102 protein-coding genes and 3 tRNA genes (2 of these 105 running past the window's edge) are annotated in these 115,343 nt (G+C 35.9%); 15 read left to right on the forward strand and 90 right to left on the reverse strand.

Annotated elements, in window-relative coordinates:
• From IPN70_01190 to recG, 3 genes are all read left to right on the forward strand, one after another.
• A protein-coding gene (locus IPN70_01190) for a hypothetical protein (protein QQS61531.1) crosses the window boundary here: on the forward strand, positions 1-61 show its 3' end. Its footprint begins 77 nt before the window's first position; 61 of the gene's 138 nt are visible here — the last part of the coding sequence; the start codon falls outside the window, past its left edge; its stop codon occupies positions 59-61.
• Positions 62-205: 144 nt separating this feature from the next.
• On the forward strand, positions 206-550 hold the full coding sequence (locus IPN70_01195) for a hypothetical protein (protein QQS61532.1): 345 nt from the start codon (positions 206-208) through the stop codon (positions 548-550).
• Positions 551-788: 238 nt separating this feature from the next.
• The gene (recG, locus tag IPN70_01200; GenBank protein QQS61533.1) at positions 789-2,894 is read left to right on the forward strand and encodes an ATP-dependent DNA helicase RecG; all 2,106 of its coding nucleotides are present in this window, start codon (positions 789-791) and stop codon (positions 2,892-2,894) included.
• Here the strand turns inward: recG and IPN70_01205 are convergent.
• The 5 genes from IPN70_01205 to IPN70_01225 form a co-directional block, all read right to left on the reverse strand.
• Positions 2,882-3,097: a hypothetical protein gene (locus IPN70_01205; GenBank protein QQS61534.1), complete on the reverse strand. Its 216-nt coding sequence runs from the start codon at positions 3,095-3,097 to the stop codon at positions 2,882-2,884. The two genes, recG and IPN70_01205, sit on opposite strands and share 13 nt — an antisense overlap.
• 404 nt (positions 3,098-3,501) lie before the next feature.
• Positions 3,502-4,461, reverse strand: coding sequence for a hypothetical protein (locus IPN70_01210; GenBank protein ID QQS61535.1), 960 nt, complete (start codon positions 4,459-4,461; stop codon positions 3,502-3,504).
• Between the two features lie 45 nt (positions 4,462-4,506).
• Positions 4,507-5,817, reverse strand: a complete 1,311-nt coding sequence (locus tag IPN70_01215) for a hypothetical protein (protein ID QQS61536.1) — start codon at positions 5,815-5,817, stop codon at positions 4,507-4,509.
• 669 nt (positions 5,818-6,486) lie between these two features.
• Positions 6,487-6,561, reverse strand: a tRNA-Glu gene (locus IPN70_01220).
• 5 nt (positions 6,562-6,566) lie between these two features.
• The gene (locus tag IPN70_01225) at positions 6,567-6,818 is read right to left on the reverse strand and encodes a GIY-YIG nuclease family protein (protein QQS61537.1); all 252 of its coding nucleotides are present in this window, start codon (positions 6,816-6,818) and stop codon (positions 6,567-6,569) included.
• Between the two features lie 192 nt (positions 6,819-7,010).
• On the opposite strand from IPN70_01225, the gene dprA reads away from it, so the two are divergent.
• Entirely contained in the window at positions 7,011-8,099 is a 1,089-nt protein-coding gene (gene dprA, locus IPN70_01230; protein QQS61538.1) for a DNA-protecting protein DprA, read from the forward strand.
• A gap of 86 nt (positions 8,100-8,185) precedes the next feature.
• The gene (gene topA / locus IPN70_01235; GenBank protein ID QQS61539.1) at positions 8,186-10,465 is read left to right on the forward strand and encodes a type I DNA topoisomerase; all 2,280 of its coding nucleotides are present in this window, start codon (positions 8,186-8,188) and stop codon (positions 10,463-10,465) included.
• 68 nt (positions 10,466-10,533) lie between these two features.
• Here topA and IPN70_01240 read toward each other — a convergent pair whose 3' ends face one another.
• Positions 10,534-11,025, reverse strand: a complete 492-nt coding sequence (locus tag IPN70_01240; protein ID QQS61540.1) for a hypothetical protein — start codon at positions 11,023-11,025, stop codon at positions 10,534-10,536.
• A 72-nt stretch (positions 11,026-11,097) separates the two neighbouring features.
• Here IPN70_01240 and IPN70_01245 point away from each other — a divergent pair, with 72 nt between their 5' ends.
• Entirely contained in the window at positions 11,098-12,588 is a 1,491-nt protein-coding gene (locus IPN70_01245) for a bifunctional (p)ppGpp synthetase/guanosine-3',5'-bis(diphosphate) 3'-pyrophosphohydrolase (GenBank protein QQS61541.1), read from the forward strand.
• A gap of 74 nt (positions 12,589-12,662) precedes the next feature.
• On the opposite strand, the gene IPN70_01250 is transcribed toward IPN70_01245, so the two are convergent.
• Positions 12,663-13,640 (reverse strand): ParB/RepB/Spo0J family partition protein, encoded by a 978-nt coding sequence (locus IPN70_01250; protein QQS61542.1) that lies wholly within the window; start codon positions 13,638-13,640, stop codon positions 12,663-12,665.
• A 26-nt stretch (positions 13,641-13,666) separates the two neighbouring features.
• Positions 13,667-14,458, reverse strand: coding sequence for a ParA family protein (locus tag IPN70_01255; protein ID QQS61543.1), 792 nt, complete (start codon positions 14,456-14,458; stop codon positions 13,667-13,669).
• 49 nt (positions 14,459-14,507) lie between these two features.
• Between IPN70_01255 and IPN70_01260 the strand changes: the two genes are divergently transcribed.
• Positions 14,508-14,588: transfer RNA gene (locus IPN70_01260), tRNA-Leu, on the forward strand.
• 25 nt (positions 14,589-14,613) lie between these two features.
• Here the strand turns inward: IPN70_01260 and IPN70_01265 are convergent.
• The 9 genes from IPN70_01265 to IPN70_01305 form a co-directional block, all read right to left on the reverse strand.
• Positions 14,614-15,450: a bifunctional 5,10-methylenetetrahydrofolate dehydrogenase/5,10-methenyltetrahydrofolate cyclohydrolase gene (locus IPN70_01265; protein ID QQS61544.1), complete on the reverse strand. Its 837-nt coding sequence runs from the start codon at positions 15,448-15,450 to the stop codon at positions 14,614-14,616.
• Positions 15,451-15,456: 6 nt separating this feature from the next.
• Positions 15,457-16,224 (reverse strand): undecaprenyl-diphosphate phosphatase, encoded by a 768-nt coding sequence (locus IPN70_01270; protein QQS61838.1) that lies wholly within the window; start codon positions 16,222-16,224, stop codon positions 15,457-15,459.
• A gap of 282 nt (positions 16,225-16,506) precedes the next feature.
• Positions 16,507-17,502 carry a hypothetical protein gene (locus IPN70_01275; GenBank protein QQS61545.1) on the reverse strand — a complete coding sequence of 332 codons (996 nt, stop codon included), beginning with the start codon at positions 17,500-17,502 and terminating at the stop codon, positions 16,507-16,509.
• A gap of 996 nt (positions 17,503-18,498) precedes the next feature.
• Entirely contained in the window at positions 18,499-20,145 is a 1,647-nt protein-coding gene (locus IPN70_01280; protein ID QQS61546.1) for a hypothetical protein, read from the reverse strand.
• A 712-nt stretch (positions 20,146-20,857) separates the two neighbouring features.
• Complete coding sequence (locus tag IPN70_01285) at positions 20,858-21,412, reverse strand: hypothetical protein (GenBank protein QQS61547.1); 555 nt, start codon at positions 21,410-21,412, stop codon at positions 20,858-20,860.
• 39 nt (positions 21,413-21,451) lie between these two features.
• The gene (gene glmS / locus IPN70_01290) at positions 21,452-23,302 is read right to left on the reverse strand and encodes a glutamine--fructose-6-phosphate transaminase (isomerizing) (GenBank protein QQS61548.1); all 1,851 of its coding nucleotides are present in this window, start codon (positions 23,300-23,302) and stop codon (positions 21,452-21,454) included.
• A gap of 55 nt (positions 23,303-23,357) precedes the next feature.
• The gene (locus tag IPN70_01295; protein ID QQS61549.1) at positions 23,358-23,996 is read right to left on the reverse strand and encodes an HAD hydrolase-like protein; all 639 of its coding nucleotides are present in this window, start codon (positions 23,994-23,996) and stop codon (positions 23,358-23,360) included.
• Positions 23,997-24,063: 67 nt separating this feature from the next.
• Positions 24,064-25,095 carry a YvcK family protein gene (locus IPN70_01300; GenBank protein ID QQS61550.1) on the reverse strand — a complete coding sequence of 344 codons (1,032 nt, stop codon included), beginning with the start codon at positions 25,093-25,095 and terminating at the stop codon, positions 24,064-24,066.
• 27 nt (positions 25,096-25,122) lie between these two features.
• On the reverse strand, positions 25,123-25,803 hold the full coding sequence (locus IPN70_01305) for an NTP transferase domain-containing protein (protein QQS61551.1): 681 nt from the start codon (positions 25,801-25,803) through the stop codon (positions 25,123-25,125).
• 179 nt (positions 25,804-25,982) lie between these two features.
• Between IPN70_01305 and IPN70_01310 the strand changes: the two genes are divergently transcribed.
• On the forward strand, positions 25,983-26,333 hold the full coding sequence (locus IPN70_01310) for a hypothetical protein (protein QQS61552.1): 351 nt from the start codon (positions 25,983-25,985) through the stop codon (positions 26,331-26,333).
• Between the two features lie 65 nt (positions 26,334-26,398).
• Here IPN70_01310 and gnd read toward each other — a convergent pair whose 3' ends face one another.
• Together gnd and zwf are read right to left on the reverse strand one after the other, a co-directional pair.
• Positions 26,399-27,304 (reverse strand): decarboxylating 6-phosphogluconate dehydrogenase, encoded by a 906-nt coding sequence (gene gnd, locus IPN70_01315; GenBank protein QQS61553.1) that lies wholly within the window; start codon positions 27,302-27,304, stop codon positions 26,399-26,401.
• A 129-nt stretch (positions 27,305-27,433) separates the two neighbouring features.
• Positions 27,434-28,882, reverse strand: coding sequence for a glucose-6-phosphate dehydrogenase (gene zwf, locus IPN70_01320; protein QQS61554.1), 1,449 nt, complete (start codon positions 28,880-28,882; stop codon positions 27,434-27,436).
• Between the two features lie 127 nt (positions 28,883-29,009).
• Between zwf and IPN70_01325 the strand changes: the two genes are divergently transcribed.
• Positions 29,010-29,534, forward strand: coding sequence for a hypothetical protein (locus IPN70_01325; GenBank protein ID QQS61555.1), 525 nt, complete (start codon positions 29,010-29,012; stop codon positions 29,532-29,534).
• Between the two features lie 30 nt (positions 29,535-29,564).
• Positions 29,565-29,640: transfer RNA gene (locus IPN70_01330), tRNA-Arg, on the forward strand.
• Positions 29,641-29,714: 74 nt separating this feature from the next.
• Here the strand turns inward: IPN70_01330 and IPN70_01335 are convergent.
• From IPN70_01335 to IPN70_01540, 42 genes are all read right to left on the reverse strand, one after another.
• Positions 29,715-30,566 (reverse strand): aminotransferase class IV, encoded by an 852-nt coding sequence (locus IPN70_01335; GenBank protein QQS61556.1) that lies wholly within the window; start codon positions 30,564-30,566, stop codon positions 29,715-29,717.
• 20 nt (positions 30,567-30,586) lie between these two features.
• The gene (locus tag IPN70_01340; GenBank protein ID QQS61557.1) at positions 30,587-31,204 is read right to left on the reverse strand and encodes a nucleoside-diphosphate kinase; all 618 of its coding nucleotides are present in this window, start codon (positions 31,202-31,204) and stop codon (positions 30,587-30,589) included.
• A gap of 108 nt (positions 31,205-31,312) precedes the next feature.
• Positions 31,313-32,224, reverse strand: a complete 912-nt coding sequence (locus IPN70_01345) for an ABC transporter permease (GenBank protein QQS61558.1) — start codon at positions 32,222-32,224, stop codon at positions 31,313-31,315.
• A gap of 61 nt (positions 32,225-32,285) precedes the next feature.
• Positions 32,286-33,002, reverse strand: coding sequence for a cell division ATP-binding protein FtsE (ftsE, locus tag IPN70_01350; protein QQS61839.1), 717 nt, complete (start codon positions 33,000-33,002; stop codon positions 32,286-32,288).
• A gap of 89 nt (positions 33,003-33,091) precedes the next feature.
• Entirely contained in the window at positions 33,092-33,568 is a 477-nt protein-coding gene (ruvX, locus tag IPN70_01355; protein QQS61559.1) for a Holliday junction resolvase RuvX, read from the reverse strand.
• Positions 33,569-33,583: 15 nt separating this feature from the next.
• Positions 33,584-34,342 carry a type I methionyl aminopeptidase gene (gene map, locus IPN70_01360; GenBank protein QQS61560.1) on the reverse strand — a complete coding sequence of 253 codons (759 nt, stop codon included), beginning with the start codon at positions 34,340-34,342 and terminating at the stop codon, positions 33,584-33,586.
• Positions 34,314-35,033 carry a nucleoside monophosphate kinase gene (locus tag IPN70_01365; GenBank protein QQS61561.1) on the reverse strand — a complete coding sequence of 240 codons (720 nt, stop codon included), beginning with the start codon at positions 35,031-35,033 and terminating at the stop codon, positions 34,314-34,316. The genes map and IPN70_01365 overlap by 29 nt, the downstream gene beginning before the upstream one ends.
• Before the next feature lie 28 nt (positions 35,034-35,061).
• Positions 35,062-36,339, reverse strand: a complete 1,278-nt coding sequence (gene secY / locus IPN70_01370) for a preprotein translocase subunit SecY (protein ID QQS61562.1) — start codon at positions 36,337-36,339, stop codon at positions 35,062-35,064.
• Between the two features lie 67 nt (positions 36,340-36,406).
• Complete coding sequence (rplO, locus tag IPN70_01375; protein QQS61563.1) at positions 36,407-36,862, reverse strand: 50S ribosomal protein L15; 456 nt, start codon at positions 36,860-36,862, stop codon at positions 36,407-36,409.
• Positions 36,863-36,892: 30 nt separating this feature from the next.
• Positions 36,893-37,645 carry a 30S ribosomal protein S5 gene (gene rpsE / locus IPN70_01380; GenBank protein QQS61564.1) on the reverse strand — a complete coding sequence of 251 codons (753 nt, stop codon included), beginning with the start codon at positions 37,643-37,645 and terminating at the stop codon, positions 36,893-36,895.
• A gap of 19 nt (positions 37,646-37,664) precedes the next feature.
• Positions 37,665-38,021, reverse strand: a complete 357-nt coding sequence (locus tag IPN70_01385; GenBank protein QQS61565.1) for a 50S ribosomal protein L18 — start codon at positions 38,019-38,021, stop codon at positions 37,665-37,667.
• Between the two features lie 27 nt (positions 38,022-38,048).
• The gene (gene rplF / locus IPN70_01390) at positions 38,049-38,597 is read right to left on the reverse strand and encodes a 50S ribosomal protein L6 (GenBank protein ID QQS61566.1); all 549 of its coding nucleotides are present in this window, start codon (positions 38,595-38,597) and stop codon (positions 38,049-38,051) included.
• 11 nt (positions 38,598-38,608) lie between these two features.
• Positions 38,609-39,013: a 30S ribosomal protein S8 gene (gene rpsH, locus IPN70_01395; GenBank protein ID QQS61840.1), complete on the reverse strand. Its 405-nt coding sequence runs from the start codon at positions 39,011-39,013 to the stop codon at positions 38,609-38,611.
• Positions 39,014-39,059: 46 nt separating this feature from the next.
• Positions 39,060-39,245, reverse strand: a complete 186-nt coding sequence (locus tag IPN70_01400) for a type Z 30S ribosomal protein S14 (protein ID QQS61567.1) — start codon at positions 39,243-39,245, stop codon at positions 39,060-39,062.
• Positions 39,246-39,257: 12 nt separating this feature from the next.
• Positions 39,258-39,815 carry a 50S ribosomal protein L5 gene (rplE, locus tag IPN70_01405; GenBank protein ID QQS61568.1) on the reverse strand — a complete coding sequence of 186 codons (558 nt, stop codon included), beginning with the start codon at positions 39,813-39,815 and terminating at the stop codon, positions 39,258-39,260.
• A 4-nt stretch (positions 39,816-39,819) separates the two neighbouring features.
• Positions 39,820-40,131, reverse strand: a complete 312-nt coding sequence (locus tag IPN70_01410; GenBank protein ID QQS61569.1) for a 50S ribosomal protein L24 — start codon at positions 40,129-40,131, stop codon at positions 39,820-39,822.
• A gap of 17 nt (positions 40,132-40,148) precedes the next feature.
• The gene (gene rplN / locus IPN70_01415; GenBank protein QQS61570.1) at positions 40,149-40,514 is read right to left on the reverse strand and encodes a 50S ribosomal protein L14; all 366 of its coding nucleotides are present in this window, start codon (positions 40,512-40,514) and stop codon (positions 40,149-40,151) included.
• Positions 40,515-40,526: 12 nt separating this feature from the next.
• Positions 40,527-40,802 (reverse strand): 30S ribosomal protein S17, encoded by a 276-nt coding sequence (gene rpsQ, locus IPN70_01420; GenBank protein QQS61571.1) that lies wholly within the window; start codon positions 40,800-40,802, stop codon positions 40,527-40,529.
• Positions 40,803-40,848: 46 nt separating this feature from the next.
• Complete coding sequence (rpmC, locus tag IPN70_01425) at positions 40,849-41,046, reverse strand: 50S ribosomal protein L29 (protein QQS61572.1); 198 nt, start codon at positions 41,044-41,046, stop codon at positions 40,849-40,851.
• A 4-nt stretch (positions 41,047-41,050) separates the two neighbouring features.
• Entirely contained in the window at positions 41,051-41,479 is a 429-nt protein-coding gene (gene rplP / locus IPN70_01430) for a 50S ribosomal protein L16 (GenBank protein QQS61573.1), read from the reverse strand.
• A 25-nt stretch (positions 41,480-41,504) separates the two neighbouring features.
• On the reverse strand, positions 41,505-42,152 hold the full coding sequence (gene rpsC, locus IPN70_01435) for a 30S ribosomal protein S3 (GenBank protein ID QQS61574.1): 648 nt from the start codon (positions 42,150-42,152) through the stop codon (positions 41,505-41,507).
• An 11-nt stretch (positions 42,153-42,163) separates the two neighbouring features.
• On the reverse strand, positions 42,164-42,697 hold the full coding sequence (gene rplV, locus IPN70_01440; GenBank protein ID QQS61575.1) for a 50S ribosomal protein L22: 534 nt from the start codon (positions 42,695-42,697) through the stop codon (positions 42,164-42,166).
• A 13-nt stretch (positions 42,698-42,710) separates the two neighbouring features.
• On the reverse strand, positions 42,711-43,052 hold the full coding sequence (rpsS, locus tag IPN70_01445) for a 30S ribosomal protein S19 (GenBank protein ID QQS61576.1): 342 nt from the start codon (positions 43,050-43,052) through the stop codon (positions 42,711-42,713).
• Between the two features lie 5 nt (positions 43,053-43,057).
• Positions 43,058-43,894: a 50S ribosomal protein L2 gene (rplB, locus tag IPN70_01450; protein ID QQS61577.1), complete on the reverse strand. Its 837-nt coding sequence runs from the start codon at positions 43,892-43,894 to the stop codon at positions 43,058-43,060.
• Positions 43,895-43,929: 35 nt separating this feature from the next.
• A complete protein-coding gene (gene rplW / locus IPN70_01455) occupies positions 43,930-44,355 on the reverse strand; it encodes a 50S ribosomal protein L23 (GenBank protein ID QQS61578.1) in 426 nt (141 codons plus the stop codon).
• A 12-nt stretch (positions 44,356-44,367) separates the two neighbouring features.
• Positions 44,368-44,997, reverse strand: a complete 630-nt coding sequence (gene rplD, locus IPN70_01460) for a 50S ribosomal protein L4 (GenBank protein QQS61579.1) — start codon at positions 44,995-44,997, stop codon at positions 44,368-44,370.
• Positions 44,998-45,016: 19 nt separating this feature from the next.
• Positions 45,017-45,583 carry a 50S ribosomal protein L3 gene (locus tag IPN70_01465; GenBank protein QQS61580.1) on the reverse strand — a complete coding sequence of 189 codons (567 nt, stop codon included), beginning with the start codon at positions 45,581-45,583 and terminating at the stop codon, positions 45,017-45,019.
• 242 nt (positions 45,584-45,825) lie between these two features.
• Entirely contained in the window at positions 45,826-46,155 is a 330-nt protein-coding gene (gene rpsJ, locus IPN70_01470; protein QQS61581.1) for a 30S ribosomal protein S10, read from the reverse strand.
• An 84-nt stretch (positions 46,156-46,239) separates the two neighbouring features.
• A complete protein-coding gene (gene tuf / locus IPN70_01475) occupies positions 46,240-47,433 on the reverse strand; it encodes an elongation factor Tu (GenBank protein ID QQS61582.1) in 1,194 nt (397 codons plus the stop codon).
• 360 nt (positions 47,434-47,793) lie between these two features.
• A complete protein-coding gene (locus IPN70_01480) occupies positions 47,794-49,746 on the reverse strand; it encodes a hypothetical protein (protein ID QQS61583.1) in 1,953 nt (650 codons plus the stop codon).
• Positions 49,747-49,758: 12 nt separating this feature from the next.
• The gene (locus IPN70_01485) at positions 49,759-51,036 is read right to left on the reverse strand and encodes a rod shape-determining protein (GenBank protein ID QQS61584.1); all 1,278 of its coding nucleotides are present in this window, start codon (positions 51,034-51,036) and stop codon (positions 49,759-49,761) included.
• 47 nt (positions 51,037-51,083) lie between these two features.
• A complete protein-coding gene (locus IPN70_01490) occupies positions 51,084-52,118 on the reverse strand; it encodes a carbohydrate kinase family protein (protein ID QQS61585.1) in 1,035 nt (344 codons plus the stop codon).
• Between the two features lie 105 nt (positions 52,119-52,223).
• Entirely contained in the window at positions 52,224-52,808 is a 585-nt protein-coding gene (locus tag IPN70_01495) for an NAD(P)H-dependent oxidoreductase (protein QQS61586.1), read from the reverse strand.
• 11 nt (positions 52,809-52,819) lie between these two features.
• Positions 52,820-54,100: a phosphopyruvate hydratase gene (gene eno, locus IPN70_01500; GenBank protein QQS61587.1), complete on the reverse strand. Its 1,281-nt coding sequence runs from the start codon at positions 54,098-54,100 to the stop codon at positions 52,820-52,822.
• 39 nt (positions 54,101-54,139) lie between these two features.
• Positions 54,140-55,195, reverse strand: coding sequence for a phosphoglycerate kinase (gene pgk, locus IPN70_01505; protein QQS61588.1), 1,056 nt, complete (start codon positions 55,193-55,195; stop codon positions 54,140-54,142).
• A 139-nt stretch (positions 55,196-55,334) separates the two neighbouring features.
• Positions 55,335-56,342 carry a DUF4921 family protein gene (locus tag IPN70_01510; protein QQS61589.1) on the reverse strand — a complete coding sequence of 336 codons (1,008 nt, stop codon included), beginning with the start codon at positions 56,340-56,342 and terminating at the stop codon, positions 55,335-55,337.
• A gap of 36 nt (positions 56,343-56,378) precedes the next feature.
• Complete coding sequence (locus IPN70_01515) at positions 56,379-57,128, reverse strand: glycosyltransferase family 2 protein (protein QQS61841.1); 750 nt, start codon at positions 57,126-57,128, stop codon at positions 56,379-56,381.
• Between the two features lie 77 nt (positions 57,129-57,205).
• Positions 57,206-58,036 (reverse strand): TatD family hydrolase, encoded by an 831-nt coding sequence (locus IPN70_01520; GenBank protein ID QQS61590.1) that lies wholly within the window; start codon positions 58,034-58,036, stop codon positions 57,206-57,208.
• Positions 58,037-58,057: 21 nt separating this feature from the next.
• On the reverse strand, positions 58,058-58,294 hold the full coding sequence (locus IPN70_01525; GenBank protein ID QQS61591.1) for a ferredoxin: 237 nt from the start codon (positions 58,292-58,294) through the stop codon (positions 58,058-58,060).
• A 129-nt stretch (positions 58,295-58,423) separates the two neighbouring features.
• A complete protein-coding gene (locus IPN70_01530; protein ID QQS61592.1) occupies positions 58,424-64,846 on the reverse strand; it encodes a fibronectin type III domain-containing protein in 6,423 nt (2,140 codons plus the stop codon).
• A 377-nt stretch (positions 64,847-65,223) separates the two neighbouring features.
• Positions 65,224-66,297 carry a M20/M25/M40 family metallo-hydrolase gene (locus tag IPN70_01535; GenBank protein QQS61593.1) on the reverse strand — a complete coding sequence of 358 codons (1,074 nt, stop codon included), beginning with the start codon at positions 66,295-66,297 and terminating at the stop codon, positions 65,224-65,226.
• A 198-nt stretch (positions 66,298-66,495) separates the two neighbouring features.
• Positions 66,496-67,845, reverse strand: a complete 1,350-nt coding sequence (locus IPN70_01540; GenBank protein QQS61594.1) for a hypothetical protein — start codon at positions 67,843-67,845, stop codon at positions 66,496-66,498.
• Positions 67,846-68,298: 453 nt separating this feature from the next.
• Between IPN70_01540 and IPN70_01545 the strand changes: the two genes are divergently transcribed.
• A complete protein-coding gene (locus IPN70_01545) occupies positions 68,299-68,523 on the forward strand; it encodes a hypothetical protein (GenBank protein ID QQS61595.1) in 225 nt (74 codons plus the stop codon).
• A gap of 42 nt (positions 68,524-68,565) precedes the next feature.
• Positions 68,566-68,790 carry a hypothetical protein gene (locus tag IPN70_01550; GenBank protein ID QQS61596.1) on the forward strand — a complete coding sequence of 75 codons (225 nt, stop codon included), beginning with the start codon at positions 68,566-68,568 and terminating at the stop codon, positions 68,788-68,790.
• A gap of 358 nt (positions 68,791-69,148) precedes the next feature.
• Here IPN70_01550 and IPN70_01555 read toward each other — a convergent pair whose 3' ends face one another.
• The 18 genes from IPN70_01555 to IPN70_01640 form a co-directional block, all read right to left on the reverse strand.
• Positions 69,149-69,670 carry a hypothetical protein gene (locus IPN70_01555; GenBank protein ID QQS61597.1) on the reverse strand — a complete coding sequence of 174 codons (522 nt, stop codon included), beginning with the start codon at positions 69,668-69,670 and terminating at the stop codon, positions 69,149-69,151.
• 279 nt (positions 69,671-69,949) lie between these two features.
• The gene (locus IPN70_01560; protein ID QQS61598.1) at positions 69,950-72,331 is read right to left on the reverse strand and encodes a phenylalanine--tRNA ligase subunit beta; all 2,382 of its coding nucleotides are present in this window, start codon (positions 72,329-72,331) and stop codon (positions 69,950-69,952) included.
• Between the two features lie 139 nt (positions 72,332-72,470).
• Positions 72,471-73,493, reverse strand: a complete 1,023-nt coding sequence (gene pheS, locus IPN70_01565) for a phenylalanine--tRNA ligase subunit alpha (protein QQS61599.1) — start codon at positions 73,491-73,493, stop codon at positions 72,471-72,473.
• 12 nt (positions 73,494-73,505) lie between these two features.
• Positions 73,506-74,720: a tyrosine--tRNA ligase gene (tyrS, locus tag IPN70_01570; GenBank protein ID QQS61600.1), complete on the reverse strand. Its 1,215-nt coding sequence runs from the start codon at positions 74,718-74,720 to the stop codon at positions 73,506-73,508.
• Between the two features lie 161 nt (positions 74,721-74,881).
• A complete protein-coding gene (locus tag IPN70_01575) occupies positions 74,882-75,871 on the reverse strand; it encodes a flippase-like domain-containing protein (protein ID QQS61601.1) in 990 nt (329 codons plus the stop codon).
• Positions 75,858-77,021, reverse strand: coding sequence for a glycosyltransferase family 4 protein (locus IPN70_01580; GenBank protein ID QQS61602.1), 1,164 nt, complete (start codon positions 77,019-77,021; stop codon positions 75,858-75,860). Before IPN70_01580 ends, IPN70_01575 begins: the two co-directional genes overlap by 14 nt.
• Positions 77,022-77,358: 337 nt before the next feature.
• Complete coding sequence (locus tag IPN70_01585; protein QQS61603.1) at positions 77,359-78,699, reverse strand: UDP-glucose/GDP-mannose dehydrogenase family protein; 1,341 nt, start codon at positions 78,697-78,699, stop codon at positions 77,359-77,361.
• 24 nt (positions 78,700-78,723) lie between these two features.
• The gene (locus IPN70_01590; GenBank protein QQS61604.1) at positions 78,724-79,683 is read right to left on the reverse strand and encodes a glycosyltransferase family 2 protein; all 960 of its coding nucleotides are present in this window, start codon (positions 79,681-79,683) and stop codon (positions 78,724-78,726) included.
• A gap of 236 nt (positions 79,684-79,919) precedes the next feature.
• Complete coding sequence (locus IPN70_01595) at positions 79,920-80,267, reverse strand: hypothetical protein (protein QQS61605.1); 348 nt, start codon at positions 80,265-80,267, stop codon at positions 79,920-79,922.
• 267 nt (positions 80,268-80,534) lie between these two features.
• Complete coding sequence (locus IPN70_01600; protein QQS61606.1) at positions 80,535-82,529, reverse strand: PQQ-like beta-propeller repeat protein; 1,995 nt, start codon at positions 82,527-82,529, stop codon at positions 80,535-80,537.
• A gap of 177 nt (positions 82,530-82,706) precedes the next feature.
• The gene (locus IPN70_01605; GenBank protein ID QQS61607.1) at positions 82,707-83,093 is read right to left on the reverse strand and encodes a DUF1003 domain-containing protein; all 387 of its coding nucleotides are present in this window, start codon (positions 83,091-83,093) and stop codon (positions 82,707-82,709) included.
• Between the two features lie 19 nt (positions 83,094-83,112).
• Positions 83,113-83,325, reverse strand: coding sequence for a hypothetical protein (locus IPN70_01610; GenBank protein ID QQS61608.1), 213 nt, complete (start codon positions 83,323-83,325; stop codon positions 83,113-83,115).
• A gap of 20 nt (positions 83,326-83,345) precedes the next feature.
• Positions 83,346-86,846, reverse strand: a complete 3,501-nt coding sequence (locus IPN70_01615; GenBank protein ID QQS61609.1) for a class I tRNA ligase family protein — start codon at positions 86,844-86,846, stop codon at positions 83,346-83,348.
• 74 nt (positions 86,847-86,920) lie between these two features.
• Positions 86,921-88,078 carry a glycosyltransferase family 4 protein gene (locus IPN70_01620; protein QQS61610.1) on the reverse strand — a complete coding sequence of 386 codons (1,158 nt, stop codon included), beginning with the start codon at positions 88,076-88,078 and terminating at the stop codon, positions 86,921-86,923.
• 89 nt (positions 88,079-88,167) lie between these two features.
• The gene (locus IPN70_01625) at positions 88,168-88,503 is read right to left on the reverse strand and encodes a hypothetical protein (GenBank protein ID QQS61611.1); all 336 of its coding nucleotides are present in this window, start codon (positions 88,501-88,503) and stop codon (positions 88,168-88,170) included.
• Between the two features lie 249 nt (positions 88,504-88,752).
• Positions 88,753-90,174, reverse strand: coding sequence for a DUF4012 domain-containing protein (locus IPN70_01630; protein ID QQS61612.1), 1,422 nt, complete (start codon positions 90,172-90,174; stop codon positions 88,753-88,755).
• 15 nt (positions 90,175-90,189) lie between these two features.
• Positions 90,190-90,486, reverse strand: coding sequence for a hypothetical protein (locus IPN70_01635; GenBank protein ID QQS61613.1), 297 nt, complete (start codon positions 90,484-90,486; stop codon positions 90,190-90,192).
• Positions 90,487-90,650: 164 nt separating this feature from the next.
• Positions 90,651-92,408 (reverse strand): hypothetical protein, encoded by a 1,758-nt coding sequence (locus IPN70_01640; protein ID QQS61614.1) that lies wholly within the window; start codon positions 92,406-92,408, stop codon positions 90,651-90,653.
• A 556-nt stretch (positions 92,409-92,964) separates the two neighbouring features.
• Between IPN70_01640 and IPN70_01645 the strand changes: the two genes are divergently transcribed.
• Positions 92,965-93,375, forward strand: coding sequence for a hypothetical protein (locus tag IPN70_01645; protein QQS61615.1), 411 nt, complete (start codon positions 92,965-92,967; stop codon positions 93,373-93,375).
• A 156-nt stretch (positions 93,376-93,531) separates the two neighbouring features.
• Here IPN70_01645 and IPN70_01650 read toward each other — a convergent pair whose 3' ends face one another.
• Complete coding sequence (locus IPN70_01650) at positions 93,532-96,075, reverse strand: hypothetical protein (protein QQS61616.1); 2,544 nt, start codon at positions 96,073-96,075, stop codon at positions 93,532-93,534.
• A gap of 356 nt (positions 96,076-96,431) precedes the next feature.
• Here IPN70_01650 and IPN70_01655 point away from each other — a divergent pair, with 356 nt between their 5' ends.
• Complete coding sequence (locus IPN70_01655; protein ID QQS61617.1) at positions 96,432-97,961, forward strand: LCP family protein; 1,530 nt, start codon at positions 96,432-96,434, stop codon at positions 97,959-97,961.
• Between the two features lie 74 nt (positions 97,962-98,035).
• Positions 98,036-98,575: an aminoacyl-tRNA hydrolase gene (locus IPN70_01660; protein ID QQS61618.1), complete on the forward strand. Its 540-nt coding sequence runs from the start codon at positions 98,036-98,038 to the stop codon at positions 98,573-98,575.
• 86 nt (positions 98,576-98,661) lie between these two features.
• Here the strand turns inward: IPN70_01660 and obgE are convergent, their stop codons facing one another.
• The 10 genes from obgE to IPN70_01710 all read right to left on the reverse strand — a co-directional run.
• Positions 98,662-99,657 (reverse strand): GTPase ObgE, encoded by a 996-nt coding sequence (gene obgE, locus IPN70_01665; GenBank protein QQS61619.1) that lies wholly within the window; start codon positions 99,655-99,657, stop codon positions 98,662-98,664.
• A 251-nt stretch (positions 99,658-99,908) separates the two neighbouring features.
• Positions 99,909-107,315 carry a fibronectin type III domain-containing protein gene (locus IPN70_01670; GenBank protein ID QQS61620.1) on the reverse strand — a complete coding sequence of 2,469 codons (7,407 nt, stop codon included), beginning with the start codon at positions 107,313-107,315 and terminating at the stop codon, positions 99,909-99,911.
• A 389-nt stretch (positions 107,316-107,704) separates the two neighbouring features.
• A complete protein-coding gene (locus IPN70_01675; GenBank protein QQS61621.1) occupies positions 107,705-109,138 on the reverse strand; it encodes a methionine--tRNA ligase in 1,434 nt (477 codons plus the stop codon).
• A gap of 10 nt (positions 109,139-109,148) precedes the next feature.
• A complete protein-coding gene (rsmI, locus tag IPN70_01680) occupies positions 109,149-109,844 on the reverse strand; it encodes a 16S rRNA (cytidine(1402)-2'-O)-methyltransferase (protein QQS61622.1) in 696 nt (231 codons plus the stop codon).
• 64 nt (positions 109,845-109,908) lie between these two features.
• A complete protein-coding gene (locus IPN70_01685; GenBank protein ID QQS61623.1) occupies positions 109,909-110,919 on the reverse strand; it encodes an AI-2E family transporter in 1,011 nt (336 codons plus the stop codon).
• A gap of 89 nt (positions 110,920-111,008) precedes the next feature.
• Positions 111,009-112,277 carry an insulinase family protein gene (locus tag IPN70_01690; protein QQS61624.1) on the reverse strand — a complete coding sequence of 423 codons (1,269 nt, stop codon included), beginning with the start codon at positions 112,275-112,277 and terminating at the stop codon, positions 111,009-111,011.
• Positions 112,278-112,604: 327 nt separating this feature from the next.
• On the reverse strand, positions 112,605-112,949 hold the full coding sequence (locus IPN70_01695) for a hypothetical protein (GenBank protein QQS61625.1): 345 nt from the start codon (positions 112,947-112,949) through the stop codon (positions 112,605-112,607).
• Positions 112,950-112,995: 46 nt separating this feature from the next.
• Positions 112,996-114,306, reverse strand: coding sequence for a DKNYY domain-containing protein (locus IPN70_01700; protein QQS61626.1), 1,311 nt, complete (start codon positions 114,304-114,306; stop codon positions 112,996-112,998).
• A 23-nt stretch (positions 114,307-114,329) separates the two neighbouring features.
• Positions 114,330-114,848, reverse strand: a complete 519-nt coding sequence (locus IPN70_01705; GenBank protein QQS61627.1) for a VTT domain-containing protein — start codon at positions 114,846-114,848, stop codon at positions 114,330-114,332.
• 294 nt (positions 114,849-115,142) lie between these two features.
• Positions 115,143-115,343, reverse strand: the final stretch of a protein-coding gene (locus IPN70_01710; GenBank protein QQS61628.1) for an NUDIX domain-containing protein. The gene runs 366 nt beyond the window's last position; the window shows 201 of its 567 coding nt (coding positions 367-567); its start codon lies off the right edge, out of view; the stop codon is at positions 115,143-115,145.

Consider the following 115,343-nt stretch of genomic DNA (forward strand, 5'->3'; position numbering starts at 1 on the left):
ATATTTTCCTCCTGAAAAGGAAGATGAACTAACGTCAGTGGCCATACTCGGCTCTGATTAATTAAATCCCGGACGCACATATTCTTTTTAAAAAATTGTGTGTTCGAGTTTTTTCTTGACTTATTATGAAAAAAAAAGTATTTTTCTTCTGTCGAGAATCTTCGACAGAACCTTAAAAAACAAACCCAAAAAAGAGGATTTAATAATGAAAACAAGCATTTTTTCCATCAACAATCTTCAAACTCTTTCAAAAGAAGAGTTTGCGAAGAACGTTCTTCTTAAAGAAATAAGTCGTCAACTCGAGGAAGAGCAGGAAAATTATGAGTCGCAGAGAAGAATTGTCTGCGAAAGTGACGTTCCTAGATTTGCCGATCCCAATGATCGAGCGACTCGAGAAGAAACATCCGCTGTCGCAGAAGCATTGCTCCGCGGTATGGGGGCAAGGATTGAAAAACTCCGTGCAGCGGAAAAAAGGATTACGATTTCCATTCAGAAGAAGAATTTGGATGAAATTTTGTCTTGCCACGAATGTGGTGAGGGATATCCTTAGAGAAAGGCTTTTATCACAGCCAACGACAAGTATGTGTTTTGACTGCAAGGAGAAGCAAGAAAATGCTACGCAACGACTAAGAGGAAATCCTCCTGGTCATTATATATGGCATCAGCATTATCATTCTGCGTAATTATTTTTAACTAGAGTTCCTCTCATTTTGCGCGGATCCATGTATCCGCGCTTTTTTTTTATTTTTTTCTCCTTTATACTCTAGAAGCTATTTGTTTTTTACTTTATGATTTTTCATCTCGATACCCCCATTTCTAAACTTCCCGGCATAAAAACTCAAACAGCTAAACGTCTTGAGAAACTTGGCCTTTTTACTCTTGAGAATCTTCTTCGTCATTTTCCCTCACGGTATGAAGATCTTGGAGAAGTTCAATCTATATCAAAAACAAAAAAAAATACGAATGTTACCGTATCTGGTTTAGTAAAATCTTTTGAATCCAAACGATCTTGGAAACGAAAACTTCTTATCAGCGAAGCGGTTATCGACGATGGAACTGGTTATGTTCGCGTCATATTTTTTGGTCAAAGATTTTTAGAAAAAACATTTCAAGAAGGAAATTATGTTCGTCTCAGTGGTACTATGGAATTTCAAAATGGAGAGAGAATATTTCATTCTCCAGAATTTGAATCTGCTTCGAAAAAACCTGTTCACACAGGACGTATTGTAGGTATATATCCAGAAACATATGGAATAACATCCAAATGGCTTCGTTGGAGAATAATGGAAGTACTTCAAAACATTCGTGAAGTTAAAGATATTCTCGATGAAACTATTCTCGAACGATATCATCTTCCTCATATCATAAAAGCATTTGAAGATGTTCATTTTCCCAAAACACTCGACCATGCTCTTATAGCAAAAAAACGATTTGCATTTGAAGATATGTTTGTTTTGCAACTACGAACCCTACGAGCAACCAATAAATGGAAAGATATTTCTTCAAAACAAATTCCTCTTCCAAAATCCCTCTCCTCTCTTACTTCCGTACTTCCTTTTGAACTCACTATCGATCAGGAAAATGCTTTGAAAGAAATTTTCGATGATCTTAATAAGCCTCATCCCATGAATCGCCTTCTCAATGGTGATGTTGGCTCTGGAAAAACTGCAGTAGCCCTTCTCTCTATGCTTCATGTGGGAAAGAATGGATTTCAATCTTCTCTTTTGGCTCCAACTGAAATTCTTGCTTTTCAACATTTTGAAACTGCTAGGAAATTACTTTGTGATTCCAATCTTTCTCTTGTACTCCTTACACGATCATACCGACTTCTTGTTCATACCTCTGCAGGAGATACAGTACAAACAATTCCAAGAAATAATATTCTTCGAGCTATAAAAGAAAATTCTATCCATATTGTTATCGGAACTCACGCAATACTTCAAGAGGATGTGCAATTTTCTCGTTTAGCCCTTGTTATTATCGACGAACAGCATCGTTTTGGGGTGGGTCAACGTTCTCATCTCCAAAAGAAACTTATCGAGAGTAAGGATGGCATATCAGAGGCCACACCGCATCTTCTCTCCATGACAGCGACACCTATTCCGCGAACACTTTCTCTCGCCTTTTTTGGAAATTTAGACATTTCTCTTTTAGAAAAAATGCCTAAAGGAAGAAAACCTATTCAAACAAAGATAGTTCGCACAAATCAAAGAAAGGAAATCTATCAATTCATACGAGGAAAAATACAAGAAGGACGTCAAGTATATGTCGTTCTCCCTCTCGTAGAAGAATCAGAAGCGTTTGTAGGTACTAAAGCTGCCATAGTCGAACATCAAAGATTGCAAGATGAGATTTTTCCAGAATTTCATATAGGTCTTCTTCATGGAAAAATGAAATCTTCTGAAAAAGAAGAAATTATGACTCTTTTTAAAAAAGGAGATATTCACATACTTGTAGCCACCTCTGTTGTGGAAGTAGGTGTGGATGTTCCTAATGCAACTATAATGATTATCGAGGAAGCGCATCGATTTGGACTTTCTCAACTTCATCAATTTCGAGGAAGAATAGGTCGCGGAGAACATGAGTCGTATTGTTTTCTTTTTGCTGGAGACGACATGGATGCTCCGTCACGCAGAATGAAAATTCTCGAGGTAAACTCTAGTGGATTCACTATTGCTGAAGAAGATCTCAAACTTAGAGGTCCTGGCGAATTTTTTGGGTCACGCCAATCAGGAATACCCGATATTGGTATGGAAAATCTTACCAATATAAAACTCGTAACCTTCGCCAAGAAAGAGGCTCAGGAAATTCTCAAAAAAGATCCTCTACTTTCCGAACACTCACTCATCCTTAAGAGACTTGATGATTTCGATAGAAATGTTCACTTAGAATAGAAATTTTCTTCCGAAGTAACGGAAGGTTTTTCATACATTTGCTGAGGAGAAAAATCATCTATTTCTTCTGTTTCTTCTTCTGAAATACTCGTCGGCTGTGAAAGATTTAAGAAAGTAGAAGAATTTAAATATAAAGCTAAGCCTATAGCAATAATACCCAAACTGATAATTCCAAAAAGAAAAAGAGAGCTTATTTTTTTCATATATTTTTTTATTAAAAAATCTTTATACAATATATCACAAAAATAATTATCTTTGTACCATTCCTTATTCAAAGTAGCCCCAAGTATTCATTTATTCTTCGTTCATTCCTTGTCCGGGGTAGCGCCAAACGCTCACTTATTCGCGTTTATCAACACTCGAGGACTCGCTTCTACCCGTTCGATTCCCCTCTCTTCATTTTTCTTTTATAAATTTTGGTAGACCAAGTTAGAAATTCTTGGAACACGCTTATTGTAGAACTTAATGAATGGGCCGTATTCAGGAAACAAGAGATAAATGCCGGAAATACTACTTAAATAGGGTAAATTACCGCATGATGCACACTACTAGTAAGGAATGGAACTTAGTTCTTACACAAAGCCATACCCACGATAATTCTAAAAAATCAATGTTTAGGGGTTTCCCTACGAACATCGTCTCCGTCAGGTATCATTCTCTTGCAAAACTCAAAGCATGATGGGTCTATTTTGTTAACAGCGTATCGATTAAAAATAACAAGCAAATCACTGCCAATTCCATCGCTATTCAATTCCAAATTATATATATTATTATGTGTCAAAATAACACAACTAATCTCCTTAAAAGCATCCGATTGAAATAGCCCTACCTTCACACAATCACCCTTCATACTATTGGCTACATCACGCTGCTCTCTGAACACCCCAATGGTCTCTATCTTGGGGTCCTTATTGAAGGTTACGAGTGTGTTTCCCATATTAAAGAACAACTGCAATGCGATTTGTTCCTGATTTATACCGTCATCAAAAAGAGCAGAATTTATAGCAATAATAAGGGGGTCTTTTTCTCTTACACCATTTTTAAGATATTTTTTCCTATAATTGTCAATCTTTCTCTCGATTGCTGTTTTTATCCGAAGAGCAATTGGATCTGTCCGTTCATTCACTAAGCCTCCAAACACAATGAGTCCTCCTTTGATTACATCACTTATTAACGGGAGTTTATTTCCGTCTTCCTCCGTTCCGTTTTTAGGTGCAGTTACTTCAATCCAAGTATCTTTACCTGAGATTTCTGTCTTGAAATCAGGAAGTCCGTCCTCCCGCTTTTTTATTAAGCCAAATTTAACATCAAAAAGTTTGGTACAATATATCTCCCATATTCTCTGGTCAAAATCTTTTTTTATTTCATCTACAAGTTTTTTATCAAGAAACGTTGAGAAATTCATATACCAGTCGCCAATTTTATCCCTGACAAAATTAACGCGCTCATCATCTGCCAAGCAAAGCATCGCATACGGAACACTCCATTTTAATTCACTCGCCCTTTGCTTAATCGCGGCTGAATTATTGTATCTAGAAATTTTTTGAGGGAATAATTCCTTGTCCATAAATAAATACTATCAAAGATATTTTCAGTATTATTGGCATCTATCTTATGAGTTCTTAAAACAAAATGGGCACCACTGGCCTCGCAATATATTATTCGGTGTCGCCTCCCAATTGTGCCCTCTCTCACATTGCCATTTCAATTTTGTCTTATTGTTTGCATAGACGCTTGATAGGCATTTCCCTTTCTTCGTTTTAGCAAAATTCATCATATCTTGAATTGTCCGTTTCACCCTCAATGAGCAATACGGACACCAACTTCCCCGCATAATATTTGATGGCTGTGCTGACCATATATGTTCCTTTACGCATACCCACTTTAATGGGCTATGTATACTAATAAATTCATCTGAAAGACACTTACCTCCTTTTTTCGAGGCTAACCTATTCATGTCCGCGATTGAATATTTTCTAATTTTTTCCGCAATTATTTTATTTGAACACTTCGGACACCAATGTCCACCACGTATACTGCCAGGCGTAGTTTCCCAAATATGTCCCTCTGCACATTGCCATCTAAGCTTCGTCCGGGCATCAAGATATTGTGCCGAGAGACATTTTCCCCCTCTGCTCAGGGCAATAGCTCTCATATCTTGAATACCTAACACTGGCCGACTTGAACACTTCGGACACCAATATCCCTGCTTAATTTGCGTTGGTGGCGCCTCCCATTGATGGCCCTTTTTACATTTCCAAAGTAAAGGGATAAATATACCAAGATAATATTTTGAAAGACACTTTCCTCCGTTTTTTTCAGCTATTAATTTCAACTCTCCGATGTTCTCATCAGAATAAACATCAAAGGTTCTATAATCTATTTCTCCAATTCCGGTAGGAATACCTATTCTCAGTTCTTTACATCTCTTGACGATATAATCTTGCAACTCATCTAGCTTGATGTAGTAAGGGATTTCGATAAGCACAACGTCATGCTTCTTACATAAATCGCGCTTCAGACGGTCTCTCTCTAGAACAGAATTGTTATTGTAAGAACCAAAGAAATTCCTTTTCAATGGGTAGTGTTGAACTCCTTGATATTCGAACGCCAAATTTAGTTCTTTGCAGTAACCGTCTAATTCGAGAGGGCGATTACTTTTTGACATCAACCACTTGGGTCGCGTTTTAATAAATCGCTTTTTGGAAATCGCTTCAAACATTTTTTTACAAATCCTCTCATTACGGGCAGAAGAACACTCGGGACACCATTGTCCCTGTTGAATACTTGCAGGTTTCATCTCCCAAATATGAGCACGAGAACATTTCCACTGGAGCTTAGAATGAGCGGTTGTATATTCATTTGATAAGCATTTCCCTCCTCTGAACTTCGCAATCTCGCGCATTGCTTCGATGCCCAACATCTGTCCCTTCCCTCTTTCTTTATACGAACATTTCAGGCACCAACTACCTTTGCGGTTTCTTGAACCCAAAATCGAGGAAGGCTTTGCTTCCCAAATATGTCCAAGGCCACATCGCCACTTGAGCGCAGTAGAGAGGTTGATGTAAACCGCAGAAAGGCAGGCTCCACCCCTCGCTTTAGCAGTAGCCTTCATTTTTTCAATTGTATGGTTTACGAGGTTCATCTTGACGAGAAATAGTGTTTTATCTAATGCAATAGTATAAGAAGAATTAGTAGTTGGCAATGGACACCATGGAACGTTTGAGTCTCTCATTTCGGAAAGCCTATTTATGCGGTGTCAGCCTGGTTACATAAAGTCTGCGCATATTACTCCTCGCTCACAAAATAACCCCTTGTATCCACTCAGAAAATTAATTAAGTGCTCGGGCGTGTAAGGGAGCTCTAGTCGGAAGCGCCTTAACTAACAGGCATGGAACAAAATACCCCTATTACCATCACCATCGCTTAGAGTGCACAATAAATTCAAGTTCATCTTGTCCGGGGTAGCGCCAAACGCTCACTTGTTCGTGCTTGTCGACACTCGAGGACTCGCTCCTACCCGTTCGATTCCCCTCTTTTTTTAGTAAAGTTTTTATATATACAAAAACCCTCTGAGAGGGCTTTATTATTTTGGTAGCGCTAAGGGGAATCGAACCCCTGTTGCCAGGATGAAAACCTGATGTCCTAACCACTAGACGATAGCGCCATATATTATATATCACTTTCTATTCTTTCTATTATCTCCCGTTTTTTATATGAATTATTTTTTAATTCATATTCTCTTTTTCGTGCCTGAGTTTTTGTATTATAAGCTTCATAGTAAACAAGCTCAATTGGAATTTTACTTTTTAAAGAACGTGTCTTCCCTTGATTATGATCCTTTATTCTCTGTCTAAGATCCTGTGTGTATCCAATATAGTAATATCGCTGACTTTTGCTTTTCAAGATATATACATAAAACATATACTCCTTATTAGGATGTCACCCAAAGGGTGATCAATCTTTGATTGAAAAACCTGATGTCCTAACCACTAGACGATAGCGCCAGAGATGGTACTTTCTTACACTTTTTTCTTGCCACGAATAGTATCATAGCGTATTCTTCGAAAGAATCAAGAGGGGGAAATATTTCTTAATAAAACAAGTTTATTTTTTATGCCAAGCACAAAAACACTCTTTCTCTATTATCTTGGATCACAATCTGGAATAGGAAATTCAACACTTTCCATTTTGGCCGAACATCTTCAAGATCCATCCTCCTCTTTGGCTGATTTAGAATTACAATCAATTCTCCTTCCTGAAAATAAAAAAATTGTAATCAAGAAAATGTATGAATCCTTTGATGAAGCTATTCTGTACGAAGAACTCTCTTCTTCTGCTATAGATATTATCTCTCTTTGTGATGAAGACTATCCTAAACTTTTAAGAGAGATTCATCAACCCCCAGCAATTCTTTTTCTTCGAGGATCTCGAGAAAATCTCAAAAAACAATCCATTTCTCTTGTAGGAACTCGAAAGCCGACTCGTTATGGTATTGATGTTGCAAGGACATTATCGCGAGAATTAGCGAATGCAGGTTTTGTTACTATAAGTGGTATGGCCTTAGGTATTGATGCTGAAGTTCATCGTGGGACATTAGATGCTCAAGGTCAAACAATTGCTGTTTTAGGAAATGGCCTCGCTGATAGTCAAATTTATCCTCGAGCTCACTTCCAACTCATGCAATCATTACTTCAATCCGGAGGAAGCGTTCTCAGTGAGCTTTGGCCAAACGTCCCCGCTTCTACCGGAACATTTCCTGCGCGAAATAGAATTATTTCTGGACTCTCTATGGCAACGGTAATTATCGAGGCTTCCGAAAAAAGTGGGACACTCATTACCGCTCGATTTGCTCTCGAACAAAACAGAGAAGTCTTTGCTGTTCCGGGATCTCTTTTTTCTAAACTTTCCGAAGGTCCTCATCAACTTATTCGATCCGGAGCGCATATTGTTACTTGTACTCAAGATATACTTGATGTTTTCCCCTCGTCGCCCACCCAACTACAAGAAGAGCCCTCTAGAAAAATAAATCTTTCCGCTGAAGAATCTTCTATTCTTACAGCATTAGAAATTGAACCCAAAGATAGGCAAGATCTTTGTCATTGTACAAAATTAACTCCCGCAAAACTTGCCATAAACTTGACATTCCTAGAAATGAAAGGTTTTATAAAAGACATTGGAAATGGTTTGTATAGAAAAATATAAAATGTATTTTTAAAATTTAAAACATTCTCTTTCTGTATTGTATATAGAATCTAAAAGTTCCTTACATAAAATATTATTTTTTCCTTATGAAACTTCTTATCGTCGAGTCTCCCACAAAAGCAAAAACTATAAAAAAATTTCTCCCCAAAGGATATGAGGTTATTTCTTCTTTTGGACATCTTCGTGATCTTCCGAAAAGTACCATGGGCATCGATATTGAACATGATTTTGAACCAAAATATGTCATCGCTCGCGACAAACAGAAATATGTAAAAGAGATAAAAAAACTTGCTGAAAAAGCAGAAATAATAATTTTAGCAAGTGATGAAGACCGCGAAGGAGAAGCTATTTCATGGCACCTTCGTCATATTCTTGACGATAAAAAAACAAAAAGAGAATATCAACGAATCGTGTTTCATGAAATTACAAAATCAGCTATAGAAACCGCTCTTCAAAATCCAAGAGAAATAGATCTTAATCTTGTAAACGCTCAACAAGCAAGAAGAATTCTCGATAGATTGGTTGGTTATGAACTCTCTCCCCTCCTTCAAAAGAAAATACGAAGAGGCTTAAGTGCAGGACGTGTTCAATCAGTAGCATTGCGCTTTATTGTCGAGCGCGAAAAAGAGCGTGAATCTTTTAGTCAAAAAACATACTATACATTTCGAGCGAAACTTTCAGATTCAATTTCTTCTCTTTCTTTTGAAGCTCATCTTCTCGAAAGAAACCACCAAAAAATCGAGCAAACAGAAAAAATACCAGTTTTTTCTGGAGAATATAGCGTAACATCTTCTTTGATTTCTTCCGAAAAAGAAGCTGTCTCTATAAAAAAAGATTTGGAGTCTTCTCTTTTTTCAGTAGAATCTGTAGAAAAAAAACAAACAAAACGAACCCCCCAACTACCATTTACAACCTCAACACTTCAACAATCCGCCATTAATCGTCTCGGGTTTTCGTCCAAACAAACAATGAGTCTTGCTCAAAAACTTTATGAACAAGGTCTTATTACCTATATGAGAACCGACAGTGTGAATCTTTCTCGAGAATCTGTTGAAATAGCAAAAAATGTTATCGAAAGAAAATTTGGAAAAGTTTATGCGCTTTCTTCTCCACGTTTTTTCAAAAATCGTTCTAAAAGAGCTCAAGAAGCGCACGAAGCTATTCGTCCAAGTTATCCAGAGAAATCCCCTGACGATCTTCTTTCTCATTTAGATTCTCGAGAGCATCGTCTTTACAAACTTATCTGGGAGCGATTTATTGCATCTCAAATGGCTCCGGCTATACTCAATATTGTTCGTACACTCATAATAGCCAAAGGTAATGATTCTTATCAATTTTCCGCTTCTGGATCAAGTGTCGAATTTGACGGATTTCTTGCTCTATCTTCACGAAAAAATTATGACATTCAAGAAGAGCTCCCTCCTCTTGAAAAAGGAAACTCTTTGGATCCTCAAGAAATTTTTCTTGATGAGAAAGAAACATCAGCACCTCCTCGATACAACGAAGCTTCTCTTATAAAAATTTTGGAAGAACGAGAAATTGGAAGACCTTCCACCTATACACAAACTCTTTCCACACTTTTTACTCGAGAATATATTGATCATGATGAAAATAAGCGTCTTTATCCCCTAGAAATAGGAAAATCAGTATGCGATCTTCTTTCTCAACACTTTACGAATATTGTTGACATAGACTTTACTGCGACTATGGAGAAAACGCTAGATGATATCGCCGATGGTCAAGCGAATTGGGTTCCTGTAATAGAAAATTTTTATCATCCCTTTCACGAAAATTTAGAAAACAAAACGAAAGAAATAAAAAAAGAAATTCAGTACACTGGGGAAATGTGCCCTGAATGTGGAAAAGAACTCATCATTAAACACAGTCGCCATGGAAGTTTTACAGGGTGTTCAAATTACCCAGAATGTTCTTATATCAAGAAAGAAGTTTCAGGAGAAATGTGCCCTGATTGCGGAAATGAACTTATTATAAGACGCGGTCGTTTTGGAAGTTTTACAGGGTGTTCAAATTACCCAGAATGTTCCTATATCAAGAAAGATTTGATTTCCACAGGAATACTATGTCCAAATTGCAAGACTGGAGAAATCTTAGAACGAAAATCTCGACGAGGAAAAGTTTTTTATGGATGTAATGGCTACCCCAAATGTAAAACCGCCTTTTGGGACAAACCAACAGCTGACCAATGTCCTCAATGCCATTCTCTTCTCGTACAAAAAGCAAATAATACTATTGTCTGCTCAAACAAAGAATGTTTAAAAGAAAAATCTTCAGCAAAAAAGTCTAGTGTAAAAAAACCTGCCCCAAAAAAGTCTAGTATAAAAAACCTGCCCAAAAAAAATCTATAAAATAATAAAATTCTTTTATAATAAAAAACCCCTAAGTATCCTTTCCATGGATTTAGGGGTTTTTGAGATTATTTCAACGACTGTTTAAAAAAGTCCTCTATGCATACGTTATAAGCAAAAGAGTTCTTTGTGTACACATCGGAAATTCTCAATAATTTCTCATCTTGCACATTCTCTATGCGCAACGATCTTCTACAGTCCTTCATATTAGGACAGAGTCGAAGTTCATCAGATTGGGATCCAATTTGAACATAACTCACGTCATTTCCAAAAAGGTCCGTTCCTTTTATGCAAGACAGCTCTCCCGCCAATTTTATCTCTTGATATTTTTTCTCCTTCAAAAGAATCTGAGATCCCAAAGAAGGTGCTGGAGAAAAAACGTAGCTGACTCCAATAAAAAAAAGTAGGGTGATGCCAATCAGATAGAAAATCCTTTGCAGAAATTTCTTGGAAGAAAAGAGAGGGAGTGCATTATTCATCTTTAAAGTACTCTTTTTATCGCCGTTTCCCCACGAAACGGATGCATCACTATAAATCGAAAGATGTAGATTCGTCAACATCTTGTACTAGATAGTAGAAAAACTTGCCACAAAAAAAAGAAAGAATATACTATTCATTATAAATACATTTTTATGGTCCCTACACTTAATGATCTTCTGAAAGCTATACCCTATCCTTTGGATACTGCTGATAAGCGTCTTTTAAAAAAAGCCTATGAAATGGCAGAAAAAGCGCATAAAGATCAAAAAAGGAAATCTGGAGATCCCTATCTCATTCACACTGTAAACACAGCTATTAATCTTGCCAATATAGGAATGGACCCCACAACTATAGCAGCTGGTCTTCTTCATGATGTTCCTGAAGATACTACCATTTCCTTGGAAGAAATATCCAAAGAATTTGGTCCGGAATTAGCACATCTTGTTGATGGAGTAACAAAACTTGGACATATTCGTCTTCGAGGATCTCAAGAAGAATACTTCTTAGAAAATTTACGCAAAATGTTTCTTGCTATGGCGGCAGATATTCGCGTTGTTATTATTCGACTCGCGGATCGTCTTCATAACATGCAAACATTAGAACATCTTCCTCCAGAAAAACAGCAACGTATTGCAAAAGAAACCATGGAAATATTTGCACCTATAGCTAACCGTCTGGGAATTGGAGAAATGAAAGGAGAGCTTGAAGATTTATCTTTCAAATATATTGATCCTGAGAGTTACAATCTTGTTAAAAAACTTGTTGATTCTACTCACGAAGAACGAGAAAAACATCTCGAAAAAATCGTAGAGGAATTAAAAAAAATTCTTCAAAAATCAGGCATTCGTTATCTGGAAGTTTGCGGTCGCGCTAAACATCTCTATCGACTTTTTCTCAAGTTAAAGAAAAGGGATATGGATATACGAAGAATTTACGATCTCAAAGCTGTTCGTGTCATCGTTCCCAATGTCGCAGATTGCTACGAGACTCTCGGAGTTGTTCATAAACATTATCGTCCCATGGTAGGAAGAATAAAAGATTACATATCTCTTCCAAAGCCAAATGGGTATCAATCTCTTCATACGAGTATATTTGGCCCTGATGGACGAATTTTCGAAGTACAAATTCGAACAAAAAAAATGAATGAAGAATCTGAATATGGTATCGCGGCTCACTGGATTTATACTGAAAAAGAAAGAAAAAGTTGGAAAAATATTCTCTTTCACAGCAAACAAAAAACTCTTCCTCAAAAAGAATTAATTTGGGTTAAACAACTTCGTGAATGGCAAGCAGAAATAGGTTCTGATAATGAAGAATTTCTCAAAGGACTCAAGATTGATTTTTTTAAAAATCATATTTTTGCCTTTACTCCACGAGGAGATATTATCGATCTTCCTGAAGATGCTACACCTGTTGATTTCGCTTATTCGATACATAGTGAAGTTGGAAATAAAACTACAGGAGCAAAGGCTGATGGAAAAATAGTTCCGCTTGATTACCACATTCAAAATGGGCAAGTTATAGAGATTCTTCAATCAAAAGAAAAGAAAATTCCTAGTCGTGATTGGCTTAAATTCGTTCGAACGAGTAATGCAAAATCACACATTCGAAAAGAATTAAAGAAAAATAATAAATTTCTTTAAGAATGTTTTTTAAATCTCGATATTTTTTTAATTTTGATAATTTAATGTATCAAAAAATTCTACAAAAAAATAAATTAGATTTCTTTTTTTCGAAGTTTTTCAAGAAAATTATGCAATTCTTTTTTCGAATAAAATTCAATAGCTACCTTTGCACCATCTCCTTTCTCTTGGATTCTTACTTTCGTTCCCAAAGTTTCACTTAATTCTTCTTCAGATGATCGAATTTCAGGGTTTTGGTATGTTCTTCTAGATCGAAAACGAGAAAGGGAGGAAACTGATCTCAATCGTTCCTCTGTTTGGCGAACAGTAAGACTATCTTTTATTATAATTTCATATAAAGCTCTTTGTTTTTCTCCATTTTCAAGAGATAAAATAACTTTTGCATGTCCAGGAGTAATTCTCCCCTCTTCGAGACCTCTTTGAATTTCAAAAGGTAAATCCAAAAGACGAACAATATTTGCAATCGTACTTCTTTTCTTTCCCATACGAAAAGCTACTTCTTCTTGAGACAATTGAAATTCGTCCATTAATCGACGATAAGCGCGAGCCTCTTCCAACTGAGAAAGGTCGTGTCTCTGCACATTTTCTAGTATTGCCAATTCAAATTTTTCTTGAAGTTCTGCCGTACGAACAACAACAGGAACCTTCAATAGACCTGCCATTTTTGCAGCACGAAGACGACGTTCCCCGGCGATTAATTCATAATCACCTGTTTCTTTTCGAGTAACAATAAGAGGTTGAATTATCCCGTGACGTCGAATAGAATCAGAAAGTTCAATAAGTTTCTCTTCGTCAAAACCAATCCTTGGTTGATGTGTATTGGCAAGTATTTTTCCAATTTCAACTTCTGTAGTATTTTCTTCTTGTGTCAACAAAGGATCTACAAAAACATCTTCTTGATAAGCAATTGTTTTGGGGGCAAAGGTTATCCCCGATTCTTTCTTATACAAAGGCATTCCCATATTTTTTAAGGGGGAAGCATTTTCATTATTTTTCTTTTTTGGAGGTATAAGAGAAGAAAGTCCTCTTCCTAATCCATGTTGTTGTGTCATATTTTCAAAACCGAATAAGCACTCATTTATTTATTTTTTTCTAAAGACGCTTGTTCTGTTAAGGCTATAACTTCTCGAGCAAGAGCTTTATACGCACGAGCACCTTTTGAAAAAGCATCAAAATCTAAAATTGATTTTCCAAAACTCGGAGCCTCAGCCAAGCGAACGCTTCTCGGTATAATACTTCTAAAAACCGTTCCAGGAAAATGATCCTGAACTTCTTTTACAACTTGTCTACTCAAACGATTTCTTCGATCATACATAGTAAGAAGAGCCCCCATAATCGAAAGTTCTGGTTGAAGATTTTCACGTATAAGAGAAATGGTTTCCAAAAGTTGACTCAATCCTTCCAAAGCATAATATTCTGCTTGAACAGGAATAATAATTTCATCACTCGCAACAAGTCCATTTACAGTAAGAAGTCCAAGACTTGGAGGACTATCAATAACAATAAATTCATATTGGCTACGTAAGTGTTGAAGAACTTCATAAAGTCGATATTCTCTATTCTCTAGATGAATAAGTTCAACACCCGCTCCAGCAAGTTCTGGAGATGCAGGAAGAACATCTGGATACCCCTCAGGACCACTTAAAATAGACTTCGAGGGATGTTCTCCAGAAAAAATAGCTTCATAAAGACCTCCTTTTCCTAAAGATCGCACAGAAATACCAAGACCAGAGGATGCGTTACCTTGAGGATCTAAATCTACGAGAAGAACTTTCTTTCCTCCCCGCGCCAAATAAACTGCCAAATTTACCGTTGAGGTTGTTTTGCCAACTCCGCCCTTTTGATTGACAAGTGAAATGATTTTTGCCATATATAGAGTATACTATAAAACAATCTCAAAGGAAATGTCTATAGGTTTTGCCGAAGTGATGGAATGGTAGACATGCACGACTCAAAATCGTGTGAGGCAACTCATGAGGGTTCAAGTCCCTCCTTCGGCACAAAATAAGAAAAGCTCTTTATATTTTAAAGAGTTTTTCTTTTATTCGCCAGCCAAACATTTTCAATAAGACAAGCTACTGTTACGGGTCCTACTCCCCCAGGAACAGGTGAAAGAATAACATCTCTTTTTTCAAAATCTTTTACCAAAATATCACCAAGAATTATTCCGTTCTTTTTTTCAATTCCTCCATCAATAAGGATGGCTCCGTCTTTTATATTCTCAGAAATAATACTTCCAGAAATTCCCAATGCAGAAATAATAATATCAGACTTTTTCATTTCTTTTGAAAAATTCTCTCCCGAAGAAAAAATACCATATGATGATTGTAATCCTTTTATTTTTAAAAGATCGCTCATATATTTTCCAAAACCATAAGAATTTGCCAATACAAAAGCTTTTTTTCCTATTAAATTTTCCTTTGAAGACTCCAATAATTGAAGTATCGCCTTTGGAAAAGGACACACAAAACAGTTTTTTTCTTCTGTCAAACACTCTCGACTTTTTAAAGTAAGTCCGTCTACATCTTTAGTAGGGTGAATACTATTAAGGAGTTCTTCCTTATTTATATTTTCAGGAAGAGGAAGTTGCACAAGGATTCCGTCAATATCATCATCCCCATTAAGGTGTTCTATAACTTCTCTTACCATTTCTTGAGGAGAATCTTTTGGAAGAAGATAATCACAAAATAATATCCCGCAACGATGCGCTGCTTTTTTCTTAAGATCTATATAAAGTTTTGACGCTTCATCATCCCCCACCAAAACAGCAGCAAGTCCAGGCATTCGTGAAGAGTTTGAAATTTCTTCTTTTATTCGATCCAAAATACTCTCAGCAATAAGTTTTCCTTCAAGTTGTTTCATATAAAGTTACAAAATAAATAAGAAAAAAAGTAAAGCAATACCTATACGATAAATACCAAAAGGAATAAAAGTGTTTGTTTCTACAAAACGAAGGAGCCATTTAATAGTCAAAAGTGAAACAACAAATGCGGTTAAGAAACCGACAATGAGAAAACCCCATTGTGTAGTATTTACTGAACCACCACTTCTTACAATATCTAAAGTACTCGCCGCAAGCATCGTGGGAACTGCCAAAAGAAAAGAGAATTCCACAATAACTTTTCGTCTCAATCCCAAAAAGAGACCGCCAAGAATAGTTGCTCCCGATCGGGAAACTCCAGGGATTACCGATAATACTTGAAAAACTCCTACAAAAAATGCCGTCTTATATGAAATCTGGGAAATGTCTTCCGTTGCTTCTTTTTTTTCTTTATGAAATATTTCAAACAAGATAATCAAAATACCCCCAAAGAAAAGCGCTCCCACAACTATTTCTTCGGATTCGAATAATTTTTTTATAAAAGAATAAAAAAGTCCTCCTATAATAAGCGATGGGATCATTGCTACTATGAGTTTCTTAATGAGTTTGGGATTATGTAGTATTTTCCGAGCATATAAAACAATAACTGAAAGTATTGCCCCCAATTGAATTACCACTTCAAACATCTTAAGAAACTCAGTCTGTGAAAGATTGAGTAGTCGTGAAGCAAGAATGAGGTGCCCCGTAGAAGAAATTGGCAGAAATTCCGATATCCCTTCGACTATTCCTAAAATAAAAGCATCAAAAAACGACAACTCCATAGTAAATATACATCATCAATATTTCAATCTTTAGGCAATCTATCACTAACCACCCACAAAAGGATATCAAGTTATTAGCCAAAATACAAATCTACAAAGGTAAAAATGGATAGGTTTTATTGTACAAAAAGTTATACTCGAGAATTTACTCAAAAAATACTAAAACACAAAGTTCCTATTTAAAAAAATATTCATGTTCTTTCATAATTCTAAATTAGTACTTTAATAATAATACTCTTTTGTGGGAGATCTTTCATGTTTTATCTTTTCTCTATTCTATTGCACAGTTATCTTCCAACGATGCAGTGCTTGAGAATTTCTTTGTGAACTGCATATATTAGTAGCGCTTGTTTTAAATTTCGCACAGTACACATAGAAAGATCCGTTTGCTATATGATTTGCGGAAGCATTATCACTAACTACCGTACAATATTGATATCCACCATCTAAGCCTTGTTGACTTGCTGGTTCTTCTACGATAGTTTTTGAGAATTTCCAATTAACACCGTCAACTGATTCATATAGTTTTACAAACGTATTCTGCTGATTCCAAGACATCCGTGATGTAGCAAAATAGTATCTTTTTGTAAGATTGCTCCATACTATTTGTGAGTGAGAGATTCCTTGAATTCCTAAAGAATCACTCCTTCCTCCCATGCCAGGCTCACTCCAAATTCCTTGAAAATATTTTTTCCAAAGATTTGTACCTACATGACCCGCTCTAGCAGAAGATATAACATTTCCAAGATTAGCACGTGCAACAGCTACCCCTGCTCCAGATTTTTCATCGTGAAAATATACATACATATAGCCATCTTTGATCATATAAGGAGCTCCTTGTATATTTCCGATAGGATCCTCTAACTGAGATATTATTCGTCCTAAATATTTCCATGTATTCCCACTATCATTTGACCAAGCAAGACCGATACGAGTTTTTCCTGAGCCTGGACTGGAATGACCCACAAGCTCTTCATGAACAATTCCTATATATTCTGAACCACCAACAGAATAAACACCCACAAGCCAAAGTGCTACAACATCATTCAGACTTGGATTAAAAGATGTAAAGAAATTAGTGCCCTTATCTACTTCATTTATACAGTATCCTGAAGCATTTCTATTACATGTTTTTTTCATCCATATTGCTGAAGCATAAGGATTATCTAAAGATCCCTTAAGTTGTGTATGTCTAATTTCTCCAGTACACACATAACTTGTTGCATACCAATAAGTTCCTCCTGGTAACATTTTTAATGGCCCATCAATCATTGTTTCATTGAGTATTCCTCGGGAGGTGTCTGTATTATTTGAAACAATAGTAGCCGGAGAGACGGTGATAGAGCCTCCCGTGTTCGAACCCTTAAACGTAGCCGTTACATTACGAGCTCGTGTAAGAGATACAGAACACGTCTTACTTGCTCCTCTACAGTCTCCTGCCCATCCTTCAAAAGTATTTCCGCTTTGAGGTGAAGCTGTGAGTGTAACCTTTGTATTTTGAGGTAATGTTTTTGAACATGTTGTACCACAATTAATTCCAGAAGGATTTGATACTATTGTTCCTGCTCCAGTACCAGCTTTTGCTACAGTAAGAGTTTGTTGTCCTTGTTGTGTAGAACAGTTAATTTTCTTTGGTGAACCACTAATGACATTGTTTGGTCCTCCAGAAATATCAATAGCATGAATGTATATATTCTTTTCACCTTGATTACGGAATGAGGAAGGAAGTTTACAGTCAAAGCCATGAGTTCCACTAATACCATAACCTTTGTTTATATCAGGTCTGGAAACTTTTGTTTGACATCCTGCTATAAATTTTCCTCCTTTACCATAAGGAGCTCCTTCATAAAAATGAACCCAGATAGATGTTCTGGAGTTATCAGGATCATAAGCCCAACCTTTTACACTACAAGCACTGGAGTCAGGACCATCAAAAGCTCCTATAGCAGGTTTAGCACTTGCAGCATCTGAAAATGGTAAATCAAAAGAAATTCCTGAGAAGATATTCGATGTTGTTGTTTTTTGAATAAGAAGAATACTTCCAAGAAAAAAGCTTATGACAAGAAGAAGAGAAATGATTTGTATTTTAGAATCTTTTTTTTGTTTTTTTTTGTTTTTTTTGAAAACATAGTTGTGTGTTTTAGGTTATAGTAGTAATGATACTCTTTTGTGGGAGATGTTCAAGACTATTACAAAAATAAAAGCTGAATAGATCTTATCTTGCATCAAGAAACATAAAATCCCCTCTTCGTCTTACAGAAAGAATCATCATTCCGCTTCCAGAAAATAACCATCTTCTCGATTGTATCCTCCCAATTTTTTGTATTTTCCTTTTTTTCCAAAAACCGTAATATCATTATTATCTTTTCCCTGTACAATCTTTTTGATTCCTATGTTTTTGGCATAGGTTTCAAAATATGTTCGTAGTTGTTCTTTTAATTGATCTTGGTAAGGAATGCTATAATCAGTATTAGCTTCGATATTATCTACCACAAGAGTTACTTCTTCTGTTTTTTTATTTTTTCCAATCCACAGCCATGCTGCGACTACAGGAATATCTTTTTTTTCATCACGAATAGTTACTACTTGCATACCTACATCAGTAAGATAATCAGCTATGGTAGATTCTTCTCCCATATGTTCACTATCTATACGGATACAACAATCTGTATAATTTCCAAGATAAAGATCTTCATCCGGATTACGATTCCAAAGTTTTACGCTCATAGGTATTCCTTCAAGAGAAGTTCTTTCTTCCGATTCCAGAAGTGTGTGTACCGTACGCATATCAGAATGAATATGATCTCTATCTTCCAAAAAAACATTCTTCTCCAAAACAGAAGAGAGAAAGCGTTCTTTGAATCCTTCACCAAGTACGTTTTTTATGGTATCCGCAAGTCTCTCTTCTATCGATTCCATACGAAGACGAAATGTACCGAATACCTCTCGGAAGGATCGTTCATGATCTGTTTGTTGTTTTTTGAGTTCGATTCGTTGTTTTCGATATTCCGGTCCGATGTTTCCTTGAAGAGAATGGAGTTTTTCTTCAATATCAGAATATTGCTTGAGAGATGAAGAGAGTTGTTCAAATACTTTTTTCACCAAAACTACATCTCCTCGTATACGGTCATAAGCAGGAACCGTTCTTGGATTGGCAATTCTTTGTTCGAGAGATGCGCTGTGTTTTTCCAATCCTTCTATTCTTCTTTGTAACTTTTCGATAAAAGTTTCATCTCGAAGCTCTTCATTTTTAAGTTCTTCTTGTTTGATAAGATCTTCAGTTTCTTTCTGTTGTAATCGTTTTGTATGAAGTTCTTCCTCGAGAGATATTGTGTCTTCTGTATATTTTTTTTCTTGGAGATCTTTTTTGAATGTTGTTTCGATTATAGTTGCGATACGGGAAAGATAGTTGTTTACATACTGTGAAAACGGCTGAGAACGAGAAGTTTCCAGAAGACGGTGAATATTGTCCATCGTGGATACGTCTTGCTCTTTCCCCAAATCGAAGAATGCTTCTTCTTTGTAGTTGAGCCATTCATCTATATTGATTTCTCCTTCTTCGAGAGATTGTACTATATTTGGATTGTTTTTGTATTCAAGGAGTCGTTCTTGCATATGTAAACGAAATTCCAAAGAGTCAAGATCACTTTCTTTTGTTTCTTCTTTTGCTTGGTAAAGAAAATCAATATTTTCTTGAGATGGTATATCGAGAGTTGGATATTTAAGAATCAGTTTTATGGCGTATTTATTCTTCACCAAAGCTTCAGACAGAAATGGTTTCTCATACATCGTTTCTATGAGATTGTGTTTTTCTTGTGAAGAAAGAGTAAGGAGCTCCAGAAAAGATTCCACGGTCAAGCGAGAGAACAAATCGGGAGCATTTTCTTGAATTTCAGAAAGATCTCCTTGGATCAAAGAACTGGAAAGAAAACCTTGAATGGAAAGATTGTGGAATTTTTCGAAATTTTGGATGATAGGATATACACAATCCCCCTTTTCAATAAGGCGAATGGCAATGTTTTGATAGTCAAGTCCTTGGAATGTGTCGAGGTTATAACAAACAGGACGTCCTCGCCCCTTTTCAATAAGGAAAATGGCGATATCTTGATTAAGTCCTTGGAATTTGTGAAGGTTAAAAGCGACAAAGTCTCCATGTCCTTTTTCAATAAGGCGATAAGCAATATCTTGATAGTCAAGTCCTTGGAATTTTCGAGATTTTGGGCAATATAACTTTCATACCCTCTATCAATAAGACGATGAGCGATATCTTGATGGTCGAGTCCTTGGAATTTTTCAAGGTTATTAGCAACAGATTTTCCATCCCCTTTTTCAATAAGGCGAATGGCGATATTTTGATGATCAAGTCCTTGAAATCTTTCAAAGTTACTGGCAACAGCATATCCATACCCCCATCAATCGATGAGCGATATTTTGATTGACGAATGATATTAGCAGCAAAAAAGCCCGTTCTCTATTTTGATGGTCTTGATAAGTCTTGAAATTTGTCGAAATTAGAGGCGACAGAATATCCCTGTTTTTTTCAAAAGAGATTCCTTGAAATTTTGGCGAATATCCATCCCCTTTTCAATAAATGAGCAATGTCTTGATGATTAAGTCCTTGGAATTTTCAAGATTTCAGAAAATCCGATACCCTTTTAAGAAGATTGGCAATATCTTGATGGTCGAGTCCTTGGAATTTTTCGAGATTTTGGGCAATATAACTTTCATACCCTCTATCAATAAGACGATGAGCGATATCTTGATGGTCGAGTCCTTGGAATTTTTCAAGGTTATTAGCAACAGATTTTCCATCCCCTTTTTCAATAAGGCGAATGGCGATATTTTGATGATCAAGTCCTTGAAATTTTTCAAGATTTGAAGCGACACTATCTCCAAACCACCTTCCAATAAGGCGTTTAGCAATGTCTTGGTGGTCGAGTCCTTGAAATTTTTCAAGATTTTTGACGAGATATTCTCCACATCCCTTTTCAATAAGACGGTGAGCAATGTCTTGATGGTCGAGTCTATTATATTTTCCTTCAGAAAGATTTTCTATAACCACAGAAACATTCCCTTTTTCTATTTCATCCGAAACACTTTGAAGAGAGAGAAATTCTTGTTGTTCTTCTTTTGATGTTTCTATATTATTGGAAATATTGTTTTGAGAAAAATTTTCATTCATAGGTATTCTATTTTTATTAGATATACTATTTTATTCAGATCACTCCACTGTTACACTTTTTGCGAGATTTCTGGGTTTATCTACATCAAGACCTCGTTCTACCGAAACGAAATAAGAAAAAAGTTGAAGAGGAATAACGCTTAGTATCGGCGTAAGCATCTCCAATGTTTTTGGAATTTCAATATAATCTTTGGTAATGTGAGCAATTTTTTTATCCCCCTTAGTTACAATAGCAAGTACATCTCCTCCTCGAGAACGCACTTCCTCCATCCCTGTTAAAGACTTCTCGTAGACACTATCTTTAGGAGCTAAAAATAAAGAAGGAAATTCTTTATCAATCATAGCAATTGGACCATGTTTTAATTCTCCTGTTGCTAGCCCTTCAGCATGAATATAGGAAATTTCTTTTAATTTAATCGCCCCTTCCAAGGCTACGGGATAATTATATTTTCTTCCAAGAAAGAAAAAATTTTTCCGTTGTGAATATTTTTTAGCCAATTTCTTTATAGAAGAAGTATTTTGTAATAGGAACTCAATTTTTTTGGGAAGCATTTCCATTTCTCGAAGAATTCTTTTTCCCATGACTAAAGACATCTCTCTTCTTCGACCTAGAAATACAGTAAGAAGTGCGAGGACAACAAGTTGAGAGGTAAATGCTTTTGTTGAAGCTACTGCAATTTCTGGACCAGCATGATTGTATACGCCAGCATCAGTTTCTCGGGAAATAGTAGAACCCACAACGTTTACTATTCCCAAAGTAAGAGCTCCTCTATTTTTTGCCTCACGAATTGCAGCCAAAGTGTCTGCTGTCTCTCCGGATTGTGATAAAGCAATGACTACTGTTTTTTTATCAAGAAGAGATTTTTTATATCGAAATTCATGCGCATATTCCACTTCAGTTGGAATTCCAGCATATTCTTCGAGCATATATTTTCCCACAAGACCAGCGCATCGGGCTGTTCCACATCCAACAAGAAGTATTCTTTCAATACCTCTTAATTTTTTCTCCACATTTGAAAGTCCGCCGAGTCGGGCCATTCCATCATCAAGAAGAATTCTTCCCCGTAAAGTATTTTTTAGAGACAGTGGCTGTTCAAAAATTTCTTTCAACATATAATGAGCAAATTCGCCTTTTTTCACTTTCTCCCCAGACCATTCCAATAGCTGTGGCTCCTTTAATTTTTTCGATTGATTTGAAAGTGTTCGCAAAGAATATTCTCCTTTTGTAATAATCACAGCTTCATTATCATCCAAATACACAACACGATCAGTGTATTCAGCAATAGCAGAAGGATCTGATGCTAAAATAAATTCTTCTTTTCCAACACCAAGAACCAGAGGACTACTCAAGCGTGCTGCAAGAATTTTTTCAGGATCTTCACTGCTTATAGCCACAATAGCATAGGCTCCACGAATTTCTAAAAGTGTTTTAAAAAAAGCACTCTCAAAATCCATCGTTTTCATTTTTTCTCCAATAAGCTGAGCGATTACCTCACTATCAGTTTCTGAAACAAATGTACATTTTTTCTTTTTAAGAGATTCTTTTAACTGCGTATAATTTTCAATAATACCATTATGAACAATAGCTACTCGTTTGGACATATCTAAATGAGGATGAGCGTTTTTTTCTGATGGTTTTCCGTGCGTTGCCCACCTCGTATGAGCAATTCCCAAAAAAGTTTCCGCTTTACTCGAGAAAAGTTTCTCTTCTAAATTCGACACTCTTCCAACAGCCTTTATAACCTCCAAAAAATTTTCCTCTTTCTCTTTATTTTTCAAAATAACCGCCATACCAGAACTATCATATCCTCGATACTCCAATTGTTTTAATCCTTCAAGAAGAACTTTTTTTGCTGAACGCTTTCCGATATATCCAACGATTCCACACATACTTGTACAATGTGTAATATAAGCGTGAAAAAAAAACACGCAAAAAAACACTTTTTTATCTCATTAAAATTTTCTTAGCTTCTTCTAAATCTTTTACTTCAAAATCACAATATTCAGTTATTTTCTCTTTATAACGACCCTCTACTCGTGTTACAAAAATGGTTTTTATAAAAGGATTTGTTATTTTTACATTCTTGATATGTTCTGGCCGATCATCCAAAAACCAAGCACTATCTTTTTCTTCCTTCAAAAAAGATTTTATTTCATAACCCTTGTGAATATCTCCCACCAAAATACTCCGAAAAAAACTCTCAATACCCGATCCTTTTATTTTATTTTTTTGAAAATCAGAAATACCAAGAGATACAAGAAAAAGTTGATATTTTTTTTCCTGAAAAAATGTAAGAAATGGAATAACATCAGAAAAAATATATCGACTACAATGATGAATAAAAACTTCAACAGCATTTCGAAGTTTCTTTTCATCAAAGGAAATTATTTTTTTTAATTCAAGAAGATGCTCTTCATAATCATACCCTATCGTTTTGCATTGGCGTTCTTTTACTCTTTTGTATGTTTCCATGAAGACTTCTTTACTTATTCCTTGTAAGAAAAAAATTTCCTGAAAATCTTTTATAAATTCTCCTGTATAAAAAAGTACATCATCGAAATCAAGAAAAATTTTTTTATTCATATTCATTATTATACTACGAATATACAAGATTTTTTTCCTAAAACTTTTTCCCTTTAGAATGTCTCTTTCAAATTACATCTTCAATTACTTTTTGATCTTCCATTTCCAAAAGCAACATAATTACTTTAGCAAGTTTATCGCTGTCATGACGAATAAATGCTCGAAGAGACGCAATAGTGTCTCCAATTTGCATTTCAGGAATACTCTCGCTTATGACACGAGAAAGAACGATTTTATACGATCTTTTATTTGCTTCTTCATCTTTTTTATAATCAACCAACGTTCCTTTTCCTTCTTTTCGTTCATATTTTTCAATAAGTTCTTTTTTGGGTTTTTCAGTATTAACAATAACATAATTAATTCGACCTTTTCCTATATATTTTTCAAGTGAATCTACATAATGTGCCACACCCCATCCACTTGTATGTCCCTTTTTATTCGTGAGATTGCATACATAAATTACTTTTGCACGACTTTCTCGTATAGCTCGGGCAAATGGTTTGATTACAACGCTTGGCAAAATACTACAATAATGATTTCCTGGACCAATAATAATAACATCCGCCTGGTCAACCTGAATCAATGCCTTTGGATAAGCACCAACGCGCGATTCGTACCATATCTTTTTTACTCCTTTTTCTTGTATATCTGAATGATTAATAGCATTCTCACCTTCTAATATAGTTCCGTCACCAAGTTCCAAACGTAACTTTGCATCATGGTCCGTCACAGGTATGACTTCCCCGGAAACATTGAGAATTTTCATTGCATCTTCAATGCCTTTTCCAAAAGAACCATTAATTTTTTCTAAAGCACTTAAAAATAAGTTTCCAAAATTATGACCTTTAAGACCCCCTTCCGAAAAACGATAATTCATAAGTTCTCTCATTTTTCCCGACGATTGTGAAAGCGCCACAAGACATTGTCTCACATCACCCGGAGGCAATACTCCAAGCTCATCACGAAGTACGCCTGTAGAACCACCATCATCAGCCATGGAAACAATAGCGGTAAGATCTGATGGGTATTTTTTTAAACCCAAAAGTAATGTATATGATCCCGTTCCTCCTCCAAGCGTTACTATTTTTCTTACTTTCATATATTTTTTCTCTCCGTCAAAAAATTCTCAAATAAAATCTATTATTCTTTCTTGAGCCAAAACAAGCGCTTGAGGATTTCCTATAGGAAACCAATCTACTGCTCGAAGAACTTGAATATTATTTTTATCCTTCATATTCACAAGAGTTTGAGGAAGGCCATATTCTGTTTGTGAAATTTTTACCAAAGGATAAGAAAAATATTCTTGAGTTAGCATATAAGCAGCTGTATTTACCAAACGGAAATTTGGATCATGAGGACGCTCCAGAATATCCTTCAAATTTCCCTGATCATCCGTTTTCAGAACTCCAAATTGAGAAGAGTCTTCTACTTCTATAGCCAAAACAGCTAATTCATATTTCATCAAATTTTCCAAATCTTCTTTTTTATACAAATCATCTCCCATAATCACTAAAAAACGTTCTTTTAAAATACTTTTTGCGCTATGAAGGATTTTTCCTGTTCCATCAATTTCTTCATGAATAATATATTGGATTTTTTTTCCTTTATAAGTATCTCCAAAATAATGTATAATTTTTTCTTTCAAATAACCCACGATAATAATTACCTCATCAATAGCATCGGGGAGCATTTCAATTGTATATGCAAGTTTTGGTTTTCCTCTAAGAAAAAGCATGGGTTTTGGAATATCATTGCAAAGATCTCCCATTCTTGTTCCTCGTCCCGCTGCAAGAATTACACATTGCATAGTTTTCTACTTATTATTTTCATAATTCTCTTTTCTATGTTTTTACATCTTACACTATTGTCTTGATTTTTTCACCTTTTGCGTGTACAAAAAGGATGGTCAGCTCGACCCAATGAATCAAAGGAGATTCTTTCATGTTTCTGAAAAAGTTCTTTTTTTTCCTCTCTCTGAGTATATTTATGGCAATCTTTTTTTCGGGTTGCGGTGCGACATTAAGAGGTATGGAATCTGATCTAAAGAAGCTCTTAGAAAAAGGGTCTTCTTTCTCCTCAGCTCATCCCACAGAAGTGTGTGAACGTTTTTACAACAAGTCAAAAAATCTCTATAGACAATGCTTACATCAAGAGATTGAGACGAAATTATCACCCGAAGACCGAGAAAATTTGTACTCTTTGGGGCCATTATCCGGATGTCAAAAATATTCTCAAACAAAAAATAGAGCATCCTTTCAATCGTGCCAAATAAAAACTTTTGTTTCTCAAAAAGTTCGAGAGTTTGAATCTTGGCGAAGAAAAAATCCTCCCCTCTAGAAAAAAAGGAGGGATCATCTTCAAGCGAGTTTGTTTTTACAAACTCGCTTTTTCTATAAGATATATCACTCTTTTCCTATACTATGACCACCAAAAGCATTCCTCATAGCAGTAAGAACTTTCCCTGTATAACTAGGATTTCCTTGTGATTGTTTGCGAAAATCAAGTGATTGCTCAATATTTTTAACAGACACATCCCAGCTCTTTGCAATATCAACCGTCCACTGACCCTCTCCACTGTGAGAAACTTCTCCAGAAATATTTTCAAGATTCTCTCCATAATATTCCATACCCTTTTTGAGCCAGCCTATCAATCGAGATTCTACTACACTTTTATGATTATAAAGATCAGCGACATCACAAAGATTAAGATCGAATGGGGATTGTTTCATAAGAGTAAAACCCTCAGCAATCGATTGCATCATTCCGTATTCAATTCCATTATGAACCATTTTTACAAAATGTCCTGCACCAGAAGGTCCAAAAAATTTATAAGCATTCATTGCGGAAATATCTTGAAAAAGTTCTTCACATTTTTCAAAAATATTCTTCTCCCCTCCCACCATAACACAAGCCCCATTTTTAGCTCCTTCAGGACCACCTGACACTCCAGCATCTATATAATAAATTCCTTTTTCTTTTAACTCTTTATGTCTTCGTATCGATTCTTGAAAGGGAGAATTTCCTCCATCAATAATAATATCACCTGATCGAATGTTCTTAATAAGATCCGTCAGTACATCATCAACTTTTGTATAAGGAACCATCATCCAAATAAGTCGAGAACCTGACGAAAGAAGTTCTACTCCATTAGCAATTGTTTCTACTGGAATAATCCCTATTTTTTCTCCTTCTTTTCTTACAGATTCGGATGTATCATATCCAATTACTCTCCAATCCTTTTGGACAAGTCGAGTGGCCATATTTATACCCATTTTACCAAGACCGATATAAAAAATTTCTTTTTTCATACAAAACTATTTCTTATATTTAAATTATAAACATATCACCAAAAAATATTTTTTTCATATTATCCAATTTTTCACACTATCTATTAGAATCTTTTATAACACAATATACTTTCAAATTAATGGTGTATTTTATCCCACAGAAGAAGATCCTCGATCATATTCAATGAGAGGAAGATTTTTCCATTGTTCCAGAATAGGCGTTATAAATGCCCATTGAGCTTTCACCTCATCTGTACTCGGAAATAATGTTTGGTCATTTCGTATCGTTTCCAAAAGAACATGTTCATAAGCATCAGGAATTCTTACAAAATTATCTCCCTCTTCATAGCTAAATCGAAGTGTTTTTCTTTCTAATTCTTTAGAAAATCCTGTTCGTTTCGCCCAAAAACAAAGAGAAATTCCTTCATTCGGCTTAATGTGAAATGTAAGTGAGTTTCCACATCCATAGGGATTACCTATGGGACAAAGAGCTCCGAAATTCGATTTTTTAAAATTTACTCGAATAAAGGTTTGTGTTACATCCATACCCTTCCCACTTTCCAAATAAAAAGGAACACCTCTCCATTTTTCTGTGTCAATATGCGCTGTTATGCGAAAATATGTTTCTGTTTGAGAATTTGGATCTACTCCAGATTCATTCCGATATCCTCGATATTGACCACGCACAATATGAGAGCAATTTATTTTTCCGAAAGTGTCCTTTATGCAAAGAGGATTAAGATATCGCAATATCTCAAATCGCTTTGATCGAATTTCTGTATCTGAAAACTCCGAAGGGCTTTCCATAGCAGTCATCGCCAACATTTGCAAAATATGATTTTGCCCTACATCCCGAAGAGCACCGATTCCATCATAAAAATTCCCTCGCCCTTCAATCCCAAACGATTCTACCAAACGAATTTCTACCGATTCGATATGATCCTTATTCCAAAGAGGTTCAAAAATATGATTAGCAAATCGAAAATTTAAAATATTTTGTATCGTTTCCTTGGCCAAATAGTGATCAATGCGAAAAATTTGTCTTTCTTCAAAAAGAGCCCCTAATTTATCATCCAAAAGCTGAGCTGTTTGAGTATTTTTTCCAAATGGTTTCTCCACAAGAATTCTTCCCAGACTTCCATTTTCTGAACAAGTACGAAGGAGTCCGCTAAAATGAATATTTTCAAATATAGTTTCATATCGCTCAGGGGAAACAGCTAAGTATACAATTTTTTCACTACATGATCCGAATATTTTATCCTGAAATCGAAGTTGTTTCGTAAGTTGCTTGTAAATATCAGGATCTTCGAATACTCCTATTTCATAAATAAAACATTCTGAAAAGCTTTTCAACATCTCTTCATTAACATTCGAACGAGTTTTGGTTATCACTTCTCGTACATATTCCTGAAAAGCAATTATGCCATATTCACTTCGAGAAAGTCCTATAATCCGAAATTGGCCTTTCGTAAGAATTCCATCACAATACAAATCCCAAAGTGATGGTATGAGTTTCTTCCGAGACAAATCTCCTGTAATGCCAAAAATTAAGAAGGTTATTGCTTTTTTTATTTTTTCTTGAGAAATTTTTTGTGTCATATGTTTCTATTTATTCTTTTTTAAAAAATAAATTTTTTATTTTTTAAAACTTTCTTTATACTATCATAAAAATAACCTTTAAACGATTAGGATATTCATTCGAAATTGTTTGTGTTATACTATCTTTATGAAAAATCATCATCAAACACAAAGTTTATCCGAAGAAAAAGAAAAAGCGCAAGAATTTCATTCAAAAAGGTTTCTAAAAATGTCTTGGCAAGCGCGAGAAAACGAAAAAGAAGATAAAAACATTCTCATACTTTTTGGCATTGAAGGAGCTCTTACGCTTATCGTTATCTATGCAATAATAAACCAAAATCCCATAATGGCTATTACTTTTATTTTAGTAGGGATTGTTCTTTATCTTGAATTTCAAAAAGAATCCCCTCTTCTTTCTTTCTCTATAGAAGTCGATGGGATTCATGTAAATCGCGAAGTATATCCCTATGAGAATATAGAATCTTTTTGGATTTTTTATGAACCCGGTCAAAGAAAAATTATTAGTCTTCATACTAATGGAGATCTCACGCCCTATGTACACATTCCTATTGGAGACGAAAATCCTATAAAAATACGAGAAATTCTTGAAAAAATTCTTCCGGAAGAACCCCATCCTATTCGATTAGTTGACATTCTTGAGAAATACTTTTAAGGTGAGAGGGTTTTCTGTTTACAAAAATATGTCCTCGTAGCCCAGTGGATAGAGCGTCCGGTTGCGGTCCGGAAGGTCGCAGGTTCGATTCCTGCCGAGGACACCAAATAATATTTTCTCCCTTGTAAAAAATATAACGAAACGAAATAAATACTATTCTTTTTATTCGTTTATAAAATTTTACGTTTCTTTTCTCTCTATTATTTTATCGTATTCTTTCAAAAGAAATTTTGTGATTTTTCCAGGAACTCCTTCTCCAATTTTTTTTCCATCTACAGAAATAACTGGAACAATTTTTTTATTCGATGCTGTGATAAAAACCTCATCAGCATCAAAGAATTGTTCTAGCGAAACATTCTCTTCGTATACTGAAATATTCCCAGCCTGAGCAATTTGAAGAGCGACAAGGCGTGTTATTCCACCAAGAACATCTTCCTTCGGAGAAAAAATGGAGCCATTTTTTACAATAGAAATATTACTCGTTGATGCCTCCAGTATTCTACCTTCCCACACATAAAGAATTTCAAAAATATCTTTTTTTTCAGGATATTTCTTTCGAAAAGCAATTGGAGTAATATAATCTATTGTTTTTGCTTCAGGAAAATATCTTTTATGTTCAAGAGTTTCCAAAGAAACACCATATGTATAATTTGTTATAGGCAAAACATGCACATCTTCTATCAAAATAGAAAATGTTTCTTTTCCTTCAGGAAGAAAGCCACCTTCACTCACACCACCAGTCAAAACAGTTCGAATAGCAAGAGCATCTTTATTATTTTTCTCATTTAAAGAAAGAAGTTTTTGAATAATAATTCCGTGTTCTTGTTGAGTAATAGGAAGAGAAAGTCCAAGAATTTGAGCACTCTTTTTTAAACGGTGCCAGTGTTCTTTGTGACGAAATATTTTTCCTTCAAAAACTCGAGAAACATCAAAAACACCATAACCTCGAAGAAAACCAAGATCACGAAGATGTAAAGCTGGTACGTCTAAACTTACATATTCTCCATTCAAATATGCGACATTCTTCTTCATATTATTTTTACTACCAGTAACTACTCAAGAATACCGTCAAGGTTAACATCGTAAAGAATAGCCTCTTGAAGATGACGATAGGAAAGTATTTCTTCTGGAGAAAACCAGATGGACATTTCTTTTTCAGCTTCTTCAGGCGTTCCTGAGGCATGAATTAAGTTACGAACAGATCGACTATCAGCATCTGCTAATTGATAAGAGTCTAAAGTAAAATCACCACGAATAGTTCCCACATCACTCGAAAGAGGCTCAGTTCCTCCTGTTATTTTTCTTACCAATCCAACAGAATGAGCTCCTTGCCATATCATAGCAACAACAGGACCAGAAGATAAATATTTAGCATTTGCTTCAAGAACTGCCATTCCATTTTCTCTATATGTTTCGTAAGGTGATTTCATTCCTTTTCTTTCATATGCTTTTGCAGCCTTTTCTCCAACAGTTTCTAGCCATTCTTCACCACCCACCATATAGTGTTCTCGTGATTTCTCTGGAGTGGGAATAGTCATTTTAAGACCTATCAATTTAAGACCTGCGCGTTCATATCTTTTAATAATTTCTCCAATGAGAGATCGTTGAACTCCGTCTGGTTTGATAATCACAAGTGTTCGCTCTTTGTACAATGATTGCGTTGCTACCATAATTCTTTAATTTTATTATTAAATACTTTCTAAGTGTACCGAAAAAATAACAAAAAGCAAGTTATTTCTTTTTATTGTTCTTTCTTATTATTCTCTTTGTTTAAGAAATTAAATCTTAAGATATTTTCGAACAGCGATCCAACTACTTATAACACCAAGACTAATTCCCACACCAGGAAGTGCCAAAAGTGGCATCCACCAATTTTCTTTTAAAGATTCGATAATGAATTTACTTCCCACAGAACCTTCCACAAGAGGAATGAAATAATAAGCACTTACTCCCAAAAGAATCAGAGTTATTACCGCAGAAAAAAGTCCATAAAAAATTCCTTCGAAAAGAAGTGGGAGTCGAATATAAAAATTAGAAGCACCCACAAGACGCATAATTTCAAATTCTATTCGTTGCGAATAAAAAGTAAGTCGAATGGCATTATACGTTATAAGAGAAGATATTACCAAAAAGATAGTCCCCACAGCAAGTCCTATTTTTTGAAGCATAAGAAGAAGAATATAAAGACGTGCGATATCTTCTTTGTTACGATCATAATTAATAAAGTCTATCTCTTTTGCGTACGAAGATACTTTCAAAGTATTACTAATTGTTTCATATTGATCTGTAAATTTTGCCCGTATAATAAGAGAATGTGATAAAGGATTTGTGCCAATTTCATCTAATGCCTTTCGGATACTTTCATTCCTTCCGTCCGTTTCCAAAAAATTATCAAAGGCTTGTTCCTTTGAGATAAATTCTATAGAATCAATTTCTTGATATTTTTCTAATTCCGTTTTAATGTCCAAAACTCTCTTTTCTTCGACATCTAAATTAAAATATAAGCTTATATTTAGCTGTTTTTCAACATTTTCTAAAGCTGATCGTCCAGCAAGACCCATAAAAACAGTCACACTCATAACAAAGAGTGAAAGAACCATAATACTTACCGTTGCCAAAGAGAGAAGTCCGTTTCGAATGAAATTTCTCCATCCCTCTCCTAATGTTCGATAAACTTTAAGCATTTTCATATACTTTTATTGTGTCTTCAAAGAATGAAAAAATAAACATCTCCTCCTCCGTGTCATTTCTTTAATATATATATTTTCCGATTTTTTCATCTCGAATAATCATTCCTTTATCTAAAGTTATAACTCTTCTTTGAATTCTATCTACAACATCACTTGCATGAGTCGCTAAAATAACAGTCGTACCTATTTCATTCACTTTTAAAAGCAAAGAGATGATACTTTCTTTTGCTCGAGGATCAAGATTTCCCGTAGGCTCATCTGCGACAAGAACGCGAGGCCTATGCACTAAAGCTCTTGCCGTACACACTCGTTGTTTCTCACCGCCACTTAATTGATGTGGGTAAGCATTTTCTTTTCCAGACAAATTTACAATATCCAAAATTCCAGGTATTTCCTGTCGTATTTCTTCCGATTTCCATCCATCAATTTCCAAGGGAAAAGCAACATTTTCAAAAATTGTTCTATTTGGTAATAATTTAAAATCTTGAAAAACAAGTCCAAAATTTCTTCGATAATAAGGAAGGAGTCTTCTTTTGATCGCTGTGGTAGATCTCCCTCCAAAACGAACTTCTCCCTCTGTTGGAAGCTCTTCTGCATAAAGAAGTTTTAAAAGGGTTGATTTCCCCGCGCCACTCACACCCACAAGACTTACAAATTCTCCTTCTTGTATTGAAAAATTTAAATTTTGCAAAGCACAAAAAGAAGTTTCATATGTTTTACCCACAGAATCAAAAACGATCAAAGGTTCCCCATGTTTTTCATTTGGAATTTCTACCATAATTTCTTCTTCATTTTGTTTTGATTTCCAATCGTCCATATATAAAGAATATCACAAAAAGAATAACTCGCCAATATGCTATGAAAAATTTATAGTAAAATTTTTCTTTCAAGCCAATCTTGCAAAATAATTCTCGCCGCCTCTTCATCATCATATCTTTGAATCTGATGAACACCTTTTTCAATCAATTGCATTTGTGCAATTTTCGTCGAAAACATTTCGTTTTGATAATGAACAACTACGCCATAATTATTTTCAAGAAGTTCTCCTAATTTTTCAGCATCATAAAAAACTTCTTCGCGATTAATAGGCGAAGGTATCCCTATAATAACAGTTTTTACTTCTTTTTCTTGAATAATTTCTCCTATTTTTTTTATTATCTCTAACGAATTATCCAGTGTTGTATAGGCAAAAGATATACGTGTTGATTCATCGGCCAAAGCAATTCCTATATCAGATTTTCCCCAATCAATACCCATAAAATCAGCTTTTTCGAAATTTTTACGAACAACACGAGCTCTTTTTTTTTGTTTTTTAAAAAATTGATGATTTTCTTTTTTTTGCATATCTCTATAGAAAAATCATGTTAAAATTTCAAATCCATTTTTTGTAATAGCCACAGTATCTTCAAAATGTGCGCTCAAAGATCCGTCAGCTGTAGAAAAAGTCCAGCCATCAGAAAGTTCACGAACTTTCCATGTTCCCAAAGTGAACATCGGTTCGAGAGCAAGAACCATTCCCTCTTCGACTTTTTCACGAGAAGACCCCGCAACATAATTAGCAATATCTGGTGCTTCATGAACAGCATGTCCAACACCATGCCCTATAAGATCTCTTACGACAGAAAAACCTCCTTTTTTTGCAATGTTTTCTACAGCATATGCATAATCACGAAGAGTTGATCCTGGAAAAAAAGTTTCAATTCCAGCATAAAGAGATTCTTTCGTTGCCTCTACTAATTCGCTAGCGCGTTTAGATGGTGATTTTCCTACAATAATCGTTCTTGCTGTATCCGTTGCCAAGCCTTCAAACCACATACCGATATCAAGAGAAATAAGATCTCCTTCTTGTACTATCTTTTCTTTACTAGGTATTCCATGTACAACCTCTTCATTCAAAGATATACAGACCGTTGCTGGATAAGGATTTCCAAATTCTTTTCCATAATAAAGAAAAGAGGGCTTTCCTCCAATTTTTTTTATTTGATCAAAGGCAAAAACATCAAGTTCATAAGTACTTATACCAGGACGAACTTTTTCAAGAAGCATAAGAAGGACGTCGTGAAGACGTTTACCCCCTTCTCTCATTTTTTCAATTTCTGCTGGTGTTTTTATTCTCATATTCTTTTTCTCTCAGAATCAATGTGATTTGTTCATAAACATTCTGGCATACAATTTCTCCTTCACGATCACCATCAATCTCTAAAAGTATTTTTTTTCGACGATATTCCTCGATAACTGGTAATGTTTCTTCTTCAAAAATATTTAATCTTTTTTCCACACCTTCCAACGTATCATCCTCTCTTTTCATTAAAGGATATTGACAACGAGGACAAAGATCTTTTTGAGCATTCTGTATATCTTTACCTTCGATATAAAAACTAAAACATCTTGGACAAAAATATCTATGTTTTATTCTTTTTATAAGAGATTCTTTTTTTACCGAAAGTGAAATAACTCGCAACAAGGGAATTTCTTGTTTTTGAAGTATCTTCTCAATTCGTTCAATTTGTCCTATGCGTCTAGGGGCTCCGTCAAGAATAATTCCTCTTCGACATTCAGATCTCTTACAAATATCATTTTGTAAGAGATTTTCAATTATCTCATCTGAAATAAGAGAATGCTCCTTATACATATAATTGTAAATCTCTTTCCCTTGTGGAGTATCCTCTTGAGCAACCTTTCGGAGCTCCATACCTATATCAACATGCTTGAGTTGAAAAAATTTTGAAAGACAAAGAGCTTGAGCGCTTTTTCCTGAACCAGGAGGGCCCAAAAGGACCACACTAAAAAAATTCTGTTTCTTCTCCATAAAACATTTTTATTTCCAAAATGACGTATCAATAAATATCATATCGACGCATCACGAGTTGACTTTCAATTTGTTTCACCATCTCAACAACAACAGAAACAGCTATGAGTATACTTGTACCCCCAAGAGTCAAAGTTGAAATATTTGTAAATCCCTGCACAATGATTGGTAAGACAGCAATAAGACCCAAAAACAAAGATCCAAACAATGTAATGCGACTCGTTACACGAGAAAGATATTCTTCCGTTTGTCGTCCAGGACGTATTCCTGGAATAAAACCTCCTTGCTTTTGAAGATTCTCTGCTATTTTCTTTGGATCAAAAACAACAGCTGTATAAAAATAAGTAAAAAGTAAAACTAAAATAAAATAACTCATTCCATATACCCATTGATTGTTAAAAAGAGTCGTCAAAAATTCTCCGAAAGTTTTAAGATTTTCATTCCCAAATTGAACCAAAGCCCCTCCTATAAATGAAGGAAAGAGTACAATTGAAACAGCAAAAATAATTGGAATAACACCAGCTTGATTCACACGAAGGGGAAGATGAGTTGTAACACTTCCTCCTGTAGCATTCCCCCCCGAACGAGCTCTTTTAGCATAAGAAACTGGAATATTTCGTTGACCCTCATTTACAAAAACAACGCCAGCAATAGTTATAAGCCCGATCATGAGGAAAATTAAATAAGTAAAAAGTTGTGTTGAATCAAAAAGAGAAAGCGTTTGAGAAAAAACAGAAGGAAGTCCTGCAACGATACCTGCAAAAATCATAATAGAAACACCATTCCCTATTTTTTTCTCTGTAATAAGCTCTCCTAACCACATAAGAAAAATAGTTCCAGCCGTTGCAATAATTACCAAAACAGCCGTATCATAAGCAGTTAGATTAACAAGTATCTGTTGCGATTTGAAAAGCGATATCATCCCAAATGTTTGAAGTATAGCCAAAGGAACTGTTATGAGCCTTGTAATCATGGTAAATTTCTGTCTTCCTGCTTCCCCATCTTCTTTATACATCTGTTCAAATTGAGGAACTACCATAGTAAGAACCTGCATAATAATAGATGACGTAATGTACGGACCCACTCCCAAGAGCACTATGGAAATATTACTCAACCCTCCACCCGAAAAAATATTTAAAAGACCCAAAAGTTGACTACTTTCAAAAAGAGTCTTAACACGATCCATATCCACTCCCGGAAGAGGGATGTTAGCTGCAAATCTATATACAACCAAAATCGCCACAATAAAAAGTATCTTATTTCGAAGTTCAGAAACTTGAAAAACAGAAAGAAGTCGACGCATCATAGAGAAATTGTAATTTTGATTCTTCTTATTATTTCAACTAACAATAATCCGGAAAGAAAACTCGAATTTATTTCGAGCTTTCTTGGATTTCTTCAACTTTTCCACCAGCTTCAAGAATACTATCATGAGCGTTTTGAGAAAGAAGTATTTCACTTCCAATTACAAGATTTTTCGAAAGTTTTCCTTTAAATACTATCTTGACACCATTTCGCTCATTCTTCTTTGTGAGAATCTTTTTCGCAAGAAGAGTTTCTATTGAAACCGTTTCACCACCTTCATAGTGACTCTCGAGTTTTTCTGTAGTAAGAGTAATTTTTTTAAGATGAATAGACTTCACACCACGAGATTTTTTCATTCTCTCTACAAGAGAAGATCTTCCACCTTCAAATAGAGGATCAATCTTACTTCCCGAACGAGATTTCTGTCCTTTCGTTCCTCGCCCAGAATAAGTTCCGCGTTTTCCTCCTCTCCCTACGCGCTTCCGATCTTTCTTTCCCTTTATACTAAGTTCATGTATCTGCATACGCTTTTATGCGTCATTAATTTACCTTCTTTATACTGATTTCTTCATTGTTCGAGTCTTCTTCGGTTTCGCATCTCCTTTTACACTCACCTTCTTAGGGGCTCGTGTAACTACTTCTTTCTTTTCCACTGAAGTAACCTTCTTTATTGGAGCTTTCTTAATAATATTCTTAGCTTCTAATTCTTTATCTTTTTTCAATCCACTTTCTTTCTTAGTTTCATTCTTTATTGCAGAAGTTTTCTTTTCTGAAACAATATCGTTAACTACTTCAGGCGTGTTTTTTTTCTCTTCCTGAGAAAGTGTTTTTTGCTTTAAATTAGTAGGTCTTTGTAATTTTCCCAAAGCAATAAGAGTTGCTCGTGCTACATTTAATTTGTTAGCTGTTCCAAGTGATTTAGTTGTAATGTCGTGAATTCCAGCTAAATCAACAATAGATCGGACAGCTCCTCCAGAAATAAGACCTCGTCCCTGAGCTGCTGGTTTAAGAAGAACTTTAGCACTTCCCAATTTTACAGAAATATCATGTGGTATAGTTCCGTCCACGATAGGAACTGTCACGATTGATTTTTTAGCACTTGCATATGCTTTAGAGATAGCATCTGTAACATCAGAACCTTTGGAAACACCTACTCCAACCCTCCCTCGACGGTCTCCTATAACTACAGTAGCTCGAAATCGAAACCTTCGACCTCCTTTTACAACTCGAGTAACTCGTCGTAAATCTAAAAGTCTTTGTTCAAACTCGGGTTTTTCTCGACGCATTTTTTTTCGTGGATTCGCCATATATCAAAAATAGTATTCATTAAAACTGTAAACCACCCTCGCGAGCCCCTTCAGCAAGAGCTTTGATCTTTCCATGATAAGCATATCCGCCCCTATCAAAAACAATCTTCGCGATTCCGACCTTTGTCGCTTTTTGGGCCAAAATTAGTCCTATCATATGAGCTCGGGAAACATCGTTTTTGGGAAATTTCTTTTTATCAAGTTCACGCCAATCTGCGCTAGTCAAGGTAAGAGAATTTTCATCATCAACAAGTTGAACATACATTCCGCAAAGAGTTCTGCGAACAGACAATCTTGGTCTATCATTTGATCCGACTATACGAGCTCGGATGCGATGATGACGTCGCTGTCTTAAACTTTTTTCAACTTCTTTCATATATACTTTTCTTCATTCATATAAGATTTAATTTCCAGCTTTCTTTCCTTCTTTTCTTCGAACAATTTCATCGCTGTACTTAAAGCCTTTTCCCTTATATGGCTCGACTGGCTTAAGAGCACGAATATTTGCTGTAAATTGACCAACTTGTTGTTTATCAATACCAAATATTGTCAAAGTATTATCTTTAATAACGGCCTCTATTCCTTCAGGTATTTCGCGCTCTACAGGATGAGAAAAGCCTAAAGCCATGACCATTTTTCCACCTTGAATATTCATACGAAAACCGACTCCATTAAGCTCAAGTTTTTTTTCAAAACCTCGAGAAACTCCTATGATCATATTTTCAATGAGACGAGCTGTCGTCCCCCATAAAGCATTTGTCTCTGAAGTTTCAACTTTTCGGATTACTCGAAGTGCGGCATTGTTTTCTTCCATTTCAACATAAACATCTCGATGATGAGAAAAAGAAAGTTTTCCTTTTGGTCCGTCAACTTCAACCAAACGATTTTTACTATCAATCGTAACGGTAACTCCTTGAGGAATTATAACTGATTTTTTTCCAATTCGACTCATAAAACTAACAGTTACCAAATATAACAAACATATTCACCACCAACTCCACGCTTTCTCGCTTCTTCTCCTGAAAGCACCCCTTCGGAAGTTGAAATAACGGCAACGCCGAGTCCATTTTTAACTTTTCGAATATCTGTCGACCGAACATATACTCGTTGACCCTCTTTACTCACACGATGAATCTCATGAATAACTGGTTCTTTCAAAGAAAAACCTAAAGATTTATATTTAAGGTCAATTTCTAAAAGAGATCTCTCTTCTACGGTAGTCGCTCGGACATCTTCAATAAATCCGCGCTTCTTTAAAACCTCTGCTACTGCTTTTTTGAGCTTAGAAGAGGGAAGAACGATTCCTGCCTTTTGAGCAAGCTGAGCATTCCTTATTCTTGTAAGCATATCACTGATAGGGTCCAACATAATCGTATATTCGATGCTATTTAGCATTATCAAACTTTTTTCATTATTACCAAGAGGATCTTCGTACTCCAGGAATTTCTCCCCGGGATGCCAATTCTCGAAAACAAATTCGGCACACTCCAAATTTCCTCAAAAAACCATGCTTTCTTCCACATTTCCAACATCTTCGAACAATTCTTGTTGAAAACTTTGGTTTCTTTAACGCTCGTGCTTGTACAGATGTCTTTGCCATATCTTCAAGAGACTAATTATTCGTTTTGAAAGGAAATCGAAGTGCTGAAAATAAAACTTCAGCTATTTCTCTATTTCCTGATGATGTTACTACGGTCACTTGCAATGAAAACGGGAATTGAACCTTTTCGGCCCGGATCTCAGGAAAAATAGTATGTTCCCGAATTCCTAGATTCAAATTTCCAGCTTGGTCAACAATGGATTTTTCCAATCCTTGAAAATCTCTTGTTCGAGGAAGTGCTATATGGATCAGGCGGTCAAGGAAATCCCACATTCGATTCCCTCGTAAAGTAACTTTTATTCCGGAGGGAACTCCTTCTCGTATCTTAAATCCTGCTATAGCTCTTTTAGATAACACGACAACAGGCTTTTGTCCAGTTATTTGTGTTATATCATTACAAATAGCTTCTATTTTTTGATTCTCTTTATGAATTCTTCCCACTCCAACATTAACAATAACTTTTTCAATCTTTGGAACAGAATGTATATTTGAAATACCAAAACGACTAGAGAGGTCTTTTACAACATCTTTGCGATATTTTTCTTGTGTGGAAATAATAGTAGTAGTCATATTTTTAAGAAATAATCGCGTTACACTTCTTACATTTACGCTCTTTCTTTGCGGAGTCATTCACAACATATCCAACTCGAGTCGCTTTTGCGCATTTTGGACAGAGAAGAGCTACATTAGAAACATTTATAGGAGCATTGACTTCTACAATTTGTCCCTTTTCTCCTTTTCTTTGTGGCTTTCTATGTCTTTTTGTAAGGTTTATTCCCTCTACAATAAGACGCCCTTTCGTTGGTTGAACAGAAACAACAACGCCATCTTTATTTCGTTCCTTTCCTGTAAGAACCCGAATTTTATCACCTTTCTTAATCTTCATACACGAAATTATTCGATTTACAAAACTTCTGGAGCGAGTGAAATTATCTTCGAAAAACCAGCTTCTCTTAATTCTCTCGCTACTGGACCAAATATTCGAGTTCCTTTAGGCTCTTTTCCTTCAAGAATTACAGCAGCATTATCATCAAATGATATCCATGAACCATCTTTTCTTCTCAACGGATGAGCTTGGCGAACAATAACCACTTTAACTTTAGCACCTTTTTTTACTGAGCCTCTTGGTTCCGCTGATTTTACTGATGCAATAACAATATCGCCAACACTAGCATATCGACGTCGAGAACCGCCAGGAACTTTGAAGCACTCCACAATTTTAGCTCCTGAGTTATCTGCTACACGTAATCTTGTTTCCGCCTGAATCATAACTGTCTATAATTATCGATTTTCAATAATGCTCAAAAATTCAAAACTCTTTCGTTTACTATGAGGGCGACAAGAAGAAAAACGAATAAGATTTCCAACTTTGCATTTACCCAACTCATCATGTACCAAATATCGCTTCGTCTTCTTATACTTCTTTCGATATTTTGGATGCATCTCATAACGAACAACTTCTACACAAAGAGTTTTTTCGGAAGATAAACGAACAACTTCTCCTGTAAAGAGTGTTCTTTTACTTCGTACTTCTTCTTGTTGCTCTTCCTTTATCATATTGTTACAGCCTCTATAGTATATCTTAAAAAATTCTTAATCATCTTTATTCAACAACATCTTTACGTTCACGTTCTTGCGTCATAAGCTTTGCTAAATTCTTTCGTAATGATCCATACTGAGTGTTTTGTTTAAGCTTTCCAACGCTCAAAGCAAATCTTGTTCCTCTTAAAGCATCTCGAGTTTCTTCAATTGCTTTTCTTAGCTCTACCTCGCTCATTTGTTGAATATCATGGTATTTCATAAGATTATACGTTGTTGTCTTGATCCCTTTTAACAAATTTTGCTTTAACACTCAATTTTTGTGAAGCTCTTCTCATTGCTTCACGAGCAATATTAATAGCAACACCATCCATCTCAAACATCACTTTTCCAGGTTTGATCTTAGCTACATAATGATCTACTGATCCCTTTCCCTTTCCCATAGGAGTTTCAGCTCCTTTTTTGGTAATAGGCTTATCTGGAAAGAGACGTATCCAAATTTTTCCTCCACGCTGAACATATCTAGTCATTGCCCGGCGAGCAGCTTCTATTTGTCTAGAAGAAATAAGTCCGCCTTCCATAGCTTTAAGACCGAATGATCCAAAATTCACACTCTGCCCACGTCGAGCAAGGCCCCGAACTTTACCACCTCGGAACATCTTTCGATGCTTAACTTTTTTTGGCATTAAAAACATAACCTTGTCGCATCAATAATTTACTTTACATGCCCACCTTTATCCCCTTGTACAACCAAACCTTCACACCTATCGTTCCGTACGTCGTATAAGCAATAGCATATCCATAATCTATATTAGCTCGTAACGTATGTAAAGGAATAGTTCCGTGAGACAAACGTTCTGAACGAGACATTTCCGCACCACCCAATCGTCCTGATACCTCTATTTTAACTCCAAAAAGATTCTTATTCTTTTTTACCTGATCTATCGATGATTTCAGAACTCGGCGAAAAGGCATTCGTTTCTCTAACTGTTCAGCAACATTTTGAGCTAAAAGAAGGGCATCCTCTTCATAATTTCGAACTTCTTGGATATCCAATTTCAATTGAATCTTCTTTCCTGCAAAAAACTTAGCTTTAAGTTTCAAAGTCATACTCTCGATACCGTTTCCCCCTCTTCCGATAACCATACCAGGACGAGCTGTCCGAACAATCATTCGAACAAAACCTGCTGAACGCTCGATATCAACATCAGAAATACCTGCACTTTTCCATTCCTTCCTTATGAATTCACGGATTCCTACATCTTGACGCAAAGAATCAACATAATCTTTTGATGAGCGAAACCAACGTGATGCCCAACCAGTGTTGATACCTAAACGAAGACTTTTTGGATGCGCTTTTTGCCCCATATTTTTCCTTATTACTTCTCGAGTTTACTTACCTTCTTACCCTTTTTTTCAACATTCGTCAAATCTTCATTCTTCTTTGCCGGTGTTTTTTTCTCTTTCTTCAACAAAATCTTTTCGGAAGACTTTTCTTTCTTTGCTGTAGATACCACCTTTTCTTTCAAAACTTTCTTCTTCTCTTGTTGAATTAAATCATCATTCTTCACCGTCAAATCTCTTCGATCTTCCAAAACAACCGTGATATGAGATACTCTCTTAATAATTCTTGCCGCTCTTCCATGAGAACGCGCTCTCCATCGCTTCAAACTAGTAGCTTCATCTACAATTATATCTTTAACAAAAAGAAGTCCCTTATCTAATTGAAAATTATTCTCAGCATTTGCTACAGCACCTTTAATAAGAACAACTAGCATTCCTGCTGCCTCACGAGGACATGCTCGTAAACGAGCAACAGCTTCGTCAGGTGCGAAACCTTTAACAGTATCAGAAACTACTCTGATTTTTCGAGGTGACATTCTATAATTTTTGAGTTGTGCTCTGACTTTCATATACTTCAAATCATTATTTCTTGGTAGACTTTGCTGATTTTGCAGCTTTTGCAGCGTCTAATTCTCTTTGCTTAGCAGCTGTCTCCATTTCTTTTTGAATCTTTCCTCCATGGCGCAAAAACTTTCTTGTTGGCGAAAATTCACCAAGTTTATGCCCTACCATATCTTCAGAAATGAAAACAGAAATAAAATCTTTACCATTATGTACACCGAAAACAAAACCTACCATCTCGGGAGTGACTGTTGCTGAACGTGCCCATGTCTTAATCACCGTTTTATCTCCAGCTTTTTTTTCTTTAAGCTTTCCTATAAGGCGTTGATCAATGTAAGGACCTTTTTTAAGACTTCTACTCATATACGTTATCGTTTTTTACTCCTTCGAGCAAGGATAAATCGGTTACTAATATTCTTCTTCTTTCTCGTTTTCTTACCAAGTGCTGGTCTTCCCCATGGAGTCTTTGGATACTTTAATCCAATTGGCTGACGACCCTCTCCTCCTCCATGTGGATGATCTACTGGATTCATTGCAGAACCTCTCACAGTTGGCCTTCTTCCTAAATGGCGACTCTTTCCTGCTTTTCCAACTCGAATAGATCCGTGTTCAAAATTACTCACTTTTCCAATGGTTGCGTAACATTCTTTATTAATAAGACGTGTCTCTCCAGAAGTAAGTTTCAATTGTGCATATTTATCATCAAAACCCATAAGTTGCACTTTTGAACCTGCACTTCGTGCCATTTGACCACCCTTTCCAGGAAACATTTCAACATTACATACAAAATAGCCAGAAGGAATATTTTTAAGTGGCATTCTATTTCCAGGAGCAACTGGTGCGGATTCCCCACACAATAAGGAAGATCCGACTTTCATATCTTCGGTAGCAAGAATATATTTCTTATCACCATCTGCATAGAAAACTAAAGCTATAAAAGCACTTCTATTTGGATCTCTTTCAATTTGGACAATTTTTCCCTCTACACCAAATTTTATTTGTCGAAAATCTATAACACGATATTTTCTCTTATTTCCTCCTCCTCGATGTCGAACAGATATCTTTCCTCCCGCTCGCCCAGATTTTTTATTAACAACAGCAAGAAGGCTTCGAATTGGTTTTGCAACATACGAAACAATCTTCGATCGAACGATCGACATATTGCGTCTTCCTGCCCTGTTTCTATTATATTCAACTATTGCCATATCGATTCTTGTTCTCGATTATATCATTCAAAACTTTATGCTCCCTGAAACACTTCTATAGTCTGTCCTTTCCTTAGTGTCACCATCGCTTTCTTGAAATTTCTCGTTTTTCCTAAAGATCGACCAAATTTTCTCTCTATTCCCTTCTGTCGTATGGTTCGAACAGCTACAACTTTAACGGAATAAAGTTCTTCAACGGCTCGACGAATCATTTCTTTATCTGCATCAATTTTTACTTCAAAAACATACGTTCCCTTCTGCGCTAATTCGTGAGATTTTTCTGTAACATAAGGCTTTCTCAGAACGATAGAAGATAAAACTCTTCCTGTCTGTCCCTTTATAGCAACATCTTTTTTCTTCTCTTTGTCAGAATTCTTTTTTGAAGATTTTGTTTTTGAAGATTTCAATGAAGAAATATCTTCTTTCACAATTTCTTTCTTTCGTTTCGTTAAAAGCGCCATACGCAACACTCATTATTTAATCAATCGTTCTTGAAGCGCTTCAAGAGCTTCCTTACTAAGTACACAAAAATTGGAATGTAGAGCATCTATAATATTCATATCAGAAACTTCTTTAGAAGAAGCGGATGAAATATTCGAAATTGCTCGCTTAGTTTCAACTTCTTGAGAAGACAAACCGATAAAAATATTTCCTGTAAGAGATAAAGAATTCATCATTAAAATAATATTCTTCGTTTTCAATTCTTCAAGAATCAAAGAGTCTACAACAACAAGAAGATTTTTTCTTATCTTTTCACTCAAAACTACTCTCAAAGCGCATCTCCTCATAGAAACACTTATTCTTCCAGAATAATTTCTATCTTTTGTCGGTCCAAATACAACACCACCTTTTCGCCAAACAGGCGTTCGCACAGAACCAACTCGTGCACGTCCAGTACCTTTCTGCTTCCAAGGTTTTTTACCAGATCCAGCTCTTTCACCACGATCTTTTGTGTGAGCATGTCCACTTCGAGAATTTGCTCTCAAAACATCATATACTTGCTTTATAAGAGCCTCGTTCATAGGAATATCAAAAACTTGATCCATGACATCCATCATTTCTTTTTTCTCACCTTTCTGATTGTAAACTGCTACACTTGCCATACATTTATTGATTTCATGTTCACTTTGATACTATTTCAACAATGGAACCTATCTTTCCCGGAACGGCACCTCGAACGGCTAATAAACCCTTTGTTGAATCAATGAATACTACATCCAATCCTTTCATCGTTGATCGAGTACCTCCCATTCGTCCACCCATTCTCTTTCCTTTAAAGACATGCTCAGGAAATGAAGCCCCGATAGATCCAGGAGCTCTCCAATCATGTTTTCGTCCATGTGTTTTTGGTGATCCTTTAAAACCATGTCTTTTTACAACACCTTGGAATCCTTTCGCTTTTGTTATACCTGAAACAGAAACTTCATCTCCGACTTCGAAAATACTAACATCCATTTTTGCTCCAACTTCAACAGAGATAGCTTCTTTTTCTTGTATACGAAACTCTTTTCGGAAAAAATTCTTTTTTACAGGAACTTCCATCTGAACAGCTTGGTATCCGTCTCTTTCTTTATTACGAACAATAGTAACTTCATTGATTTCACAAGAAAGAAGCGTAACATTTAAAGCGCCTTTTCCTTCATCATAAAGCGTTGTCATTCCTAATTTTTTTCCCAACAAATATTTCATACTTTCGATACGTAAATTGTTCCTTTTCAATTCTTTAGTATTTCGGAGATTATTCTTTATAAAGACAAATAAAAAACCGGTTTACACCAGTCTTTCATCATACATCTTTTATGATGATGAATCCCTGGCTAGTTCAGTTTCCTTATAATTACTTCAGGACTTAAACTAGTTTCCTTTCAAAAAATTTATCTTCAAACAACTGCCAATTTCTAAATTCTACTTTCTCTCAAAAATCAATGATACTACATCTTAATCTCTATGTCTACACCCGCAGGGAGATTGATATTTGTAAGAGCATCAATCGTCTTTGGATTTGGAGATAATATATCAATCAATCTCTTGTGAACTCTCATCTCATACTGATCGCGCGCATTCTTATGTACAAAAGTTGATCGATTTACCGTCACCTTATGAATTTCTGTAGGTAAAGGTATCGGCCCACCAATAGTAGAACCTGCACGTTCAGCTGTTTCAACGATCTTTCTTGTAGATTGATCGATGATCTTACTGTCATACGCCTTTATTCGTATTCGAATCTTAGGCTCTTGCTCTGTGTCATTCTTCTTGTTCATGAAAACCACTTTAAACCATTAAGAGGAAACTTGTCAACACCACTCGATTCTAACGTAGTGATGTTGACTCTTTCTTCGTAATATTTACTTAGAAATCTTTGTTACAGCACCAGCACCAACAGTTCTTCCTCCTTCACGAATAGCGAATCTCATTCCTTCTTCCATTGCTACAGGAGCACCAAGAACGATATCAAGAGTTACGGTATCTCCAGGCATAACCATTTCAATTCCTTCAGGAAGTTTAACTTCACCCGTAACATCTGTAGTTCGAATATAAAATTGAGGTTTATACCCTTTGATGAATGGTGTGTGACGTCCACCTTCTTCTTTGCTCAAAATATACACTTGAGCTGAAAATTCAACGTGAGGAGTGATAGATCCGGGTTTAGCCAAAACTTGTCCACGTTCTACATCTTCCTTTTTAATACCTCGTATAAGGAGTCCAGCATTATCTCCTGACTGTCCTCTATCGAGAGATTTGTTAAACATTTCAATTCCAGTAACAACTGTTTTTTGAGTAGGATGAATACCAACAATTTCAACTTCTTCGTTAATATTAACAACTCCTCGTTCAATACGACCAGTTACCACTGTTCCACGACCTGCAATCGAAAAAATATCTTCGATAGGCATAAGAAAAGGTTTCTCCATATCACGAATTGGATCTGGAATTTTTTCATCCACTGCAGAAATAAGATCCCAAATAGGTTTTGCAGATTCATCAGTATCAGAAGTTGCTTCCAAAGCTTTTAAGGCACTTCCTCGGACGATTATAGCATTATCTCCATCAAACTCATATTTGGAAAGCAATTCTCTCACTTCAGCCTCAACGAGATCAATCAATTCTGGATCATCTACCATGTCAACTTTATTGAGGAAAACTACTATTTCAGGAACACCTACTTGACGAGCAAGAAGAATGTGTTCTCGAGTTTGAGGCATAGGTCCATCTGTAGCGCTTACTACCAAAATAGCACCATCCATCTGAGCAGCTCCTGTTATCATGTTCTTGATATAGTCAGCATGACCTGGACAATCAACGTGAGCATAGTGACGAATTTCAGATTCATATTCACAATGAGCTGTTGCAATGGTAATACCTCTTTCTCTTTCTTCTGGTGCATTATCAATATCTTCGACTTTTCTTGCTTTTGCTTGTCCTCGAAGACTCAACACATGAAGGATAGCTGCGGTAAGAGTTGTCTTCCCATGGTCTACATGACCAATGGTTCCAATATTTACATGAGCTTTACTTCGATCAAACTTTTCTACTGCCATACTTTTTTTCCTCGTGTATACGGTGAAATACAAACTTTCACTGCATACCGATACTTATTTTTACATTATTTTAAGAGCACCTCTTTGACTTATAAAATAAACATTTGAATATTTAGCTTCGATATAAACAAAGAAAACACCGAATTAAATATATCGCCTTAACGCCGTGAATGATAACAATTCTTTTTTTTAATGTCAAGATGAATTTGTATGTAAATAATTTATAAATTCTAAAGAAAAAACATAAGGAATTTTAAAAAACTTGAAACGAGTTTTAAAATCTTATCTTTTTACTCAAAAAAATAATTACACCCCCCTCATATTCATCTCATCTAAAAAGTAAAAGTTACTCTTTATTTTTTATTTCATTTCAATATGTATACGAGAAGGAATTGAAGATATTCGAGGAAAGAGGAATGTTGGTTCTGCGGGGGTTCGAGTAATATCAATTTTTTCTATTACTCCAGCATATTCCATTCTGAGTATTTCCACCACTTCATCAGGTTTTTTTGAAACAACTTCTTGGATAAATTTATCTTTTTCTACAGAAGCCTTCCAATTAACATTTCCCAAAGCTTTAAATTTTAATATTTCCTTCTCAGTTTCAAATAATATTTCTCCATATTTTATATTATAATCTTCAGGAATCCATGAAACACCTTCTTGTATTTTCATATCCTTTGCCACTCGAGATTCAAATTCTTGCCAAACATATTTCTCAAGATCTTTCGTTCGTATAGCTTGTATTTGAATACGTGCCGTCATAGAATATTCAAAATTTTTAGCAACTGTGTTTTCACCAGGAAAGGCCTGCGCATCTTCGATCGACACTTTCATTGCCTCTGGAAAAACAGTCCAACCCTCACCCGAACTTTCTTGTATTCTCTTAAAAGCTTCTTCTTTCACCTTTACTTCCATACTCAAACGAGCCTTTTCCACATCTAAAGAAGAAACGAGAAATATCTCCGAGCCACTTTTTCCTCCTCCTGTAAAAGAATCTTCAGATTTTGCATAAAAATATTCATATTTTGGAGTCCCTTTCAAGCCAGGAATAGTGAATCGAGAAGGTTCTTTATTATAAGACTCCCCAGGACCGTCAGCACGAACCTCAACTTCTACTTTTCCTGGAACAATCTCACCATTTTCCGTTTTCTTTCCTGGAACGACAACACTTTGAACTGTTCTATATACTTTTTCATCCTCTGAAAGTATTCTTGTTGTTGCAACAAGAACCTGAGATTGTTCGCTATATTCATTATAAATTGTCACCAAACCTCCTGATTTTTGAACATTAGAACCAGACCCACCTGTCGCAGGAAATGATTCCGTTAATGTTACTGTCTCAAAAAAAGTTTCTGTTCGAATTTCTTGATCTTTTCCAGAAGCTGAGAGAGTAATAGGCATTTCTCCTGAAGATGAAACTCGGAGCATATTCAAGACCAAAGTAGCTTCTGGAAGATATTTCCATGAAAAAAATCCTCCAGTAGCAAGAAGTGTTACTAAAATAAAAATTGCAATCCAAGTAAAAAATGATTTCTTTTTTTCTCTAGGAACATAATTCCTTTCTTTTTTCTTTTCTTGAAAATCCTCAGTGGGAACTTCAGAATCTTGTTGAAAAGATCCGTATTCTCTCTGATGTAAATTTTCTCTCCCATAAAACTCTTCTATTTTTTCCCGATTATGGAAATCTGGAACGACTTCAAAAGAATTGTTATTCTCTTTTGGAAAGTCCTTCATCGAATTCATAGAAAGATTTAATGCTGGGTCTTCAATAGTTTCTTCTTGTTTTTCATTAGAAACAATTTCTTGTTCTTTTGAAGATTTAATTGTTTGTTTTTTTCTCTTTTTAAGAATATTTTTCATCAATCGAATACTATTTGAGATAGATTTTGTTTCATTTTTATCTTTCTCAGGTTCTTGAAAATCTAAAGAGGAAGAAAAATTTTCTTGTTCATGAGTCAAAGAAAAATCCTCTTCAAAAGAATCTTTCATTTCTAAGGGTGATAGAATCTGCGCATCTTGAGGAGATACTCGCAAAGCACCTGATTGCTGAAGTTGAATAAGATAAGAATATGGCTGTGTTTCTATCCCCGCCCTTCGAGCATACGCTTCTCCTCGAGCGTCCTGTGTTATTATGGCAAAATATTTTCCAGCCCGATCAAGCTCTCTTTTGAGTAAATAGAGATTAGTCAAACTTTCCAAAATAATCGATCGTTGCGGTACAGCTAAAACAATATTTTTTCCATCCGAACGTTTCGCTCTACTTATGAGCGACATTATCTCTTCGTCTGGATTTATGTGAATAATCAACATATCAAAATAAAATCAAGAAATATTTTTTGCTGTACGTCGGAGTATATTAGAAAGCATTTTTTCCTCCAGTAACATTTCAATCATAAGATTAGCCAGAGCAAGGGGTGTTACATCTTGTGATGAAGTTAATTTTTTCGTCATATCTTTCATTCGAGAAACATGTTCTGGAAGAAGATAGGTAACCTCCACATCAGGAGAAAAAAATAATTCATTTTTCCACTCTTCTCTTCTCATAGATGTTTCCATTTCAGGAATAGACACACCTCCCCCACAAAGGAGAATGCGCTTTGGTAAAACATCCGTTTTAAGAAATTCACCCAAAGATATCTCTAATCCCCCTAACCATATATTCACATCCTCTTTCATAATTTCATGGACAGAATCAGGATTTATTCTTTCATGTTCCCATTTCTTTCCTGAAGTATAAAAAAGTTTCAATCTTTCTGCCTCCTCAAAAGAAATTTGAAATTCATATGCAAGATGTTTTGTGAAAGAATGCCCTCCAATAGCAAACATTTTCGTTCCCTCAAGTCCTCCATTACGAACCACTGCTATATCTGTGGTCCCTCCTCCAACATCCACAAATACTGCCTGAAAATCTCTATCATCTTCAGAAGAAAATATTCTTGAAACAGCATATGGCTCCGCAACAATACTCAAAGACGAAATACCCAATTCATCCGCAATTGTTTCCAAAGCACCAAGATGTATCACCGGAGAATAAGCATTAAATATACTTATAGAAACATTCTTTCCTTGAAAGCCCACAGGATTACTTACCTTATATCCATCTATACGAACATTTACTACTGCAGCATTAATAAGTTTTATATCCACTGCTTTTTGTTCTGTTTCCCATTCCAATTGATTCTGAATACGTTCAAATGCCTTTAGTTGAACTTGTCGCATGATTTCTTTCAATTCTGAAATTTCAATTTTAGTATCAGGACGACTCCTCTCATAGTGAACAGTCATGGTCGTTCCTCGAACGAGCTCTCCGGCAATTCCTAATATCGCACGATCAATATGTTTCGTTCGAGATGCTTTAAGCGCTTCGTTAAGAGCACATCGGGATGTCTCTAATACACCCTCGATATTTACGATACCTCCACTCAACATATCTCCGGCTCTTTGTTGTTTTTTCCCAACGCCGATGACATATCCGCGCTGTTCCTTTTTGTCAAAACGAAAAATTAAAGCCTTTACAACATCAGTTCCAATATCAAGAGCCAGATATCGTTTATTACTTTCTGAAGAATGAAATATATTTATATTTTCTAAAAAAGACATACGTCAAGTATACCATATCGTACAAAAAAATAGAACGTTTCATTTTTCTATTCTGCACATTTTAAAACATGAGCAACTTCTTCTATTTTACTTCTTGATAATAATCCTTCTTTTCCACCATAATGTCGTATAACATTTGTTGCGTTGGCTATTCCCCAAGACAGTGCTTCTCCGGTACTACGATCAAGAAATATTGCTCCCAAAAAACCACTTGTAAATGCATCTCCAGCACCCGTTGAATCTACAACAGAATCTGTCATATTTTTTCTACAACGAAAAACCGAATCTACATTTCGATCGTACACCCAAGCCCCACGAGATCCATCTGTTATAACCACAAAATGAGCATTTCCAGCGAGCGCAATAATGAGAGAAAGATATTCCTCACTTTCAATTCGAGAGACATCAAGAGATACATTCAAATTATCTTTTTTAGAAACAAGGGCAAGAAGCTCCATAGCTTCATCTTTATTCAAAAAAATTCCCTTTGATTCACGACAAATAGCCCATACGGTTTCCGCATCTTCATGAATATTATTTTGACTTGGATTATAATAGAGAGAAAGATCTTTTTCTTTTGAAAGGGTAAGTATTTTTTCTATTGGAGCCTTCCATTCTCCATAAAGTCCTCCTACAAAAATTGATTGCCCTTGATGAAAAACACTATCTGGAATTTCCAGACATTCATTAGCATCTCTATTATAAAAGATAGTTCTCTCTCCTGTTTGTTCATCGATAATAATAGCACCGAGATCTGTTTTTCGGTCAGGAAGTCTTTGGATAAATGATGTGTCTACGCCCGTCTTTCGAATTTCTTGAAGTAGTAAATCTCCAAGAGTATCTTTTCCTACATTAGAAATTAAAATAGAATGAATACCCAAAAGAGCCAAACCTTGAGAAACGTTTGTTGCACATCCACCAGGAGCTTCAAAACGATTTTCTGCTCGATATTTTGCTCCGACTTCAAAAACCATTTTTTGTTTAGAAAGCATTTCTTTGGGCGTATGTACAATGGAAAGATCTTTATAAGGAAAAAAGACATCCTGTGACAAAGATCCGATACAAACTATTTCTTTTACCATATATTCTTTATATTTACACTATCTTCTTTTTTCTATTATAAAACACCAGAAACAATATGCAAGAATACCTTTTTATTTCACCATAAAAATAAAAATCTTTATTCATTACTTATTTAAACCTATTAAATAAACTTTTTGTAACCACAATTCTTTCTTTTTAGAAGAAGCAGAAAGAACAGATCCAAAATAATTTTTATAAATCGGTTGTATTCCACAAAAACCTAAAGTTCCTTTCATCATTTTATAACTAGGATCTCCAACAAACCACCAATAATACCAAGAAGGAGAATCCATAGTAGTAAAAAGTTGAGCTGTTTTCCCTTTCAAAAGTTTATCCCATCTTGGAATTATTCCTTTAGATTTTTTGTACGAGAAAGCAAATCCTGATTGAAAAACAGATTCAAAAAAAACTTTAAGTAATGCTGGAGGTGTAGCCCACCAAATTGGGTAAACAAAAACTAAATAATCCGCCCAAGAAATAAGAGATTGAATATTTTTAAGGTCTTCAGGAAGTTCAATTTTTTCTTTATATTCACATCTCAAAAAATTTTCAAGAGAAGAAAGATCTCTTAATTCAATAGTTCTTACTTCATTACCAGCATCTTTTGCTCCCTGCACATAAGAATTACAAAGAGCATGGCAGAAACTCTCTTTTCTAGGATGAGCCATGAAAACAACTATTTTTTTCATAAGGAGACTCTCTAGCGATCAAAATTTTTCCTTCCCGCGTAAATAGCACGATTTCCTAATAATTCCTCAATACGAAAAAGACGATTATATTTTGAAAGACGTTCACCTCGACAAGTTGCTCCACTTTTAATCTGTCCTGCTCCAGTAGCAACAGCAAGGTCGGCAATAAAATCATCTACCGTTTCTCCGCTTCTATGACTTATATATACCGAATATCCAGATTTTTTAGCTATTTCAATAGCTCTAAAAGTTTCCGTCAGTGTTCCGATTTGATTTACCTTTATAAGCACTGCATTAGCAACTCCATCGTTAATTCCCTGTGTAATTATTTCTGGGTTCGTGCAAAAAAGATCATCTCCCACAAGCTGAATACTATTTCCCAATCGTTTGGTAATTTCCTTCCAGCCTTCCCAATCTTTTTCTCCGAGAGCATCTTCAATAGAAACAATTGGGTAGTCGCGAATCCATCGCTCCCACATTTCAATCATTTGTAATGAGGATTTTTTTTCTTTTGTGGATTTCCAAAATTCATATTCCCCATCTCTCCATAATTCACTCACTGCAGGATCAAGTCCAATAGCAATGTCTTTTCCTGGAATATATCCCGCCTTTTCAATCGATTCCACCATAATTTCCACAGCTGCTTCATTGGAGGGAAGATCTGGAGCAAAGCCACCCTCATCTCCAACTCCGGTAGTATAGCCACGTTCTTTAAGTAAAGATTTTAGAACTTGGTAAGTTTCACTTCCCATTCTCAATGCGTGAGAAAAACTTTCTGCTCCTACAGGATTAAATTTAAATTCTTGAAAATCAAGTTTATTATCAGCATGAGCTCCGCCATTAATACTATTAAAACATGGTGTAGGGAGGAGAACTGCTTCATCTCCACCAAGATATTGAAAAAGCTCCTGTTTTCGAGACAATGCTTCTGCACGAGCCACTCCCATAGAAACACCGAGGATAGCATTAGCTCCAAGATTTGCTTTATTGGAAGTTCCATCCAAATCAATCATTATCTGATCAATTTCCTCCTGATTTCCTGCATCTTTTCCTATGAGCTTCTGCGAGAGAATATCATTTACATGAGAAACTGCCTTAAGAACACCCCTTCCTCCATAGCGATGCTGATCCTCATCTCGGAGTTCTACTGCTTCACGTTCTCCTGTTGAAGCTCCAGACGGCACTCCTGCAATCACTACCGTCCCATCTTCAAGAGAAACCTCTACTTCAACGGTAGGATTTCCTCGTGAATCAAGAATTTCTCTTGCATGAATTTTTTTTATACTAGCCATATTTTTCTTCTTAAAATAAATCAAAAAATGTACGAAAAATTAATTCTTTTTCAATAAAAGAGCTTCTAAACCAGGCATAGATGCCCCTGTAAGATATTCTAACATTGCTCCTCCTCCAGTAGAAACAAATGAAATAGCACCAAGAAGTTTCATATCTTCCAAAACCTCAATCGATTCCCCTCCTCCAATAACACTAAATGCTGAGCTTTCTCCTATAGCTCGGGCAATTTCAACAGTTCCTTTTGCAAACCGAGCATCTTCAAACATTCCCAAAGGACCATTCCAAACAATAGTTTTGGCGTTCTTTATTTTTTCACAAAAAATTTCTCTCGTTTTCTCTCCTATGTCAAATCTATCTCCCTCAAAATCTATAGGAAGAATAACATTTTCCGAAAGTTCTATATTACCATCAATAGCTTCATTGGCGACTTTTCCACCTACCAGAACTTTATCGAAAGTCTTGGAAAACATTGTAATAAGAGGAAGTTTTGTTTCTATTTTTGCACCACCCACGATAGCAACTGATGGAGAATCCACTCCTTTGCGAATATTTGAAAGTATTTCAATTTCTTTCTCAAGATATATACCTGCGTATGTCGGAATATGTTTTGTTATTCCCACGGTAGACGCATGCGCTCTATGACACACACTAAAAGCATCGTTTACAAATATATCAAATGGTTCAGAAAGTAATGCCGAGAAGGCTTTGTCATTTTTTTCTTCTTCAGCATGAAATCTTACATTTTCTAAAAGAAAAATATTTCCTTTTTCAGCGCTTGCAATAGCCTCTTTTACTCGATCACCCACTGATTCTCCCACAAAAAAAATCCATACACCCAAAATTCTTCGCACATCATCTGCTATATGAGCAAGAGAGTCAGATTCGCTATATCGCCCTTCCGGCCTACCAAGGTGAGAAAGAAGAGAAATAGTTCTAGCGCCATTCTTTAAAAGATACATGATAGTCTCTTTGGCCGCTTCCATTTTATATTTTTGACGAACGTCCCCATCTTTAAGATTAACATTAAAGTCAACTCGAACAAGAACATTCTTTCCTTCAACCGAAATATTTTTTACACTTTCATATTGATTCATATTTTTTTCTTTATCATTGATGTAAACCTTTAGAGAAGAATATCATTCACAAGAAAAAATGTCACTTTCCAAAAGTAATCATTTTTCAAAAAAATATCTTATTTCTTCTATAAAAAGAATTTTTTTATTCCTAAAGATGTCAAACAAAGTCTCGCAAATGCTTAGCAGCAACTTCTGGCTCGATAGTAGAAATTTCTATTCCTGTCGAAAGTTCAAATCCAGCCCATGTCGAAGTTTTTGGTAAAATCTCAAAATGCCAATGATAATGAGGGTAATCTTTTCCATCACAAGGAGATGTGTGAAGATAAAGATTATAATCAGGATTTCCAAGCGCTTTCTCCAAAGCTCCTAAAGATCTCTTGAAAGCCCATGCTAAGGAAATTTTTTGAGCATTTGTTATTCGTTCAAAATAAGGACTGTGAAATTTTGGAAGAATCCACATTTCAAAAGCAGATCTTGATGCGTACGGCGCAATAACAATACAATGTTCATTTTCAAAAACTACTCGTGTTTTTTCAAATTGTTCGTATTCTATAACCGTACAAAAAACACAACGATTTGTACTTTTCCAATGTTGATCACTTCCATAAAGTTCCAATTCTACATAAGGAGAAACGACAGGAACTGCAAATATTTGAGAATGAGGATGATATACCGATGCGCCCGCAGATTTACCATGATTATGGATAATGCTTATATATCGAACATCCTTTTGATTCATGATATTGAGATATCTATCTTGATAAGCATCTATCATTTCTACAATGGTATTCACACCCATCTTTGCAAAATGATCGTCATGTTTTCTAGGCACGACCAATTCATGATTTCCAACCCCACTCATACCAAAATAAGGCCCCTCTTCAAAAGAAACTATTTCTTTTTCAATATTCTGAATTGCAGGATAAAGATTAGGAAAAACTCGAAGAGTCCAATCTCCATCATCTTTTTTATAAATAAGAACATCATCTTTTTGTCCACTCGCCTCTGGATTTTCAAAAGGACAAGACCCAAGAGACTCATCCAAAACAAAATCTTTTCTTACTATAAAATCCTCAGGTCGTTTCGATCGACCCGTAGCAATAACAACCCAATCTCTCGTTACAATATCTTGTCTAAGCTGAGAAAGCTCCTTTTTTTGTTCCATAAAGAGTGTTTATTTTATATTTTTATATCTAACTTTTTATTTATTTTTCGAATACAGGTGATAAGAACCCAAACAGAGCCTCGATCGAGTTTTCACTAAATCTATAAGTACTTGTACAAATCCATTTGGTCCAAGTAAGGAAACAGTAGATCCTGTTTCATTAAGCCATCGAACAGGCATTTGTTTTATACCAAATCCTAATTTTTTTGCTAAAACAATAAATTCAAAATCAAAACCAAATCTCTCCACTTTCATACGATTGGCAACTTCTCGTGAAGCTTCTTTGGTGATCATTTTAAATCCACATTGCGTATCAGGATAGGCCCACAAACCCAATGTAAAACGAATAAGCCAATTTCCCATATCTCCCATCAATTCTCGATATTTTGGCTGATGTATAGCAACATAAGATCCTTTTATATCTCTCGAACCTATAACTACATCAAATTTTTCTTTTTCAATTTCAGGTAAAAAAACATCTACATGTGTTATTGATGTCGAGCCGTCAGCATCCATAAATAATTGGTATTTCCCCTTTGCTTCAAGAAGTCCCTGTCGAACAACATAGCCTTTTCCATGATTTTCTTTATTTTCAATAACACGAAGACCATTCACTTGCGAGCTATAATTACGAGCAACTTCAGCGGTGTTATCAGGTGATCCATCAATGACTACAATAATTTCATATTCAAAATCCTTTTTCGAAAGATGTTCTTCTATTTCCAAAAGCGTTCGTCCTAAACGATCTTTTTCTTTATATGCAGGAATAATAACCGAAAGAAATATATTTTCATTCATACGTTACATAAAGAAACATTTCCTCAAAAGTATATCATTTATACAGAGAACATACAAGAAAAATATCAAACCTTAAAAAGAGAAAAAATCTCTTGTGATGTTTTTTGTGTTTTTCTTTCTAATTCTTCGAAAGATATTCCTCGAAGTTCCGCAAGAAATTCAAGCGTTGAAGAAATAAAAGCAGGCTCATTTCGTTTTCCTCGAAATTTTTGAGGACTAAGGTAGGGACAATCTGTTTCCACTATTATTTTTTCAAGAGGTATTAAGTTAACAACGAGATGAGAATCATCCTTTGTTCCCTGTGCATCTTTTTTTACTGGATATGTTATATTTCCCGCGAAGGAAAAGAAGATATTTCCTTCAAGAGAAAGAAATTTTTTTGTTATTTCTTCATCCCCTTGATAACAATGAAAAATAAGCGAAGGAAGTTTTGAACTGTATTCTCGAAGAATTTCAAAAGCATCTTCATAAGCTTCTCGACAATGCACTACTAAAGGTTTCCCCATTTCTAGCGCTAGTTGTATATGATCCAAAAATCCTTCTTTTTGAGATTGTTTTTGTTCTTCTGTAATTGATTTTCCAAAATCATGATAATCCAGACCACATTCTCCTATAGCCACAACACAAGATTCTTTTGCCAAAGTCTTCATCGTTTCTTTCCACAAAATCCTCGTTTCTTTATTTGGAAGTTTTGAGTATTCATGAGGATGACTCGCTACCATAGCATAAAGAAAGCCTTTATATTTTTTGGCGGTATCAATTGCTAATCGGCTTTCTTCAATGCTTGTTCCTACCGTAATAATACTTTCGATACCATTTTCTCGAGCTCGAGTTATTACTTCATCTCGATCATCCTCAAATTTTTCATCATGAATATGAGCATGCGTATCAATCATAGTTCTACGTTTACTTTTTACCTATTCTTCCAAACGAATAATTCCAACAGGACAACTTTTAGAACATTTTTTTGCTTTTTCTTTTTCAAATTCATCAAGTTCAAGAAGTGAGTATTCTCCTTTTCTTTTCGAACCCAAAAGATCAGCCTTTCCATCTTCTTTATTCATAGAAAACTTTTTCGAATCAATTTGAGCACATGTTCCACAACCAACACAATCCGATCTTTTTTGTGTAAATATCACCCGCTTAATTCCCATATACTTTTTCTTATTTTCTCATTCTCTCCTTATACAATAGCGTGTAATAACTCATTTTCACTTTAAAATCAAGAATATGTTTCATTATACCATTCTTTTCAATATTTCATCTTTGTGATTTTCCTCCTCCTACCCTCCCGTCCAAGCAAAGATTTCTTTGAAGTTCTTTATGATGAGTTCTACAACAGATTCTTTTGTTTGTGGTGTAAGGGTGATGTAGTCTTTGGTTATGGTTTCATTCCCACTCAGATCTTTTACTATGACTTTGTAAGAGTAGAGAGTTCCTGGTTTCCAAGAGGTGAGTACAATGATGTGATTCTTTGTTGGGGAAGAACTTACATTCACTGTTTTTTCTTCTCCTGCTCTTCCTTCTTTGTAGATGAGGGAGGAAGAAGCATCTTCATCTGTTTGCCAGTTAATAATCATTTGTACTTTTCCGTTTTGTGAAAGAGCGGAGTCGGTAGAGACTCTTTCTACTGTAGGAGAAGTTTCATCTTTTTGCATAGTGAATTCTATCTCATCAGAGAGAGTTTCATTTCCCATATCATCTCTGACTCGTACAGTAAGAACGTAGTTTTCTCCAGGAGTGAGTTCTTTGAGGGTGAGGGAGTGAGTTTGGAGGAGGGAGGGATTTCCTTCACTCTTTTGATCTTCTTCTTTGTTTTTGTTTTTGTAGGTTACAAGAGAGTCGGTAAGAGTATCAGTAAGGAAGTTTACTTTTGCTTCTCTGTCTGAAAGAACTTCTATCTTGATTTCTTTGATTTGTGGTGGAGACTTTGGTTCAAAGGTAGAGTCGGAAGAAGAGAAGAGATTTTTTGATTCATCTTCTCCTTTTACTCGGAAGTGGTAGGTAGAGTTTTCTAAAAGATTGTTTATGATAATTTCATGATCTTTTTTGAGTTCTTCACTTTTTCTTGTTTGTCCATAGTTTTCTGTGTTTCCATATTCAACAATAGAGGTAGTGGGAGTGGAAGTTTTCCATGTGATAGTTGTTTCCCCTATTTGTTTGGAAGAAGCTTTAATGGAAGAGATGGAAGAAGGAGATTGCGTTTGGAAGGTTTGTTGGGAGGAGGTGCCTATGTTTCCGGCGGTGTCGGAAGATCCTGTGGAGAAGAAGTATTTAGTAGATGGGATGAGACCTCGAAGAGTTACGGAGTGGGAGGTGGTGTATTTGGTGGGGTCGAAACCTGTAATACTATCAATTGTGGCATATTCAAGGTCTTTTGTCGTACCATATTTTACTCTACTATCAGAAACTTCATCCGTCTCCCAACTCACCACTGCACTCTCTCCTGTAATGTCTTTGACTTTGACTCCTGAGATAGAGGGAGGAGTAGATTCTGCTTGTTCACTTCCACTGTCTACTTGTTTGAGTTTTGTTGTGAAGCTTTTTTCTTCACTCTCTATGAGGGTTCCAAGATTATCTTCACAAAGAAGTTTGTAGAAGTAGGTTGTGTTAAAGATGAGTCCTCCAAGATGCAGGGAATGGAGTGTGTCATAGATTCCTGTCGCTTCTGTTTGAGGAACTTCTTGGTAGTTTCTTGATTGGGTTCCATATTCAAGGATGCAGTTTGCTGCTTGATCCGTCTGGAAGGTTATGACTGCTTTTTGATCAGTGAGTACTTTAGGAGGATCACTGATAGTATGAATCTTTGAAAGAGGTGCATGATTGTATTCTGGATCTAAGGTTGTTTTCATTGTTTGTATATCACTCTGTGATTCGTTTTGATTGATATCTTTAACACTCACTTGATATTCATACTCTGTATCAGGAGTAAGAGTATCGAGTACCCTGTAGTGAGATCTATCGTATGTTGTTCCTTGTTCTGTTTGTGTGAAGGTAAGGCTTCCTTTTTTTCTGTACTGAAGGAGGAAGGATGCTTCTTCATCTGTGTTTGCTGTAATAACTGCTTTGTCATTTGAGATAAGAGATGTTTGAAGATTCGTTATGGTAGGAGGTGTTTCGTCGAGTGTTGTAGAGAATTGAAAATAGTTTCCTCCATTATTGTCATTGGCAATGTTTCCTTGTGAGTCGGTGGAGGTAACGTAGAAATAGTAGGTGGTTCCTTGAGTAAGAGCATCTAAGGTTACTTGATGATTTTTTGTAAGAACACTTGATCCGGAGAGAGTGATAGGATCGATAAGAGATCCATTCTTGTTTTCACTGTAATGGAGTACAGAGTCTGCAGGGACATTCGTATTCCAGAATATGGTTGCTTGTGTGTTAGAAGCACTTGATACCGCTACACCACTGATAGAAGGTCCAGGATTCGTTGTGACTTCATATCCATTGCCATTATTGTCATTGACTCCGGTATTGCCTTGAGGATCAGTAGAGGCAACTCTAAAGAAGTAGGGAGTGTTTGGTGTGAGGTTGGTAAGAGTGACTCTATGAAGTCCTGATTGTGCTTGGGTGTCAGCATAGGTAGAGACTCCTGTTTGTTTGGTATAGGTGTTGGGAGTGGTTGCATATTCTACACGAGAGTCAGAGAGTTCATCTGTTTCCCATGTGATAGTTACGGTTGTGGTGTCTTTAGATTCTACGGTTACGTTTTGTAGAACAGGAGGGGTTTGATCTGATCCTCCTCCACCTTCTCCGAAGTCTTGAATACCATTTGCTTTCATCGTAACGGTTTGTGAGAAGAAAGAAACATTTCCTGGTGTGTCTGTTGTCTTTGCTTTGTAGGTGTAGAGAATGTCTGGTTGTGGGGTAGCATCAGTAAGGAAGTTTGTTGTTCTTGAGGTTATGATATTTTGAAGCGTATAGGTAGTAGCGTCATCACTTCTATAGAGTTTGTAGTTTCCGAATCCTGTTGGAGGTTCTTCTATTGTTTTGAATCCTACGAAGGCTCGGTATTCTGGAGGGGTAAGAAGCATATTACTCGTATCTTGAGAAATGACTCGTGTAGGAGTTTCTGGAGTAGTTGTGTGTATGGTTTGTGTTTCATTCCCGTATTGATCTTTGAAGCGAGTATAGACAATGTCGGGATCAGTTTCGAGTTTTATTGTTACCGTTGCATTAAAAGGTTCCCAAGGAGAGTTGGTAAGGTTTTCGTCAAGAGAAATCTTCATCTGTGTTGGAGAGTCATCACTGACTCCAAGAGTAAGAACAGATGTGGTGGAGGGAATGGTGAGGTCTTGAGTGGAAGCATCAACAAGGAGGGAGGGATTGGTGGGAGTTTTTGTATCGAGGGTAAAGGTATTTGATTCAGCTCGTGCGATATTATTCGCTCCTTCATTGTCACTTACGGTTACACGGATTTTTGCATTGGTAAGATAGAAAGATTCACTTACGAGAGAAGGAGTCCAGGTAGCACTGTGTGTTGTGTACGTATCTTGATTCACTGTTTTGTTTTGTATATCTTCGGGAGCTAGAGTATTGGAAGCGATATTGATCCAACTACTTCCATTGTAGTATTCAAAGCTCGGAGTAACTATTCCTGGAGTATTGGTTCCGGTATTGGTATCTTCATCTTTTGTTTCGTACGTGATAGTTACTGTTTTATCAGTATTGGGAGTAGTGGTTACATTTTGAATCATAGGGAAAGCATTCACAACATAGCCTACTTTTACATCATCGACTTGAGGTTGAGAAAGAAGGTCAGGAGAAGAAAGATCTACTTTGTATTGAAAGAAGCGATCTTCAAAGATATCTTTCATATCTTGAGGGATAGCACTGGCTGTGCAACTTACCGTTGTATTGTTTTTTGTACAATGTGTAGTAAGAGAAGAGGGAGTAGATTGTGCTATTTGTATCCAGGGGGAAGAAGAAAGATTTCCTTTCGTTCCTGCAGTTTTGAGAGAAAGAGTTACTGAAGAACCTGTTGGGAGTATTTCATTTTCTTTCCATTCTATTGTTCCCATGACATTAGCATCACTACTGGAATCAAATGCTGAAGAGATAAGAGAACCAGCAAGGTATCCAGATTTAAGTGAACCTGCGCTTCCATCAGTTGCAGGTGCGGTAGCTCCTTTTGTTCCTCCGAGTGTTTGAATCGTTTGATTGGTAAATGTTTTGTTTTCATAGGCATAGGCGATTCTTCCTCCTCCCCCTCCTCCTCCACCACCTTGTCCCGCCCCACCATTGGCTTGAAGCTTTCCACCGTTTATGGTGAAGTTTTTTGCATAGAGTATGTTTATAGATCCTCCTGATCCTCCTCCACCATTGGTGAGTCCAGCGCTACCGTTACTGGATATGGTTCCATAGAGGTTGAGATTGTTATTCGTTCTGATTCGTATATCTCCTCCTCCTGTTCCTCCTGTAGACTTTCCTCCTCCACTTCCAAGATCTTCGGGAACAAAGTCATTTCCATAGGTGTTAGGGGAAGTTGCTCCATCACTACTATTTCCTCCTCTTCCTCCATATGTTCCTCCTGATCCATATCCAAGAGAGCCTGTTGTTCCTGCTCCTGTTCCAAGAGTAGGAGTGTAACCTTTCGTGTTGGTGTTTATGGATGCTCCTGTACCACTTACTCCATGAATAGTGAGATTGGTAGAAATGAGAGTTCCTGTTCCATTGGCTACTATGTGTGAGGTGTCAGTAGAAGAGTTAAGAGTTCCTATGGTTATGTCTCCTGTAGTGTTAAGAGTGGTTCCTGTAGGAATGGCAAGAAGTCCTTTGTTTTTTACAATGATGTTTCCGAGAGAGAGGGAGTTGTTGGTGAAGTTGTCTTGGGGGATGAGGGTTTGGACGGTAGCTGTTTGATTATTGTTGTCTATGGTGAGGGTTCCATTGTTGGAGCCTTGGGAGGCTGTTTCGGTGTAGATGGTGCCGGCTGCTCCAAAGTTACCTTCATTTCCCCCATATGTTTGCATCGTAACCGATCCAAAGTCATTTCCTGATGTAAGCTTTACAGCGATTCGACCACCTCCACCACCATTTCTTCCGTTCGCTCTTATACTACCAGAGCCCAAAAAATATTGTGTAATTATAGAAACTGACCCACCAGATCCTCCCCGCGCTCCATCAATACCAATACTATTTGAGGTAATTAAGCCATCTACCATTATTAATCCAGAAACTACTAATTTTATAGCACCAGCTCCTGCCACATGACTCATTCCTCCTCCACTCCCATTATTAATCGGATCTGTAAAAGAGCCATAAGTTGGGCCTAAGGATGAACCAGATCCTCCATACGAACCTTGTAATCCAGCATTTCCCGGACCACCTCCAGCATATCCCTTCCCATCCACATTAATCTGTCCTCCTGTTTGAACATCGAGATTCCCATTAATAGTAAGATCCATTTTGTAGAGTTCCGTGCTTCCATTAGCACTATGTGTCATATATCCACCGGATTTCACCGTAATATTTCCATTGAGTGTATGAGGGAGATCTGCAATAAGAGCCCAGTTTTCAATATTAAGAGATCCTTGAGGAAGATCAAAGGTTCCTCCTCGAAGAGCGATACCACTGTCTATTGCAGAAGTACCTGAAAGTCCTGTTACAGAATCGGGATTATCAAGAATAAGTGCGGTTCCTATTGGGACACTTATTTTTCCTTTGTTTTTTAGAACTAGATTTTTAATGGTCCATGTTTGGGTGGAAGGAATAGCGGTGAAGACTGAGGAAATAACATTATTATTATCAATCGTTACCGTTCCATTTCCCGCTCCTTGAGAGGCTGTTTCGGTGTAGATGGTGCCGGCTGCTCCAAAGTTACCTTCATTTCCCCCATATGTTTGCATCGTAACCGATCCAAAGTCATTTCCTGATGTAAGCTTTACAGCGATTCGACCACCTCCACCACCATTTCTTCCGTTCGCTCTTATACTACCAGAGCCCAAAAAATATTGTGTAATTATAGAAACTGACCCACCAGATCCTCCCCGCGCTCCATCAATAGCAATACTATTTGATGTAATTAAACCATTTAACGTTACCGATCCAGAAACTATTAATTTAACAGCACCAGCCCCTGATATAATACTCATTCCACCACCACTACCAATATTAACAGGGTCTACAAAAGAGCCATAAGTTGGGCCTGAGGATGAACCGGATCCTCCATATGAACCCTGATATCCAACATTTCCCGGACCACCTCCAGCATATCCCTTCCCATCAACATTAATCTGTCCTCCAGTTTGAACATCGAGATTCCCTCCGATATCCATAAAGAGTCTATGCGTTTCTGCTGTTGTGTTTGCTGTGTGGGTAAAATAACCATTGTTGAGAATTGTAACATTTCCGGTAACTACAAGTTTTCTATTGGTATCATCGAGTCTATATCCATTACTCATCGTAAGGGTTGATTGAGATGCTCCTCCTCCAAGAGTAAGAGATTGTATAGTAATGGGTCCAGAGTCTACATTAAGAAGAGGTTGATTCGTTCCTGTGTAATTGATAACGACATCATCGGTGCTGGTAGGAACGGTTCCTGTGTCCCAGTTCGTTACTGTAGTCCATGCAGTGCTGGTTGTTCCTGTCCAGGTTACAGTGGAAGCATGAGTAGGAGAAGAAAAAGAAAAAAAGAAAACACAAAGAATTCCAAAAAGAAAAGGAAGGGAAGAGTGAAAGAAAAATTCTTTTTTAAAGCCATTCTTCACATTTGTTTTTCTTCTATTTTTTATTCATACTATTTTTATAGTATCATTTTTTTTATTTTCTGTGAAATAGTTTCTTTACAAGTCATTCCCCTCTTCTCTCCCTGAGGAAAAGGGAGTACCCGAGTCTTTGAGGGGGAGGGATTTGTATTGATTTCACAAAAGAATTTCATACAAAGAAAATCCCCCTCAATCCCCCTTTTTCTAAGGGGGAGGAATTAGCTCTGGATTGCCACGACTGAGTACAGCCTCACAAAAACGGAAGGACTCATTTGCCTCACTACGCTCACAAAGACGGATCGAACTGAATTTCCACCTTCGCGAGAAAGAAAAAAAATAAAATGCAGAGGGAAAATCTAAAAAAAGAAAGACTCCTTTATTTATTTTGACTTAAGAATATATTCGCTCAGTATCTGATAATAGGTAGAAAGAGAAGGAATATTCACCCATTCCTCATCACTTCCAATCCCTCCCCCAATCGGACCAAATTCTATACCAGGACATCCTCTTTGCGAAAAATGTCTTGCGTCAGATGATCCCTGTGCTCCGCGAAGAATAACCTCTTTTTTTAAAATTTTCTTGGAAATAGCTTGTAGTAATAGCAAAGAATTATTCTTTGGATCCGTATATAGAACATCTTCATCCACGAGAATTTCTAAAGAAAAATTTTTCGGCATAAGCTTCTTCAACTTCTCCAAAAAGATTTCTTTTTCTCCCAAGACAAAACGAACATCGAAAGAAACTGAACAATCATCCGGAATTTTGTTATACGCCTTATTTGAAGTTTCAATAGAATTCAAATTAAGTGTTGTAACCCATTGTTCTTGTTTTGGAAATGTATATTCTTTCTGAATATTTGAAAGAAAATTATGCATCATCCAAATAGCATTCTTCCCTCTCCATGGATAAGCACCATGAGCCGTCTTTCCTTTAGCACTTATTTTCAATATCAAAATTCCTTTTGCTTGATGTACAATATCAAAATTTGTAGGTTCTGCTGAAAGAACGAAGTCTGTTAAAACACCTTTTTCTATCTGATATTTAGTTCCATCAAATCCCCCAACCTCTTCATCAGTCACTAATTGTAAACCAAGTGGATACGAAACACGATGTGCCATCTCTTGAAATGCTATTATAAGACAAGCGATATTCGCTTTCATATCCATCGCTCCCGCACCATAAAGTCGATCATTTTTTATCACTGGGATGAATTGATTTTTTTTGGCAGGAATAATATCTAAATGACCATTAAGAAGAAGTGTAAATTTTTTGGGTCTTCTTTTTTTATTATAAATCAAAACACTTTTTACTCCATTTCTTTCGAAATATTCTTTATTAAAATCTTGAAAATGAGAAAGGGTAAACTGAAAAATTCTTTCTAGCTCTTTTTTATTTTCAAAAGAAGATTGAAATGTAATAAGTTTCTTCGCAAGGGAAAGTATTTTTTCGGTCATATAGTTTTTCTCATTTCTCATTCTTTTATAAAACTTCAGCATTCATTCTCTAAAAATTTCTTACCTTTCATCTTTTTATCTTTTGTTATATTTTCTCTGTAAAAAAGCTATTCTAAGGAGCTCATTCAAAAATAAAAAATGGACCGCATATTCCTTTTGAGAATATACGGTCTTTATCTTAGCACAGCTTATGACCTGCTAAGAAATGATTTCAGCCCATACCGTATATCGACTTCCATGATTTCTTCCCTTCTGAGCTTCCACTGAATCCGTAGGAAGGAAGGCTCGAAATCCACCGATAAACATAGGCTCTTCATCAATCATTGTCATGAAGTTTCTATCAATGTAGGCGTATTCAAACCCATCTACCTCATTAATTGTTTTGGGTATTTCCATTTCGGGTTGAATGATATACCCCCCTGGACGTCTGGAAAGATTATGACGCAATTCTCTCCGAAGTCTCCTATCCGGAAGTGCTCCAGACAAATGTCCGTAACATCCAAATGTTCCTTTGGCAGGCTTTAATCGAAGGTTTTTCTCCCCAATTTCTACCTCGAGAGGATCTATCATGAAATCTCTCAAAAATCTCGAAAAATCTTGAGATAGCCGAAAGGAATCAAAAGGAAATTCTCTGTATTTCTTGCCCATCGCCAAGTGCGTTGTGAATTCAAAAGAATACAAATCATTTTCACTCTTGATAGGAAATGCCATTCCCATAGGAGACATATAATCTTTCGTGTCATTGATACGATTTTCTGTCGCCATATCAGGAGCATCCACATTGAATGTGAGCGCGTGTTCTTTTATTATCCTCCTCATTTCAGGATTAGCCAGAAGTGGATGCTCGACGAAAACATCCGGATTTTTGAGCTTTTCGATCGGATCTGATGTACGAGCATACAAAAGATACTCACATTTTCCCTTATTGGCCTTGATATACTGCTCGAATTCATAAGGGCCAAAAAACCGATCAAAACCAGAAAGTGCGAATGTTTCCACATCGGTCAAAATCGAATCCTTTTCATGACCGAATTCTAACTCTTTCATCGCATTGTATTTTTCTTGCGTTACCGCAAGGAGAGCAATCGGTTTCCCAAATCGCTTACGAATTTTCAAAAGAGTTTGGCGAAATCCTTTTTTAAAGAAGGACTCTTCTCCTCGAGCAAAAAGATTCTCGAGCAGTTGGTACATTGCCAAACTATTTTCAATTTCAAAAATACGACGACGAAGAATTTCGCGAACATCTTCTTCAGACATTCCTTCTATTTCCTGGAAAAACTTTTTCGTAAGTCCAGACATATCTATCTGAACTCCATAGTTGACCGGGCATCCTTTCGAAAGACAGAATCGGTAATCAGTTTCCCATTCACGATTCGCCTCTACAAGAGAGTGAAACGTTTTATTGTATTCTTGATACAGAGTACCGAGCGCTCGAATCACTACTTCGGGATAAATAATCTGATGTCCCGAAAAAGCATAGAAGGGTGCGTTAGAAGAACGAATGGTATCACATTCAGAAATGATGCCTTGCTCATAAGGAATATACATGAGAATTACCTCTTTTTTGATAATTGACAATTCAATTGATGGAAAAGAACAAAAAAACCGATCTCTTTTGGGAGGCCGGTTTCTTTTTGGAGGTAATTTGTATACATTTTTCAATTTCCTTCAAAAACAAGCCGGTCTCCCTTTATAAAGAGGACCATAAAAATAATTCCAAAAAAATTTACTTGTTGTTCGTGATTATTCATACAACATAGAATAAAAAACAAAGGGTTTCTTGTCAAATTTTGGACTCTGTAAAAAATAATGCGGTACTTACACAATGTATGTTTTTTTCTAGAAATTCAACATCAAGACATAAGTATACTCAAAAAATCTCAATAAAATCATATATTCATTTCAATATCAAATACAAAAAAATTATTTTCATTATAAATAATTTTGAGTCTCTTCAGTTCTTTATTGCACAAAATTGTTAAAAATAATATAATTAGGAACATGGAAATAATACTATTCATAATAATCATTGTTCTATTTGTTTATTTTAATAACAAAATAAACAATATTGCTATTTTATCGGATAAACAAACAAAAGTGATTGTTGAATTTCTTATTTCAAAACTTCAAGAAAAAGACATTTTTAAAAATGATGAGGTTGATCATTTGTACCAAGAGATAAACCAAAAAATTAAAGAAGAAGTTAAGGTCAATGAATATAAATAAACACAAATACTTGTCATAAATCAATTTAATAAATATGCATTTATGATAACAACATCAGAAATGAGGGGAAGAGAAGAAAAAAAATCAACAGAAAATCACTTCAAAGGAATGCCCAAAGAAGAAATTTCAGAGGAAATGAGGACTATTAAACTTATTAAGGCTGAAAACCCAAATAAAGAAACTCTGGCTACATTTTCAGCTGAGTTTATTTCAGTTCTTAATAAATCGGCGTTGAAAGAAGAAAAATTGGAAGGAAAAAAAGACTAACTTTCATATCCAATACATTACTCTTCTGGAAGTATATCTTTGTTATCTTCAACAATAGAGCTTAGCCTATCCGTCAATTCTTTTTTTGACGAATATTTTTTATTTTCTAGAAAATTTTTTCTCTTCCCTCTATCCCACCTTCTTTTTCTCTTTCTTTCAAGAAAAAACCAACCTCAATAAAAAAATTCTGAAGTAATCTCTCGTTGTTCTTCCTGTATTACTTTAATTTGTTTGTAAACTTTTTTGGGAGAAAATTTTTTTCCGTTACTACGGATTTTCCCGTTTTTTGTTCTAAGGTCTTGCGTACATCCTTGGCGATTTTTCCTCAAGAAATTCACTCTTTTTACAAAAAACATTATCAATGAAAATCACATAAAAAGAATTCTCCTGAATTCATTGCTTCACATCCTCCGTAAAAATATGGCACTATAATAAATACTATTTGCAAAAGAACAAAAAAAATACAAATTCCAGCAATGATTTTTTGGGCTCGTAGATTTTTGATAGAAGAAGATACGAAATTTGTAATTATATAAAATAAAATGAGATAAAAAAAAGTTCCAAAAAACAAACCAGTAAAATTAGGGTAAGTACCACAAAAAAAAGCCTCTTTATTAATACAACGATCTGCAAGAAATTCTATACCCAATATATTTTCATCTATAAAAACAAGAGGAATTTCTATAAAAATAAAATAGAAAAAGGCAGTCGGAATCGCTCCTATTCCAAAGCCAATAAACTTAAAAATCATCATACTAGAAGGATATCCTGAAAAAAAAGCAACTCCCAAAGAAAACACGACAGGAAAAATCAAAAAAAGAAAAAGAGAGAATGTAAGTAAACTCGGCTTTATGACAAAACATTTCTTTATAAAATTCATAAGGCTATATATTTATTTGATTATTTTTTTCTTCATACATTTTTAAATTTCCAGATTTTTTCATTTTCTTCGTTAATCAGATGAATTAATCTCTACCCAAAACTGATATTGTCTTTTAAAAAAATTGCGATAATCTTCCTTCTATGCCACTTTTTGAAATCTTTGCAAAATTACAAATGTCATCAATTGAAGCACCATTTCAAGATAAAAAATAAAAATAGTTTTCTTCCCCTTCTGATTTCTTGTTAGATTTTTTTGCAAAAAAAGAAGTTTTTTTCTCTATTTTTTTACCTTTACTCCTGAAAGTTTTTCGAGATCTTCGAAAAGAATTTCCCTCACAGCATCAACTTCTTTCCCGGACAAAGTTCGGTCTACAGATCCGAAGACCAAATGATATGCCATACTTTTCCCCTCTTTACTCTCATATAGGTCAAAGAGTTCTAGAGATCGTAAAAGTTTTTTCGCACTTTTTTGTATAGTTTCTTGAATAATTTTCGCTGTAATTTTTGGAGAAGTTACGAGAAGAGAAATATCCCTCATGACACCTGGAAATTTATCCAAAGGAGAATATTTTTCTTGTACATTTTCCCTACATTTGAAAATCGAATCAAAATCAAATCGAGCCAGAGAAGTAGATACAGGAATTTTCCAAAGCTTTGCAAGATAAGGATGAATCATTCCTACATAACCAATAGTCTTTCCAAAAATTTGCACTTTTGCACTTTGTGATGGGTGGAAATAAGAGCCTCCTTCGTTTTTCTTCAAAGATTCAAATTCCGTTTCAGAAAAAAATAATTTTTGAGAAAGAGCTTGGATATCCCCCTTGAGAACGAAAAATCTTCGAGCATTTTCTTCTTTTTTTGTTGTCGAAGAAATCATACCGAATTGAAAAATTTCACAAACACTCGAATCCGATTTTTTCGTATACACTTTTCCAGCCTCAAACAAAGAAAGCGTGTCGAAACGACGAATGTTTTCTCGAAGAGAACGCATCATATTTACCAATATATCAGAACGAAAAAGTTCTTGATCAGGACTCATAGGATTGGCAAGTGAGAAATGATTTTCCTCGGGAAGTAAGAATGTTTTTGCAGTTTTTTGCGAATAAAAAGAATATGTTTTTATTTCATCATATCCCATGCTTATACAAATATCTTCAATATGTCGTTTTAATTTCAAGGAAGTATTTCTTTCTCCGATTTGAAGAGAAACTTTGGGTGCTACGGCATCAATTTTTTCATATCCATAGATTCGTCCTATTTCCTCTATAAGATCCTCTTCATGAGAAATATCTCTTCTTCGTGTTGGAATATGAACCAAGAAAATTTCTTTTGTTTTTTCTTCCAAAGAAAATCCCAAAGAAAGAAGAATCTTTCGAATTTCCTCTTTTTCTTTTTTAATCCCAAGAAGTCGCTCTACTTGAGCAATTTGAAGTTCCACCGTTTTAGAAAGTGAAACCTGTGGATACTTGTCACAAACACCCATTATTTTGGCACCTGCATATTCTTTGAAAAGTTCTAAAGCTCTCGATACAGCAATAGAGGCTCCATTGGGGTCAATATCACGTTCAAATCGATAAGAACTTTCTGTATCTAACTTATGAAAAATTCTACTTTTTCTTATGGATACAGGATGAAACCATGCTCCCTCAAGAAATACTGAAGTTGTATTTTCATCTGTTGCCGAATTTTTTCCACCCATAATACCTGCAAGAGCAAGAATTTCAGTTTTATTGGCAATTACAATATCGTTTTGAGAAAGCTCTTTTTTTGATCCATCAAGAAGCTCGAGTGATTCTCCTTCTTTTGCATTTCGAACAAAAAGAGAAGATCCTGAAATTTTTGCATCAAAAGCATGAAGGGGTTGCCCTGTTTCAAGCATAACATAATTTGTTATGTCCGTAGCAATATTAATACTTTTAATACCACAAATAGAAAGACGTGATTGCATCCACGAAGGAGTTGGGGTATCATTTTTTATTTCATAAAGAAGTGCCCCGATATAACGATTGCATCTTTCTTTATTTTCAATTTCTACAGAAATATTTTTTTCCGAAATCGAAGGTAGCTCATATTTTTCATTATCGAAACGCAAGGTTGTTTTCAAAATACAAGATAATTCTCGGGCGACTCCAATATGACTCAAAGCATCATGACCACGGCTGGCAAGAATATCGAGTTCAATACTGTCATCTCCTTTTTCAAAAATATCACAAAGCTTTGTCCCCAAAGGTATAGTTTTGTCCAAAAGAAAAATTCCACTATGATCCTCTCCCAAGCCAAGCTCGTCTTCAGCGCAAAGCATTCCCTCAGATTCAATTCCTCGAATCTTTGATTTTTTTATACAGAGTCCATGAGGAAGTTCTGTTCCTATAGTAGCAACAGGAACGCTATCGCCAATGGAAATATTATGAGCGCCACACACAATAGAAAGAATTGTTTTTTCTTGCTGATCAAGAGCAACTTTGGTCAATTGTAGTGTATCAGCATTTGGATGCGAAGAAATCTCAAGAATTTTTCCCACTATCACACCTTCATGCATACCAGGATTTTTTTCAATACTTTCAACTTCAAAACTATGACGCGTGAAAAGTTCCGCCATTTGTTCGACGGTTATGTTTGTCATTGCTAATTCATTGAGCCACGATACAGAATATTTCATACATTCGATTATTATCTATTTTGAACAACTACTTTCAAGAATTCATTTTACTCTATGAGAATTCTTTATTCCTTCGATCCTTATTATCTTTTTACAGAAATGGAGAAATTTTCTTTTCTATTTCCACTATTACACTTCTTTAAAATTGTCGTATAAATCTCAAATCTCCGCTATGAAACAAACGAATATCATCGATTTTATATTTCATCATGGCTAACCGTTCTACACCAAATCCCCAAGCAAAACCTGTATATCTTCCTCGTTCATATCCAGCAGAAACAAACACATTTTGATGAACCATTCCAGCGCCACCTACTTCAATCCAGCCAGATTTTTTACAAACACTACAACCAGAGCCTTTGCACACAGTACAACTAATATCAAACTCAAAACTTGGCTCAGTAAAAGGAAAATAACTCGGTCTGAGTCGGAGAGTAATATCTTTTTCAAAAAATGTTGAGAAGAAATCTTGAGCTATAGCCTTAAAATGAGAAACGTGTATATTATCCCCCACTACAAGCGCCTCAAATTGATGAAATGTATGTTCATGAGAAGCATCCGTTGCCTCATTACGAAAGATTTTTCCTGGCACAATAATTCGAAATGGTGGAGTATGTTTCTCCATATAGCGAACCTGTACCGCTGATGTTTGTGTTCTCGGAAGAAGTGCATTTCCTTTTTCATCTTTCTCTTTCATCCAAAAGGCATCTTGCATATCTCGCGCTGGGTGATCTTTCGGGATATTAAGTGCATCAAAATTATAAAGTTCTTGTTCAATTTCTGGACCTTCTGCAACCTCGAAACCCAAAGAAAGAAAAATATCTTCGATAGATCGCAGTGTCTTTGTAATAGGATGCAAATGACCAAGTATTCTCTTTTCTCCTGGAAGAGTCACATCAATACGTTGAGATTCCCAATCATAAGAATCCTGCTCTTTTTGTTGTATTCTCTTGTCCAAATCAGCCGTTATTTGTTGCCTCATTGCTTGGAGTTCTGGTCCACATATTCTTTTTTCTTCGGTACTCATTTGTGAAAGTTTTCGAAGTTCTTCGGAAATTTGAGATTTTCTCCCCAGGTGTTTTGTACGAACACTTTCAAGTTCTATAACTGTTTTCGCGCTATCAGCATCTTTTGCATAATTATCCCACAACGTTTTTTTCATACCTGTTTTAGTTCATTCTTTAGATACATTCAATCGAACAAAATGTTTTTTTCCAATACGAAGAATTTCTCCATTATCCGATAATTCTATCTTCCTTTCCACAAATAAACATTTTTCTTCTCCCAAAGAAACACCCCCCTGTTCAATCTTTCTACGAGCATCGCTTTTACTTTCTGCAAATTTATGAGAAACAAGGATATCCATTAAAGCACTTCCCGAAGCTACTGCAAGAATATCCAATGACTCCGCATTAATATGTTTTTTGGAAAATGTTTCAATAAAATATTCTTTTTCTTTTTCGGCAATTTCTAAACCATAAAAAATTTTTACAATTTCCTGTGCCAATCGAAGTTTGGCATCACGAAAATTTTCTTTTTCCATAATTTCAGAAATTTCTTTCAAAGATACTGCCGTACAATGTTTAAAAAGAATCTCTATCATTCCATCACCCTGAGACATTATCTGACCAAACATATTACGACTATCCGCATTCAAAAAAACTCCCGTTCCCTTACTTTTAGACATAAGTTCTCCTGTTTGAGGATCCTCCATAAGAGTCACAGCAACAACAAATTTTTCTTTATTTTTGCATTTTTTAAGTAGCGTTCTACCAGAAAGAGCATTAAAAATCTGATCTGTACCACATAATTCAACATCCACATCCAAAACAACACTGTCATACCCTTGCATCAAGGGATAAAGAAATTCATGGAGAAAAACAGGGTCTCCTTTTTGCATACGTTTTTCAAACATATCTCTTTCCAGCATTTGTTGAACAGTAAAATTTGAAGCTAGTCCGATAACTTCATCAAATCGCAGTTGAGAGAGCCAGTCAGAATTATAACGAATGCAAGGAGGATTTTCTTCTGTTTCAAAATCCATAAGAGGAATTATCTGTTTTTTCCAAGATTCAACATTTTCTTTTACCTCTTCTTTTGTTAATTGTTTTCGTTTCAATGATCCTCCTGTAGGATCTCCTATCATAGCAGTAAAATCTCCAAAAAGAAGAATTACTTCATGACCAAGACGACGAAATTTTTCTAAAAGCATAATATTCTTTGCATGCGAAAGGTGCAAAGTTGAAGATGTTGCATCAAAACCGATATAAAATTTTAATTTTTCCTCCAAAAGACGTTTACGAAATAACTCTTCAGAAGGTAAAATTTCAACGATAGTTCCTCGAGCAAAGATTTCATCAATACTAGCCTTTTTTTCTTCTTGGGTCATACTTCTTTTATAGAAAATTACACACATTCACAAAGTCTTTTAATTACTATCTTCTCTCTCCTCTTTTCAATAAACAAAAAGTTTATAAAAACAATAGATTTTTAATCCAATACACATGCCATTTATAGTATCACGAAAAAACTGAGATGCAAGAAAAAATTTCACCTTTCATCTGTATTCTCTTTTTCATCATTTTCCTCTTCGGCTTCATCTTTTTTCCTTTCTCTCCTAAATGTCAACACTGTCGGAATCGCCCATAAACTTAGGCCCATCTGTAAAAATCGACTGATAATTGCTACTGTTACGGAAATTTCTGGAGCAATTCCGAAATAACCAAAAAAGATATAATACGCCCATTCTTTTACTCCAATATTATTTATACTTAAAGGAAAGGCTGAAATGATATTGATAAAGAAGATAATACTCAAGAAATCAATAAAACTAAAAGAAATACCTACTGCAGTAAAAAGGATATAATTAGCAACACCCACACCAATAAAAGAAAATAAAATACCCAATAAAAAGGATATTGTTGTTAGACGAGTATCCTTAAACTCTTCTATTGATTCTGCAATTTTTGTTATTTTCTTCGGTAGAAAGCGAAAAATTAAAGGGAATAATGACCATTTTTTCCCTGGAAGAATAAGAAATTGCGCCACTACACCAAAGACAGCTCCACTAAAAAGAAAAAGCCATAATGGATTTTCTACAACAAGAGAAATATTCCAAAGAGAAAAAAATATTCCCAAGATAGCCAAAGAAACTAATCCGATATATCTATCAAAGATAATTCCAGATATAGCATGAGCTCTACTCTTATGAAGCTTCCCCAATGCCATAGCTCTGAATGTATCTCCCCCGATAACAGAGGGAAGGAAATTATTCACAAATGTCCCCGCAAGATACCATCGGAAATAGGATGAAAAAGGAAATGTATACCCACAAAATTTTCCAAGGATTTCCCATTTTTTCGCTGATATTGCAATTCCCAGAATGAGAAATGCCATATACAAAAATAAATACAAAGAATCAAGAGATCGTGCAATCTTCCATGACTCTCGCCAATCAATCATCCTTGCAAGAAAAAAAATCAATGTTATTGCAACACTTACTTTGAATACTGTTTTTATAAAAGAATTAGTTACTTTCATGAATGATTTCTTTATAAATTTTTCTATATTCACTTGCGACAGAACTCCAATTTAATTCTTCAGCTCTCTGTCGACTTTCTCGTCCCATACGAATACAAAGATCAGTATCAGAAAGAAGTACGTCAAGTTTTTGAGCTATTGACTCAGGACTTCGAAAATCAACAATAAATCCATTTTCACCATTTCGGATCAATTCTTGAGCTCCTCCTGTTGGTGTCATAATAATCGGGAGTCCGGATGCCATTGCCTCAAGCATACTATTACTCATTCCTTCATTAAGAGATGGGAAAAGAAATATATTCGATGATTGTTGCAATTGAAGTAATTTCGCATGATCATATTCACCCGAGAAAGTAATTTTTTCTTTTAAATTCAAAGTCATTACTTGTTGTTTGAGATTTTTTGCTGCATCACCATCTCCCCCAGCGATAATCATTTTTGCATGCGGATATTTGTCTGCGATTCTAGAAAAACCCTCGATAGCATATTGTAAACCCTTTCTTTGTGTGAGTCGTGAAGCGCATAAAATAGTAGGATGTTTCGATGACCGCTTTCCTTCATCAGGAAGAAAAAAATTTGTATCCACTCCATTATAAATAACACCAATTTCTTGATCTGGTTTTGAAATAAGAGCTAATTGTTTTAGTCCTTCGCTATTAGAAATAACACGAGCAGATTTTTTCCATACAAATCGAATCAGAGGTGTAAGAATTTTGTAAATCCAACGAAATTTCTCTGCATATCCAGGAACATCAGCACCTCGAAGCGATACTATAAAAGGAATATGAAATTCCATACTTAAAAGGAGCGCAAGTACACCACAAGGAACTGAAAAGAAGGCGTGAATAATATCATATTTTTCACCGCGAAGAATTCTTTTACGAATACATCTATACGCTGAAAAAGAATATCTCAAAAGATCTATTTGAGATTGTTTTTGCATATTCTTGCCATCTTTTCCAATAGGAAGACGAAAAACTGTTATTCTATCAAATATGTTTGTTTCTACGAAATCTCCATCTACAGCAGAAGTTATTAAATCTGCATTCATATCTTCATGTTTAGAATATTCTTGCAAAAGATATTTAGTAGCGTTTCCTGCCCCTCCTCCAAGAGGTGGATATTCGTAGTTAAGAAAAAGAATTCGCATGAAATAGCTATTTAATAATTTACTTTCAATATAAGAGAAAAAAGTGTCAAAAAATATGCATTCTTAGAAAAAATTTGAGATTCAAAAAATTCCTTCTTTGCACCATTTCCCTTATTTTATATTATACACATATCTATATTTTTCGCAAAAATGAAGGAAAAAATAAAGAAAAATGATTAATGAAATTTTTTGCTCTTTCTTCATCATACCCGCGAAGGTAAGGATACATTCCAAATTTGTAACAAAAGAAAATTAATAACAATCCCCTTACGCTCTTATACATAAAAAGAGAGTCTTTTTATGTAAGACTCTCTTTTAATCTTTCTTTCTTTGAATATTATATATTTTCTAATTTTTCTCCTCTTCCTATAGCAAAATAAAGGAATCCGCGTTTCTTCATTTCAGAAGGATCATAAAGATTTCGTCCATCAAAAATAAAAGGTGATTTTAGTCGCTTTTTCATATCTTTGAAATCAGGACTTCGAAAAATTTCCCATTCGGTAAGAATTGCCAAAGCGTCAGCACCTTCGATAGCTTCTTCGGGAGATTTACACAATATAAGACCCTTTTTATCCCCATAAATACGTTTTGCTTCCTCTTCTGCTTGAGGGTCATATGCGCGAACAGTTGCACCAGCCTTCCACAAAGCCTCCATTAAAACTCGACTTGAAGCTTCTCGCATATCGTCAGTATTTGCTTTAAAAGCAAGTCCCCAGACAGCGATAACTTTTCCCTTAAGATCTTTTTTGAAATGAGCTGAAATCTTTTCAAACAAAAATTTCTTTTGGTCAGCATTTACCGCTTCCACCATACGAAGAATTCGAAGATCATGTCCACAATCTTTCGCTGTTTTTACAATAGCTTTTACATCTTTAGGAAAACATGCTCCTCCATATCCTGGGCCTGGATAAATCCAATGATATCCTATACGAGGATCTGATCCTATGCCTCGTCGAACAGACTCTATATCAGCTCCAAGTTTTTCAGAAAGTCGAGCTAGATCATTCATAAAACTAATCTTGGTAGCAAGAAGAGCGTTAGCAGCATATTTGGTAAGTTCTGCACTTCGAACATCCATTTCGATCACTCTTTCATGACTTCTGTTAAAGGGTGCATAAAGCTCTTGAAGCATTTTTCGAGCCTTTGCGCTATCCGTTCCGATAACGATGCGATCTGGATTTTTAAAATCAGCAACTGCTCGTCCCTCCGCCATAAATTCAGGGTTAGAAACAACATCAAAAAGAATTTTTTTCTTTCGTTTGTGTAATTCTTTCTGAATAGTATCTTTTACCTTATCTGCAGTCCCAACGGGAACAGTTGATTTGTCTACTACTACTTTATAACCCATCATATTCTCTCCAATACTTTTGGCTACGGCCAAAACATATTGTAAATCAGCGGATCCATCTTCATCAGGAGGAGTTCCTACAGCAATAAATAAAATATCTCCATGAGTAACCGCAACTTTTGGATCTGATGTATAGGAAATTCGTCCAGCTTTTGTGTTTTTCTTAATAAGTGGTTCGAGACCTGGTTCGTAAATAGGCATTTTACCATTTTTAAGCATCTCTATCTTCTTTGTGTCAGTATCCATGCACATGACATGATTCCCCACTTCTGCCATTGCTCCCGCCATTGGTAATCCTACAAAACCTGTTCCGATAATTGTTATTTTCATATAGTTTTTTATTCAGATACCGTATTATATCTCCTTTTTCGTAATTCTTTTTATACTATAATTCATTCTTTTGTGATCTTTGTAATATATTTTCGTAACTATATCCGCCAAAAGACCAAATATAAAAAACTGAACTCCAATCATAATAAAGAATACTCCCATAAGAGGCCAAATTTTCTCACTAAGCTCAGCTCCAAAAAATATTTTTTCAATAGCCATCCAAGTAAGAAGGAATGAGCCCATAAACAAAAGAAGAAGACCCGCTCCCCCAAAAAGATGAACGGGACGATGTGAATATCGATTCCAAAACCAAACCGAAACCATATCTACAAAGCCCTTAATGCCTCGTTTCCAGTTATATTTGGTTATTCCCTGAGTTCTGGGATGATGACTTACTTTTACCTCTCCAATACGAAATCCTTGAATTTCAAGAAGTGCTGGGATAAAACGATGCATCTCTCCGTACAAATCTAAATTATCAAAACATTCTCTCCGAAATGCTTTGAGACTACAACCAGAATCATGGATAGTATCGTGAAGTAAAACCTTTCGAAGTAAATTAGCTCCCCGAGAAAATATTTTTTTGCTCAATGAATCTTTTCGCTTATGACGCCAACCAGAAACAACATCAAAATCATTTTTTTCTATTTCTTCAAGAAGTAATTTGATATCTGCTGGATCATTTTGCAAATCACCATCCATAGTAACAATAATTTCTCCCTGAGAAGCTTTAAAACCAGCATCAAATGCTGCTGTCTGACCGAAGTTCCGCCGAAATTCTATGAGAGTAAGAGGTGAAAGAGCTCGAGCTTCTTCAAGAGTTTTATCATGAGATCCATCATCAACAAAAATAATTTCGTATGGCCTTTTTAAAGCATTACATGCCGAAACAATCTTGGAATGTAACTTTTCAACATTACCTTCTTCGTTGAACAAGGGGACAACTACTGAGAGAAACGGGCGTGATGTGGACTTTTCTTCCATACAAAAAATTTTATATACTTACAATAGTATAGACGCATCCCCAAGAAGAGGCAAGTTTTCGAACTATAAAAATCTCCCCCTTTTCCTCTGAAACTTCCATAGAAAAAAATTCCTTCTTATTTTGATGCATAAAAAATTTAAATTTAAATCTAGATCAGAAAAAAATCTTCTTCCTCCCCTCCTAATCCCCACAGTAACCTTCATACTATGTGTAAGACGATTCCCTGCTTTATCTGTTACTTTGAGAGTAAGGGTGTAGATTCCATTTGAAACAGATTCAGGGATGATGAAGAAAGAATCTTTTTGTTTGGTATCTTTTTCCATTCTTTATGATAGGGAGTGAGTTTTACTTGATAGGAGTCTATACCAGAGAAGTTATCTTTTGCAGGAAAGTCTATTCTTGTTCCTCTTGTTACGTTTTGTGTTTTTGGAAGTTCTGTTTTGAAGGTTGGAGCTTTTCTATCATAGATTACTTTAAACCATTGTGAGATGTCAGATTCATTTCCTGCTTCATCTATAAGTTTGATAGCATAGTGTCTTGAATCATTTTTTTCTTTTTGGGAGAGAGTATTCCCAATTCCCATCTTTATCTATACGTGCAGTAGCTATTTTTCTTTTTGCTCCAAGATAGGTTCTTTGATACACAACGATAGTTCCATTCTTTGCTTCTTCATTCCTTCCTTTAAGTTTGGGACGTTCTTTTTGTGTATAGAAGGTTTCTCCTTCTTCTATGTTTGTTTTCTTTGTTCCTTTGAGTTCGAGAGTGATTTGAGATTTTGGTTCGAGGGTAGGTTCTTTTGTATCTATAGTAGTATCTTCTGAAGGAGATGTTTGTATGCTTGTACTATTTCCTACATTGTCTGTAGATCGTATGTATATGATGTGGTTTCCATCAGAGAGATTGGTGAGGTGCAGGTGAATGATTCTTCTTGTTCTTCAAAGAGAGAATCGTTTGAGGTGCATGGAGTCCATGATCCTGAGAGAGAGTCGAGTTGATACTCTACGTTTTGGATAGTTCCATCAGTATCTTTTGTTGTTCCGGTAAGAATAAGAGTGGAATCATTAGTAAGAGGAGGGAGAGGGTTAAGAGTGAGGGAGGGATAGGTGAGGTCTATGGTGAAGGTGAGAGATTGTGTTGTTTCATTTTGAGAAAGAGCATTGTCTTTGACTCGTATATATACAGTATGAGTTCCTTCTTGAAATTCTTCTGGGGTACAAGAGAAGATTTCTGAAGATGAATCAAAGAGAGAATCATCTGGAGTACAGGGAGTCCATTCTCCTTCTGTGGAGTCTACTTGGTAGTGTACTTGGTATATATCAGAAAGTTCATCTATGGTTGTTCCTGTGATGGAGATGGTTGTGTCTGAAGTTGGAGAAGAGATGGGAGTAAGAGTGAGGGAGGGAGGGAGGATGTCAGGGTCGGTGAAGGAGGCGAGGTTGAGATAGGAAGAGTCATTGTTTATGGAGTTAAAGGAGCCTCCTGCAAGGAGGATGGAGTTGGAGAGAGCGAGGGAATAAATGGTACTATTCACGTTCGGATTAAAATCAGGATCAAGCACCCCTGTCAAAACATTGACTTTAGCAAGGCGATTTCTGGTTTGACCTCCGACTGTAGTGAAATCTCCTCCGAGGTAGAGATCGGGGCCGGAAGTCAGAAGTGATCGAACGGCATTATCCACATTCGGATTAAAGTTCTCATCCAATACTCCTGTTGTGGTATTGACTTTGGCAAGGTGATTGCGGGTTTGACCTCCGACCATAGTGAAGTCTCCTCCCGCATAAAGATCAGATCCGGAGAGGGCGAGAGAGAGAATATAACTATTCGCATTTGGATTAAAACTCTCATCCAGTATTCCTGTTGTGGCATTGACTTTGGCAAGACGATTTCGGGTTTGACCTCCGACCGTAGTGAAGTATCCTCCAAGGTAGAGATCAGAGCCGGAGAGGACCAGGGAATAAACCCGATTATTCACATTCGGATCAAAACTCTCGTCAAGTGCTCCTGTAGTAGCGTTAAGTTTAGCAAGATCACTTCGATCATAACCTCCTATAAAGTAACTAAACTGGCCTCCTACATAAAGACTAGATCCAGAAAGAACTAAAGAAAAAACATCATCCGTTATAGTACTCTCAGGATTAAAGTTTGTATCTATTACTCCCGTATCGGCATTGACTTTAGCTAAAAAACTTCTTGATTGTCCTCCGATGCTATAAAATTCTCCTCCTACATAGAGGTTAGATCCAGAAAGCACAATCGCATTAATAGTATCATCCGCATCAGGATTAAAATTCTCATCCAATGCTCCTGTAATAGCATTCACTTTAGCGAGACTATTTCGGATTTGACCTCCGACTGTGGTAAACCGTCCTCCGAGATAAATATTAGATCCAGATAAAAGTAAAGAGTAAACACCACCACCATCTGTATTTGGATTGAAATTAGGATCTACTGTACCATCAGAAAGGATATGAGCAACATTGACGGTTTCTACATTTCCTACTTTGGTAAAAGATCCTCCGATATACCAACCTCCTGATCCATCGGAAAGAGAGGTTCGGACAGTACCATTTACTTTAGGAAACGTTACATCCATTTGATTGGTTGTAGTATCAATTTTTACACCATTTCCTGTATAAGGTCCTATTTGAGTAAAAATTCCTCCCAAATAAACATTTCCCTCTCCGTCAGGAATCATAACGCTTACTGATCCACCTGGAACACTCTCCCAAGCAGGATTCAATTCCAACTCCCCTGCATGAGCAGAATATGAAAGAAAAAAGAAAACAAAGAACATTCCGAAAAGTGTGGGGAGAAAATGTGATTTTTTGTAAGAGAGGATTCTCATATTTTTTTATTTCATTATTTTTTTACTCTTTTTAGTATATCACAAAAAAAAGGGGGGGTGAATTCCTTCTCTCTTTCATAAATATTTATTTCTTTTTCTTTTATAAACAAAACGAAAAATCAGAATTTCTATCTAAAAACCCTTCATTTTATTTCCTATACATTGTAGAAAAAATCTCTATTTCTTCATCTCTCGAAGAAGTTTTTTAATTTCTTCGAGATCACTCTGCATATCACGAATTTCAGATTCAGCTTTAGTATCAACGGCAAGATCCTTAGCTGCTTTTGCACGATCCCAATCAGCAGCGCGATTTTGACTCATAAGAATAATAGGCGCTTGGTATGCTGCCATAAATGAAAGAAAAAGATTGAGAAGAATAAATGGGTATGGATCCCAGCGATATACAACTAAAAGAATATTTGCAATAATCCATGCACACAATAAACAAGAAAGGATAATAATAAATATCCAACTTCCTGCCCACTTAGCAATAGTATCTGCAGCCTTTTGACCAAAGGTTCGTTTTTTTCTAGACAAACGAATTGGTGAATTTATTTTGGGCATATTTTTTTAAGAAATATCTCTATTTCCCACAGCAACCCCCTCCACAACATCCGCCCTCTTCTTCCTTTTCAATTTTAAGATGTGTTCCATCGCAACGACCTTCTTCATTTTCTGTATATCCACAAGAGCAAAGAGATACTGTTTCATTTGCATTTTCTGCATTAGTCAAAATATGAGGTCCTTTTCCGATACCTCCCATTTTCGTAATTATATATTTTTTTTCTTCGTTCATATAAATTCTTCTTTACTCTATTATTTTTCCACCTTTTTTATCGTTAAAATGACTGTCCAATCATTCACAGTAATTTCCTTTTCTGCATCAGCATTTTCTATCCTACCAGAGATAACCTCTTTTGCCAAAGTTTCTTTGGCAATAAGTGATGCTCCAAAAAGAGAAAAAACTTCTTCCGCTCCAACATATCCCAAATGAATACGATTTTCTACGTCATATTTTGCTTGATTTCGCATTTCCTGAATAACGCGAATAATCGTTCTTGCGAGGCCTTCAAGCTTTAGCTCTGGAGTAATGTTTGTATCAAGTTCTACATCGAAACATTTTTCGTCTTCTTTGCAGATCACTTTTTTTACATTCAATTCTTCTTTGATAATTTTTTTATATTGACTGGAAGAAATAATTACAGGAAGAGTTACTGAAGCAAGTGGTCTTCGAACTTCAATACCAGCTTCTGCACGTTTTTGTAAGCCTTTGGAAATATATTCTCGCGCTAAATCCATATTTTGCAAAACCTCCTCATCAATATTTTCATCCTTTGTTTGAGGATAATCTTCCAAATGTACTGATTCTTTTTTCGTTAAGTTTCGATATATTTCTTCAGAAATAAATGGCGCAAATGGAGCTAAAAGTTTAGAAAATTCTACAAGAACATAGTAAAGAGTTTCGTAGGCCTCTTTTTTGTCCGCATCATTTTCACTTTTCCAGAAACGTTTTCGACTTCTTCGTATATACCAATTAGAAAGATCGTCCACAAATGGAGCAAAATATCTCGTAGCCCGTGCCAATTCATAAAGCTCCATAGCTTCATTCACTTTCTTTGTCAGTACCCAAAATTTAGAAAGTAACCATCTGTCCAAAACATGCTTTTTTTTCTTTGTTACAGGAGTAATAGAAATATCTTGCGGAAGAAAACCATCCACATTGGCATACATAGTAAAAAAAGCATACGTATTTTGAAGCATTCGAAACATTCCTCGAAAAATTTCCGCTATATCCTTCTCCGAAAAATTTAAATTTTCTGCCATAACTACGGGCGAGCCCAAAAGATACATTCGAAGCGTATCCGCACCATATTTTTCAATAATACCAGAAGGATCTGGATAATTTTTTAATTTTTTGGACATTTTTTTTCCATCCTGAGCTAAAACAATTCCATTTACAATAACATGAGAAAATGCTCTTTTCTCTTCTATTCCAGAGGCTAAAACATGCAAATAATAAAACCATGCGCGCGTTTGATCCACGCCTTCGGCAATAAAATCTGCGGGAAATGTTTCTTGAAATTTCTTTTCATTTTCAAAGGGATAATGAAGTTGAGCATAGGGCATTGATCCACTATCAAACCAGGTATCCAAAACATCAGGAATCCGATTCATCTTTCCTCCACATTCACAAGGAAGAGTTACTTCATCAATATATGGACGATGAATATCCACCTTCTTGGAAAAAATAGAGCGAATCTGTGCATTCTGAGCATGCCATAATTTTTGTTCTGAAAGATCTTCTTTATTTGAAAGTATCGCTTCAATAGCCAAAAGAGAATCTTGATGACCCACAAGTACAATAGTTTTTCCTGAATATTTAGCATTGATATCTTTGATAAGTAATCGGGCGCGTTTAAGAATATCTTCAAACGTTTCCACTTGATCTGTATTTTCTTTCTGCGAAGAAACATTAGGATATTTTTTCCGAATATCTTGTACTTTTTTTCCTTCAAAAACTCCGAATGAAGTTTCTCGAAGGCGATCATCTTCGATAATATCAGATACTTCTTTTTCCCCTATTGTAGCGATAATCTCAGCTGTTTGACGAGCTCTTGTAAGTGGCGAAGTTATAATTATATCTACGAATTTTGTCGAGAGTTCTTTTCCGGCTTCTTCTACTTGCTGTATTCCATTTTGAGTGAGTGTATTTTTTGGATCTCCTTGAGAGTCAAGAAATAATTCAACATTACTCAATGCTTGAGCATGCCGAACAAGATAGAGACGATTTACTCCCCCAAGTTCAGAGGCTATTTCCATAACAGAAGAAATGACTCGCGTTTTTGAGCAGTCTTCACATTTCCAAATCGGCATCACACTTGCCCAAAATCGTTGTCGGCTTATAGACCAATCTCTAGCCCCAGAAAGCCAATTACCAAATCTTCCTTCTTTAATATGTTCTGGAACCCAATGAATATCCTGAGCATTGGTAAGACATTTTTCTTTAATCTTTTCTACAGCAACAAACCAACTTCCTGTCGCATAATTAAGAAGGGCCGTATCACAACGCCAACAATGAGGATAGCTATGTTCGTATTTAGCATGAGAAAAATAACCTCCGCTTTTTTGCAAAGCTTTGAGGAAAAAAATATCAATTTCTCGGACATCTTTTGGATTTCCCTTAGCACGGAGTTTTATATCTTGCCCTGAAAACTCACCAAAACCATCAAGGATTATTCCATCTTTTCCTACGTGCTGAACGAAAGGAAGATTGTTTGTCTTTCCTATATTCATATCATCTTCTCCAAAAGCTGGAGCGATATGAACAACACCAGCTCCTTCGTCCGTAGTAACAAAATCAGCGTGATAAATCTTCCATCCATTTTCTTTATTTTTCAATTCAGTATTCGAAAAAGGGAAAATAGGACGATATGATTTCCCCAAAAGTTTTTCTCCAAAAAATTCTTCTTTCATTTCATATTCAAAACCTCCCAAAACTTGAGATAATCGATTTTTGGCTATGATAAAAGTTTCTCCGTCAAAGGCTTTTATTTGTACACGACAATATTCAATATCTTTACCCACTGCAAGGGCTACATTTCCTAGTATCGTCCATGGCGTAGTAGTCCACGCTAAAATGTATGTTTGAGGCTCATCTTCAAGTTCGAATTTAACGGTTACAGAAAGATCTTTGATATCTAAATATCCTTCAGCAACTTCTGATTGTGACAAGGTTGTCTCACATCGAGGACAAATATGCATAGATCGGTATCCCTCATAAATATAACCCTTCTTCCAAAGCTCTCCAAAAACCCACCAAACACTCTCCATATATTCCGGGTCCATCGTTCGATAGGGATCATCCATATCTGCCCACCGGCCAAAGAGATCGATAATTTTCTCCCACTCTGAAACATATTTAAAAACATTATCACGACAACGTGCATTAAACGCTTCAATACCGAGTTGTTCTATGTCCTTCTTACTCTTTGAACCAAGTTCTTTTTCAACTATGTTTTCAATAGGAAGTCCATGACAATCCCAACCCCATCGTCGCTCCACATACTTCCCTCGCATAGTCCAATATCTTGGAATAGTGTCTTTTATAACACTTGCTACTAAATGACCATAATGAGGTGTTCCTGTAGCAAAAGGTGGTCCATCAAAAAAAGAATATCGCTCATTCTCTCTTCGGTGAGCAATAGTTTTTTTAAAAATATTATTTTCCTTCCAATATTTTTGAACCTCTTTTTCTCGGCTGAGCACGGACTTCCGTGAATCAACCAAACTAAATAAAGGTTTTTGTTCTGTATTCATATATCCTAGTGTGCGACAAAATTATTTTTTTTTCAAGTAGAAAAAAATGTATTGTTTCTAAACTATTCTTTCTTTTATTTTTTCAAAATATTTTTGTATACTTCCAATGTTTTTTTGGCTGTTTGTTTCCAAGAAAAATTTTTGGCCTGTTGTATTCCCTTTTGAGCACACTCATGACGAAGTTTTTCATTTTTTACAAAAAGATTCATAGTCTGAGCCATTTCTTGAATATTTCTCGGATCAATGTACGTAACAGCATCACGAGCAATTTCAGGAATGGACGATGCTTTTGTGGCAATTGTTGGAGTACCTGTAGCAAGTGCCTCTAAAACCGTCGATCCAAAACCCTCATAGAGTGATGGCATTATGAAAAATTCCGCATTATGAAAAAGTGGTAAAAGATCGTCTCCTACAACATAGCCAGTAAATGCTATGCGAGAAAGAATTCCCAAATCTTTAGCCACTTGTCGATATTCCTCCGAAAACCAACCACTCTTTCCAGCAACCACCAAGGTAAAATCTTTCGAAACCCCTTTCATTTTCAAAAAAAGTGCGAATGCTTCCAAAAGCCTCGTTATATTATTTATCGGAGAAAGTGTTCCAAGAAACAATGCATAAGGAGTAGCAATTTTATGTTTTACTCGAAAATCTGCGCCATCTCCGGTAGGTGCTTTAAAAAATCTTTCATCTACACCAGCATAAACCACAGAAATCTTTTTTTTCTTTACACCAAATTTCTCGACTATTTCATCAGAAAGAAATTGAGAAGCAGAAATAATATGATCACTTTTTTTGACCATATAACGAATGAGCGATTGCTCTCTAATTCTTTGGGGAATAGAATACATTTCTGGAAAAACAAAAGCTCCTAAGGAATGTATTGTTGTTACACATGCTCCTTTATAAAGAAGAGGAATGCGACTCATTACTGAGGTAGAATGAAGAATATCAAGTTTTTCTCTCGTAATGGTTGCAAGACCAAGTATTTCACTATATGCCCCTGGAAGATATTTCTTATAATCAGAAAAAGGATAAAAACGAACCGAAACATGAGGAAGGGAAAATTTCTTAATATCTTTCTCGCGAACACGATAATCAAAAAATAAAACATATTCATTTTTCTTATCTTCTTCTATAAGATGTCTGATAAGCTGATATGTGTAATGACCAGAACCTATCGCATCTCCGTGCTCAGGATTGAGTATGGTTCTTGCATCAATTCCTATTCTCATACGCGTACATTTAAAAAATTCCAAAGAAACGAACATCTATCTATTCATCTTCATCCTTTACCCTTCATTCGTCAAGGAAAGTACTCTATTTATTTTCCCAATTTTCCGCTTATAAGGGAAACAAGGAAACCAAGAAGAACAAGTAATCCTCCAAGGATAAAATATCCAGCATAAGAAGTTCCTGTAAAACTATTAAGTAAATGAACAGATCCTAGTACTAATAATACTACACCCAAAAAAGATATTCCCACCACTACTGATTTGCGAACAATGTTTGCAATAGCCATTTCAAAAGAAGATCGAATTCTTCCCACAAAACCATCGCTAAATTCTCGTATAACCGTGGTTGCGTACGTCATTACAAGTTCCCGCCATTCAAAAGCGCTTTCTTCTTTTGCTTGTTTTTTTTCTTGTTTTTCTGTCATATATATATTTTAAAAAGTTATAAAGTAAAATTTACTATTTTCATAGTATACGATTTTCTCATTTTCGTCATATAAAAATAGTTTTACTCCTCATCCTTCGTATTTCCCATAGTAGCACGTTTTTCATTATCTGACTGGTATTCATTTCTTTTCTGAGACACATTGAACGCCCCAAACTTAATCTCACCTCATCGAAGTTTTTACAAAAAAAGTAATATTTAAATTAATACCTAAAAATAGAGAAGGCTTTTATTTAGCTGCTTCTGGAGTAAGTTGAAATGATGCATCTTTTTCTAAAAGTGCTGACTGAGAAAATTCCCCTTTCGAAGTTTTAATAGTCAATTTCAAAGGAACATCCCCCAGACCAGATTGTTTCTGAAGAAGGATTCGATAATTTTCTGGATTTTTAAATTTTTCTGGAAGTTGATACACAATTTTTCCTTTCGTAGAACCCCCTATAAGCACATCTACCTTGGCACCAAAATACGTTTTTCCAAATTCGTCTTTTGTTATAGGAGATCCCACCATTTCACGACTCAAAAGAACAGAGCCTTGAGGAACATATAAGCGCAAATAGCTATGATAATCACTTGTCCTCCAATCCCCATATGGAGCTGTATGTTCATAAGTATAAACAAATGTCGCTGTAGGTACTTCACCACTAATATCTACCAAATATTCTATAGAACGTTTCATATAATAATCACTCTTAAGCGCTCCCATATTCGAATCAACCGCCATAAGATAATCACCATCCCACTCAGTATTCACACTTCCATCCCAACTATTTTTCTTGGCCATTTGTTGGAGCTCTTCATCCTGAAACCAAAGCATTATATTTTTTTTCTGCATTTGTGTGATTGAAAAATCTACAAGTTTAGAAATATTATCGATCGACATTAATTTATCGATGATAAGTGGGGCCATAACCTTTATAATATTTTTTCTTTGTTCTTTTGCTTCAGCAGAAACATCATCTCCCAAATAAGCCTTTTCCACAATTTCTTGAAGTTTCCACGCTGCATTTTCACTCGTAAACTCTGTTGAATATCCAGGGACTCGAAGAGGTCCTGTAATTTCTAAGACGCGATTTAAGACTTCAGCATTCACAGCGATCACACCATCAAAATTCTTATTTCCCCCACTCAGTCCATAGAAATATTTTATTTTCTCTACATTAGTAGGGAAATCAGGAGAAAAATTACTATCTCGAAATTTCCAATTTTTAATACCTATCATTTGTTTAAATGGATACGGTGCTGGTACCGTAGCATAAATCCGCTGATCCAAAAGATTAGCATCTTCCACAAACAATTTCCCCACTTCGCCATTAAGAACTTCTACTACAGCATACTGACCCAGAAATCCCCCTCCCGGACGAAGTTCGTACTGATTTTGTAAAAGAATCAGATACCTTCGTTTTACACTATCACCCTTTAAGACCGAATGAGCTATCGCATTAGCACCTCCTATTAAATCTTTTGTGTCCTGATTTATAGGCAAAAATTTCATAGTAGCATCAGCAAGCGTTACCGCGTTGAGAAGTACTGTTGTTTTTTGAACACCTTTGAAGCTAAAAATAATTATCCCTCCCACAACCACAAATACTATAACCAAAAAAAGAGAAAAATTTTTTTTATTTTTAAAGTGAAGAAATGATTTATTTTTCATATTTTTGTTCAAACTTTATATATTTTCTTTTTCATGTAACTTGGATTTTTTCATTTCCAAAATAAAATTATAAGTATTTGTAATTGTTTCACCGATTCGTTCTGTAGTAAATCCAGCAGAATCACACACACATTCAACTCGCTCCAAAGAAAAAGGATCCCGATGAGATTCTTTCAAAAATGCATCTATTTCAATAAGAAGTTTTTTGGAAAGGTCTGTATCTATAGGAAATGAATGTTCTTTTATTTTCTTTTCTTTTTCTATCAAAAAAAGTTGTGCTAAGTGTGAAGTAAGTTGTATTTGTAACACCATAAAAATTCGAAAAAAGAAATTGTCTATCTCTAACCTTTTCCCAGAATATCTGAAAAAGAAGAAAAAAACAAACTCCCTTTTATTTTTTATTTTCTTTCTTAATTCATACCCCTTTTATGAATTGAGAAACTTTCATAAAATAATAATTTCTCTAAAAATAAAAATTATTCCCCGAAGCGAAGAGATGATCCGCCGTTATAAAGAAGTTTTATTTGTTCATCGGAAAGGGCGTAGTTGAAAATTTGAACATCATCGATTTTTCCATTCCAATAATAATTTCCACCCCCACCATAATTACCCATTGTTATCGCTTGTGCCGAATAATTATGCGTATCTGGAGCTGAAGTTGAAAGATTCGCATTCAAATATGTATACGTTATTCCTGCTCGCCTCGTTACTAAAGCATGATACCATCTCCCCGTTACAAAATTTGATCCGAATCCAGTGGTATAGAGAGGACTTCCCGAACCAATAGTTGCATTATAATAACGTAAAATATTTGTATAATATTGTATCACACCTCCATTTGATCCATGATCTAAAACATATTTATTTCCAGTAAGATTATTTCCATTAATCCACGCAGACCATGTGAAGTCTCCTGTACCGTAAGCAAAAACGGGATTTGATGATATGTTTATTTTATCATCCGTTCCATCGAAAGTAAGTGACGAATTAAATTTCCCAGTAATGCCATTCCCCCATGCAGTATTGGGGGTTTGACAAGTACCTACTGATAGTTGAGTTCCTCCCGAACCACTCCACGTTCCATGATTATTATTTCCGGAGATATCGTGAATTATTGTTCCCTCACACTCATCCATATTCCAATACGCAATAGGTTTTCCACGATTATATTCCCATGCGATTTGAGCTGGAGTGCGAGCGTAATTATAGATACGAACGTCATCTATGGAGCCTGTAAAATAATAGCCTCCATTAGACCATTGTCCAAAATAATTTAAACTAATATTAATAGCTGGAATAGAAGAAGAAACGGAATTTGCTATAATTTCTTTTCCATTTAAATAAAGTTTAGTTGTGGCATTGATTGCTCCGGGTATTTTAACCGCCTCAAGATGATACCATTGGTTTGGATTTATTAATCCAGAGCTACTTCTATAACCAATCCCCCCATTAAATTCCGCTGAGACCGAGCCGTTGCCATTATTATTTATCATTAAGGAAAAATTGTGTAACGCTACCGTATCACCAAAAACAGCGATGGACTGTGCGGACGAAATTGAATCGGTTTTAAACCATGCAGAAAGAGATACGCTTGCATCACCGCTTATATTAAGTCCATTTACCGTTGAAGTACTATAGTCATTCGTTCCATCAAATTTTACTGCTTTTCCCACTTTTCCTACATCCCAAATGGGACCATTCGTGAGAGTTCCGTTATTATTTTTTCCACTCGTATCTTTGACTGTAGTTCCTGTTCCATCGTCAAATGTCCATTCTCCTACAGGAGTTGGATCAAGTCCCGAAGCGCAGTTCCCTTCTATATTTCCTGGAGGACAATATTTCTCATGAGCACCAGTTGCTGGACCACCTACCGTTACAGGATTTGCTGTTCCTTGTATTATTGCGCTTCCTCTATTGTATTCGACTTTAATTTCATCTTCAGTAAGGGCAAAATTGTAAATTTTTGTTTCATCGATCTTGCCTTTAAAAGCGTGTCCTGATAGTCCACTCCAACCAGAGCCATATGGGTATAATGTTCCAATTGCCAAAGAAACATTTCCATCGCTATAAACAGGTACCCAGCTAGAAATGTTATGCGTACCACTATTTGTTAGTTTTCCATTAATGTAAAGACTTACTTTTTTATCAAATCCTCTAATTGAAAAAGCTATATAATGCCATTTTCCTGATTCTATTGTTTTATTGAAACCCAAGCTATATCCCGTTGAACCCATAACGTAAAAAGATAAATTGGGGTTTACTCCACCTGTAGAACTTATTGAATAATTGTATTCGCCACTCCCATTCCATGGCTTGGAAATAATATTTCCTCCATCATCGGATGAGTCGGGTTTTACCCAAACTCCAACAGAAAAATCACTTCCGGTATACCTATTTGCTGATATACTATAAGGGACTTGAATATAATCATTACTTCCAACAAAATTTAACCCGCCTTATGTTCATATACATTCTTTTGACAAACAGGATCTCCTTTCATCAGAAACTTTCTTAGAAACGCAAAACCCTCGTCCACAATTTTCAGGATCAACCAACATAGCAAATGCTATCGTCGTTACCTCCATACAAAATACACCAAAAATTATTTTTAATGAGATTCCCGTTAATGATAATGGGTATTGGAGTCAAACACCCGAATCAGATCTCGAACCTGGATATTACACATTTTACATTTTTGTTCGGGATCCAAATAACTCAGCGATAATTTCCTCAAAAAATATTCCCTTTTTAATAACTGCTGAGAAAACTATAAAAGACTTAGGAAACAATATGCTCTCAGAAAAAATTCTTTCATCTTCATATAGTACTTCTCAAGCAAATCAACTATCACAGCCACCATTTGATTTTATCTTTTCTCTAAAAAATACAGCTGAACTTCAAAAAAAGAAACTCGTAGCATCAATAAAGACACCCAATTTTCCAGAAAAATATAGAGGGAAGGAATTTACAGTCAAGTTTTCTATTCTAAATGAAAACGGAAATGAAATTCTCGAGCCTTTTCATAAAACCATCGAGCTCACAAAAGATAGTACTTTAGATCAAAGTATTGAGATTCCTCTTTATGCAAGAAATGGCCTTCATTCAATACAGGCTGAAGTTTCATTTGAAAATTACTCTGTACATAAACAAAAATATTTTGATATGCATATAACTCCTGCAGTTATACGTCTCACACCATGAAAAATCAAAAAAGTTAGAAGTATTCCAAATACAAAATTTCTTTTAAAAAAGCTTTTTGTACACTTTTTTTCTGCATGTTATTTATGCGAACCACCTAAAAAGCAAAAAACCACTAGATTTTATTCTCGTGGTTTTATGCATTTTCATTAACTATTTTTATTTTGGAGCTGGTGGAGCAATTTGATTTGGATCAACACCTGAGGCTGGATTTACATTCGGATTTACTTCCCCCTTTTCTTCCCCTACTGGTTGAGCACCTTGACTAGGTATTGGTGTTTGCGGAGAAAGATTACTCTTTCCATCTCGAATATTTTGAATAAATTTCGTCAATTCCGTTTTTGCTTCTTTCGACTCTTCTGGCAAAATATCTAAGGCTTTTTGATAATATTCAATAGCTGTATCTTTTTCTCCCTTCCCTTCATGGAGAGCGCCCAGACTTAAAAGAGAATTAATTTCTTCTTTATTTACACCCAATATAGATTGAAAAAGACTTTTTGCTTTATCAATATCATCATTAGAATTTCTCATTTGATATAATCTAGCAAGGGTAAAGGTATAGGAAAGATTATTCGTTATTCCAACTTTTCGTACAGCATTCTCCATTTGCAAAATAGCCTCATCTTGATTTCCAAGGGTTTCTTCTACTATTGCTAAATGATAATGTCCGATAGGATAATTTTCTCTAAACTGCAAAGATTTTGAAAATTTTTCTTTTGCACTTTGTAATTTCTCTTTTTTTTCACGTTCCTCTTTAACTTTTTGAGAAATAGCTATATCAATCTGACCAAGTTTTAGATAAATATCAGGATTATTAGGCTCAAATTTAAGAAGTTTTTCATAAGCATCCTTTGCCTTATCTATAAAGGTTGGGTCAAAAAAAGCCATTCCGTCATAAACAACAGCAACATTTTCCTGAGCCACTGTATTTTCTGGCAACAAATCTCTTCCCGTTTCAACGCTTTTTTGTGAGAAAGCGAGATATTGAAATAACATATCATTATTTCTCTCTGCTTCAGGTTTAAGAGCTTCCTGATTAGATAAGGTCAGAAATTCTCGACCCATTCGCAAATAATAATACCCCTCCTTTGGAGAAAGTTGTATCGCCTTTCCATAATAATTAATAGATCCCTCCACAGAAACATTCGGTTGTCTCGCTCCAATTCCCGCATACACATCAGCAACAAAAACTTGTCCCATAAGCACAAAAATAAATGCCACTCCCACCATAAGAAGAAGTGAAACAAAAGACAGCGCAAGTGCAAAACGAGGAGATGCTTGAACCGAAAATTCAAAATATTCACTTTCTCTATCACTTTCAGAAAAAATCACACCCATAGCAAGAATGCAAAGCAGTATCATAACAATAAGAATAGAACCGTGCGCAATAGTAAGAAAACAACCTAACACTGCTATAACAGCAGCTGCCCAAACACCTAGAGAAAATAATTTATTTCTCTGTTGTTCTCTCGAAAGAAAATACATAGTCACCACGAATGCTATACCGAAAATACCAATAAGAAGAAATCCACCAAAGACACCCATTGTTGTCAAAGTCTCAAAGAACAATCCCCCTGCATGTTCCGGACGAATCTGATAAAAAGGTGTTTGAAAAAAAGATTCTGGAACATAAGAAGAAAAAGCTTGCCCATAAAGAGCTATACCTTTTCCAAAGAAAAGATTCTCACCCATAGCTCTTTTTGCTACATCCCAAGAAAGAGAGTAGGCGGGATAGAGTTCCTGTGGAAGATTTGTTTGCGCTATTTTTATTTTATCCCCCAACATAAGGATAATAAGAATTCCCACAAAAACAACCATAGGAATCCATGCAAAACTTTCGCTAGGTCGAATAATTCGAGAGAGAATAAACAAAAGAAAAACACCAAGTCCTAGAAGTACCCCAAGCCATGGAATATATTCGTACAAAGCAAACATCACAATTAAATCTAAAAAGAGCACGAAAAGTAATAAACCATTTATCAATTTTTCTTTTATATCAAGACTCTCAGATTTTTCAGAAAAAAACTCTGCTCGTAAAAATAAATGCGTAATAAAAAGAGGAAGTAATGACGCCAAAAATATACCCAACGCAGTAAATGATCCCATCACACTTGCAGGAAACCATTTAGGAAAAAATGGAACACCAAACACTACCAAAGAAGAAACTAAAACTGAAAATCCCCCAGAAAGAGTTATAGCAAAGAACATCATTCGAAGTCGTTTCTCTGTAGCATTACTCAATATAAAATAGTAACTCAAAACAAAAGCTGAAATAGAAAGAAAGCCTCGACTAGGATCCATAAATGCTCCTATAAAACTTCTCCATGTATCAGGGGAGAAGAATAAAAGTAGAAAAGAAATTCCCCACGCTATCCATATAGGGATATCTAAAGGGGTTTTTCTTATTTGAAGCGTCCCACTTGTTACCCCTCGAACTACCCAAGCTATAACACCAACAAGAAGGCAAAAATAAAAATAAAGTTGCTTTTCGAAAAAAACTCCCTGAAAAGTACTATTAAGAAAAAACAAAGGAACCCCAAAAAATAAAGCAAATAAACTTGTTGTTACAACACCCTCTAAAAATTTCTTGGATACGGCTGGTGAATTTTCCGCGGATTTTCTTTTTTCATTTCGAACCACGTGATAGTGCATATTTGGACTCAGAACATTCGAAATAGGAGTTTTTTCAGTCTGTTCTTTCATATTCTTCTTTCATTTAAAAATCAATATTTATTTTTTCTTTTATAATTTTAATTATATCAGTTTATTTCAAAAAAAAGAAATTTTTCTCTTTCCCTGGTAAATATAGATTATTCTTATCCAAAACACCACTTACAATTAAAAACTTTGAAGAAGTACTTTTTATATTTTTATAAAGGGATTTATTTTTTCATCATACACAGTATCGCGTTTTTTCATTTTTTTCTTTGTTGTCCTCTATTTTCTATTCTTATTTCTTATATATAAGTATGAATGTATATTTCTTGTTTAATTTTCTTTCAAAAGAATACTTGTGCTATACTTAAAAAAAGAAAAAATTAAAAATAGAACTTTCTTTCATGTTAGCAGCACAACATTTTCCTCCCTTTTCTCCTAAAGGAGAAATGATAAAACCTCCCTCAAAAAAACACAAAAATCTCCGTGCTTTTTTCTTCATCTTTTCATTAATTATAAGCTTTTCCCTAGGTAGCTATCTTATTTTTTTGGGCTTTATCTTCAAGCAAACAGGTCAAGCATTACTCACCATCACAACCAATACTCAAAACGCACCCATTCCTACAGTCTTGGGTATTACGAAATCTTTTCTCTCCAATGAACCTAGTAAGCCCCTCAAAGGAGAAGAGGAAAAGCGTATAAATATACTCCTCTTAGGAAAGGCAAGTGAAGATTATCCTGGTAAAAATCTCACTGACACCATCATGATCGCGTCTCTCAATACAGAAACAGGAAAGGTCTCTTTTCTTTCTCTTCCTCGAGACCTTTACGTCCCTATCTCAAAAACATCTTCTTCTACAAAAATCAATGCTCTTTATGCATTAGGAAGAAATAGCGATGATCCTTTTTCTATTATTCGAGATACTATCTCTTCTCTCCTCAAAATTCCCATCCATTATTCTTTTATGGTTGATTATAAAGCATTTATTCAAACTGTCGATGCTCTTGGAGGCGTTCAAATTACCGTAGAAAGAGATATCTTAGATACTCATTTTCCTGGACCAAACTATAGTTATGAAACATTCGAGCTCACGAAAGGTATTCATCATTTAGATGGATCCACAGCACTCAAATATGTTCGGGAACGCCATAGTGATCCTATGGGAGATTTCGGACGAGCAAAGCGACAACAACAAACACTCAAAGCCATAAAAACAAAAGCCTTTAATGCAAAAACATTTCTTAATCCCCTTGCTATTAATGAACTTCTTAGTACATTAAAAGAAAATGTTCGAATGGATATTTCGTTGGAAGAAATTCCTCGATTTATAGAAATTTCTCACACACTTGATCTTGAAAATATAGAAATGGTTGTTGTGGATGCATGGAAACCAGAAAGTCTCTTGCGTGTTTCTCATGTCTTTCTTGAAAATGGTCAAAGGATGTTTGCTCTCTCCCCTCGAACGGGAAGTTTCGATGAAATTCAAGAAACTGCTCAAAATATTTTCGATTCTTCCTATCTCAAAAAACGAAAAGAAATGATAACGAATGAAGAATCAACAGTTCTTCTTCGAGTACCAGAAAACCATTACGACACTGCTCAAAAAATAAAAAAACTTCTCAAAGAACTTGGATTTTCAGATATTTCTATCCAGAAAGACGCTTTTGGAGAAGATACCTTTCTTGAAGAAAATTCAACCGTATTCGACGCCACTCATCTCGAAAAACCTTTTTCATTAGATGAGCTTATAAAGAAAATACCTGCCACAAAAACAAATAATAATGCCGAAGAAGAAGAAGAAGAAGAAGAAGAAGAAGAAGAAGAAGAAGCCTATGATTTTATTGTTATTCTTGCAAATGATGCTTTTGAAAGATATAACTGGGAAGAGGCAACAAGAGAAGATCTTGAAAAAAGCACTTCTTACGAAGAATAACTCCTCTCCAAAATAATTCCTGATAAGATTTTTTCATTTTTCATTTTATAATATTTACTCCTTTATTTATTTTTATGTATCTCATTATTGGCCTCGGAAATCCTGGAACAAAATATCAAGAAACCAGACATAATGCGGGATTTATTTTTTTGGATACCTATATTCAAAATTGGGACTTTCCAAAATTCTCTCTTCATAAAAATTTTTCTGCCGAAACTTCAGAAGGATTTCTTTTGGAGAAAAAAATTCTTCTCGCAAAACCTCAAACGTATATGAACCTTTCAGGAAAAAGTGTTAAAGCGCTCATAGATTATTACAAAATTAATCTCGAAAACATCCTTATTATTCACGATGATAAGGACCTCTCTTTAGGAGAAATACGCACAACTCTAGAATCCTCCAGTGCTGGACATCGAGGTGTTCAAAATATTTTTGACATTCTTGGTACGAAAGCGATAAAACGCATACGAATTGGTATTGGTCCAGTTCAAGAGAATGTTCCAACAGATGCTTTTGTTTTGGGACAATTCACCTCACAAGAAAAAAAGAGTCTTCTTGATCATACTGAAAAAATTCAAGAAATTGTTTTTTCTTTTTTGGAAAAAAAATTCTAAAAATAGAAAAGCTTTAGAAAAAACCTTTTTTGTTTTCAATATTTTCTTCTATTGTACTATTCCCTTTTTAAAAGAAAAAGAAGAGATTATTCTTTATCTATTTCTTCTTTTTTCTCTTTTGTATATTCTTCGGCAATAGAACTAATAAGTTTTCGAATATCCCCCATAGCACCATCTTCTAAAATAGAGCAAATAAGAACTCGAGGATTTTTTCTTTTCAATGATCGGACTACTTTTTTTACTTCTTCTATTGTTTGTTCATCAGATCGAGAAACCAAAACCCATTCAGGTTTTTCCAAAAGCGTTGGATTGTAAATACCCAATTCTTTTCGAATATTTTTATAATCCAATAACGGATGCTCACTTGTAGCATTTACAAGGTGAAATAAAACACGAGTTCTTTCAATATGTCTCAAAAATTTATGTCCCAAACCTTTACCCTCTGAAGCACCTTCGATAAGGCCTGGAATATCTGCCAATAAAGTTCCGTAATACATTCCCAAATGAGGCTCCAGCGTAGTGAAATTATAATTTCCTACTTTACTTGATGATCGGGTAAGTGCATTCATTAGACTCGATTTTCCAACATTAGGATAACCAATAAAACCAATATCCGCTATAAGCTTTAGTTCGATATCTAAAGTTGCTGCTTCCCCTACTTTTCCAAGAGTTGCTTTATCCGGACTAGTTTTTCGGCTTGATCGAAAATGAAAATTTCCAAAACCTCCCCTTCCTCCATGAATAACCGTTATTCTTTGATCTACGAATAATATTTCGTATACCTTATTATTTTCTCGATTTCTAGCAACAGTTCCTACTGGAACCCGAACCAAAACATCTTTTCCATTATGTCCTGTTTTTACATTCTGACCGCCATTCCTTCCATCTTCAGCAAATATAGGTTTCTTGGATCGAAAAGCTCGAAGAGCTCCAATATCTGCGACACCCACGAGAACAACATCTCCCCCTCGACCACCATCTCCTCCCGTTGGTCCATACGTTTTCATCGTTCCAGAAAATTGGACAACTCCATCTCCACCCTTTCCGGCAGAAACTTTGAGAGTAATTTCATCAATAAGCATATTCGTAAAAAAAAGAGAATTAACAAGGAACTCTACCACGAAGCCCAATATTAATCAATGATACGATAACTTCCATCCTCTCATCTTTTCGATCTCGTCACGATAGGAAAAACCAGTCCAGAAAATCCTCTCCCACCTTCGCGAGACTCTACGTAATGGCGGTCATATCCTCCCGTCATCTCAAGCGAGTCCTCGAGTCAAGACTTGGTCCACCTCTGGTGGAGATCCCTCTTCCTTATAAACCTCCCCTCCTACCCTCCCGTCCAAGCAAAGATTTCTTTGAAGTTCTTTATGATGAGTTCTACAACAGATTCTTTTGTTTGTGGTGTAAGGGTGATGTAGTCTTTGGTTATGGTTTCATTCCCACTCAGATCTTTTACTATGACTTTGTAAGAGTAGAGAGTTCCTGGTTTCCAAGAGGTGAGTACAATGATGTGATTCTTTGTTGGGGAAGAACTTACATTCACTGTTTTTTCTTCTCCTGCTCTTCCTTCTTTGTAGATGAGGGAGGAAGAAGCATCTTCATCTGTTTGCCAGTTAATAATCATTTGTACTTTTCCGTTTTGTGAAAGAGCGGAGTCGGTAGAGACTCTTTCTACTGTAGGAGAAGTTTCATCTTTTTGCATAGTGAATTCTATCTCATCAGAGAGAGTTTCATTTCCCATATCATCTCTGACTCGTACAGTAAGAACGTAGTTTTCTCCAGGAGTGAGTTCTTTGAGGGTGAGGGAGTGAGTTTGGAGGAGGGAGGGATTTCCTTCACTCTTTTGATCTTCTTCTTTGTTTTTGTTTTTGTAGGTTACAAGAGAGTCGGTAAGAGTATCAGTAAGGAAGTTTACTTTTGCTTCTCTGTCTGAAAGAACTTCTATCTTGATTTCTTTGATTTGTGGTGGAGACTTTGGTTCAAAGGTAGAGTCGGAAGAAGAGAAGAGATTTTTTGATTCATCTTCTCCTTTTACTCGGAAGTGGTAGGTAGAGTTTTCTAAAAGATTGTTTATGATAATTTCATGATCTTTTTTGAGTTCTTCACTTTTTCTTGTTTGTCCATAGTTTTCTGTGTTTCCATATTCAACAATAGAGGTAGTGGGAGTGGAAGTTTTCCATGTGATAGTTGTTTCCCCTATTTGTTTGGAAGAAGCTTTAATGGAAGAGATGGAAGAAGGAGATTGCGTTTGGAAGGTTTGTTGGGAGGAGGTGCCTATGTTTCCGGCGGTGTCGGAAGATCCTGTGGAGAAGAAGTATTTAGTAGATGGGATGAGACCTCGAAGAGTTACGGAGTGGGAGGTGGTGTATTTGGTGGGGTCGAAACCTGTAATACTATCAATTGTGGCATATTCAAGGTCTTTTGTCGTACCATATTTTACTCTACTATCAGAAACTTCATCCGTCTCCCAACTCACCACTGCACTCTCTCCTGTAATGTCTTTGACTTTGACTCCTGAGATAGAGGGAGGAGTAGATTCTGCTTGTTCACTTCCACTGTCTACTTGTTTGAGTTTTGTTGTGAAGCTTTTTTCTTCACTCTCTATGAGGGTTCCAAGATTATCTTCACAAAGAAGTTTGTAGAAGTAGGTTGTGTTAAAGATGAGTCCTCCAAGATGCAGGGAATGGAGTGTGTCATAGATTCCTGTCGCTTCTGTTTGAGGAACTTCTTGGTAGTTTCTTGATTGGGTTCCATATTCAAGGATGCAGTTTGCTGCTTGATCCGTCTGGAAGGTTATGACTGCTTTTTGATCAGTGAGTACTTTAGGAGGATCACTGATAGTATGAATCTTTGAAAGAGGTGCATGATTGTATTCTGGATCTAAGGTTGTTTTCATTGTTTGTATATCACTCTGTGATTCGTTTTGATTGATATCTTTAACACTCACTTGATATTCATACTCTGTATCAGGAGTAAGAGTATCGAGTACCCTGTAGTGAGATCTATCGTATGTTGTTCCTTGTTCTGTTTGTGTGAAGGTAAGGCTTCCTTTTTTTCTGTACTGAAGGAGGAAGGATGCTTCTTCATCTGTGTTTGCTGTAATAACTGCTTTGTCATTTGAGATAAGAGATGTTTGAAGATTCGTTATGGTAGGAGGTGTTTCGTCGAGTGTTGTAGAGAATTGAAAATAGTTTCCTCCATTATTGTCATTGGCAATGTTTCCTTGTGAGTCGGTGGAGGTAACGTAGAAATAGTAGGTGGTTCCTTGAGTAAGAGCATCTAAGGTTACTTGATGATTTTTTGTAAGAACACTTGATCCGGAGAGAGTGATAGGATCGATAAGAGATCCATTCTTGTTTTCACTGTAATGGAGTACAGAGTCTGCAGGGACATTCGTATTCCAGAATATGGTTGCTTGTGTGTTAGAAGCACTTGATACCGCTACACCACTGATAGAAGGTCCAGGATTCGTTGTGACTTCATATCCATTGCCATTATTGTCATTGACTCCGGTATTGCCTTGAGGATCAGTAGAGGCAACTCTAAAGAAGTAGGGAGTGTTTGGTGTGAGGTTGGTAAGAGTGACTCTATGAAGTCCTGATTGTGCTTGGGTGTCAGCATAGGTAGAGACTCCTGTTTGTTTGGTATAGGTGTTGGGAGTGGTTGCATATTCTACACGAGAGTCAGAGAGTTCATCTGTTTCCCATGTGATAGTTACGGTTGTGGTGTCTTTAGATTCTACGGTTACGTTTTGTAGAACAGGAGGGGTTTGATCTGATCCTCCTCCACCTTCTCCGAAGTCTTGAATACCATTTGCTTTCATCGTAACGGTTTGTGAGAAGAAAGAAACATTTCCTGGTGTGTCTGTTGTCTTTGCTTTGTAGGTGTAGAGAATGTCTGGTTGTGGGGTAGCATCAGTAAGGAAGTTTGTTGTTCTTGAGGTTATGATATTTTGAAGCGTATAGGTAGTAGCGTCATCACTTCTATAGAGTTTGTAGTTTCCGAATCCTGTTGGAGGTTCTTCTATTGTTTTGAATCCTACGAAGGCTCGGTATTCTGGAGGGGTAAGAAGCATATTACTCGTATCTTGAGAAATGACTCGTGTAGGAGTTTCTGGAGTAGTTGTGTGTATGGTTTGTGTTTCATTCCCGTATTGATCTTTGAAGCGAGTATAGACAATGTCGGGATCAGTTTCGAGTTTTATTGTTACCGTTGCATTAAAAGGTTCCCAAGGAGAGTTGGTAAGGTTTTCGTCAAGAGAAATCTTCATCTGTGTTGGAGAGTCATCACTGACTCCAAGAGTAAGAACAGATGTGGTGGAGGGAATGGTGAGGTCTTGAGTGGAAGCATCAACAAGGAGGGAGGGATTGGTGGGAGTTTTTGTATCGAGGGTAAAGGTATTTGATTCAGCTCGTGCGATATTATTCGCTCCTTCATTGTCACTTACGGTTACACGGATTTTTGCATTGGTAAGATAGAAAGATTCACTTACGAGAGAAGGAGTCCAGGTAGCACTGTGTGTTGTGTACGTATCTTGATTCACTGTTTTGTTTTGTATATCTTCGGGAGCTAGAGTATTGGAAGCGATATTGATCCAACTACTTCCATTGTAGTATTCAAAGCTCGGAGTAACTATTCCTGGAGTATTGGTTCCGGTATTGGTATCTTCATCTTTTGTTTCGTACGTGATAGTTACTGTTTTATCAGTATTGGGAGTAGTGGTTACATTTTGAATCATAGGGAAAGCATTCACAACATAGCCTACTTTTACATCATCGACTTGAGGTTGAGAAAGAAGGTCAGGAGAAGAAAGATCTACTTTGTATTGAAAGAAGCGATCTTCAAAGATATCTTTCATATCTTGAGGGATAGCACTGGCTGTGCAACTTACCGTTGTATTGTTTTTTGTACAATGTGTAGTAAGAGAAGAGGGAGTAGATTGTGCTATTTGTATCCAGGGGGAAGAAGAAAGATTTCCTTTCGTTCCTGCAGTTTTGAGAGAAAGAGTTACTGAAGAACCTGTTGGGAGTATTTCATTTTCTTTCCATTCTATTGTTCCCATGACATTAGCATCACTACTGGAATCAAATGCTGAAGAGATAAGAGAACCAGCAAGGTATCCAGATTTAAGTGAACCTGCGCTTCCATCAGTTGCAGGTGCGGTAGCTCCTTTTGTTCCTCCGAGTGTTTGAATCGTTTGATTGGTAAATGTTTTGTTTTCATAGGCATAGGCGATTCTTCCTCCTCCCCCTCCTCCTCCACCACCTTGTCCCGCCCCACCATTGGCTTGAAGCTTTCCACCGTTTATGGTGAAGTTTTTTGCATAGAGTATGTTTATAGATCCTCCTGATCCTCCTCCACCATTGGTGAGTCCAGCGCTACCGTTACTGGATATGGTTCCATAGAGGTTGAGATTGTTATTCGTTCTGATTCGTATATCTCCTCCTCCTGTTCCTCCTGTAGACTTTCCTCCTCCACTTCCAAGATCTTCGGGAACAAAGTCATTTCCATAGGTGTTAGGGGAAGTTGCTCCATCACTACTATTTCCTCCTCTTCCTCCATATGTTCCTCCTGATCCATATCCAAGAGAGCCTGTTGTTCCTGCTCCTGTTCCAAGAGTAGGAGTGTAACCTTTCGTGTTGGTGTTTATGGATGCTCCTGTACCACTTACTCCATGAATAGTGAGATTGGTAGAAATGAGAGTTCCTGTTCCATTGGCTACTATGTGTGAGGTGTCAGTAGAAGAGTTAAGAGTTCCTATGGTTATGTCTCCTGTAGTGTTAAGAGTGGTTCCTGTAGGAATGGCAAGAAGTCCTTTGTTTTTTACAATGATGTTTCCGAGAGAGAGGGAGTTGTTGGTGAAGTTGTCTTGGGGGATGAGGGTTTGGGCTGAAGTGGAAATGTTGTTGTTGTCTATGGTGAGGGTGCCATTGTTGGGGCCTTGAGAGACAGTTTCAGTGTAGATGGTTCCGGCAGCTCCACCCACTCCAAATGATTGCATTGTTACTAATCCGAAATCGTTTCCAGAGGTAAGTTTGACAGCAATACGTCCACCGCCACCACCATAAGTAGTATTTAAAGATCCGTTTGTATTCATAGCACCAAAACCTGAAAATATTTCTGTAAAAATATTTATCGTACCACCAGAGCCACCAAAAATACCTGAAGAAGAGATAGCTCCGTTAAGTATTAACGTTCCAGAGATAACTAAAATAACAGATCCCCCACCAGATCCATTACTATAGGAATAACCAGATCCTAAATTAATAGGATCTGATATTGATCCATAAGTTGAGCATCCGGAAGATCCTTGTCCTCCATACGCTGGAGTCCCGCAATATCCTGGACCACTTCCTTGTCCATACCCCTTCCCATTCACATTAATTTGTCCTCCAGTTTGAACATCGAGATTTCCTCCGACATCCATAAAGAGTCGGTGGGTTTCTGCATTTGTATTTGCTGTGTGGGTGAGGTAACCATTATTGAGAATCGTAACATTCCCAGTAACGGTGAATTTGTTGGTTGGGGAACCGTTACTAACAGTAAGAGTAGAAGTAGTAGATCCTCCTCCAAGAGAAAGGTTCCCTCCTATAGTTTGAGGTGCGGTTGTAGTAAGATAGATTCCATTTATAGAAAGTGTTCCGGAAGAACTAAGAAGCGTTCCTCCATTTACATTGATTCCACTTGTTCCAAGTCCGTCATTAGTAATCGTTGCTCCCGTAAGATCAAGAGTGGTTCCTGTGGGAACACTGATTTGTCCTTTGTTTTTTAAAACTAGATTTTTAATGGTCCATGTTTGGGTGGATGGGATAGCGGTGAAAACTGAGGTTGTTTGATTATTATTATCAATAATCACCGTTCCATTTCCCGATCCTTGACTTGCTGTTTCGGTGTAGATAGTACCGGCGGCAGTGCCCAATCCTCCATACGATTGGATAGTAAGAGATCCAAAATCATTTCCCGAAGTGAGTTTAACGGCAATACGTCCACCAGAACCATATCCGTAAGCACCTCCTGATGTTCCTGTGTAACCATTAGTATAAATACTTCCTGAACCTGAAATATTTGTTGTTGTAATATTAACAGATCCTCCAGAAGAAGGTCTGTCACTTGGGGAGTGTGCACTTGCAATAATTTGCCCATTAAGAATGGTTGATCCTAAAATATTAAGAATAACAGCCCCTCCCCCAATTGTATAATAAGCTCCTGTTCCAAGATTTATAGGATTAGTAAGAGATCCATATGTTGGTCCTACTGAACTAGCCTGTCCCCCATAAGAGCAATTACCACTATTCAATCCGGGACCAGCATTATTGTATCCCTTTTCTTTTACATTAATTTGTCCTCCAGTTTGAACATCAAGGTTTCCGTTAAGTGTAAGATCCATTTTATAACTTTCAATATTTCCATTCGCACTGTGCGTCATATACCCACCAGATTTTACGGTAATGTTTCCCGTAATTGTTGTGGGAGAATCAATAATAAGTGCCCAATTTTGAATATTAAGATTTCCATCAGAAAGTAAAATTGCTCCCCCACGAAGCGCAATACCATTTATTGAGTTCGCAGCAATTCCTCCACCAACAACAGAAATATCATCTATATTTCCAAAAATTACTCCTGTTACCGAATTTTGATTATCTAAAGAAACTGTCGTTCCTGTAGGGACACCAAGAACTCCTCGATTTTTTACTATCAAATTTTTAATAATCCACGTCTGCCCTAAAGGAATAGCTGTTGTATAAAAAGTAGATTGACTATTATTATCAATAATCACTGTTCCATTTCCTTCTCCTTGACTTGCAGTTTCGGTATAGATAGTTCCAGCTGATCCATTCCCTGACCCACCAACGCCCCCATATGCTCGCATCACAATAGATCCAAAATCATTTCCCAAAGTGAGTTTAATAGCAATACGTCCACCAGCACCTGATCCGTAAGTTTGAGATACTCCGTTTACTTGAAACAATCCAGATCCTGTGATGGTTGAAGTTGTAACATTTATAGAACCTCCCGAAGAACCCCTATCACTAGGAAGTCGACCATTTGCAAGAATTTGTCCATTAATTATAATTGCTCCCGAAATATTCAAAATAACAACACCACCTCCATTTGAAACAGTATATCCACTACTTCCAAGATTTATAGGATTAGTAAGAGATCCGTATGTTGGTCCTAAACCAACTTGTCCTCCATGAGAACAATTACCATTATTTATTCCAGGACCACTACCAGCATACCCCTTCCCATCCACATTAATCTGTCCTCCGGTTTGAACATCGAGATTGCCTCCGACACTCATGAGAAGTCTATGCGTTTCTGTTGTGGTGTTTGCTGTATGCGTAAGATAACCATTGTTGAGAATCGTAACATTTCCTGTAACATTCAATTTTTTGTTTGTATCATTTCCGTTGTACCCATTACTCATAGTAAGAGTAGAAGTTGATGCTCCTCCTCCAAGAGTAAGAGATTGTATAGTAATGGTTCCACCATTTACATCGAGTGTAGGTTGATTCGTTCCTGTGTAATTTATAACAACATCATCTGTGCTTGTAGGAACAGTTCCTGTATTCCAGTTCGTTACTGTAGTCCAAGCAGTGCTTGTTGTTCCTGTCCAGGTTACAGTGGAAGCATGAGTAGGAGAAGAAAAAGAAAAAAAGGCTCCAAGACATCCGAGTAAGAGGGAGAGAGAAAAAGAAAAAAATGATTGTCTTTTTATGGTTGCTTCATGCATCTTTTTTCTTTTTGAAGTATCGAGGAGAACACTCTTAAAAGTACCACAGAAATACCTTTGGAACAAGAAGGAATTTATTTTCTGTGTGTGCAAGAAAACTCATTGTTATGAGTTGGTTTATATTCTCCCTGAGAAAAAGGGAGTATTCGAGTTTTTGAGAGGGAAAGATTTGTATCCTCCTCAATCCCCCTTTTTTAAGGGGGAGTAATTAGCTCTGGATTGCCACGACTGAGCACAGCCTCACAAAGACGGAAAAGGAAAAACTTCATCACTCGAAAGGACAAAAAAAGAATTGGATACTCCTCCGCTTTTGCGGGGGAAAAAATTAAATACGAGAGGGAATAAAGAAAGATAAGAAGAAAATGAAAGGTAGAAACTAGATAATTTACTTATGCTATTTCTATTCTTTCAAACAAAATTTTTCTTTCTCGAGTTTCCACCATAGAAAGAATTTTTTCCGCTGTTTCTGGAAGGAAAAATTTCAAAGCATCTGCAATGAGAGAAATTTCTTTCAAAAGATAGCGCATAGTTTCTACAAATTTTTCAGGATGAGTCTTTTTGAGCTCCCACGGTTTTTGCTCTTCAATGTATTTATTGGCATTTCCTATTCTTTGCCATATCAATTCCAATGCTATGTTCATATCAAAGTTTTCAATATGCGCAGAAACATCAATTTTTTCTTTTATTTCTTCTTGAAAGAGAACACTTTCTTTCAGGGAAAGTGCGATAATTCTTGAAACAAGATTTCCCAAACCATTAGCAAGATCTGCATTATATTTCTCTTCTAACCACTTCCATGTAATATCATTATCTTCTCCGAAATATCCCTTAGTAAGAAGAAGATACCTTGTTGCATCCACACCAAACTTTTCTACCATTTCTGAAGGAGCTATAACATTTCCCAAGGATTTGCTCATTTTTTTTCCATCGACACTGATAAAACCATTTATACCAATCTTTCTACTCGAAGGAAGACCCCCTGCCAAAAGCATAGCTTGCCACATAGCACTTTGCTGACGAAGATTATCTTTTCCTGCTATTTGAATAGCCTTTGGATTCTCAATTGTCCCCCAAAACTTTTCGAAATTTTCTTGATCTTCAGGCCAACCCAGCGTAGAAATATAATTTGTGAGAGCATCGAACCACACATACATAACATGTTCATCATCTCCCGGAACAGGAATTCCCCATGGCATTTTTTCCTTTCTTCTGGAAATAGAAAAGTCCTGAAGTCCTCTTTCTACAAAAGCACGTATTTCATTACGTCTTTTCTCTGGTACGACAAAATCTGGATACTTTTTATATATATCCAAAAGATTCTCACCAAAAGCACTAAATCGAAAAAAATAATTTTCTTCCTGAATACATTCTAATTCTTTGTTGGGGTGAAATTCACATTTACCTTCTTTGAGCTCTGAGTCTGTTTTTTCTAATTCACATCCCACACAATATTTCACATTATATTCTTTTTTGTACATATACCCATTTTTCTCTACTCGTTTCCACAATTCCTGAGCAGCACGAATATGATGCTCATCCGTAGTTCGTATAAAATGAGAATAATCAACATGCAATAAATCTTTTAATTTTTGAAATTCTTTTGCATAACGATCTGCATACACTTTTGCACTCACCCCTTCCAAGAGGGCGTTTTGATAGATTTTTTGTCCATGCTCATCGGTTCCTGTATTAAAAACCACGTCCTCTCCACGTGATCTGTGAAATCTTGCCAAAACATCAGCAATAATAATCTCTGAAGCAAATCCTATATGAGGATCCGCATTCACATACGGTAAGGTAGTAGTAATATAAAATGATTTCATATGTTTATCTTTATTTTTTCAAAGGCGCCACAAGAATAACAAATTCCCCCCGACATTCTCCCGGATTCTCCCGAAAATGCTGTATAATATCACCCACTTTTCCTCGCAAAATACTTTCAAACATTTTGGTAAGCTCTCTCGCTACGACAATAGTAACATCTGGATTCATCTGAGCAAGAAGTTCCAAATTTTTTATTACACGATGTACAGAATCATAGTAGGCCACAGCAACATTTGAAGCCACTACCTTTTCAAAAAATGTTTTTCTTCCCTTTTTATGAGGAGGAAATCCTGCGAAAAAAAACTGTTGCATATCAAAGCCAGAAATACTCACTGCCGTAGCAAGTGCCGATGCGCCTGGAATAGGAACAACCAAAAATCCAGCTCGAACAACCTGCTCTACCAACATATTTCCCGGGTCTGATATTCCAGGAGTTCCCGCATCAGTTACCAAAGCAATACTCTTTCCAGATCCAAGAAGGATCAAAATCTTTTCAATATCACGATCTTTGGAATGCTGATGGTATGAAATTGTAGGTGTTTGAATATTGTAATGAGTGAGAAGTTTTTTTGTTACTCGAGTATCTTCACAAGCAATTTTGTCGCACAAGGCCAAAACTCGAAGAGAACGAAAAGTCATATCTTCCAAATTACCAATGGGAGTACCGATAACAAAAAGTGTTCCTCGAATAATTTCTTCGCTCATATAATTGTTTTCAAAATATTTTGAATCTTTTTCCTACATCTCTTACATTTTCCAAAAAAACATCTTACGATTTATTATTTTCTTTTTCGCGTGCATCGATAACGTCTTTAACAAAAACTCGGAGTCCCATAACAAAAGGCACTGCCAAAATCATCCCTGATACGCCTGCAATACTTCCTCCTACGAAAAGAGCAAGAATAATAACCACGGGATTCAGTCCCAAAACTTTTCTCATAACCTGAGGCACGAGAATATGATTTTCAATTTGTTGAATAACGCCAAAACTTATAGCCACAAGAAGGCCAACAAGAGGAGAAACAAAAAATGCCAAAACAATAGCGGGTATAGCTGCCAAAACTGGCCCAAAATAAGGAATAATTTCAAGAGCTCCTCCCAAGATTGCCAGAACTAAAGCGTTCGGAACGCCAAAAACTAAAAGTACCGCATAATACAAAACAAACACAATAAACATGAGAATAAACTGCCCCAACATCCATCGTCCAATTTTTTCATAAATTACCTGCGATCGAGAAATAATATATCCCTGATACTTTTTTGGAAGTAATGATCGGAGGAATTGTTGAACACCATCTTCTCGAATCGAAAGATAAAAAGCCATCGATAATATAGCAAAAAAAGAAACAAAGGATCCAATAACGCCAACCGTTTTAGAGAACACTTCCTGAGAAACGCCCGCTTGTCCGAAACCATTTTCAAAAGAGGAAAGTATAAAACGAGAAATATCTTCAAACAAAACTTCCGATCCTGTAAGCTCTTTTGCATAGATAGGAAGCTCTTCAGCCAAAGAACGAATCTCATTTATTACCATAGGAATAATAGACCAAAGAATTCCCGCTACAATAATAAGTAAAGAAATAAAAACGACTATGACAGCAGCACTTCGATTTACAAAACGATTTTGTAATTTCCGAATGGCGGGCTCCATCGCCGCAGAAATTATAAGTGCTACAAAAAATAACACGATAATGTCACGGATTACATAAAGGAACCACACACCCAAAACGATGCCTGTAGCCCACCAAAGAATGGACGGAGAAATGGTTATTTTATTCATAGTCCTTCCCTTAAAAATTCAAATATCAAAAACCAAACACGTTCACTCTTCAGTTCAAATTAATACATTCACCTTTCTCTTCTATTTCTTTACAATTTGAGAAGTTCCTTTATTTTCGCTTCTTCAATGTCAGGACCTATTGCTGAAAAATTTAATCGATCAGATTTGAAAATTTCCCTAGCAACAAGCTTAATATCCTCCATTTTTACTCGATCCACACGTTTTACTATTGTATCTGGAAGTGTTATTTCGCTACGAAGAATTTCCTGATCTGCCAAAAATGAAGCTATGTCGTCACTGGATTCAAGTCCCATGGCCAAACTTCCTTTGAGATGTTCTTTCGCTTTTTTGAGCTCTTTAGCATCCACACCATTTCGGGCTATTTTCTTGTATTCAGAAAGAATAACTTGTAATGCTTTTTCGAGATTTTTGTGTTCTACTCCACAATACGTCGCAAGATATCCAGCGTCATCATATGCCTCGACTCCAGTACTCACACGATACGCAAGTCCCCGACGTTCACGGACCTGAATAAATAATCGACTCGACATTCCTCCTCCCAAAATTCCCGAGAGAAGAGAAAGTGCATAACGGTCTTTATGAAAACGATCGAATGTTCGTACTCCTACCATGAAATGAGTTTGATCGGTTTTTTTGTTTTTGATAAAAAGTTTGGGACTCTCTTGCGCATCATGTATTGTTTCGAAATGACGTGAGAAATTATTTGGAATATGAGAAAAGTTTTTTTCTATATATGAAAATGTTTTCTCTTGGTCAAATCCCCCTGCAACACACACGACAATATTCTCTGCTCGATATTTTTCATCCAGATACGACATGAAATCACTTCTCTTGAGATTTTTTATATTTTCTTCAGGGCCCACAATATCCCAACCAAGAGGATGATCTCCGTAAAGAAGATTTTCAAAAATCTCCTCTACTCGACGTCCCGGCATATCTTCATACATTCGCATTTCTTGAATAATGGCGCCTCGCTCTTTATTGATTTCTTTCGCTTCAAATTTAGCATTCAAAAAGACATCACTCATAATATCTAAAGCGGTATGTACATTCTCACTACTTGTTTTTGCCCAATAACCTGTTCGATCCTTTCCAGTAAACGCATTATACAATCCACCAATAGAATCAAGTTCTGTTGCAATATCAAGTGTTGTGGGACGCTTTTGTGTTCCCTTAAAAAAAAGATGTTCGAGAAAATGAGATATTCCATTATTTTCTTTTGTCTCATAACGAGATCCTGTTCCCGTAAGAATAAGTACTGTTGCTGTGGGAGCTTCTTTTACAGGTGCCAAAATAACACGAAGTCCGTTTTTTAATATTCTTTTTTCGTAATGCATATATGTATGATTATTCCTTATACTGAAAGACAATTGTAAATCTTCTTCATCACTTTGTCCATATTCAAAATATCGTCGTTCGCCTTTGAATGCTACGGCCTTTAAAAAAAATAAAGGTATTTTCTTCTTTCTCACAGCGTGTACACAAAAAAATTCCGTCTCAGCTAGTATAAAGTTATACGATCCTTATTATTCCTTCTTATCTTGATGAACAGATATTACTTCTTCAATATATCGCAAAGTAATATCTACTTCGTGAAATGCTCCTAGCATTGCAGATTCTGAAAACATCTGATCTTTTCTTGCTTTTGCATACGCATTCCATTTTTAACTTCTTTCTTCCCAAGCAAAATCATTCCATGTACGTTGAGGATTTTTCAAAAACCATTCTCGCGCCTTACTCATATACACCAACGCTTTGGTATTAAGAACGCGTAGACTATTTTCTTTATCTCCCTCATACATACTTTCCGAAAGATCGGTCAATCTTTTTAATAAATATTGCCTTCCTTTTTCAATAGCATCGCTCCCAAAAGAAATTTCCCCTTCTTCATTTCTTTCATATTTTTTATTTTCCTCAGACATTTTATTTTCCAAAGAATCTTTTATTTCTTCTTTTCCTAATTCTTCTTGATTGAGAGAGGGAGTTCCTGTGTTCATTTTTTCATTCATATTTTTTCTTTAAAATTCGTCAAAAAATTCAATATTTACTTTTTCATTATAAACTTATTTTTTCAAGATCAATTTCTACTTCTGGTCGACTATGAGGATACTTCGTAAAACTTGTAACTCTTATTGTTGCGGGCCTTTCTTTAGAAGCTTTTTTTAGCATATCCTCTTGATCATTAGAAAGTGTTGTTACAATTTTTACAGAAGGAGTAATTTCTGATCCGTCCTCATGAAGGCCTGTAATGTCTTCAGGGAATAAAGAAATATCACTATGTACGACATGAAAAACCCAACCTTTTTTCTCTTCATATTCATAATCATATTCATACCATCCTTGAATAGATTTTTTCCCTTCAAAACGAAGAGGTTTTATGGAACCATCCTCATTAAATGGCTCTTCTGTAACAAGCTTCCAGCCCTGTATTTTTTTAGAAACCAAAACACCACTCCCGTAATAAAGCTTCTCATCTTCCGCTGTTCTCGCCTTTTCAGAAAGAATATGAAATGTTTCGCTATAGAGTCCAATCTTAGAATTTCCATACATCAAAAATTCCCCGTCCGTTGAATACCCTCCACCAAGAATTTGAAATTTTTCAGGCATTTGAAAAGAAATCTTCTCCACATGGATCATATCAGCAGAAAGAAAATAAATACCTTTTGCATCAGCTACATAATCTTCTGAAATAACTTTCAAAGTACTTGGGTCCAAACCATCTATTCTATTTCCCTTAAAATAAACATTTTTCTTGGTTTTAGCAAAGCCGTTCTGAACGAATTCAAAAGCATTCACATCGGCTCCTGCAAGCTGACATTCTTCATGATATATCGCCTTTCCTTCAACCTTATAGTATGCGTCTGAAACCATTTCTATTTGATCTGTGTAGCGATATTTTTCATAAAAAGAAAAAGTGAACTCTCCATTTTTAAGATCTCTATATCCGTACTGTCCATATCGTATATTTTTATTTAAAGGTTCCTCCCCACATGTTTTTGGAATAAAAAGAGAAAGATTTCTATACCATCCATTTTTATCACGAACAACATTGATGTCCGTATCTAAAAGTTCAAATGTTTTTGCATCCAGATAGTCCACGGCTTTTCCCAAGAAAAAAATGTTTTTTTCATCTTTTGCATACGTTTTATTGATAACTTCAAATGTTTTGGGATCAGCGTTTTCTATAATAACTCCCGAGTAATATACATCCACATTATCTTTCGTATATATTTCATCAATACGAATACTTTCTCCCCGATAAAAATTCATATTCTCTGGAAGCAATCTTTCAAAAAAAAGAAAAGAAAAAACACCCAAAGAAAGAATGATAAGAAAAAGGATGCCGTACTTTAAAAAGTTTTTCATATTTTATAATAATTATTGTTATATTATTCAAAAATCAGCACCAATCTTTCCCATCCATAAAGTCCAGCAAAAGCCAAAAGACCATTAAAAACTACCTTCCCCAAAAACAAACTCAAAATAATTCTTTTAAAAGGATATCGAACGAATCCGGCAGGAGCCATAATAAGGTCATCAGGGAGTGGAAGGAAAGCTGCATACAGAAAGGTAAAAAAAGGAACAAAACTAGGATGCTTTTCTTTGAGTGAATATACGATTCGTGAAAAATAAACTCGAGCTCGAGAAGGAGTAAAAATTCTTCCGCTCCGAGCGATAAAATAGGTCGTCGTATCCCCAATGGCCGTCCCTAATGCAGCCACGATCGCCAAAGATAAAGGATTAAATCCAGCTGCCCCCAAAGAAATAGTTACAAGATAATAAGGAAACGGAATGAAAATAGAAGTTCCTCCAAGAAGAGCACTTAAAAACAAAGCTATATAGGCATGTTCTTCTCCTATAAGATCAGTAATATCTTCTGGTGAATAATTCCATACCAAAAAAGACATTGTGCCCAATAACAGAAAAAGGCTTAAAAAAATAAAAAAGTGTTTTGTTTTTTTTGACATTTGTTTTTTAAAAAAATCTTTGTTTGAACTCATTCGAATAAAGATCTCTTCTTATTCTTTCTTCTCTTTTTCTACTATACCTGAAAACTTCTCTCAAGAGAAATTAAATAAGAAATTCTCTTGAAAAATAAAAATATTTTTTCTTTATTACTAGCGTTTATCCATGCAATATGCGGTCTACTGTATACTTTAATTTAGAGCCCTTGTTTTGTTTTACGATTATTTTCCGACTTTTCATACTATTCCAAGTTCTTTCATTTTTTTGAGAGCTTTTGCTATATTTGAATTATCCTCAAGAACAGTATCTATATCCGTCCATATAAAATCGGAAACTTCATTTTGATCAAGCGAAACACTACCTTTTTCTGTGAAAAAAATAAACATGAGATCATGGTGATAATGTGCGTCTTCCTGTTTTTTCTCGTTTTCGGGAAT

The sequence above is a fragment of the Candidatus Moraniibacteriota bacterium genome, assembly GCA_016699795.1.
Classification (GTDB): domain Bacteria; phylum Patescibacteriota; class Minisyncoccia; order Moranbacterales.

Bases quoted from the DNA above. Each gene is read 5' to 3' on its own strand.
- IPN70_01195 (QQS61532.1), top strand. From the start codon at position 206: ATGAAAACAAGCATTTTTTCCATCAACAATCTTCAAACTCTTTCAAAA.
- recG (QQS61533.1), top strand. From the start codon at position 789: ATGATTTTTCATCTCGATACCCCCATTTCTAAACTTCCCGGCATAAAA.
- IPN70_01205 (QQS61534.1), bottom strand. From the start codon at position 3,097: ATGAAAAAAATAAGCTCTCTTTTTCTTTTTGGAATTATCAGTTTGGGT.
- IPN70_01210 (QQS61535.1), bottom strand. From the start codon at position 4,461: ATGGACAAGGAATTATTCCCTCAAAAAATTTCTAGATACAATAATTCA.
- IPN70_01215 (QQS61536.1), bottom strand. From the start codon at position 5,817: ATGTTGGGCATCGAAGCAATGCGCGAGATTGCGAAGTTCAGAGGAGGG.
- IPN70_01225 (QQS61537.1), bottom strand. From the start codon at position 6,818: ATGTTTTATGTATATATCTTGAAAAGCAAAAGTCAGCGATATTACTAT.
- dprA (QQS61538.1), top strand. From the start codon at position 7,011: ATGCCAAGCACAAAAACACTCTTTCTCTATTATCTTGGATCACAATCT.
- topA (QQS61539.1), top strand. From the start codon at position 8,186: ATGAAACTTCTTATCGTCGAGTCTCCCACAAAAGCAAAAACTATAAAA.
- IPN70_01240 (QQS61540.1), bottom strand. From the start codon at position 11,025: ATGTTGACGAATCTACATCTTTCGATTTATAGTGATGCATCCGTTTCG.
- IPN70_01245 (QQS61541.1), top strand. From the start codon at position 11,098: ATGGTCCCTACACTTAATGATCTTCTGAAAGCTATACCCTATCCTTTG.
- IPN70_01250 (QQS61542.1), bottom strand. From the start codon at position 13,640: ATGACACAACAACATGGATTAGGAAGAGGACTTTCTTCTCTTATACCT.
- IPN70_01255 (QQS61543.1), bottom strand. From the start codon at position 14,458: ATGGCAAAAATCATTTCACTTGTCAATCAAAAGGGCGGAGTTGGCAAA.
- IPN70_01265 (QQS61544.1), bottom strand. From the start codon at position 15,450: ATGAAACAACTTGAAGGAAAACTTATTGCTGAGAGTATTTTGGATCGA.
- IPN70_01275 (QQS61545.1), bottom strand. From the start codon at position 17,502: ATGATTGATGGGCCATTAAAAATGTTACCAGGAGGAACTTATTGGTAT.
- IPN70_01285 (QQS61547.1), bottom strand. From the start codon at position 21,412: ATGAATGAAAATTTTTCTCAAAACAATATTTCCAATAATATAGAAACA.
- glmS (QQS61548.1), bottom strand. From the start codon at position 23,302: ATGTGTGGAATCGTTGGATATATCGGAAAGCGTTCAGCAAAAAAAGTT.
- IPN70_01295 (QQS61549.1), bottom strand. From the start codon at position 23,996: ATGAATAAAAAAATTTTTCTTGATTTCGATGATGTACTTTTTTATACA.
- IPN70_01300 (QQS61550.1), bottom strand. From the start codon at position 25,095: ATGAAAGTAAGAAAAATAGTAACGCTTGGAGGAGGAACGGGATCATAT.
- IPN70_01305 (QQS61551.1), bottom strand. From the start codon at position 25,803: ATGCAATGTGTAATTCTTGCAGCGGGACGAGGAACAAGAATGGGAGAT.
- IPN70_01310 (QQS61552.1), top strand. From the start codon at position 25,983: ATGGCAATCTTTTTTTCGGGTTGCGGTGCGACATTAAGAGGTATGGAA.
- gnd (QQS61553.1), bottom strand. From the start codon at position 27,304: ATGAAAAAAGAAATTTTTTATATCGGTCTTGGTAAAATGGGTATAAAT.
- zwf (QQS61554.1), bottom strand. From the start codon at position 28,882: ATGACACAAAAAATTTCTCAAGAAAAAATAAAAAAAGCAATAACCTTC.
- IPN70_01325 (QQS61555.1), top strand. From the start codon at position 29,010: ATGAAAAATCATCATCAAACACAAAGTTTATCCGAAGAAAAAGAAAAA.
- IPN70_01335 (QQS61556.1), bottom strand. From the start codon at position 30,566: ATGAAGAAGAATGTCGCATATTTGAATGGAGAATATGTAAGTTTAGAC.
- IPN70_01340 (QQS61557.1), bottom strand. From the start codon at position 31,204: ATGGTAGCAACGCAATCATTGTACAAAGAGCGAACACTTGTGATTATC.
- IPN70_01345 (QQS61558.1), bottom strand. From the start codon at position 32,224: ATGAAAATGCTTAAAGTTTATCGAACATTAGGAGAGGGATGGAGAAAT.
- ftsE (QQS61839.1), bottom strand. From the start codon at position 33,002: ATGGTAGAAATTCCAAATGAAAAACATGGGGAACCTTTGATCGTTTTT.
- ruvX (QQS61559.1), bottom strand. From the start codon at position 33,568: ATGCAAAAAAAAGAAAATCATCAATTTTTTAAAAAACAAAAAAAAAGA.
- map (QQS61560.1), bottom strand. From the start codon at position 34,342: ATGAGAATAAAAACACCAGCAGAAATTGAAAAAATGAGAGAAGGGGGT.
- IPN70_01365 (QQS61561.1), bottom strand. From the start codon at position 35,033: ATGGAGAAGAAACAGAATTTTTTTAGTGTGGTCCTTTTGGGCCCTCCT.
- secY (QQS61562.1), bottom strand. From the start codon at position 36,339: ATGATGCGTCGACTTCTTTCTGTTTTTCAAGTTTCTGAACTTCGAAAT.
- rplO (QQS61563.1), bottom strand. From the start codon at position 36,862: ATGCAGATACATGAACTTAGTATAAAGGGAAAGAAAGATCGGAAGCGC.
- rpsE (QQS61564.1), bottom strand. From the start codon at position 37,645: ATGGCGAATCCACGAAAAAAAATGCGTCGAGAAAAACCCGAGTTTGAA.
- IPN70_01385 (QQS61565.1), bottom strand. From the start codon at position 38,021: ATGAAAGAAGTTGAAAAAAGTTTAAGACAGCGACGTCATCATCGCATC.
- rplF (QQS61566.1), bottom strand. From the start codon at position 38,597: ATGAGTCGAATTGGAAAAAAATCAGTTATAATTCCTCAAGGAGTTACC.
- rpsH (QQS61840.1), bottom strand. From the start codon at position 39,013: ATGTTGGACCCTATCAGTGATATGCTTACAAGAATAAGGAATGCTCAG.
- IPN70_01400 (QQS61567.1), bottom strand. From the start codon at position 39,245: ATGGCAAAGACATCTGTACAAGCACGAGCGTTAAAGAAACCAAAGTTT.
- rplE (QQS61568.1), bottom strand. From the start codon at position 39,815: ATGACTACTACTATTATTTCCACACAAGAAAAATATCGCAAAGATGTT.
- IPN70_01410 (QQS61569.1), bottom strand. From the start codon at position 40,131: ATGAAGATTAAGAAAGGTGATAAAATTCGGGTTCTTACAGGAAAGGAA.
- rplN (QQS61570.1), bottom strand. From the start codon at position 40,514: ATGATTCAGGCGGAAACAAGATTACGTGTAGCAGATAACTCAGGAGCT.
- rpsQ (QQS61571.1), bottom strand. From the start codon at position 40,802: ATGATAAAGGAAGAGCAACAAGAAGAAGTACGAAGTAAAAGAACACTC.
- rpmC (QQS61572.1), bottom strand. From the start codon at position 41,046: ATGAAATACCATGATATTCAACAAATGAGCGAGGTAGAGCTAAGAAAA.
- rplP (QQS61573.1), bottom strand. From the start codon at position 41,479: ATGTTTTTAATGCCAAAAAAAGTTAAGCATCGAAAGATGTTCCGAGGT.
- rpsC (QQS61574.1), bottom strand. From the start codon at position 42,152: ATGGGGCAAAAAGCGCATCCAAAAAGTCTTCGTTTAGGTATCAACACT.
- rplV (QQS61575.1), bottom strand. From the start codon at position 42,697: ATGAAAGTCAGAGCACAACTCAAAAATTATAGAATGTCACCTCGAAAA.
- rpsS (QQS61576.1), bottom strand. From the start codon at position 43,052: ATGAGTAGAAGTCTTAAAAAAGGTCCTTACATTGATCAACGCCTTATA.
- rplB (QQS61577.1), bottom strand. From the start codon at position 43,894: ATGGCAATAGTTGAATATAATAGAAACAGGGCAGGAAGACGCAATATG.
- rplW (QQS61578.1), bottom strand. From the start codon at position 44,355: ATGGCGCTTTTAACGAAACGAAAGAAAGAAATTGTGAAAGAAGATATT.
- rplD (QQS61579.1), bottom strand. From the start codon at position 44,997: ATGGCAAGTGTAGCAGTTTACAATCAGAAAGGTGAGAAAAAAGAAATG.
- IPN70_01465 (QQS61580.1), bottom strand. From the start codon at position 45,583: ATGAAATATTTGTTGGGAAAAAAATTAGGAATGACAACGCTTTATGAT.
- rpsJ (QQS61581.1), bottom strand. From the start codon at position 46,155: ATGAACAAGAAGAATGACACAGAGCAAGAGCCTAAGATTCGAATACGA.
- tuf (QQS61582.1), bottom strand. From the start codon at position 47,433: ATGGCAGTAGAAAAGTTTGATCGAAGTAAAGCTCATGTAAATATTGGA.
- IPN70_01480 (QQS61583.1), bottom strand. From the start codon at position 49,746: ATGTTGATTATTCACATAAATCCAGACGAAGAGATAATGTCGCTCATA.
- IPN70_01485 (QQS61584.1), bottom strand. From the start codon at position 51,036: ATGTCTTTTTTAGAAAATATAAATATATTTCATTCTTCAGAAAGTAAT.
- IPN70_01490 (QQS61585.1), bottom strand. From the start codon at position 52,118: ATGGTAAAAGAAATAGTTTGTATCGGATCTTTGTCACAGGATGTCTTT.
- IPN70_01495 (QQS61586.1), bottom strand. From the start codon at position 52,808: ATGAAAAAAATAGTTGTTTTCATGGCTCATCCTAGAAAAGAGAGTTTC.
- eno (QQS61587.1), bottom strand. From the start codon at position 54,100: ATGGCTAGTATAAAAAAAATTCATGCAAGAGAAATTCTTGATTCACGA.
- pgk (QQS61588.1), bottom strand. From the start codon at position 55,195: ATGAATCAATATGAAAGTGTAAAAAATATTTCGGTTGAAGGAAAGAAT.
- IPN70_01510 (QQS61589.1), bottom strand. From the start codon at position 56,342: ATGGAACAAAAAAAGGAGCTTTCTCAGCTTAGACAAGATATTGTAACG.
- IPN70_01520 (QQS61590.1), bottom strand. From the start codon at position 58,036: ATGATTGATACGCATGCTCATATTCATGATGAAAAATTTGAGGATGAT.
- IPN70_01525 (QQS61591.1), bottom strand. From the start codon at position 58,294: ATGGGAATTAAGCGGGTGATATTTACACAAAAAAGATCGGATTGTGTT.
- IPN70_01535 (QQS61593.1), bottom strand. From the start codon at position 66,297: ATGACCGAAAAAATACTTTCCCTTGCGAAGAAACTTATTACATTTCAA.
- IPN70_01540 (QQS61594.1), bottom strand. From the start codon at position 67,845: ATGTATATTCCTTATGAGCAAGGCATCATTTCTGAATGTGATACCATT.
- IPN70_01545 (QQS61595.1), top strand. From the start codon at position 68,299: ATGGAAATAATACTATTCATAATAATCATTGTTCTATTTGTTTATTTT.
- IPN70_01550 (QQS61596.1), top strand. From the start codon at position 68,566: ATGATAACAACATCAGAAATGAGGGGAAGAGAAGAAAAAAAATCAACA.
- IPN70_01555 (QQS61597.1), bottom strand. From the start codon at position 69,670: ATGAATTTTATAAAGAAATGTTTTGTCATAAAGCCGAGTTTACTTACA.
- IPN70_01560 (QQS61598.1), bottom strand. From the start codon at position 72,331: ATGAAATATTCTGTATCGTGGCTCAATGAATTAGCAATGACAAACATA.
- pheS (QQS61599.1), bottom strand. From the start codon at position 73,493: ATGAAAAAAACGTTGTGGGATAATTATGCAAAAGATGCTGATAGCGCG.
- tyrS (QQS61600.1), bottom strand. From the start codon at position 74,720: ATGACCCAAGAAGAAAAAAAGGCTAGTATTGATGAAATCTTTGCTCGA.
- IPN70_01575 (QQS61601.1), bottom strand. From the start codon at position 75,871: ATGAAAGTAACTAATTCTTTTATAAAAACAGTATTCAAAGTAAGTGTT.
- IPN70_01580 (QQS61602.1), bottom strand. From the start codon at position 77,021: ATGCGAATTCTTTTTCTTAACTACGAATATCCACCTCTTGGAGGAGGG.
- IPN70_01585 (QQS61603.1), bottom strand. From the start codon at position 78,699: ATGAAAATAACAATTATCGGAACAGGTTTTGTAGGATTACCAATGGCG.
- IPN70_01590 (QQS61604.1), bottom strand. From the start codon at position 79,683: ATGGAAGAAAAGTCCACATCACGCCCGTTTCTCTCAGTAGTTGTCCCC.
- IPN70_01595 (QQS61605.1), bottom strand. From the start codon at position 80,267: ATGGGAATTGGGAATACTCTCTCCCAAAAAGAAAAAAATGATTCAAGA.
- IPN70_01600 (QQS61606.1), bottom strand. From the start codon at position 82,529: ATGAGAATCCTCTCTTACAAAAAATCACATTTTCTCCCCACACTTTTC.
- IPN70_01605 (QQS61607.1), bottom strand. From the start codon at position 83,093: ATGCCCAAAATAAATTCACCAATTCGTTTGTCTAGAAAAAAACGAACC.
- IPN70_01610 (QQS61608.1), bottom strand. From the start codon at position 83,325: ATGAACGAAGAAAAAAAATATATAATTACGAAAATGGGAGGTATCGGA.
- IPN70_01615 (QQS61609.1), bottom strand. From the start codon at position 86,846: ATGAATACAGAACAAAAACCTTTATTTAGTTTGGTTGATTCACGGAAG.
- IPN70_01620 (QQS61610.1), bottom strand. From the start codon at position 88,078: ATGAGAATAGGAATTGATGCAAGAACCATACTCAATCCTGAGCACGGA.
- IPN70_01625 (QQS61611.1), bottom strand. From the start codon at position 88,503: ATGACAGAAAAACAAGAAAAAAAACAAGCAAAAGAAGAAAGCGCTTTT.
- IPN70_01630 (QQS61612.1), bottom strand. From the start codon at position 90,174: ATGAAAAATAAATCATTTCTTCACTTTAAAAATAAAAAAAATTTTTCT.
- IPN70_01635 (QQS61613.1), bottom strand. From the start codon at position 90,486: ATGGTGTTACAAATACAACTTACTTCACACTTAGCACAACTTTTTTTG.
- IPN70_01640 (QQS61614.1), bottom strand. From the start codon at position 92,408: ATGGGTTCAACGGGATATAGCTTGGGTTTCAATAAAACAATAGAATCA.
- IPN70_01645 (QQS61615.1), top strand. From the start codon at position 92,965: ATGCTCTCAGAAAAAATTCTTTCATCTTCATATAGTACTTCTCAAGCA.
- IPN70_01650 (QQS61616.1), bottom strand. From the start codon at position 96,075: ATGAAAGAACAGACTGAAAAAACTCCTATTTCGAATGTTCTGAGTCCA.
- IPN70_01655 (QQS61617.1), top strand. From the start codon at position 96,432: ATGTTAGCAGCACAACATTTTCCTCCCTTTTCTCCTAAAGGAGAAATG.
- IPN70_01660 (QQS61618.1), top strand. From the start codon at position 98,036: ATGTATCTCATTATTGGCCTCGGAAATCCTGGAACAAAATATCAAGAA.
- obgE (QQS61619.1), bottom strand. From the start codon at position 99,657: ATGCTTATTGATGAAATTACTCTCAAAGTTTCTGCCGGAAAGGGTGGA.
- IPN70_01670 (QQS61620.1), bottom strand. From the start codon at position 107,315: ATGCATGAAGCAACCATAAAAAGACAATCATTTTTTTCTTTTTCTCTC.
- IPN70_01675 (QQS61621.1), bottom strand. From the start codon at position 109,138: ATGAAATCATTTTATATTACTACTACCTTACCGTATGTGAATGCGGAT.
- rsmI (QQS61622.1), bottom strand. From the start codon at position 109,844: ATGAGCGAAGAAATTATTCGAGGAACACTTTTTGTTATCGGTACTCCC.
- IPN70_01685 (QQS61623.1), bottom strand. From the start codon at position 110,919: ATGAATAAAATAACCATTTCTCCGTCCATTCTTTGGTGGGCTACAGGC.
- IPN70_01690 (QQS61624.1), bottom strand. From the start codon at position 112,277: ATGCATTACGAAAAAAGAATATTAAAAAACGGACTTCGTGTTATTTTG.
- IPN70_01695 (QQS61625.1), bottom strand. From the start codon at position 112,949: ATGAATGAAAAAATGAACACAGGAACTCCCTCTCTCAATCAAGAAGAA.
- IPN70_01700 (QQS61626.1), bottom strand. From the start codon at position 114,306: ATGAAAAACTTTTTAAAGTACGGCATCCTTTTTCTTATCATTCTTTCT.
- IPN70_01705 (QQS61627.1), bottom strand. From the start codon at position 114,848: ATGTCTTTTTTGGTATGGAATTATTCACCAGAAGATATTACTGATCTT.